We start from the raw sequence: 115,065 nt of genomic DNA on the forward strand, positions 1-115,065 counted from the left end.
GGTCCACCAGCCACTGCACGGTTTCCGGCAGGCTTTCCTTGTTCTCGATGAGCGGGATTTCGTCGTTGTGCTTCTCGACGTCAGTCACCTGCACCACCAGCATGGCGTGGTGGGCGGTCAGGGAACGGCCGCTTTCGGAGAAGATGTTCGGGTGCGGCAGGCTCTGCGCATCGCAGAATTCCTTGAGCATGCCCACCACCACGCCGGCGTAGTCGTCCATGTCGTAGTTGATCGAGCTGGCGTTACGCGAGTGGGTACCGTCGTAGTCCACGCCCAGGCCACCGCCGACGTCGATATGGTCCACCGGCAGACCGAGGTTGCGCAGTTCGCCGTAGTAACGAATGGCTTCCTTGAACCCGTGCTGGTAGTCGGCCAGGTTGGCGATCTGCGACCCCATGTGGAAGTGCAACAGGCGGATGCCCTGGTCCAGGCCTGCCGCGCGGAAGCGCTCGACAACCGACAGCAACTGCGCCGCCGACAGACCGAACTTGGACTTCTCGCCACCGGTGTCCGCCCACTTGCTCGATGCCAGGGACGACAAACGCACACGCAGGCCGACCTGTGGCTTGACCTTGAGGCTCGCCGCCTCTTCGATCACCAGCTCAACTTCGGATTCTTTCTCGATCACGATGAACACATTGTGGCCGAGCTTCTGACCCATCAGCGCCAGGCGAATGAACTCGCGGTCTTTGTACCCGTTGCAGACGATGGTGCCGCCCTTCGGCGCCAGGGCCAGCACTGCCAGCAGCTCAGGCTTGGAGCCGGCTTCCAGGCCAATGGAGACATTCTGGGTGGCGATGATGTTCTCGATCACCGCTTCCTGCTGGTTCACCTTGATCGGGTACAGCGCGGTGTACTTGCTCTGGTATTCCAGGCGCTCGATGTTCGAATCGAAAGCACCGGTCAACTGGCGCACGCGGTCTTGCAGAATGTCGGGAAAGCGCACCAGCAGCGGCAGCGACAGGCCGCTCTTGCGCAGTTCATCGACTTGCTCGTAGAGGTCGACAGGTGTGCTGTTCGGGCCGTTCGGACGGACTTCTACGCGACCGGCTTCATTGATCGCGAAATAACCGGCCCCCCAATGGCGAATCCCGTAAACACTGCGGCTGTCCGCAACTGTCCATTGGCTGCCATCGTCTTTGCGTGTGCGTCGTACGGACATCGAAGTCCCCTATAAATGAAGTCGAAGACACCGCCCCGGTTCAGGGCTGGCGCAGTCTAAAGAATGAAAATGACGATTTGCCTGCAAGGGAGGTAGACCCCACTCGCAGGACAGAGTTTAGCCACAGGTTGGGAAGAGGCTTTCAGCCGCCGGACTTCTTGGCCTTGTACCCGAGCTTGATCAGCTCGGCCAACAGCAATTGGACGTGATCGCCCTGGATCTCGATGACCCCGTCTTTCAACGCGCCACCGGTGCCACAGCGCTTTTTCAGCGTGGTGGCCAGTTCCTTGAGCGCCTCTTCGGCCAGGGGCACGCCGGTGATGGTGGTCACCGTCTTGCCGCCACGGCCCTTGCTCTCGCGGCGCACGCGGGCAATGCCGTCGCCTTCAGGGATCAGGGTCTGTCTGCAGGTGCACGAATCCACGGGCTGACGACAGTCCGGGCAGTGTCGACCTGCGTCGGTGGAAAATACCAGGCCACCAAGGGCGGCGAAGGATGCGGCTTTTTTGGCCACCGGCAATCCTCTTGGGAGGATGAAGACTGATCGGCCTGCGCCATGGGGCTAGACCGACCGCGAAGCCCCACTCAGGCAGGGGCAGCGCTACCGAACCGCCAAGGTGGTTCGGGTGAAAAGGCGCGCAGTGTAACGGCAAAAAGCAAAGTTGCTAAGAGCCAAATGGCGCCAATTTATGCAACTTTAGCGACGTGAGGCCAGATAGCGCCGCAGGCCCTCTTGGGCGTCCGGGCAGTAAGGCTTTTGCTTGGCTTCGCGCAGCACGGTTCTGATCGGTAAAAAGCGCGCTTCCATCACCTCTTCGGGCTGCAGGCGCAGGGAACTGTCCCACACGGCGGAGTAAGATTTGCACCAAAGCCGGCTGTCGCCTTCTTCGAAATAGAAATGGTCATGCTCGGTCAATGGCACACCGCTGACACCCAGCTCTTCTTCCAGCTCGCGGGCTGCCGATTGCGCATAGGATTCACCGGCCGCGACCATCCCGCCCGCCGCCGTGTCCCAAAACCCGGGATACAGCGCCTTGCTCAGGGTGCGTCGATGCACGCACAGCTCGCCCTTGGAATTGAACAGGAAGATAAAGGTGCAACGGCCGATCAGACCGCGCTGGCGAAGATCGGACCTGACCAGGTGGCCGAGCAGGTTGTCCTGCTCGTCGACCCAGCAGATCAGTTCGGCGTCGGAGGCCGCACGGTGTGCGACCTCCCTGGAGGAAGCGTCCATCATCAACCCTGGTTGAGGAGCTGACGCAAGTCGATCACTGCAGCGTTTGCCCGGGAAATGTAATTGGCCATTACCAGCGAATGGTTCGCCAGTACACCAAAGCCACTGCCGTTAAGAATCATAGGGCTCCAGACCGGTTCCTGCGAGGCTTCCAGCTCACGAATGATCTGGCGCACGCTGACGGTGGCATTTTTCTTGGCCAGCACATCGGCAAAGTCGACTTCGATGGCGCGCAGCAGGTGGGACAGGGCCCACGCCTGGCCACGGGCCTCGTAGAACACGTTGTCGATCTGCATCCATGGGGTTTCCACCACTTCTTCATCGACCTGCGGCACTTCGCCCGGCGCCAGCGCCTCGGTTTTCAGTGCGGTATTGAGCTTGACCCGGCCCACGCTGGCCGACAGACGCTGGGACAACGAGCCCAAACGGGTAGCGACATCGCCCAGCCAGTTGTTCAGGTTATCGGCACGCGCATAAAACAGCGCGCCGCGCTGGTTCGGGTCGGACAGGCGCGCCTCGTAGCGGCTCAGGGAATTGATGCCTTCCTGGTATTCCGACTCGCTGGAGGGCAGCACCCAGCTCTTGTTATCGAAGTTGAAACGCGGCTCGGCCTTGGCCAAATCAGCATCTTCAGCCGACTGCGACTGGGAGCGGGCGAAATCTTTACGCAGGGCGCGGGTCAGGTCACGTACCTGCACCAGCACGCCATATTCCCAGCTCGGCATGTTGTCCATCCACAGGCCAGGCGGGAAACGGTCGTTGGAGATGTAGCCGCCAGGCTTGTTCAGCAAGGTGCCGACCACGCTCTTGAGGGTTTCGACGGTGGTATAGCCCACCACCATCTGCTTGCCGTCCTTCTCGGCGGCAAGCTGGGCGTTTTGCTGGACCGGGAACAGCGCCGGCTCCTGGCTCCAGTACCAACCCAGACCACCGGTGACCAGCAGGTACAGGCAGATCACGCTGAGCAAGGCTCGGCTCATCAGCAGGTTGCGAAAATAGCTGCGGTTGGCCGACTTGGGCTCAGGGGCGGGGCCTTTGGCACTGCCTGCACGGTTTTTCCAGTCCAGCATGGCGATATCCTTTCAATCACTTGAGTTCATGCACGTCAATTGTCCGGGTGCGTTCAGACACTCCGACCACAACCCTAACCCATCGTGCCCATCGGTGCGGGGCTTTTGCGTGAAACTGGCACACAAGAGCGGTTCGACTATAAAGGATGCACGCTTTTTACGCTGCACGACCAACAGGTCAGCAACTGAATGCCGGGCACACGGACTTAATTGACGTATGACACTCATGCAATAGAAAAGAGGTGCTAGCATAGAGCCATCAGTCGACCTCAGCATGCACCCTCACAGTAGTCAGGATATGACCGAGCCAGAAGACCCCAGCCGCGAGCGTCTCAAGCAGCATTTTGCCCAGCGGGTAATTCATCAGGCACGTCAAATTCTTGAGATCTGGCAGCGCCTGCAACGCAGCGAATGGTCGAACGCCGATTTTTCCGAACTCAGCGAAGCCAATCTGCGCCTGCTGCGCTTTGCCGAGCGATTCGAACAGCCGGAACACAGTCAACTGGCCCGGCATATCGGTGAATCCTTGCAGGCCGTGGACGAAAACCGTGGTCGCCTGAGCAGCCAACTGATCACGGAACTCAACCGCTTGATGCAACGCCTGTCCCGCACCGGCTTGCGCCAGGGCGATCAGCTTGAGCAAACCTTCCTGCCGCCAATGCGCAAGCCGATCTACGTGATGCTGGCCGACCATGACCGCGCCGAACGGCTGGCCAAGCAGCTGGAATTCTTTGGCATGAGCGCCCAGTCCCTGGACAGCGTCGCCGCCTTTCACGCTTCCATGGCAGAGCGCCTGCCGTCGGCGATTGTGATGGACGTGGACTTCTGCGGCACCGGTCTGGGCCTCAAGCTCGCCGCGCAAGCCCAGGAGGGCCTGGAACAAAAGCTGCCGCTGTTATTTTTCAGCCTGCACGAAACCGATACGCCAACGCGCCTGGCCGCCGTGCGCGCTGGCGGCGAGGAATTCCTCACCGGCACCCTGGAAGCCTCCAGCCTGCTGGAAAAGATCGAAGTGCTGACCTGCGTCGCCCAGTACGAGCCATATAAAGTACTGATCATTGACGACTCGCGGGCCCAGGCGCTGCACACCGAACGCCTGCTCAACAGCGCCGGCATTGTCACGCGCACCTTGATCGAACCGATCCAGGCCATGGCCGAGCTGGCGGATTTCCAGCCTGACCTGATCATCCTCGACATGTATATGCCTGCCTGTACCGGCACCGAGCTGGCCAAGGTAATTCGCCATAACGACCGTTATGTCAGCGTGCCGATCATCTACCTGTCGGCCGAGGACGACTTGGATAAGCAGTTGGACGCAATGAGCGAAGGTGGCGACGACTTCCTCACCAAGCCGATCAAGCCGCGCCATCTGATCACCACCGTGCGCAACCGCGCAGCGCGGGCACGCAACCTGAAGGCGCGGATGGTGCGCGACAGCCTGACCGGGCTGTACAACCACACGCATATCCTGCAATTGCTCGAAGACTGCAGCTTCCGCGCCCGCCGCGAGAACAAGCCATTGAGCTTTGCCATGCTGGATATCGACCACTTCAAGCGCGTCAACGACAGCCACGGCCACCCCATGGGCGACCGGGTGATCAAGAGCCTGGCGCTGTTTCTCAAGCAGCGTTTGCGCAAGACCGACTACATCGGCCGCTACGGCGGCGAAGAGTTCGCCATCGTCATGCCCGACACCGACCTGGAATCGGCCTGCAAGGTGCTGGACGAAATTCGCGGGCGCTTTGCAGAAATCCACTACCCCGCCCAGCCCCAGGATTTGTGGTGCACCTTCAGCGCCGGCCTGGTGGAGCTGTGCGACGGCTCCGACAGCCTGATGATGGCCGCCCAGGCCGACGAAGCGCTATACCGCGCCAAGGATGCAGGACGTAACCGCGTACAGGCCGCTCGCACGTCAAAGCAAAGTGCCATCTTTTCACCAGAATCCACCGATTCGGTCATAACTCTGTAACGCAAACGCAATAACTTCAGGCACTTATCTTTTGTCGTCGGTTGAATCCCCGCATGCGCCTGAAGCTGCTGACCAATCTCAATACCCTCCTGCTGGTGGCCGTGTGCCTTGCCCTCGGGGCGACGCTATGGTGGTCGCAACGGGCGCTGGAGCGTCCGTACTTGTTGATGGAGCGTTACCTGGGCCTGTCCCAGATCTTTCAAAACCAGGCGGCCCGTAATATCGACGACTACCTGGCCAGCGGCGACGCCCTGCGCCTGAGCAGCGCCAGCCAGAGCCTGGAGAGCCTGTTGAAGCAGCTCGACGAACTGCCGGCCGAGCTGGCGCAAAACCTGCGCCCCAGCCTGGCGGACCTGGAGACCTTCAGTAAGACGGCCCTGCTGGCCGCCGGCAAACTGGCCGGCGACCCGCAAGCGCTGTTGCTGCAAGCCGAACGCGAACTGGGGGCGAACCTCGAGCAACTGAGCCAATACGCCGGCGCTGTCAATTCCACGGACGCCGCGCGCTACCTGCCGCCGCTGCTCGCCGCCTCGCAACACCTGGGCAAACTGTCCCTGGCCCGCGATAAGCTGATGGGCAGCGGCCGCGCCGAGTTGGCCGATGAGGTCGAGCGCGAGATCGCCAACATCCGCACCCAGGCTGACCTGCTGGCGCAATTGCCGTTGCTTGGGGTCAAGGCCAGCGCTGAATCCAACACCGACGATTTCTCCGCGCTGATGGGCCTGGAAAACACCGAAAAAACCGAAGCCCAAGACACTGGCGTCGACCTCAAGCGCGAGCTCAATAGCCTGTTGACCCGCTATCCCGCCGAACTTCAGCGCACTCGCGAGCAGATCCAGCAACGCGCCGACCTTGCCGCCAGCACCCAGCTGAAAATCGCCAGTGTGCAGCAAGCCATTGCCGGCCTTGAGCCAGTGGTACGCGCGCAACACGCCACTATCCAGGGCGAAGTGCGCGTGATGCAGGGCATGATGATCGGCCTGATCCTGCTGATCGCGCTACTGATCGACACCCTGCAACGCCGCCTGGCGCGGGTGCTGACCAACCTCGCACCGGCCTTGTCCACCTGGGCCGACGGCGACTTCAGTCAGCCGATTACCTTAGGCAAGACCAACCGTGAGCTGCACGCCATTGAAGCGTCCCTGAACCGTCTGCGCGCCTACCTGGTGGACCTGGTGGGCACCATTCGCGGCAATGCCGAAGAAGTTGCCGGCAGCAGCCGCGCCCTCGCCGACCTGAGCAGCGGCTTGCACGACGGTGCCCAGCGCCAGGCCGGCGACACCGCGCAGATCCGTGACTCCCTGGGCGAACTGGAAGCCACCATCCAGCAAGTAGCCGGTGATGCCAGCCAGGCCGCCGGTGCCAGTCGCAGTGCAGGCTTTGCCGTCGAGCAGGGCCAGCGGGTGATCGGCCTGAGCCTGACAGGGTTGCACGCCCTGGTAGGCGAAGTGCAGCAAAATGCGCAGATGATCGAGAAACTCGCGGAGGAATCCGCCACCATCGGCGGCGTACTCACAGTGATTCGCTCGATTGCTGACCAGACCAACCTGCTGGCCCTCAACGCCGCCATTGAAGCTGCCCGCGCCGGTGAGGCCGGGCGTGGTTTTGCCGTGGTTGCCGACGAGGTTCGCTCCCTGGCCCAACGCACTGCCGGCGCCACCGCCGAAATCCAGGGCCTGATCGCCGGCCTGCAAACCGCCGCGCACCAGTCGGTCCAAGGCATGCGCGCCCAGGTCGAACACGCCGAAGCCACTGCCCAGCAAGCCCAGGCCGCGGATGGCGCGCTGGATGAAATCGTCGGGGCGATCCAGACGATTTCCGAGACGGCGGTACGCATTGCCGATGTGACCGCGCAGCAGAGTGGGGCTGTGAGTGAGATACGTGATAACAGCGAAAGAATTCATCAGCTGGGTGAGGATAATTTGTTGCGCATTGGCCAGGGGCGTAGTCAGGGCGAGCATCTGTTGGTGCTGGGTGGGCAGCTCAACACTGCCGTACAAGCCTTCCGCGTCTCACCCGCTCTCCCGCCCTATGGAGATCAAATGTGGGAGGGGGCTTGCTCCCGATAGCGGTGGATCAGCTACAGATATTGAGACTGACACACTGTAATCGGGAGCAAGTCCCCTCCCACATTTGATCTTCAGTGGATTCAAGACCGTGTCAGGCATGACTGGATCCTGGGCCACAGTCACAAATTTCGCGCAATCCTCGCTAATCGTGCTGCCTACTGCATAGAACTGGACAGTCACAAAGGCTTTGCGGCATAGTCGCCGGGTTCTGCCGCACCCACACCAATAACAAGGAACAGCCGATGGCGACCTTACTGGTTCTTCACGGACCCAACCTGAACCTGCTCGGCACCCGCGAACCGGGCGTCTATGGGGCAGTGACCCTCGACCAGATCAACCTCGACCTGGAAAAACGGGCACGTGAAGCCGGCCACCATTTGCTCTACCTGCAAAGCAATGCCGAGTACGAATTGATTGATCGCATCCATGCCGCCCGTGTTGAAGGCGTGGACTTTATCCTGATCAATCCCGCCGCTTTTACGCATACAAGCGTTGCATTACGTGACGCGTTGCTGGCGGTGAGCATCCCATTCATCGAAGTGCATTTGTCCAACGTGTACAAACGCGAACCTTTCCGCCATCACTCTTACTTCTCCGACGTAGCGGTAGGAGTGATCTGCGGCCTTGGCGCCAGCGGTTACCGACTGGCCCTGGAGGCCGCCCTGGAACAGCTTGAAGAACAGGCCAAGCGCCCCTGACCGACCCTTGGGAGTTGATGATTCATGGATATCCGTAAAGTTAAGAAACTGATCGAACTGCTGGAAGAATCCGGTATCGACGAGCTGGAAATCAAGGAAGGCGAAGAATCCGTACGGATCAGCCGTCACAGCAAGACCCCGGCCCAACAGTTCTACGCACCACAGATGCAAGCACCGGCTCCAGCCGCTGCCGCCCCTGCCGCAGCACCAGCAGCCGCAGCGCCTGCCGCTCCAGCCGCCCCTGTGCTGAACGGCTTCGTGGTCAAGTCGCCAATGGTCGGTACCTTCTACCGCACCCCGGCACCGACCTCGCCAGCCTTCGTTGAAGTGGGCAAGACCGTGAAAGTGGGCGACACCATCTGCATCGTTGAAGCGATGAAGATGATGAACCACATCACGGCCGAAAAAGCCGGCGTCATCGAATCCATCCTGGTAGAAAACGGTCAGCCGGTTGAGTACGACCAGCCGCTGTTCACCATCGTTTGAACCGCGGAGCGCCTTCGATGTTGAAACCTGCGAAGAAACTGCAAAAAGTCCTGATCGCCAACCGCGGCGAGATCGCGCTGCGTATCCTGCGCGCCTGTAAGGAAGAGGGCATCAAGACCGTCGCTGTTTACTCGACGGCCGATACCGAATTGATGCACGTGAAACTGGCGGACGAAAGCATCTGCATTGGCCCGCCACTGGCCACGAACTCCTACCTGAAAGTCTCGAACATCATCGCTGCGGCAGAAGTGACCGGCGCTGATGGCATCCACCCGGGCTACGGCTTCCTCGCGGAAAACGCCGATTTCGCCGAACAGGTGGAAAAATCCGGGTTCGCCTTCATCGGCCCGAAAGCCGAAACCATTCGCCTGATGGGCGACAAGGTTTCAGCCAAGGACGCCATGATCGCAGCCGGCGTGCCAACCGTTCCAGGTTCCGACGGCCCACTGCCTGAAGACGAGGAAACCGCCCTGCGCATTGGTCGCGAAGTCGGTTACCCGGTGATCATCAAGGCCGCCGGTGGCGGTGGTGGTCGCGGCATGCGCGTGGTGCACAAGGAAGAAGACCTGATCGAAGCCGCCAAGCAGACTCGCTCCGAAGCGGGCGCCTGGTTCGGCAACCCGATGGTCTACCTGGAGAAGTACCTGACCAACCCACGTCACGTGGAAGTCCAGGTGCTGTCCGACGGCCAGGGCCACGCCATCCACCTGGGCGACCGCGACTGCTCGCTGCAACGTCGTCACCAGAAGGTACTGGAAGAAGCACCGGCACCGGGCCTCGACGAAAAAGCTCGCCAGGAAGTGCTGGCTCGCTGCGTCAAGGCGTGCATCGACATCAACTACCGTGGCGCCGGTACCTTTGAGTTCCTCTACGAGAACGGTCGTTTCTACTTCATCGAGATGAACACTCGTGTGCAGGTAGAGCACCCGGTTTCGGAGATGGTCACCGGTATCGACATCGTCAAGGAGATGCTCAGCATCGCCGCCGGTAACGTGCTGTCCTTCACCCAGGACGACGTGAAGATGCACGGTCACTCCCTGGAGTGCCGGATCAACGCCGAAGACCCGAAAACCTTTATTCCGAGTCCAGGTCTGGTCAAGCATTTCCATGCGCCAGGCGGCAACGGCGTTCGCGTCGATTCGCACCTGTACAGCGGCTACAAGGTTCCGTCCAACTACGACTCGCTGATCGGCAAGCTGATCACCTGGGGCGCTACTCGCGACGAGGCCATGGCCCGTATGCGCAACGCCCTGGATGAAATCGTGGTAGACGGCATCAAGACCAACATCCCACTGCATCGGGACCTGGTTCGTGATGAAGGCTTCTGCGAAGGTGGTGTGAACATTCACTACCTGGAACACAAGCTGGCCAACCAGTAAGTGCTCCACCCAACAAAGCCGCCTTCGGGCGGCTTTGTTGTTTGTGGGCCCTCTATTTTGAAGATGTACACAGTGCAAATGTGGGAGGGGGCTTGCTCCCGATAGCGGTGGATCAGTTACAGATGATGAGGCTGACACACTGCTATCGGGAGCAAGCCCCCTCCCACATTTGATCCGTGTTCAGTCAGTACAGTCGTCTTCTGCGGTTCGCTCGCGTAAACTTGCGCGCTTTCGCGGCCTACCCGCTGCACATTCATTTTTTTCAAAGGTGCCCGCCATGCCTTGGCTGCAAGTCCGTCTCGCCATCAGCCCAGAACAAGCCGAAACCTACGAAGACGCTTTCCTTGAAGTAGGCGCCGTGTCGGTGACCTTCATGGACGCCGAAGACCAGCCCATCTTCGAACCGGAACTCAATACCACGCCGCTGTGGTCCCACACCCACTTGCTGGCCCTGTTCGAAGACGGCACCGATGCCGCTGCCGTGCTGGCCCATATGCAATTGCTCACCGGCAGCCCGCTGCCCGAGCATCACAGCGAAGTCATCGAAGACCAGGACTGGGAACGCAGCTGGATGGATAACTTCCAGCCCATGCGTTTCGGCCAGCGCCTGTGGATCGTGCCGAGCTGGCACGCCGCACCGGAACCAGACGCGGTCAACCTGCTGCTGGACCCGGGCCTGGCGTTCGGCACCGGTACCCACCCCACCACCGCCCTGTGCCTGGAATGGCTGGACGGCCAGGACCTGACCGACTGCAACGTGCTGGACTTCGGCTGCGGCTCGGGGATCCTGGCGATTGCCGCTCTGCTGCTGGGCGCCAAGGAGGCCGTGGGCACCGATATCGACGTGCAAGCTCTGGAAGCCTCCCGCGACAACGCCGGGCGCAACCACATCCCTGAAGGCAAATTCCCGCTGTACCTGCCGGAGCAATTGCCCCAGGTGAAGGCCGATGTACTCGTTGCCAATATCCTCGCCGGGCCGCTGGTTGCCTTGGCGCCGCAGCTGTCGAGCCTGGTCAAGCCGGGGGGGCGCCTGGCGCTGTCGGGCATTCTCGCCGAACAAGGTGAAGACGTCGCCGCAGCCTACGCCCAGGACTTCGAACTGGACCCGATCGCCAACCGTGATGGCTGGGTACGCATCAGTGGTCGTCGGCGCTAGAATGAGCGCTTGCCTGAATCGGATGGCCGCATGACCGACAGTTTCGTCACCCAGTGTCCGCATTGCCAAGCTCGCTTTCGCGTCAACCACGCCCAGTTGAACGTGGCCCGTGGCGTGGTGCGCTGCGGCTCGTGCCTGCAAGTGTTCAACGCCGCTCGCCAGTTGTTGGAGCAACGCAACCACACGCCTGCGCCGCAACCTGAGCGGCCGGCTACTGTCGAGCCAGCCGTCAAACCGGCTGGCGAAGCAACTGCACAACCACCGCGGGCAATCAGCCAGAAGCAATGGACAGCCGAAGAGCTGGACCTGGATAACCTGGACCTGGACAAAGAACTGGCCAAGCTGGAACGTCGTGAGATTCAGCACACCCAGCCGCCAGGCGCGGAACGTCGCCACCCGGGTGCTGATCGCCGGCAAAAGGAAGACTCCCTCAGCGCAAGCCGCGATACGGCCAAGGCCGAGGAAGAAAAGTGGGCTGCCAGCCTGTTCAGTGCCCCACCAGAGGAGCGCGCGCAGCCCCCTGAGGACCTGCCCGAGCCGGCCAAGACACCTGCGTCCAAACAGCGCACCGAACCGTCCATGTCGGCCCACACCGACGAACTCGATGACGAACCGCCGCTGCGTTCTGCCCCTGGCGATGACGACCTCGACCCGCCGCTGACACCTGTCACCGACGCGCGGGATATGCCCGAACCCGAAGAGCCCCTGCAGTCACGCCGCAAGCGCCCGCGCGCGGAAGCCGGAGTGCACGACGACCTGCTCCACGACCTGGAAGACGACCCTCTGCACCTGTATGCGCAGAAACGTCCGTCAGGCTGGGGCCGCCGCTTGATCTGGATCACGCTCATCGTACTCGCGGCTGCCGGCCTGGCAGGCCAGTACATCGCTTACCAATTCGATGACCTGGCCCGCCAGGACGCCTACCGCCCATGGTTCCAGGAGCTGTGCCCGAAACTGGGTTGTACCGTGCCATCGCGGGTCGATGTCGCCCATATCAAGAGCAGCAACCTGGTGGTGCGCAGCCACCCCGAATTCGCCGGCGCGCTGGTGGTGGATGCGATCCTCTATAACCGCGCGACCTTCTCCCAGCCCTTCCCACTGCTGGAGCTGCGCTTTGCGGATTTGAATGGCAGCCTGATTGCCAGTCGTCGCTTCAAACCTGCCGAGTATCTCAGTGGCGAGTTGGCCGGCGTCAGCGAAATGCCCTCGCAGACGCCGATCCACATCTCCCTGGACATCCTTGATCCAGGCAACAAGGCCGTGAACTACAGCCTAAGCTTCCATTCGCCAGAGTGAAGCAACGCACATACCGAGGTTTGACGGTGGATTATTGACTTTGCCGCCGTCGACCAAACCGATGGCGATAAAAAAGCAACTGTTCAGATTTTATCCAATTCAGCCTTTAACCAGTCATCGAGAGCGGGTATCATGCCAACCCTTTTTCGAACTCTAATGATCCGGCCCCACAACAGGGAAGTCCTATGTCGGCGGTACGCATCGGCCCATACACATTGCAGAACGGCTTGATCCTCGCCCCGATGGCGGGCGTCACCGACCAGCCCTTTCGTCAGTTGTGCAAGCGTTTGGGCGCGGGTCTAGTAGTCTCTGAAATGGTTACCAGCGACATGAGTTTGTGGAACACCCGCAAGTCGCGGATGCGCATGATCCACGAAGGTGATCCCGAGCCACGCTCGGTACAGATCGCCGGTGGTGATGCACAGATGCTGGCGGATGCAGCCCGGGCCAATGTGGAGTTGGGTGCACAGATCATTGATATCAACATGGGCTGCCCGGCCAAGAAGGTCTGCAACAAGGCTGCCGGTTCCGCCTTGTTGAAAGATGAGCAGTTGGTTGCCGAGATCCTGCAGGCCGTCGTTGGCGCAGTGGATGTGCCGGTGACCCTGAAGATTCGTACCGGCTGGGACCGGGACAACAAGAATGGCCTGACGGTGGCGAAGATCGCTGAACAGGCCGGGATTACAGCGCTGGCGGTACATGGCCGTACCCGCGCCGACCTTTATACCGGTGAAGCCGAGTACGACACCATTGCCGCGATCAAGCAGGCCGTGTCGATGCCGGTGTTTGCCAATGGCGACATCGACTCAGCCGAGAAAGCCCGGCGCGTGCTGCACGCAACCGGTGCCGATGGCTTGTTGATTGGCCGGGCCGCCCAGGGGCGACCGTGGATTTTTCGTGAGATCGAGCACTTCCTGCGTACCGGCGAAGTCTTGCCGGCACCGGCGTTGGTCGAGGTGGAACGTATTCTGCTAGAGCATCTGGCCGCCCTGCACGCCTTCTATGGGGACGTGATGGGTGTACGCATTGCTCGCAAGCATGTCGGCTGGTATCTCGCCACCTTGCCGGGCGCCAAGGAATTCCGCGCTCAGTTCAATCGTTTGGATGAAACGCAGGCACAGGTCGCCACCGTTCGTGAGTTCTTCGCCGAACGTGACAAGAGCCTGGAAACAGGGGATGGAGAAGGGGTGGCCGCATGACGATGATGACCGAGACTTTAGTGAGTGGAACAACACCCGTGAGCGACAACGTCAATTTGAAACAGCACCTCAACACGCCCAGTGAAGAAGGCCAGACCCTTCGCGGGAGTGTCGAGAAGGCGCTGCACAATTATTTCGCCCACCTTGAGGGTGCTTCCGTCACGGACGTGTACAACCTGGTGCTCTCCGAAGTCGAGGCGCCCTTGCTCGAAAGCGTGATGAACTACGTCAAGGGCAACCAGACCAAAGCCAGTGAGCTGCTGGGCCTCAACCGTGGCACCTTGCGTAAAAAGCTCAAGCAGTACGATTTGCTGTAAGCATTCAATCAAACCAGAAAGGCGCCCGCGTAAAAACGGTCGCCTTTTTTGCTGACTCCTTTGCTTTTGATGGAAATTGAAATGACCGACCAGACTACCCGCCTGCCGATCCGCCGTGCCTTGATCAGTGTTTCCGACAAGACCGGGATCCTCGAATTCGCTCGGGAGCTGGAAGCCCTGGGCGTGGAAATCCTCTCCACGGGCGGGACCTTCAAACTGCTGCAGGACAACGGCGTGGCCGCAGTAGAAGTGGCGGACTACACCGGTTTCGCAGAAATGATGGACGGTCGCGTCAAGACCCTGCACCCGAAAATCCACGGCGGTATCCTCGGCCGTCGCGGTATCGACGACGCCATCATGAACGAGCACGGTATCAAGCCGATCGACCTGGTGGCCGTTAACCTCTACCCCTTCGAAGCCACCATCAACAAGCCAGGCTGCGACCTGCCGACCGCCATCGAAAATATCGATATCGGCGGTCCGACCATGGTCCGCTCGGCCGCCAAGAACCATAAAGACGTGGCCATCGTGGTTAACGCCAGCGACTACGACCAGGTGCTGGAAAGCCTGAAAGCCGGTGGCCTGACTTACGCCCAGCGCTTTGACCTGATGCTCAAGGCGTTCGAACACACCGCGGCCTACGACGGCATGATCGCCAACTACATGGGCACCGTGAACCAGGCAGCCGACACCCTGAGCACTGAAGGCCGCAGCCAGTTCCCGCGCACCTTCAACAGCCAGTTCATCAAGGCCCAGGAAATGCGCTACGGCGAGAACCCGCACCAGAGCGCGGCGTTCTACGTGGAAGCCAAGCCTGCCGAAGTGGGCATCGCCACCGCTACCCAGCTGCAAGGCAAAGAACTTTCCTACAACAACGTGGCCGACACCGATGCCGCGCTGGAATGCGTGAAGAGCTTCGTCAAACCAGCCTGCGTAATCGTCAAGCACGCCAACCCGTGCGGTGTGGCCGTCAGCCCGGATGCAGAAGGCGGTATCCGCCAGGCCTACGAACTGGCCTACGCCACCGACACCGAATCGGCGTTCGGCGGCATCATCGCCTTCAACCGCGAACTGGATGCCGAGACCGCCAAGGCCATCGTCGAGCGTCAGTTCGTCGAAGTGATCATTGCCCCAAGCGTCAGTGAAGAAGCCCGCGCCATCGTCGCTGCCAAGGCCAACGTGCGCCTGCTGGCCTGCGGCGAATGGTCGGCTGAGCGTGCCGCTGCCTGGGACTACAAGCGCGTCAATGGCGGCCTGCTGGTACAGAGCCGCGACATCGGCATGATCGGCAGCCAGGACCTGAAAGTGGTGACCCAGCGCGCCCCGACCGAGCAAGAGATCAACGACCTGATCTTCGCCTGGAAAGTGGCCAAGTACGTCAAGTCCAACGCCATCGTCTACGCCAAGAACCGCCAGACCATCGGCGTCGGCGCGGGCCAGATGAGCCGCGTGAACTCGGCGCGTATCGCCGCGATCAAGGCTGAGCACGCCGGTTTGCAGGTAGTGGGTTCGGTGATGGCTTCCGATGCGTTCTTCCCGTTCCGTGATGGTTTGGACAATGCCGCGAAAGCGGGCGTGACCGCCGTGATCCAGCCGGGTGGCTCGATGCGTGATGCTGAAGTCATCGCCGCCGCTGATGAAGCGGGCATTGCGATGGTGTTTACCGGCATGCGCCACTTCCGCCACTGATCCAACTCGATCGAAATGTGGGAGGGGGCTTGCTCCCGATAGCGGTGTATCAGTCAAATAATCAACCTGCTGAAATACCGCAATCGGGAGCAAGCCCCCTCCCACATAAAGCGCACTTGCGGCGCCTCACAGAATTTGCTTCATCCGAGGTTTTTGAAATGAATGTTTTGATCATTGGCAGCGGTGGCCGTGAACATGCCCTGGCCTGGAAAGTTGCCCAGGACCCACGCGTCCAGAAAGTTTTCGTAGCACCCGGCAACGCCGGTACTGCCATTGAAGCCAAGTGCGAAAACGTCGCCATCGACGTATTGGCCCTGGAACAGTTGGCAGATTTTGCCGAGCAGAACGTCTCCCTGACCATCGTCGGTCCGGAAGTGCCATTGGTGGCCGGCGTCGTTGACCTGTTCCGCAGCCGTGGCCTGGATTGCTTCGGCCCAACCGCTGGCGCCGCCCAGTTGGAAGGCTCGAAAGCCTTCACCAAGGACTTTCTGGCGCGCCACAAGATCCCGACCGCCGACTACCAGAACTTCACCGAGATCGAGCCAGCCCTGGCTTACCTGCGTGAAAAAGGTGCACCGATCGTAATCAAGGCCGATGGCCTGGCTGCCGGTAAAGGCGTGATCGTCGCCATGACCCTGCAGGAAGCCGAAGACGCCGTGCGCGACATGCTCGCCGGCAACGCCTTTGGTGACGCCGGTTCCCGTGTGGTCATCGAGGAATTCCTCGACGGCGAAGAAGCCAGCTTTATCGTGATGGTCGACGGCAAGAACGTGCTGCCCATGGCCACCAGCCAGGACCACAAGCGTGTCGGCAACGGCGACAGCGGCCCGAACACCGGCGGCATGGGTGCCTACTCGCCGGCACCGGTAGTGACCAGCGAGGTGCACCAGCGCGTCATGGACCTGGTGATCTGGCCAACGGTGCGGGGCATGGCCGACGAAGGCAACGTCTACACCGGCTTCCTCTACGCCGGCCTGATGATCGACAAAGCCGGCAACCCGAAAGTCATCGAGTTCAACTGCCGCTTTGGCGATCCGGAAACCCAACCGGTGATGCTGCGCCTGCAGTCGAGCCTGGTCCTGCTGGTGGAAGCTGCCCTGGCCCAGGCGCTGGACAAGGTCGAAGCGCAGTGGGACCCACGTCCGAGCGTCGGCATTGTACTGGCGGCCGGTGGTTACCCTGCCGACTACGCCAAGGGCGATGTGATCGAAGGCCTGGACGCGGCCGCCGCGCTGGAAGGCAAGGTGTTCCATGCAGGCACCGCACTCAAGGATGGCAAAGTTGTAACCGCAGGTGGCCGCGTGTTGTGCGCCACCGCAATGGGTGCCAGTGTCGATGCCGCGCAACAGCAGGCGTACACGCTGGCTGCGAAAATCGACTGGAAAGGTTGCTTCTACCGCACTGACATCGGCTATCGCGCCATTGCCCGTGAACGTGGTGAGAACAGCTGAGCGGCTACACTCCAAGTAGCTATCCGTTCGGTTAGGTAAGGGCCTTTGGCCCTTGCCGTACACATATCGCCCCGCGCATAGTTAACCCGTGCATCAACCTACGAAGGGATTTCGCCGTGCGCTGGCTCAGGATCGCCATAGGTTTTACTGTCAGTCTACTGACCCTGCTCTGCTTGCTCCCGGCCCAGGCCGCCGCGCAAGGCATTGGTTGGGCAGTATTGCTTGATGAACAGGCCGACCTGCAACTGAGCGACATCCGTTCCGCCCGCTACACCAATCAATTCAGCCCCATCGAACTGGACCGGATCACTGCCGCGCAGCCGGACGGTGCGTTGTGGGTGCGCTTCAGATTGCAGCCCGGCAAGCACGAACAAGTGCTGCGGGTATTCGCCCCGGACCTGTCCAGCCTGAGCCTGTATGTACTGGACGGTGACACCCTGGTCGAGCAGCAAACCACCGGTACACGCCAACCCCAGGCTGAACGCCCGCTGCCCAGCAGCGACTTCATGCTGCCGATGCCCCAGAGCCAACGGCCCCTTGAGGTGTATCTGCGCCTGGTCTCGGAACACGAGCTGCGCCCCTACATCACCCTGGAACCCGCGGTACTGGCCGCCGCCAACCAGAACCAGACGCTGATCTACGGCCTGCTGTTTGGCGTGCTGCTGATGCTGATCCTGCACAACCTTACGCGCTTCGCCTACCACCGCTCACGCAGCAGCCTGTGGCTGGCCGCCTGCGAATTTCTGTTGATGCTCAGCCTGGCGTTATTGCTTAACCTGGTGGGGCCGTGGCTGCCGAACTGGCACGCGATCCAGACGCCAGGCGCGTACCTCGCCCTGCTACTGACCGCCCCCTGCGGGCTGATGTATGCCTATCGCTTCTTCATGCCACTGGGCCCGCACCCGCTGAACAAAGTGTTGATGGCCGACATCCTGCTGATCGTGCTGTGCGGCCTGCTGCTGTTGTTCGTCAATACCCTGCCGCTGAATATCATCACCTATGCGCTGGTGGCGCTGGCCGGCCTGAGCATGTTGTTTGTGTCGGCCTACCACTGGCAAAAAGGCTACCGCCCGGCGCGCTTGTTCGTGGCGGCGATGGTGGTGTTCAACATCGGCACCCTGATCATCCTCCCCGCCCTGCTCGGCCTGACACTGGTGGCGCCGCAAGGCTTGATCGTCACCTTGCTGGGTTTTATCTGCCTCAGCGGCCTGCTGATGAGCCTGGCTCTCGGCGAGCGCCAGCGCGCGATTGTCGAAACCCGCTTCAGCCTGAGCCGCGACCTGGCGGCCAGCAATGCCGAAATCGCCGCCAAGGCCGAGTTCCTGGCGAAGATCAGCCACGAAATTCGCACGCCCATGAACGGCGTACTGGGCATGACCGAATTGCTGCTGGGCACGCCGCTGTCGGTGAAGCAACGAGACTATGTGCAGACCATCCACAGCGCCGGTAACGAGTTGCTCACCCTGATCAACGAAATCCTCGACATCTCCAAGCTCGAATCCGGCCAGATCGAACTGGATGATGTGCAGTTCGACCTCAACGCGTTGATCGACGACTGCCTGAGCATCTTCCGCGCCAAGGCCGAGCAGCAGAATGTCGAACTGATCAGTTTTATCCAGCCTCAGGTGCCGCGGGTGATCAGTGGCGATCCGACGCGCCTGCGCCAGGCGCTGCTGAGCCTGTTGGAAAATGCCCTGCATAAAACCGATGAGGGCGAAGTGCTGATCGTCGTCGCACTCGACGAGCGCAGCAGCAAGCCGCGCCTGCGCATTGCCGTGCAAGACAGCGGCCTGCCCATGGAAGCCGCCGAGCGCGACGCCCTGCTGCACAGCGAACTGCACAGCAAGAATTTCCTGTCGGCGACGCGCTTGAGCGGCCACCTGGGCCTGGTCATCGCCCGCCAGTTGATCCTGTTGATGAACGGCGAATTCGGCATCAAGAGTGGCAGCCACCAGGGCAGCACCCTGTGGCTGACCCTGCCGCTGGACCCGGAACGCCTGGAACATCCTACGTCCGACCTCGACGGCCCGCTCAAGGATGCTCGCGTGCTGGTGGTCGACGACAACGACACCTGCCGCAAAGTGCTGGTACAGCAATGCACGGCCTGGGGCCTGAACGTCAGCGCCGTGCCTTCCGGCAAGGAAGCGCTGGCGCTGTTGCGCACCAAGGCGCACCTGCGTGATTACTTCGACGTGGTACTGCTCGACCAGAACATGCCCGGCATGACTGGCATGCAACTGGCCGCCAAGATCAAGGAAGACCCGAGCCTTAACCACGACATCCTGCTGATCATGCTCACCGGTATCAGCAACGCGCCAAGCAAGATCATTGCGCGCAACTGCGGGATCAAGCGCATCCTCGCCAAACCGGTGGCTGGCTATACCCTCAAGACCACCCTGGCCGATGAACTGGCGCAGCGCAACAAAGGCGCCGCCATTGCACGCCCGGCACCCAGCGCACCGGCAGCCGTGAGCGTGCCCAGCGATTTCCGAATCCTGGTAGCCGAAGACAACAGCATCTCCACCAAAGTGATTCGCGGCATGCTCGGCAAACTCAATCTCAACCCGGACACCGCCAGCAATGGCGAAGAAGCGTTGGAAGCGATGAAAGCCCAGCGCTATGACCTGGTATTGATGGACTGTGAGATGCCGATCCTCGATGGTTTCTCCGCCACCCAGCAGCTGCGGGCGTGGGAAGTCAGTCACCAACGCGTGCGTACGCCGGTGGTAGCGCTCACGGCGCACATTCTCTCGGAACATAAAGAACGCGCACGCCAGGCCGGCATGGACGGGCATATGGCCAAGCCGGTGGAGTTGTCGCAGTTGCGTGAGCTGGTGGACTATTGGGTGGCGCAGCGCCAACAACGCCCGGAGCACGCGCCTTCCTGACTTGGAATACAAGCCCACACACACATTTGATTCGCGTCGCCTGATAGACTCTCCACACTTTCCCGCCCGCGAGCCGCGCCCATGCTCCATGTGTTGTTCAGCGTTTACCTGAAGATGCTGGTGCTCTACAGCCCGTTCTTTGTGCTGTCCTGCTTTATCAGCCTGACCCGTGGTTATTCCAGCAAAGAGCGCCGGCGCCTGGCCTGGAAAGTCGCCCTGGCGACCCTGGTATCGAGCGTGTTGCTCTACCTGTTCGGCCGGGTGATTTTCAGCGTGTTCGGCATTACCGTGGACGCGTTCCGCATCGGCGCCGGCAGTGTGTTGTTTATCTCCGCCCTGGGCATGGCCCAAGGCAAGTCGGCGGTGCAGACCGACAACGTACAGCAGGACGTGACCATCGTGCCGCTGACCATCCCTCTTACCGTGGGCCCCGGTACCATCGGCGCATTGCTGGTGATGGGCGTGAGCCAACCACACTGGGATGACAAGCTCACCGCTATCCTCAGCATTACCCTGGCCAGCCTCACGGTGGGCGTGGTGCTGTACCTGTCCAACCGTATCGAACGCATTCTCGGCGACCAGGGCTTGCAGATTGTCAGCCGGCTGATGGGGCTGTTCGTCTGCGCCCTGGCCGCGCAAATCATCTTTACCGGCGTGCGCGGCTATCTGGTGCCTTAGATCCGGTATTTGGCAATGGCCAACTGCACTTTGTCACCGGCGCTTTCGCGCATCATTTGGATGGTTTTTTCATTGACCACCGAGGTATTCAACACCAGGCAGGTCTGCCCGCTGAAAGCCTCGAACGAAGAGCTGTCCCACTCCAGGAAGGGCAAGCCCAGATGTTTGTCCACGCCGTGGGTGCTGTAGGTCACCAGCACCATCATCAATTCACCGTCGTTTTCCGCGCAGGAGGCCAGGCCGAAATCGCCGCCCTCATGCACCGTGCAGTTACGTTTGAACAGGTCGAAAGACGCCGGTTGCCGCTTCAATGCCTCCAGCGCATCAGCGGCCAACTTGGGCAGCGCGGTGAGCAATGGCCCAGACAGCGCCGTCGTCGCCAACATCGCGGCGATGATATTCAGGGCCGCCAGTTGCACCGTCAGGCCCTTGCCTGCACGCGAGATCCGCTCAAAGCGGCTACGCACCGGAAACCAGCCAAGGCTGATCATGACCTTGATAAATTCGTCGTACCAAGCCTCGCTGCCCCGCTGGACCTTCAGCACATCACTCACATAACTGCTGGCCAGCAGGTAACTTTTGCGGATGTACTCCCGATTCAACGCAGACAACCCTTCGGCAAATGAAATCACACCGTTGTTGACCACGGCCGCATTGCAATCGTCGTCGGAGTCCAGCGGTAAAGCCGCGTGCTTTCCGGGTGCGCCTGGCAATTTGTAGGCGGCAATCAACTTGCGCCTCTTGGTACTGTTGATCCTTCTGTGATGTCGCTCCATTTCCAGTTCTCCACAAGCACCCCACATGGGGCTTGCTACCACCCTAGTCCAGTGCAGGGAGGGTTTTCCATGCGACAAACATCCCTTGGCCGCACCCACACAAAACCACCGCCCAGCAATGACAAGGCACGGCCAAGGGGCGCGCGTTTTTCAGCGTATAAAAAAGAAAAAGCCCCGAACAACGCCAGTTGAATCCCTGGGTCATTCGGAGCTTTCTTGCAGCCTGATGGGCCGTTTTCAGCTGGCGGGTTTGTCGCCGTACCAGCGCGGCGTATACACCCACTCACCGCCACCGGCACGGGGGAATGTGCAGGTGGTGGACGAGCCGATCAACACCATGGTGCGCATGTCCACTTGCTCGGGCGTGAGTTGCCCCAAGGTAGTGACACGCAGGGTCTGGCCCGGGCGACCGATATCGCGGCCCAACACCACCGGCGTCTCGGGCGTGCGATGCAGCGCGACAATCTCCAGGGCGCGCCCCAGTTGCCAAGGCCGCGAACGGGAGATCGGGTTATAGAACGCCAGGGCCAGGTCGGCCTGGGAGGCAAGGTCCAGGCGCTTTTCGATGATCGACCAGGGCTTGAGGTTATCCGACAGCGACATCACACAGAAGTCATGCCCCAGCGGTGCACCGGCCTGAGCGGCAGTGGCCAGGGAGGCGGAAACCCCCGGCAGGATTTCCAGGTCGACCTGATGCCAGGCCGGGTCGCTGGACTCGTGCAACGCCTCGATCACCGCGGCAGCCATGGCGAAGACGCCCGGGTCGCCGGACGACACCACCACCACCGAACGCCCTTGCGCGGCCAGCTCGAAGGCATGGCGAGCACGCTGCATTTCTTCGCGGTTGTCGGTGCAGTGTTGCACTTGATCGTCACGGAACGGCCCCGCCATGCGCACGTAGGTTTCGTAACCCAGTACGTCCGTGCAACGCGCCAGTTCTGCCTTGACCGCCGGCACCATCAACTCGGCGGCGCCTGGGCCCAGGCCGATCACCGCGAGACGGCCACGGCGGCGGCCAACCAGTGACAGGTCCAAGGGTTGCTCGGCCACGGTAATGCTGACGTCCGCAATGGGCGAAACCTGAGCAAAACGCAGCGGTACACCCAACGCCAACGCGGCCTCATGCAATGAAGCATCGGCCATCTGCAGGTCGCTGGCCAACAGGCAGGCCAAGGCTTGCACGGCGATACCCGCTTCATGTAACGCCGTACGCACACGTTCGGCCAACTGCGCACCAGGCTTGCAGGTGACGTAGACGTTCTGCGGATATATCAGCAGTTCATTGGCTGCAGGAGTGCGCTCGGCACTGCCCACATGAATCGCCAGGCGCGCCTGTTGATCCTGTGGCAGATTGGCCTGGTCCAGCCATGGCGCGGCACCTTCGATGCGCACGCTTTCACCCGCCAGCAGGTCCGAGACAAAGCGCTTGCCCAACTCAATGTCTGCCAGTTGATAACCCGCCGGCGGGTTGAGCAGGCAAGTGCCGAAGCGCAACTCGCCACTGGTGGTGATTGCGGCGGCCACGCCCAGTGCCGCAGCGATGTCCCGCGCCATCACATTCACACCGCCCAGGCCACCAAGCAGCGGCACCACGGCGCTGCCGTCTTCAGCCACGGCCAGCACGGCGGGTTCCTCGCCCTTTTCCAGCAGCAGCGGCGCCAGGGTGCGGATCACAATGCCGGCAGCGCAGAGGGCAATCAGCGGGGTGCCTTGCTGGTAGAGCTGGCGCAGCGTCGCGCCGAATTCGCTGTAGCTCTGGTCGGCACCTTCAACCCGTGCGGCCAGGCCGTGGATCAGTGCGCCGGGGTAAACCTGCTGGATCTTGCGCGCCGTTTCCAGGCTGCCTTGGCCCAGAATCACAATCGCCGGAGTCATCAACCTTGCCACCTTTCACCGGGCACGATGATCAGCGAGAAATACGGCGAAGACGCCGGATCAACCTGATCCAACGGCACGATCTTCTGGTTGGCCATGGTGGCACGCTCCACATACAACGCACGCTCGGCCAGGCCCAGCTCTTCCAACACCTGGCGCACCTTCGGGAAGTTGCGCCCCAACTTCATGATCACCGCGGCGTCGGCATCCGCCAGGCGGCGCTTGAGGTCGTCATGGGGCAATACGCCCGAGAGCACCGACAAGCTCTGGTTGCGATATACCAGCGGCGCGCCGAGTACCGAAGCGCCTCCGAGCATCGAGCACACACCCGGAATCACCTGGGCCTCGTAGCGCTCGGCGAGGCGGTCATGCAGGTACATGTAGGAGCCGTAGAAGAACGGATCACCTTCGCAGATCACCGCCACATCACGGCCCGCATCCAGGTGCGCGGCTACGTCGAGGCTGGCGTTGTCGTAGAAGTCACTGATCACTTGTTCATAGGACAGCGGCGCCGGCAGTACTTCGGTGGTCACCGGGTACACCAGCGGCATCAGGGTTTGCTGCGCCACCAGGTGATCTTCGATGATGCCGAAGGCGTTGCCCTTCTTGCCCTTGGCCACGAAGTACGCCACCACCGGGGACTCACGCAGCAGGCGCAGGGCCTTGAGGGTAATCAGTTCCGGGTCGCCGGGGCCGACGCCCAGGCCGATCAAACGTCCGCGTGCTTGCATTATTCGACCTCCGTGGCCAAGGCGTTGACGGCGGCGGCGGCCATGGCACTGCCGCCCAGGCGCCCTTGCATGATCACGAACGGCACCCCACGGCTATCCGCCGCCAGCATCGCCTTGGACTCGGCGGCGCCGACAAACCCTACTGGGAAACCGAGGATCAACGCCGGTTTCGGCGCGCCAGCATCAAGCATTTCCAACAGGTAGAACAAGGCGGTCGGCGCGTTGCCGATCACCACCACACTGCCTTCCAGATGCGGGCGCCACAGTTCCAGGGCGGCGGCAGAACGAGTGTTGCCCAACTCCCGCGCCAGCTCCGGCACGCTGTCATCGCGCAGGGTGCAGATCACGGGGTTATTGGCCGGCAGGCGCGCACGGGTCACACCTTCGGAGACCATCCGCGCATCACACAAAATCGGTGCGCCAGCGGCCAATGCATCACGCCCGGCCTTGCCCGCGCCGTCGGAAAATTGCAGGCCATCGATGGCCTCGACCATGCCGCACGCATGAATCACTCGTACCGCGAGTTTTTCCAGGTCAGCCGGAATGCGCTCCAACTTGGCTTCCGCGCGAATAATGGCAAAGGAGTTGCGATAGATCTCCTGACCGTCGCGGATGTAATCAATCATCGGTGTTGCTCCGTGGGCGAGCGCGCAGCAAGGCGCCCGCCGCTTCAATGGAAAGAGTGCGCGCGTGCAGCCGGCCGAAACCTGGTTGGGCTGCGTCGCGAAAATAGAGGTCGTAGTGGCCGGGGCTGACCGCCAGCAAGGTGGCCGGTGCGGTGTGCGCAGCGGCGCAGGAGCGCGGGCAGCCGGACAGGTGCACTTCAACACCAGGTTGCAGGGCGGCCAGTTGCACCGCGTCGGCCTTGGTATCGGCCAGGCCTTTGCCGCAGCCACTGGAGCCAGTGCAGGCGATCATACGGGCCAGGGGTTGGTCGATTGAGCAGAGAAAGCCCAATTGCGCCAAGCGTTCGGTCACGGTGCCAGGGCGTTCAATATTGGGCAGCAGTACGCCCTGCCAGGGCGTGAAGCGTAATGTCCCGTCGCCGTACTCGCTGGCCAGTTGCGCGGCACCCTTGAGCATCAGCGGATCCAGGCGGCCCAATGGCGCGACTGCCGCGACGTAGAACTGATTTTTCTGCGGTTGTGGATAACTTCCCAGGTGCAGCAACGCGCCGCTGGCCGGGCGTTGGAAACCCTCCACCGGCAGCAGCGGCAGGCTGAGGCGGCTCAGTAAGTTATCCACAGCCAGATGGCGCATGCGCGTTTGCTCGGGCGTCGCCAGGTCGAGAAAGGCTTCCAGCACCGCCACCATCAGTGCATGGCCCTGCTCCAACGGCACTGCTGCCACGGGCGCATCCAGCCCCGGGCAGCCGGCCAGGCCGAATGCCAACAGCGTCTGGCCATTGCGTATAAACGCCGACAGCCACAGGTCATGGTGATGCTCAAGCATCGCCAGGGCTTCACCGCCATCCAGCTGTATCGCGAACTTGGCCGACAGTTCGTGGAACCGCGTATGGTTTTGCAAGGTGGCGAGAATCTGCGCGGCCAGCGGGCGGGTGTCGAACCCCATCTGTGGGTCGATACCGGCGCTGGGGCTGAGCATCAGGTTGCGTACGTCGTCACCGGCAGCGTTGCTCGGGCCAAGGCCCGCGGCCAGCAGCATGGCGATCAAGGCCTCCTGCTCGGCGCCGATCCCGCGGATCTGCAGGTTGGCGCGGTTGGTCGCCTCGATCACCCCACCTGCGTAGGCCTGGGCCGCGTCTGCCACGGCATGGGCCTGGGCGGCGCTGATCGAACCGCCAGCCAATTTGATCCGGCAAATGCCGCCGTCCAACGCCTGGACAATACGCAGCAACCCCGGACAAGCCGAGGGGCGCAAGGTATTCACAGCGGGCGTTGGGTTCACGGGGCTACCGGTTGACGGGTAAAGGCGCGGTATTATGCCTGCTTTGTCCGGCGGCATGAAAAGCCTGCCCGTCGGATGTCGTTCAAGGAATTCATATGTCGCCCTGGCTGACGGTTGTAGGCATTGGTGAAGACGGCTTCAAGGGCCTGGGCAGGAATGCCCGGCATGCACTGCTGCGCGCCTCGCGGATTATAGGCGGGCAGCGCCAGTTGGACCTGTTGCCGGTGTGTATTCGTGGCGAGCGCCAGGTGTGGCCGAGCCCGTTTTCCCTGGAGCCGGTGTTGTCCCGGCGTGGTACGCCTGTGTGCGTGCTGGCCAGTGGCGACCCGATGTTTTATGGCGTGGGCGCCAGCCTGGCGCGGCAGGTGGCAGCGCAAGAACTGCTGATTTTGCCTGCGCCTTCGTCGGTGTCGTTGGCAGCGGCACGCTTGGGCTGGCCGTTGCAGGAGGTGGTGACCTTATCAGTGGTGGCCCGGCCGTTGGCGGCGCTGAATGCACACCTTGCCAGTGGTGTGCGTTTGCTGGTGTTGAGTAATGACGGCAGCAGCCCGGCTTCGATTGCCTCGCTATTGGTTGAGTCCGGGTTTGGACCCAGCCGGTTGACCGTGTTTGAACACCTGGGCGGCGAATACGAACGGCGTATCGACGGGCTGGCGCAGTCGTGGGAACACGCTTCGGTGGCCGATTTGAACCTCATCGCCATCGACTGCGTGGCGGATACCGATACACCACGTCTGTCGCGCCTCGCCGGCCTGCCCGACTCGGCCTTCAAGCACGACGGCCAACTGACCAAGCGCGATGTGCGCGCCATGACCCTCGCCCGCCTCGCACCGATGCCAGGCCAATTGCTATGGGACGTGGGTGCGGGCAGCGGTTCCATCGGCATCGAATGGATGCGTACTCATCCGAGTTGTCGCGCCCTGGCGATTGAAGCCGACCCAGGCCGCCAAAGCCTGATCGAACACAACCGCGACGCCCTCGGCGTGCCCGGCCTGCAATTGATTCGCGGCACCGCCCCGCAAGCCTTGAACGGGCTCGAAGCCCCAGACGCCATCTTCATCGGCGGCGGCGTCACCCGTGAAGGCGTACTCGACACCTGCTGGCAACACCTGCGCCCCGGCGGCCGCCTCGTCGCCAACGCCGTGACCCTGCAAAGCGAAATGACCTTGATGAACTGGCGCGCCGAGCATGGCGGCGAACTGACGCGTATCCATGTGGCGCAGGCGCAACCGTTGGGCGAGTTCGATACCTGGCGCCAGGCGTTGCCGATCACGTTGCTGGAAGTGATCAAGCCGTTATGAAGAGGATTCTGCTGCTGGGTGGCGTGACCGAAGCGCTGGCGATTGCCCGAACCTTGGGGCCGGAACATATCTACAGTCTGGCCGGTGTGGGTCGTGTGCCCACCGACCTCACCTGCCAGGTGCGTGTCGGAGGCTACGGTGGTTACGAAGGGCTGGCGCAGTTTGTTCGTGATGAGCGCATCAGCCTGATCCTCGATGCCACGCATCCGTATGCGGCGCAGATCAGCCACAACGCGGCCCTGGCTGCAAAGGTGTGCGGTGTGCCGTGCTGGGCATTGCGACGTCCGGCGTGGCAGCCGCAGGCGAGCGATGATTGGCGGGAAGTGTCTGACTGGGCCGAGTTGATCGAAGCGCTCAAACCCTTCAAGCGTCCCTTGTTCACCTTGGGCCGCGAACCCTTGCAGCATCTCGATGAGATCCCCGCCGAGCAGTTCTGGACCTTGCGTGCACTGGACGTTTATCCGGGGAATGAGCGGTGTGAAGTGATAGGCGCGCGTGGGCCGTTTCTGATCGAGGACGAGCGGGCGTTATTCGAACGGCGCGGGATTGATGTGCTGATCAGCAAGAACAGTGGCAGCACCGCCACCGAACCTAAGCTGGAAGTGGCGCGTGAGCGTGGGGTGCCGGTGTTGGTGTTGAAGCGGCCGGTGCTGGCGGCGGTGGATCGGGAGTTCACAGCAGTGTCAGCGGTGCTACAGGCAATCACTATTCTCTAGACACCAGTTATCCTATGTGTGGGGCTTGCTCGCCCCCACAGCTTGACCTGCGCTGCGTTGCAGATCGGCACCCACTCAATTCCCCGTCTATCCTCAAACCCAGCACTGCGACACCAAACCACACCGCCCCTTTTTACTTCTCCCCCCCGATCAGGCTAAATACCCACCTGATCGATTAACCCTACGGATTATCCGCCATGGCCCGTCAACGCTTTGCAATTGCCTGGATCGCCTGCCTTGCAGTGTTGTTCAATGCGTTTGCCATGCCGTTGGCCAGTGCGATGCAGCAATCCCAGGACCCGGTGCAGCAATTGCTGTGGGGCAGTTTCTGTTCTTCCAATGGCGCCAGCCTGAAAGCCATTGCCCTGGGTAAGCTGGATATTCCGGCACCGCAAGACGATCACTCGGCCATGCAGCATTGCTGGTGTTGCTCGGGCTCGGCGCCGTTGGTGGCGCTGCCGGGGCATGTGCCGCAGTTGTATGTGACGCGGTTCGATGCGGTGCAAAGCCTGCCTTCACCTTCATTGCAAAATCCCACCCCGCGCCAGCAATGGCCGAGCCTTAACCCCCGCGCCTCTCCGACGGTCTGATTTTCTTCGCAAGTGAACTGCGTTTAGAACCGTTCTGGAGAACTGCCATGCTTAAATCTTCCCTGCTTCTGGCTGCGTTGTTGCTGCCGGTGTTCAGTGCTGCCAATGCCGATGACTACAAGGCCGGCGACTTGCTGGTGAGCAACCCCTGGTCCCAGGAGTTGCCGCCGAATGCGCCGACCGTCGCGGCGTACTTCGTGATTCATAACACTGGGGCTACCCCGGATCGTCTGCTGAGTGTCGAGACGCCGGTGGCAGACAAGGCCGAGCTGCATGAGCATGTGATGCAGGGCGACCTGATGAAGATGCAGCAAGTGCCCAGCGTGGCCGTACCCGCCAAGGGTGACCTGACCTTCGCACCGATGGCTTATCACGTGATGCTGCTGGGCCTTAAAGACCGCAGTCTGTTGGCTGATGGCAAGCAGTTCCCACTGACCCTGACCTTCGAGAAAGCCGGCAAGGTCGAGGTAGAAGTATCGGTGCAGAAAGCGCCGCCGACGGCCGGCCACGAGCATATGCACGCCCAGTAAGCCAAACCGATGGGCGCCCCTCGCGCCAGGTTGTCTCCGCACCGTCGCCTGATGCGCGGCAGTTGGATCAGCCTGTTCGCCATGCTGATGATTTTTATCGGTCCGCTGATTTCCCAAGCGATGCCGATGGATCACCACGCCGGTATGTCCATGGACATGCCCAGCTGCCATGGTGAACAAACGCAACACAGCAAAGCTCCCGACGAGCACCACGTGCTCTGGGAAAAATGCGGTTATTGCAGCCTGCTCTTCAGTTGCCCCGCACTGCCCGGCAGCGTGTCCTACGTCAGCCTCGGCACCCCGCCGCCGGCCAATGCCCTCACACCCGCCACCCGCCTGGGGCATGCCCGGCAGAGCATCTTCCCTGGCGCCCGCAGCCGTGCACCACCCATCGCTTCGTAAGCACCCCACACCTTTACTTCACCCCGGCCGACTTTAGACAGACAGCCGCAGGCTGCTGGCCGTGTTGTTTACGATTGATTGATGGAATTTTTCATGTCCAGGTTTTCTGCTGACACCCGTTTAGGCTGTACCCCCGTGCTCGCCGTTCTGTGTGGTGCCTTGTTGGCGCCCCACGCGCAGGCTGAGGATCACGAATTGAGCCCCACGGTGATCACCGCGATTGCCCCCAGCTCACCGCTGACGGTCATCACCAACCCCAAAGACCCACGCCAACCGGTGCCCGCCAGCGATGGCGGTGACTACCTCAAAACCATCCCCGGCTTCGCCCTGGTGCGCAACGGCGGCACCAATGGCGACCCGGTGCTGCGCGGCATGTTCGGCTCACGCCTGAATATCCTCACCAACGGCAGCATGATGCTCGGCGCTTGCCCGGGACGGATGGATGCGCCCACCTCGTACATCTCGCCGGAAACCTACGACAAGCTGACCGTGATCAAAGGCCCGCAAACCGTGCTCTGGGGCCCGGGTGCGTCAGCCGGCACCATCCTGTTCGACCGTGAACCCGAGCAATTCGGCGAGTTGGGCACGCGGGTCAACGCCAGTGTATTGGCCGGCTCCAACGGGCGCTTCGACAAGGTCATCGACGCCGCTGCCGGTGGGTCATTGGGCTACGTGCGGGTGATCGGTAACCAGGCTCATGCCGACGACTACAAGGACGGCAACAACAAGACGGTCGCCTCGCGCTACGACAAATGGAACGGCGATGTCGCCGTAGGCTTCACCCCCGACGCCGACACCCTGCTGGAACTCACCGCAGGCCGTGGCGATGGCGAAGCACGCTACGCCGGGCGCGGTATGGACGGCTCGCAGTTCCTGCGCGAAAGCCTGGGCCTGCGTTTCGAGAAGTCCAATATCGGCGAGGTGTTGGACAAGGTCGAAGCCCAGGTCTACTACAACTACGCCGACCATGTGATGGACAACTACAGCCTGCGCGTCCCCTCGGGCACCGGCATGATGGCCGGGCCGATGGCTTCCAATGTCGACCGCCGCACCCTCGGCGCACGCATCAAGGCAACCTGGCGCTGGGCCGATGTGCAACTGATCGGCGGCCTGGATGCACAGACCAACGAGCACCGCGCGCGCAGCAGCATGGGCATCGACACCTACAAGGACCTGCCGCGCAACAAGGACGCCAACTTCCACAACTACGGTGTGTTTGGCGAATTGACCTGGTACGCCGCCGACAATGACCGCCTGATCACCGGTGCGCGCCTGGACCGCGCCTCGGCCAAGGACTTCCGCCAACGCACGGGCTCGGGAATGATGTCCCGCCCGAACCCGACCGCCGACAATACCCGCGCCGACACCTTGCCCTCGGGCTTTGTGCGCTACGAGCACGACCTGGCAGACACGCCCACCACCCTCTATGCGGGCCTGGGCCACGCGGAACGTTTCCCGGATTACTGGGAACTGTTTTCCCCCAACACCGGCGCGGTTGGCTCGGTGAACGCCTTCGACGGTGTGAAGCCTGAGAAAACCACCCAGCTCGACTTTGGCGCGCAATACAAAACGGCCGACATGGAAGCCTGGGCTTCGGGGTACATCGGCCAGGTGCGCGACTTCATCCTGTTTGACTACAGGCCCGGCATGATGGGCACCACCTCCCAGGCGCGCAATGTCGACGCACGCATCATGGGCGGCGAATTGGGCGCGGCCTACAAGCTGACACAGAACTGGAAAGCCGATGCCAGCCTCGCCTACGCCTGGGGCAAGAACAGCAGCGATGGCAAGGCCCTGCCGCAGATGCCGCCGCTGGATGCACGTTTCGGCCTGACCTACAGCGAAGACGATTGGAGTGCCGGCGCCTTGTGGCGCGTGGTGGCGGCGCAACACCGCATCGACCCGAACAAGGGCAACGTGGTCGGCAAAGACTACGACAAGAGCGGTGGCTTCGGCGTGTTCTCGCTGAACGCGGCGTACCGCATCAATAAAAACTTCAAGGTCAGCACTGGCGTCGACAACCTGTTCGGCAAGGCCTACGCCGAACACTTGAACCTGGCCGGTAACGCCGGGTTCGGCTACCCGGCCAATGACCCGCAGGCCATCAAGGAGCCCGGTCGAACCCTCTGGACCAAAGTCGATATGAGCTTCTAAAAGCATCGGGAGCAAGCCCCCTCCCACATTTGATCGGGTTCACATATTTTGATGTGTGAACACATTCAATGTGGGAGGGGGCTTGCTCCCGATGGCGGTGTAACTGGTCCAGAAAAACTAAAGCCTTGCGGAGCACCTGATGACTACTCAAAAAGTTTCCTTCTACAACCTGGCCTGGCGCTGGCACTTCTACGCCGGGCTCTTCGTCGCCCCTTTCATGGTGCTGCTGGCCCTGACCGGCATCATCTACCTGTTCAAACCCCAGCTCGACCCGTTGATGTACGCCGACCTGCTCACGGTGCCCGCCGCCGAGCACGCGCTGAGCGCCGACGAGCAACTGCAACGGGCCAAGGCCGCTTACCCCCAGGCCGCGATCAGCAAATACCTGCCCCCGGTCGACGCCACCAGCAGCGCACAGTTCGTCATGCAAAAGGACGGGCGCGAAGTCACGCTATTCGTCGACCCCTATCGCGGCACCGTGCTCGGCGAACAGGACGCGAAATACAACCTGCAAGCCATCGTCCGCGCCCTGCATGGAGAGCTGATGATCGGCACCCTGGGTGATCGCCTGATCGAACTCGCCGCCGGCTGGGGCGTGATGCTGGTGGTGTCTGGGCTGTACCTGTGGTGGCCGCGTGGCAAGTCATCGGCGGGTGTGCTGTGGCCGCGTTTGAATAGCCGTGGCCGGCTGTTCTGGCGCGACTTGCATGCCGTCGCCGGTTTCTGGGGCGCGGCCTTTTTGCTGGTGATGCTGCTCAGCGGCATGACCTGGACCGGCTTCTGGGGCAAGCAATACGCCGAGCTGTGGAACACCTTTCCGGCAGCGATGTGGACCAATGTGCCGCAGTCCGACCAGCAGGCGCGCATGCTCAATACGGCCAGCCAGCAAACCGTGCCCTGGGCTCTGGAAAACACGCCGATGCCGATGTCCGGTGACCATGCCGAACACATGAACCATGGCGCCATGCACGCGGGCCCTGCCGCGCCGACCGTGCGCCTGCAACAGGTGGTCGAACTGGCCCACGCACGCAAGGTCGAGCCCGGCTACAGCATCACCTTCCCCACCACCGCCACCGGCGTGTTCACCGTTGCCGTGTTCGCCAACGACCCCCGCAACGACGCCACCCTGCATGTGGACCAGTACACCGGCAAGGTTCTCGCCGATGTGCGCTGGGAACACTACAACGCCGTCGCCCGCGCCACCGAAACCGGAGTGATGTTGCATGAGGGCAAGATGTTCGGCTGGGTCAACCAACTGATCGTGCTGCTGATCTGCTTGATGATCCTGCTCAGTGCGGTCAGCGGCGTGGTGATCTGGTGGAAGCGTCGGCCACAGGGTGGGCTGGGTGTGCCGCCGCTGCGCCATGACGTGCCGAAGTGGAAAACCGCGATGGTGATCATGCTGGGGTTAGCGATTATTTTCCCGTTGGTGGGGGCCTCCCTGATTGTGGTCGGTTGCCTGGATGGCGCTTGGTCATTCTGGCGCAACAAAAGAGCAGCGCCGTACTGCGAGGAGTAAGCAGTACGCGCGTGCTGAGCGATTGGCGGGCTGTTTTTATCGGCCTGATGCGCAAGCCTTAAGCGCGCCCCGTTGTAGCGCACAGCCACGCACCTGGCACCTCGACCTGCCTTTTCCTGGTGCGCCGCCCCCTTACAGCCGCGGGCGGAGCGACCATTTCATGCCTTTTTCCGACTCGGCACAGCGCTTGCAATCACCTCCTCAACTTGCCCCTCATAACAGTGCTGAGTTCACGGAGATCACACCATGCAGCGTCGTAGCTTGATCAAGGCTTTAACTTTGTCGGCATCCATTGTTGCCATGGGCCTGACCTGGACCGTGCAGGCCGCCGAGACCATCAAGGTTGGCATCCTGCATTCGTTGTCCGGGACCATGGCAATCTCCGAAACCTCGCTCAAAGACATGGCGTTGATGACCATCGACGAAATCAACGCCAAGGGCGGTGTGAACGGCAAGATGCTCGAACCGGTGGTGGTGGACCCAGCCTCGAACTGGCCGCTGTTCGCGGAAAAAGGCCGGCAGCTGCTGACCCAGGACAAGGTCGCCGTGGTGTTCGGTTGCTGGACCTCAGTGTCGCGTAAATCGGTATTGCCGGTGTTTGAAGAACTCAACGGCCTGCTGTTCTACCCAGTGCAATACGAAGGTGAAGAGATGTCGCCGAACGTGTTCTACACCGGTGCAGCGCCGAACCAGCAGGCGATCCCGGCGGTGGAATATTTGATGAGCGAAGAAGGCGGCAGTGCCAAGCGCTTCTTCCTGCTCGGCACCGACTACGTGTACCCACGCACCACCAACAAAATCCTGCGTTCGTTCCTGCATTCCAAAGGCGTGGCAGACAAAGATATCGAAGAGGTCTACACCCCGTTCGGCCACGCCGATTACCAGACCATCGTCGCCAACATCAAGAAATTCTCCGCCGGCGGCAAGACCGCAGTGGTCTCCACCGTCAATGGCGACTCCAACGTGCCGTTCTACAAGGAGCTGGCCAACCAGGGCCTGAAGGCCACCGATGTACCGGTGGTGGCGTTCTCGGTGGGTGAAGAAGAACTGCGCGGCATCGACACCAAGCCGCTGGTGGGCAACCTCGCGGCGTGGAACTACTTCCAGTCGGTGGAGAACCCGGTGAACCAGAAGTTCGTCGCCGATTGGAAAGCCTACGCCAAGAAGCACAACCTGCCGGGCGCGGACAAAGCCGTGACCAACGATCCGATGGAGGCCACCTACGTGGGCATCCATATGTGGGCGCAGGCGGCCGAGAAAGCCAAGTCCACCGACGTCGACAAAGTACGTGAAGCCCTGGGCGGCCAGACCTTCGCCGCGCCGTCGGGTTTCACCCTGACCATGGACAAGACCAACCATCACCTGCACAAGCCGGTGATGATCGGTGAGATCCAATCGGACGGGCAGTTCTCGGTGGTGTGGCAGACCGAAGCGCCGATTCGCGCGCAGCCGTGGAGCCCTTACATTCCGGGCAATGACAAAAAGCCGGATTACGCCGTGAAGAGCAACTAAAGCCCGGCTCGGTCTAAATGTGGGAGGGGGCTTGCTCCCGATAGCGGTGGGTCTGTGACAGATGCTTTGCCTGACACGCAGCTATCGGGAGCAAGCCCCCTCCCACACTGTCCCCGCATAATCAGGACATTTTTGTATGCCCGCTGCCCTCTACCGCTTGACCCTGGCCTTGCTGCTGTTACTGCCCTTGGCCGCACACGCCAGCGACGCCGAGGACTTCCTCAGCGCCAACCCGACACAACAAGCCAAGCTCCTCCAGGACTGGGCCGCACAGCCCGACCCAGCACGCATCGAGCTGGTGGACGCGCTGCAACAAGGCCAGCTCACGCTCAACGGCGAAACCAAGACCGTGCGCCTGAACAATCGCCTGCGCGGCTTGATCAATAACGTCCAGGCCAGCCAGCAATTGCTCGCCGCTGACCCCAAGGTGCGTCTGGCGGCAGCGCGTACCCTGCAAAAAAGCGCTGTGCCTGCACAGCTGAAATTCCTCGACCAGCAGGTAGCCGCCGAGACCGACGAGGACGTACACACCGCCCTCAGCCTGGCCCTGGCCAACCTGCAACTGGTGGACAGCGACCCGGCCGTGCGCCTCGCTGCCGTGCGCTTGCTCGGCAGCACCGGCGACCCGCTGGCGCGCACGCGCCTTGAAGCGCTGCTGGCGCCGGGCGTTGAGGCCGACGCCGCCGTGCACACCGCCGCCGAGACCAGCCTGGCCCAGGTCAAACGTAAACTGATGTTCGGCGAGATCCTCGGCCAGGCCTTCAGCGGCATGTCGTTAGGCTCGATCCTGCTGCTCGCGGCCTTGGGCTTGGCGATCACCTTCGGCCTGCTCGGCGTGATCAACATGGCCCACGGCGAGATGCTGATGCTCGGCGCCTACTCCACCTATGTGGTGCAACTGATGATGCAGCGCTATGTGCCCCAGGCCATCGAGTTCTACCCGTTGATCGCGCTGCCGGTGGCGTTCTTCGTCACCGCGGCCATCGGCATGGCGCTGGAGCGCACGGTGATTCGCCACCTCTATGGCCGGCCGCTGGAAACCCTGCTCGCCACCTGGGGCATCAGCCTGATGCTGATCCAACTGGTGCGCCTGGTGTTCGGTGCGCAGAACGTCGAAGTATCCAACCCCGCCTGGTTGTCCGGCGGCATCCAAGTGCTGCCCAACCTGGTGCTGCCGTACAACCGCATCGTGATCATTGCCTTCGCGCTGTTCGTGGTGGTGCTCACCTGGCTGCTGCTGAACAAGACACGCCTGGGCCTCAACGTGCGTGCCGTCACCCAGAACCGCAACATGGCCGCCTGCTGCGGCGTGCCTACCGGGCGCGTAGACATGCTCGCCTTTGGCCTCGGCTCCGGCATCGCCGGCCTTGGCGGCGTAGCGCTGAGCCAGATCGGCAACGTCGGCCCGGACCTGGGCCAGAGCTACATCATCGACTCGTTCCTGGTGGTGGTGCTCGGCGGCGTCGGCCAGTTGGCCGGTAGCGTCATGGCCGCGTTCGGCCTGGGTATTGCCAACAAGATTCTTGAGCCACAGATCGGCGCCGTGCTCGGCAAAATCCTGATCCTCGCGCTGATCATTCTGTTTATCCAGAAACGCCCGCAAGGACTCTTCGCACTGAAAGGACGGGTGATCGACTGATGAACCAGCCATTGATGCTTACGGCCACGCAAAAGGCCGGCCCCAAGGTGACCATTGCCGTCGGCGTGGTGATCCTCGTCGTGCTGCTGGCGTTGCCCCTGCTGTCGCTGTTGCCGCCCGACAACGCCTTTCATGTGTCGGCCTACACCCTGACGCTGGTGGGCAAGATCCTCTGCTACGCCATCGTCGCTCTCGCGCTTGATCTGGTCTGGGGCTACGCCGGCATGCTGTCCCTCGGTCACGGCCTGTTCTTCGCCCTGGGCGGCTACGCCATGGGCATGTACCTGATGCGCCAGGCGTCCGGCGATGAGTTGCCAGCGTTCATGACCTTTTTGTCCTGGACCGAGTTGCCCTGGTACTGGGCCGGCACCGACAACTTCCTCTGGGCCTTGTGCCTGGTGGTCTTGGCGCCCGGACTGTTGGCGCTGGTGTTCGGTTTCTTCGCCTTCCGCTCGCGGATCAAGGGCGTGTATTTCTCGATCATGACCCAGGCCCTGACCTTTGCCGGGATGCTGTTGTTCTTTCGCAACGAGACCGGCTTCGGCGGCAATAACGGCTTTACCAATTTCCGCAGCATCCTTGGTTTCGGCATTACTGAACCGGGCACGCGGGCGGTGCTGTTCGTGGCCACGGTGCTGTTGCTGGTGGCGAGCCTGTACATCGGCTGGCGCCTGGCGCAGAGCAAGTTCGGCCGGGTGCTGACCGCCTTGCGGGACGCCGAGAACCGTCTGATGTTCTGCGGCTACGACCCACGTGGCTTCAAGCTGTTCGTGTGGGTGCTGAGCGCGGTGTTGTGCGGCCTTGCCGGCGCGCTGTATGTACCGCAGGTGGGCATCATCAACCCCAGCGAAATGTCGCCGACCAACTCCATCGAAGCCGCGGTATGGGTGGCGCTGGGCGGGCGCGGCACGCTGGTCGGACCGTTGCTCGGCGCCGGTGTGGTCAACGGCATGAAGAGCTGGTTCACCGTGGCCTTCCCGGAGTACTGGCTGTTCTTCCTCGGGGCGTTGTTCATCATCGTCACCCTGTACCTGCCCAAGGGCGTTATCGGCCTGCTGAAGAAATGAGGAACGTCATGCTTGAACCTATTTTCGATGCGGGCAGCGGCCGCGATGCGATTGGTATCGGCCAGGCCGCGGGCAAAGGGCTCAACACCCGCCACGGCACCATCCTGACCCTGGAAGATATCAGCGTCAGCTTCGATGGTTTCAAGGCGCTCAACGACCTGAACCTGTATATCGGTGTCGGCGAATTGCGCTGCATCATCGGCCCCAACGGCGCGGGCAAGACCACGCTGATGGACGTGATCACCGGCAAGACCCGGCCCAGCCACGGCAAGGCCTGGTTTGGCGAGACCCTCGATTTGACCAGCATGAGCGAAGTGCAAATCGCCCAGGCTGGCATCGGGCGCAAGTTCCAGAAACCCACGGTGTTCGAAGCCCTGAGCGTGTTCGAAAACCTCGAGTTGGCGCAGAAGACCGACAAATCCGTATGGGCCAGCCTGCGCGCGCGGCTGAGTGGTGAGCAGAAAGACCGTATTGATGAAGTGCTCGACACCATCCGCCTCACGGCCTCGGTGCAGCGGCCCGCCGGTTTGTTGTCCCACGGTCAGAAGCAGTTCCTGGAAATCGGCATGCTGCTGATGCAAGACCCGCAACTGTTGCTACTGGATGAACCGGTGGCGGGCATGACCGACGCCGAAACCGAATTCACCGCCGAATTGTTCAAGCGCCTGGCGGGCAAGCACTCGTTGATGGTGGTGGAGCACGACATGGGCTTTGTCGGCTCGATTGCCGACCACGTCACCGTGTTGCACCAGGGCAGTGTGTTGGCCGAGGGGTCGCTGGAACAGGTGCAGGAAAATGAGCGAGTGATCGAGGTTTACCTCGGTCGCTAAGGAGAAGTGAACATGCTGCAAGTCGACAAGCTGCACCAGTACTACGGCGGTAGCCACATCCTGCGCGGGCTCTCGTTCGACGTGAAGATCGGCGAAGTCACCTGCCTGCTCGGGCGTAATGGCGTGGGCAAGACCACGCTGCTCAAGTGCCTGATGGGTTTGCTGCCCGCCAAAGAAGGCGTGGTGAATTGGGAAGGCAAAGCCATCACCGGTTTCAAGCCGCACCAGCGCGTGCATGCGGGCATCGCCTACGTGCCCCAGGGCCGGGAGATTTTTGGCCGGTTGACGGTGGAAGAAAACCTGCTGATGGGCCTGTCGCGTTTCCCTGGCTCAGAGGCCAAGGAAGTGCCCGCCTTCATCTACGAACTGTTCCCGGTGTTGCTGCAAATGAAGCAGCGGCGCGGCGGCGATCTGTCCGGCGGCCAGCAACAGCAGCTGGCGATTGGTCGCGCCCTGGCCAGCCGCCCGCGCCTGTTGATTCTCGATGAGCCCACCGAAGGTATCCAGCCGTCGGTGATCAAGGAAATCGGCGCAGTGATCAAGAAACTCGCGGCGCGTGGTGATATGGCGATCCTGTTGGTGGAGCAGTTCTACGACTTCGCCGCCGAGCTGGCCGACCAGTACCTGGTGATGTCACGCGGTGAAATCGTCCAGCAAGGCCGAGGTGAAAATATGCAAAGTGAGGGTGTGCGCGGGTTGGTTACCATCTAATCTGTAGCGTCCTAACAATAAGCCCTAAAACATGAACCTGCCCGTTTCCCCTGCCCTGTTCACCCCCAGCTGGCACGCCGAGCTGGAACTCGGCTACGCGCGTTTCGGTGACACCACACGCCCGGTGCTACGCCGCCACCTTGGCCCGCTGCGGGTGCAAAAGCATCTGTATGCAGAAGGCCCCGAGGTGTGCCAGCACATCATCGTGCACCCGCCCGGCGGGATTGCCGGCGGTGACCGCCTGGACATCAGTGCCCATGTCGACGCGGGGGCCTGGGCGCAATTGACCAGCCCTGGTGCAGCCAAGTGGTATCGCGCCAGCGGCCCGGCCTTTGCGCAACTTGAACTGACGGTAGAAGCCGGCGCGACACTGGAGTGGCTGCCCCAGGAAACCATCGTGTTCAGCGCTGCCCAGGCCGAACTCACCACACGTATTGACCTGCAAGGCGATGCCCGGCTGTTCTACTGGGATGTGGTCGCCCTCGGCCGCCCCGCCAGTGGCGAGCGCTTTGATCTCGGCCACTTTCAATCGCACCTGGATATTCGCCGCGACGGGCAGTTGCTCTGGCATGAGCGCCAGCGCATTGTGGGCGCCGATGGGTTACTGGATTCGCCTATCGGGCTGGATGGGCAACCGGTGTTTGCCACGTTGCTGGTGACCGGCGAGATAGACCCTGAATTGCTTGAACAATGCCGCTCACTGCCCCACGCGGTGCGCGGCGATTTGACCCAATTGCCCGGGCTGCTGGTGGCGCGTTGCCTGGCTGAGGAAGCGTTATTGGCGCGGGGTTGGTTGATTGATTTATGGCGATTGCTGCGCCCAGCCGTACTGGGCCGCGAAGCCGTTTCACCACGAATCTGGAGCACATGAAGATCAAATGTGGGAGGGGGCTTGCTCCCTCCCACACTTGATCTCTGTTGTATTTAAGAATGCATTCTTTGAAGGACCTTGAACCATGGACCTGACCCCACGGGAAAAAGACAAACTGTTGATCTTCACCGCAGGCCTCGTCGCCGAACGCCGCCTGGCACGCGGGGTGAAACTCAACTACCCGGAAACCATCGCCTACATCTCTGCCGCCCTGATGGAAGGCGCCCGCGATGGCCGCACCGTGGCCGACCTGATGCACTACGGCACCACGCTGCTCAGCCGTGAGCAAGTGATGGAAGGCATCCCGGAGATGATCCCGGACATCCAGGTGGAAGCCACGTTCCCCGACGGCACCAAGCTGGTGACTGTCCACCAGCCCATTGCGTGAGGCACTGCGATGATTCGTGATGCAACCGAACACGACCTGCCGGCGATCCGCGCTATCTACAACGACGCGGTGCTCAACACCACGGCGATCTGGAACGAACAACCGGTAGACCTGGCCAACCGCCAAGCCTGGTTCAGCGCACGCCAGGCGCAGCAATACCCGATCCTGGTGGCGGTGGAAAACGATGAAGTCACAGGCTACGCCTCATTCGGCGACTGGCGCCCCTTCGAGGGCTTTCGCTACAGCGTCGAACACTCGGTGTACGTGCGCAACGATCAACGCGGCAAGGGCCTTGGCCCACGCCTGATGCAAGCGCTGATCGAGCGTGCCCGCAGCTGCGACAAACACGTGATGGTCGCCGCCATTGAAAGCGGCAACCTGGCGTCCATCCGCCTGCATGAGCGCCTGGGTTTCATTACCACCGGGCAGATGCCCCAAGTGGGTATCAAGTTCGGCCGCTGGCTGGACCTGACTTTCATGCAACTGACATTGAATCCGGGCGTCGAGCCGCCCAAGGAGTGAGATCGATGAGCGCTGCACAATTGCGTCGAGTGAATGCTGAAAGTTTTGCCCATTACCGCTTGGGTTTGATTGAGCTGTTGCTGGACGCGGTGCAGCATGGCGCTTCGGTGGGCTTCATGGCCGACTTCGATGAAGCCCAGGCCCGCGCCTATCTGCAGGGGGTGCAAGCCAGTGTCGAGGACACCAGCCTGTTGCTGTGGGTGGTGGTGCGTGACGAGCAAGTGATCGCCAGCGTGCAATTGGCGCTGTGCCAGAAAGCCAACGGCCTCAACCGCGCCGAAGTGCAAAAGCTGCTGGTGCACAGCAGCGCCCGCCGTCATGGCCTGGGCCAGCAATTGATGAACGCCCTGGAACTCGCGGCACGCCAGCACAAGCGCGGCTTGCTCTATCTGGACACCGAGGCCGGCTCCGGTGCCGAAGCCTTCTACCAGTCGCTGCACTACACCAAGATCGGTGAACTGCCCGACTACTGCCAAAGCCCGGACGGGCGCTACAGCCCGACCGCCATCTACTTCAAGACTCTGGGGCAACCTGCATGATTCCTGGTGAATATCAGATCCAGCCTGGCGACATCGAACTGAATGTCGGCCGGCGCACCGTCACCCTCGGCGTGGCCAACAGCGGCGACCGGCCGATTCAGGTGGGCTCGCACTACCATTTTTTCGAGACCAATGGCGCGCTGGAGTTTGACCGTGCAGCAAGCCGTGGCATGCGCCTGAATATTCCGGCGGGGACGGCAGTGCGGTTTGAGCCGGGGCAGCGGCGGGAGGTGGAGCTGGTGGATCTGGGCGGTGGGCGGCGGGTATTCGGGTTTGCCGGGCGAATTATGGGTGACCTTTAGGGCCTCATCGGGAGCAAGCCCCCTTCCACATTTGAAGGTATTCACAAATCAAAGGTGGGAGGGGGCTTGCTCCCGATAGCGGTCTCACATTCAACATATCTTTATCAGGGCAACCACACATGAAAATCAGCCGCCAAGCCTACGCCGACATGTACGGCCCCACCGTCGGTGACAAGGTCCGCCTGGCCGACACCGAACTGTTCGTCGAAGTCGAACAGGACTTCACTGTCTATGGCGAAGAAGTGAAATTCGGCGGCGGCAAGGTCATCCGCGACGGCCAGGGCCAGAGCCAACTGCTCGCCCATGAAGTGGTGGACACCCTGATCACCAACGCACTGATCATCGACCACTGGGGCATCGTCAAGGCCGACGTTGGCTTGAAGAATGGCCGCATCCATGCGATCGGCAAAGCCGGCAACCCGGATATCCAGCCCGGCGTGACCATGGCCATCGGCGCCAGCACTGAAGTGATCGCCGGCGAAGGCATGATCCTCACGGCAGGCGGCATCGACTCCCACGTGCATTTCATCTGCCCGCAGCAGATCGAAGAAGCGCTGACCAGCGGCATCACCACCATGATCGGCGGCGGTACCGGCCCGGCCACCGGCACCAACGCTACCACCTGCACGTCCGGCCCGTGGCACTTGGCGCGCATGCTGCAGGCCAGCGACTCGTTCCCGATGAACATCGGTTTCACCGGCAAGGGCAACGCCAGTCTGCCCGAGCCGCTGATCGAACAGGTCAAGGCCGGCGCCATCGGTTTGAAGCTGCATGAAGACTGGGGCACGACTCCGGCAAGCATTGATAACTGCCTGAGCGTTGCCGACCAATACGACGTGCAGGTGGCGATCCACAGCGACACCCTCAACGAGTCTGGCTTCGTCGAAACCACCCTCGCCGCCCTCAAGGGCCGCACCATCCACACCTACCACACCGAAGGCGCCGGTGGCGGCCATGCGCCGGACATCATCAAGGCCTGCGGTTTCCCCAACGTGCTGCCCAGTTCCACCAACCCGACCCGGCCGTTCACCCGCAACACCATCGACGAGCACCTGGACATGCTGATGGTCTGCCATCACCTGGACCCAAGCATTGCCGAAGACGTGGCCTTCGCCGAAAGCCGCATTCGCCGCGAGACCATTGCTGCTGAAGACATCCTGCATGACCTGGGCGCGTTCTCGATGATCAGCTCCGACAGCCAGGCCATGGGCCGCGTCGGTGAAGTGATCACGCGCACCTGGCAGACCGCCGACAAGATGAAAAAACAACGTGGCGCCCTGCCCGGCGACGGCCCGGGCAATGACAACTTCCGCGCCAAACGCTATATCGCCAAGTACACCATCAACCCGGCGATCACCCATGGTGTCAGCCATATCGTCGGCTCTATCGAAGTGGGCAAGTGGGCCGACCTGGTGCTGTGGCGCCCGGCGTTCTTCGGCATCAAACCGACCTTGATCCTCAAGGGCGGCGCAATTGCCTCAAGCCTGATGGGCGACGCCAACGCGTCGATCCCGACGCCACAACCGGTGCACTACCGCCCGATGTTCGCCAGCTTCGGCAGCTCGTTGCACGCCACCAGCCTGACCTTTATCAGCCAGGCTGCCCAGGACGCCGGCTTGCCCGAGGCCCTGGGGTTGAAGAAGCAGATCGCGGTGGTCAAGGGGTGCCGCAACGTGCAGAAAACCGACTTGATCCATAACGATTACCTGCCGGATATCGAGGTGGACCCGCAGACCTATCAGGTCAAGGCCGACGGCGTGTTGCTGTGGTGTGAGCCGGCAGATGTGCTGCCGATGGCGCAGCGCTACTTTTTGTTTTAGTGCAACCCATACTGAGTGCCGGGCGCGGCCAACAATTGCGCAACAGTTACCCGGCTCAGAAATGCTCACGCGGGTTGAACGCCGCCTTATCAGCCAGCGCCTGCCACAACGCCTTGACCTCCTCATCGCTACTTTTAGGCATCACCACCTTGAGCTGCACAAACAGATAACCGCGCTGCCCGGCCTTGTTCAGCAAGCCATGACCCTTGGCGCGCATGCGCTGGCCGTTCTGGCTGCCGGCAGGCACCTTGAGGTTGATTTTGCCGGTGAGGGTCGGCACGGCCACTTCCGCGCCCAACGCCAGCTCCCACGGCGCCAGGGGCAGGTTGATGATCAGGTTTTCGCCATCCACTTCGAACTTGGGGTGGGGCGCAAACTTGATGATCAGGTACAGGTCGCCATTGGCGCCGCCACCGATGCCCGGTGCGCCCTGCCCTTTGAGGCGGATGCGCTCGCCGTCGGCCACGCCGGCGGGGATCTTCACGTTCAGGCTCTTGGTGGTGTTGCTGACGTGCCGGCCCGAAGCGTCGTATTGCGGCACCTGGAAGTTGATCTGCTTGGACTCGGTAGACAGTGTCTCTTCAAGGTGCACCGTCAGTTGCATCTCCACGTCCTGGCCCTTGCGGCCCGTGGAGCGGCGCTGGCCGCCACCAAAGGCATCGCCACGACCACCGAAGATCGAGCTGAAAAAGTCGGAGAAGTCCTCGGTGCCCGCGCCGCCACCATACCCACCACGACTCTGCCAGCCAGGTGGGCCCTGGAACGGCTGGCCATGCTGGCCGTATTTGCGCAGTTCGTCGTACTCGGCTCGCTTATCGGCGCTTTTAAGCGCCTCATAGGCTTCGGACGCGTCCTTGAATTTCTCTTCGGCGTCTTTTTCCTTGCTGACATCGGGGTGATATTTGCGCGCGAGCTTGCGATAGGCTGCCTTGATTTCCTTGTCATCGGCCGTCGGCTCGACACCCAGAATCTTGTAGTAATCTTTGAAATCCATCGGCGGTTCACCATCCTTTATCGAGATCGCACTGCCCGGGGCACAACGTGCGCTGGTTTGCACCTGTTGAGGGTTGTGGCCTGGGGGGTACGTCAAAGTGTTATCGGCATCAGCCGTATGCAACAGATGTGGGGGCAAATCCCGTACTTTCAAGCGCGATTTAACGGATGGTTGGCCTACGCAAGCGCCTGCGACTGGCATACACTGCGCGGCCGTTTTTCAACCGGAACCCGATAGACATGAAAAACCCATCCCCAGCCCGTGCCTGCGGTATCGACTTCGGCACGTCCAACTCCACCGTCGGCTGGATCCGCCCCGGCGAGGAGACGCTTATCGCGCTGGAGGACGACAAGATCACCTTGCCGTCGGTGGTGTTCTTCAACTTCGAGGAGCGCCGCCCGGTGTACGGCCGCCTGGCCCTGCACGAGTACCTGGAAAACTACGAAGGCCGGCTGATGCGCTCGCTCAAGAGCCTGCTGGGTTCCAAGCTGATCAAGCACGACACCAGCGTCCTGGGCACGGCCATGCCGTTCACCGACCTGTTGGCGCTGTTTATCGGCCAGCTCAAGAGCCGCGCCGAGGCAACCGCAGGGCGTGAATTCGAGGAAGTGGTGCTGGGCCGCCCGGTGTTCTTCGTCGATGACGACCCGATGGCCGACCAGGAAGCCGAGAACACCCTGGTGGACGTGGCACGCAAGATCGGCTTCAAAGACATCTCGTTCCAGTACGAGCCGATTGCGGCGGCGTTCGACTACGAGTCCACCATTGAAAAAGAAGAACTGGTGCTGATCGTCGACATCGGCGGTGGTACGTCCGACTTCTCCCTGGTGCGCCTGTCTCCGGACCGCCGTCACAACGACAACCGCCAGAGCGACATCCTCGCCACCGGCGGCGTGCACATCGGCGGTACCGACTTCGACAAACAGCTGTCCCTCGCCGGCATGATGCCGCTGTTCGGCTACGGCAGCCGCATGAAAAGTGGCGCCTACATGCCCACCAGCCACCACATGAACCTGGCCACCTGGCACACCATCAACTCGGTGTACTCGCAGAAATCCCAGCTAGCGCTGGGCAGCATGCGCTACGACATCGAAGACACCGGTGGCATCGACCGGCTGTTCAAGTTGATCGAACAGCGCGCCGGGCACTGGCTGGCGATGGAAGTGGAAGAAACCAAGATCCAGCTGACCCACGAAGACAACCGCCATGTGCTGCTGGATCGGGTTGAGCCGGGGTTGAGCGTGGATTTGAGCCGTACGTTGTTCGAGTCCGCCATTGATGGCCTGCTGGAACGCGTGCGCAACAGCGTGACCCAATTGCTGACCGATGCTTCGGTGGATGTTGCCCAGGTGGACACGGTGTTCTTCACCGGTGGTTCCAGCGGTATTCCGGCACTGCGCCACAGCATCTCGGCCATGCTGCCGAATGCGCGGCACGTGGAAGGCAATATCTTTGGCAGTATCGGTAGTGGCTTGGCGATCGAGGCCAGCAAACGTTATGGGTCTTAAGCGGTAAGTTTTCAGCTTCAAGCTGCAAGTAGAAGCGGACTCGCTCTCACTTGAAGCTTGAAGCTTGCAACTGTGTTTAAACCATCCCGCCGAGCTTCAGCTCACTTTTCAGGTACGCATAGTAGATCGGCCCCGCCACCACTCCCGGCAAACCGAACGCCGCTTCAAACACCAGCATCGCCAGCAGCAATTCCCACGACTTGGCACTGATCTGCCCGCCGACGATGCGTGCGTTGAGGAAGTACTCGACCTTGTGGATCACGATCAGGTACCCCAACGCCGCCACCGCCACCCAGATCGACAACGACAGCGCGACGATGGTGATCAAAGTGTTGGACATCAGGTTGCCGATCACCGGCAACAGGCCGAGCAGGAAGGTCAACACGATGAGGGTTTTGGTCAGCGGCAGGTGGATACCGCACAACGGCAGCACCACGGCGAGGAAGATCGCAGTGAAGCCGGTATTGAGCGCGGCAATTTTGATCTGGGCGAAGACGATGTTGCGAAAGGCCTGGACCAGCAGGTGCAGGCGGTCGAACAGTGCAGCGGCCAGGGGTTTGCGTTTGGTCAGGTCGGGCACGCGCTGCAGGGCGATGATCGCACCCAGCACCATGCCGATCAGCAGGGTAACGAACATGTGCGCAGCGTCTTTGCCGACCAGTTGCAGTTCGCTCAGGTGCTTGCTCAGCCAATCGCCGATGGCCACGCGGAATTCGGCGGCACTGGCGGGCAGGTAGGCGTCGATAAACGGCGGTAATTGGCCGCGTGCGCGGTCGACCACACCCATGAATTTGTCGAGAGAAGCCCCGGGGTTTTCCGCTTCGTGGAGCAGGAAGCTGATGGCGCCGGCGAAAATCAAGGTGAGCACGCTGACGATCAGCGTGCCCAGCAAAGCCACCGCCAACCAGCGCGCGCGCCGACCTTCGATCAGGCGTTGAAGTTGGGGGGTGAGCATGTTGACCAGTTCATAGACCAACAGGCCGGCCAGCAGGCTGGGCAGCAATTTCAGCGGCAGCACCAGCAGCAACCCGCCGAAAATGATGATGTAGCTGGCCAGCAACAACACATGACGCTGAGAAAACGTTGGCATACAGCCTCAAAACAAACGGCGTAAAAGGATGGGCAGTCTGCCAGCGTTGCAGGCATCAAGCGAGGGGGGACGACTGTGAATGCGATCAAGTGTGGGAGGGGGCTTGCTCCCGATTGCGGTGGATCAGCCAATGAATCGGTTGACTGACACGGCGCTATCGGGAGCAAGCCCCCTCCCACATTTGATCTGCAGCGCCTGCGAAATCGTGATTAACCTTTGAGGCAGGTGCTCATGAATGTCTTGCGCGCATCACCGGTCAACGCCTTGGTTTTTGCCGACGCATTGCAGTCTTTCATCTTCTGCTGCTGTGGCGTCAGGGTCTTGGCATCGTTGGCGGCAGGCGCCGACAGGCAGGTCTTCATGAAGGCCTTGCGGTCGTCGCCTTTAAGGGTCTTGGTAGTCGCTTCGGCATTGCAGGTGGTCATTTTGTTCTGCTGGGCCGTGGCGGCAAAACCCTGGGAACACAGCAGCAGGCCCATCATCAACAACGGAATACGCAGCATCTTCATGGAGTTTTCTCCCTGTTACCGTGCCGAAGGGCACGGCCTACCTCGCAGTGTAGTCAAAACCTGTTACAACTTCAGCGACTACGTATATTCGACCGCCGGTACTGCTCTGGCGTGCAGCCGGCGTGGCGCTGGAACATGGCGATAAACGCCGAGGCGGTGCTGTAGCCCAAGTCAAACGCCACATGTTGCACGCTGCGCTCACTGTCCAGCGCTTCAATGGCCGCCAGGTAACGAAGACGCTGGCGCCATTCGCCAAAACTCATGCCCAGTTCGCGTACAAACTGGCGCGCCAGGGTGCGTTCGCTCACATGCACCTGCTCAGCCCATTGCAGCAACGGGCGATTGTCGCCGGGCTCAGCCTGCATGCCCTCCAGTACTCCCAGCAACCCAGGGTGGCGGGCGTAGGGCAGGAAGCCATCGTGAATCGGCGCCTGCCTGAGCTGGTCCACCAGCACTTGGGCCAGGCGAATATCGGCCTCGGTCTGCGGGATATTCACGTCACGCTGGGCAAAATCGCTGAGGATAGCCTTGAGAATGTCACTGATCGCCAGGGTGCACGGCGCTTGGGGCAGATGCTCGCAGAGCGCCGGCGCCAAGCCCACCGAGCGATACACAATCGCCTGGGCGTTGTAGGAGCTGTGCTCGGTATTGGGCGGGATCCATACCGCGTACTGCGGCGGCGACATAAAGCGATTACCGGCCACCTCCATGCGCATCACGCCACTGGCCGAATAGTCCAGCGAGCCCCAGCCATGCCGGTGCGGGGTGCACTCGGTGTCCGGGGCGAAATCGGAGTAGCGGAAGTACACAGGGCTCGGCAGGCTGGAAAAATCCGCGAGGCGTACGGTATGTCTGGCCATGTTGTCTGGATTCAGAGGTCAGTTGTCTGGATCGCAGTATAGGCTTCGATCCAGACAGGGGATAATCCCGCCTCGTCAACACACTGGGTTTCTTTCGATGCAATACGCGTATCCGCTGCTGGCCATCTTTATCTGGGCCGGCAACACCGTGGTCAACAAACTGGCCGTGGGTTCGATCTTTCCGGCTGAAATCGGCTTTTACCGCTGGCTGCTGGCGGCGTTGCTGTTTACCCCGTTCATGCTCAAGCCGGTAATCGCCAACTGGGCGCTCATCCGCCCGAACCTCGGCAAGATTTTTATCCTCGGCGTGCTGGGCATGGCGGTGTATCAAAGCCTGGCTTATTACGCGGCAACGCTGACCAGCGCCACCAACATGGGCATCATCCTCTCGCTGATGCCGCTGATGGCCCTGACCGCCGCCATTATCAGCCTGGGCCAACGCCTGACCTTTGGCGCGCTGACCGGTGCGGTGCTGTCGTTTGCCGGCGTGGTGGTGGTGGTGTCGGCCGGCAGCCTGGGCGCGCTGCTGCAACATGGGGTCAACCTGGGCGACGGCATGATGCTCATCGCCACACTGGCGTACGCGGTCTACAGCACCCTGCTGAAAAAATGGCAACTGCGCCTGCCGCCGTTGGTACTGCTGTATCTGCAAGTGCTGGTAGCGGTGGTGGTGTTGTTCCCGCTGTATCTGTTCTCGGCCAAGGCTGGGTTGGGCTGGGCAAATATTCCGCTGGTGCTGTATGCGTGCCTGTTGGCTTCGATGCTCGCGCCATTGGCCTGGATGCATTCGGTGAAGACCCTGGGGCCAAGCCGGACCACGCTGTTTTTCAACCTGCTGCCATTGATTACCGCGTTGATTGCGGCGGTGGTGTTGAAGGAAGAGCTGGCGCTGTATCACTTGGTGGGCGGTTTGCTGACGTTGGGCGGGGTGATTTTGTCGGAGCGCTGGACGACGCCGGTTGGCCGTATGGTCAGTGTTGCCTGACATATCGCCTTCGCGAGCAAGCCCGCTCCCACATTTGACCGAGATCCATCTTCGGAATGCGGTCTAGTGTGGGAGCGGGCTTGCTCGCGAAGAACGATAACGCGGTGTACCCGCTAAACGCCGGCCGCCTTGAGCCGCCGGGCATGCTCGACAAACAGACGAATCGGCTCGGCCCCTTTGCCCACCAGCCCCATGGATTGGTTGACGATATCGAAATGGTCCAGGGCGTAGTCATCGCCGATCACCGTGCCCAGGTGTGAGCTGTAACGCCCGACCATACCGTCGCATTGGCCCTTCTTCCGCACAAAGCTGCGGGCGAACAAGCGACAGCTACGGTGGGTGCCGTCCAGCAGGTTGCGCCCGCGATCGGTCTTGCCCGGCTGCAAGGTGCCGGACCACGAGTAGTAGCGCACGCCGTTAACCTCCTCCATGCCCTGCCCGCCCCATTCCTGGGGCAACCCCTGGGGATATTGGCGATTGAAAAGCGCCACGCCCGCGCTGGTCAGGGAATGGTGCGAAGCCTGCAGGTCGGCCTTGAAGCGCGGCCCGCGATAGCCGGTTTCCAGCAACCCCATTACCCAGGCAACCAGATGAAACACTGCGCTCATCAGGCGCCCTTTGACGCTGTCGGCGGGGTAATGGGTGTGGATATGATCGGCCAGTTCCGAGCCATGGTTGGGCCCGGCCACCGAGGTAACCGACGCCACCCACTCCGGGCACTTGGCCGCCGCATAACGGGCAGTGAGCGAGCCCTGGCTATGGCCGATCAGGTTGACCTTCTCAGCGCCGGACTCCCGAAGAACCCGCTCGATCTGCGCCAGCAACTGCTCACCGCGTACTTCGTTGGAGTCCAACGGCGCTACTTGGACAGGAAACACCCGCGCCCCACCGGCTCGCAGCGCTGGAATGATCCCGTACCAGTAGGGGAAAAACCCCACGCGTACGAAGCCAAGCATGCCAGGCACCAGCACCAGGGGGTAACGCGTGGCTAACGACTGCGACATGAGTCGAACGTCCTTGATCATGAGAGGATGAAGGCAGACTAGCCCAATCCAGCGACGCGAAGATGACACTCCCAGGCAAATCCAATAAAACTTTTTGTCCCGCCCAAGACTCACAACTGATAGCGATCACGCCGGCAGAGCGTGGCGTAAAACCGGATTAGCCCCAGGAGATTGAAATGACTGAAGCACACTTGACTGACATTGCGACCCTGCGCAGCCGCGCCCGCCAGAATGTCGAAAACGGTGCCGTGACAGAAGGCTACGACGCCGACCGCGAAGAAATCATCCGTCTGCTCAACGAGTCGCTGGCCACAGAACTGGTCTGCGTGTTGCGCTACAAGCGCCACTACTTCATGGCCAGCGGCCTCAAAGCCAGCGTCGCCGCTGATGAGTTCCTCGAACATGCCACCCAGGAAGCCGAGCACGCCGACAAACTGGCCGAGCGCATCGTGCAACTGGGCGGCGAGCCGGAGTTCAACCCCGACCTGCTGTCGAAGAACTCCCACGCCCAATACGTCGCAGGCAACACGCTCAAAGAAATGGTCTACGAGGATCTGGTGGCCGAGCGTATCGCGGTGGACAGCTACCGTGAAATCATCCAGTACATCGGTGATAAAGATCCGACTACCCGTCGCATCTTTGAAGACATCCTGGCCCAGGAAGAAGAACACGCCGATGATATGGCGGATATTCTGCAAGATCTGTAACCAGCAACACTGCAATAACCATGTGGGAGGGGGCAGCAGCCCCCTCCCACATTTGCTTTCAGGCGCAGTCAGTTAGTTACTTGACGGTCTTCGGCGCCTTGCCTTCCTTCATCTGTTGCAGCAAGGGTGCGCACTGATTCGGCTCATCGCCGCTCGGTGCCACCAGCGCCAGGAGGCCGGCAGCCGGGCCGGCGATAATGCCCAGGGCAACCATGCCAGCGCCACGCAGTGCCAGCGGGATGGCCTTCACGCCAGCATTGGGTTTGATAAACGGCCCATTGACGTACAGCGGCGAGCGCAGCGAAAACAAGCGAAAGCCCTTGGACTCGGGCGTGATGGTCAGGTCCAACTGCTCCGTGGCCATGTTCGCGGTGCCGTCGATGTAGATGATGGCGTTCTCGGTATCGAACACAAACAACCGCGTGGTCGCCAGGCCCGTCTTGATGCCGAAATCCGCCGCCGCGCAGTTGATCTTCACTTCCTTGTCGCCGAACAGGCGGCCCACCACGTAGTTGCCGACGTTGAGCCCGGCGATTTCCATCAGGCCACGGCTGATGGCGCCGTCGTTGATCAGCATCTTCAGGTCACCATTGGAAGTGCCGAGCAGCGCTGCGACGGAATTGCCGCGCCCGGAAATATCGGCATCGCCGTTGAGTTCACCAAAGCTGGTCTTCATCGGTTCAAAGGTCGGGAACAACTGCTTGAGCTTGAAGTTGCGCGCCGTCAGTTTGGCGCGGCCTTCCATCGGCGTAGTGCGGCCGTTCAAGCGAATCTGCGCATCGAGCTTGCCGCCGGCCACGCCGAAGCGCAGGGGTTCGAGGCTCAGTTGGCCGTCGTTGAGTACCAGGTGGGTGTAAAGGTCGGTGAAGGGCAAGTCGGCACTGTGCACGATGCGCTTGCCGGTGAACTCCACGTCGGCATCCATTTCGCGCCAGCGCTCGGTGCGGAACTCTTCAACCGGCAGCACTTTGGTCGCTGGCTGTTTGCTTTCACCGCCCCGGGCTTTTTGCTTGGCGTTGGAGTCGGCACCGATCAACGGCGCCAGGTCAGTCATCAGCAGTTGGTTGGACACCAGCGCGCCGCTGAGCTTGGGCCGTGGCTGACTGGCGACATAGGCCAAGTCGCCGTGGATGTCACTGTTGCCGATCTTGCCGTTGAAGTTTTCGTAGCGGAATGAGGCGCCGCTGGCTTCATGCAGCTTGGCGATCAGATGACCATCGGTGGAGTAGGCCGGCGAGTCCGGCAAAGTGACGCCGGTCAGCGGGTACAGGTTACCCAGGCTGCTGCCCGAGAGTTTCAGGCGCAGGTCCAGGGCGCCGAGGTTCAGCGGGTCGGTCAGAGTGCCGGCCAGGGCGATGCTGGTGTCGGCGACTTTCACTTGGGCTTGCAGCGGGAACGGCTTGGCCGCGTCCTGCAAGGCAAGCAAGCCGCCAATCTTGCCGGTGCCGGCGAGTTTCTGGCCGTGGTATTGGCCTTTGACCTTGAGGCCGAACGCGTAGTCCTGGGGCGCCGAGCCTTTTTCCAGGGCTTTCCTGGCATCGGCGTCGCCGACGATTTCGCCGAACGGGATCGGTTTGCCCAGCGGGTCGATGATCACATCGAGTTGAGTTTTGAGGGTTTGATCGTCGAGGGTCACATGGCCCTTGTCGAAACCGATGGCGCCGATGTCCACCACCCAGTTGGAGGGTTCGGCGTCGGGGTCTTTGGGGTCGAACTTGAAGGTCCAGTTGGCGCGGCCATCGGCCAGGCGCTGCAACTGGGCACTCGGTTCAGTGAGGTCGATCCGCGGGATCACCACGCGTTGTACCAGCAAGGCCAGGGGTGAAATACGCAGCTCGACCTTTTTAAGCGTGACCATCTGCGGTTGCTTCGACCAGTCGGGGTTGCCCAGGGTCAGGTCTTCGGCGATCACATGGGGCCACGGCACCCAGGCGCGCCAGCCGCCTTCATCCGGTTCACGCTGCCACACCACCGCAAGGTTGCCGTTGATGGCGAATGGGCGGTGCAGCTCTTCGGAGACTTTGGCATTGAGTGGCGGCTTGATGCGGTTCCAGTCGAAGAAGATCAGGACCAGTACCACGATGGCGATTAACAGAACGAAGCTGGCGCAGCTCCAAGCGACGATTTTACGAGTGCGCGTCATTGCACAGGACTCCTGAATACGACTGGCTGAGCTACCCCTAAAGAGCAGCCTATAAAACTACGACTGGCAAACCGCCCGGGGGTTTAACCCGATGGCCGATTTAGTCGCAAAAAGCCACTTTCCTGATCGAACAGACAGCTTCTGATCATCAACGGCGCACCATTGTTACCCAGGTTCGTGTCGAAAATACCCACCTCGGTGCAAAACCGCGTGCTTGAGAGGCTCGTTCTAGAGCCTCCGGAGGGAACAATCAATTCTGTTGATTATTACCATTGTGTTTATGAACTTTTATATCGACTTATCAAGAGTAGCATTAGCCCTGTACCCACTTTATCGCCCTCCCAAGGAGCAACCATCATGAAACGCCAATTACTCGCTACCGTCCTGTTATCCGTCCTGGCTTCCAGCGCTTTTGCCCTGCCAGCCGCCGAACAGGCCACCCCACAGAATAAAGCCCAAGCCGTACAAATTAGTCAGACCGTGGCTCGCAGCGGTTCGCAAGAAGACGAAAACCGTGACTATGCCAAAGGTGCCGTAGCTGAAAATGGCTTCAACCGCCTGCAAGAGAAAGGCCTGGTAGAAGGCGGTGCTGAACAAGCCAACAAACGCGCTTACACCGAAGGCGTTGCTGAAGGCGGTGCCGACCGTCTGCAAGAACTGCATCAAGCCCAGAGCTAAGCCCGTGGTGGCCCAGAAAAAAGCCCGATCTGTCGATCGGGCTTTTGCTTTTATATAGACCGCGTCACGCCTCGCCCCTGTCAAGTTCGACGCCGGCAAAGCGCTTTTGCTAGAGTGCGTCGCTGTACTCGCTGACGAAGCCCATCCGCTCATGCTGCCCCGCGCCGAACAGAAGCAACAGACTCGCCTCGCCTTGATGGACGCAGCCCGCCATCTGATGGAGTGTGGCCGTGGGTTTGGCAGCCTGAGCCTGCGCGAAGTGGCGAAGACGGCAGGTATCGTGCCCACCGGTTTCTATCGCCATTTTGCCGACATGGACCAGCTCGGGCTGGTATTGGTCAGCGAAGTCGGCCAGACCTTCCGCGCTACGATTCGCCTGGTGCGCCACAACGAGTTTGTAATGGGCGGCATTATTGATGCGTCCGTGCGCATCTTCCTCGATGTGGTCTCGGCCAACCGCTCGCAATTCCTGTTCCTGGCCCGTGAGCAGTACGGCGGTTGCCTGGCCGTACGCCAAGCCATCGGCGCCCTGCGCGAAGACATCACCCGCGACCTGGCGGCCGACCTGACGCTGATGCCAAAACTGCAGCACCTGGACGCGGAAGGCTTGCATGTGATGGCCGACCTGATCGTCAAAAGCGTGTTCGCCACCCTGCCCGATATCATCGACCCACCGGCCCATGCCCTGCCGGCCCACCTCACGCCCCAGGCGAAAATCACCCAACAACTGCGCTTTATCTTTATCGGCCTCAAGCATTGGCAAGGCCTTGGCAGCACCGAATAAGCCGCTCAACCCGCCGTATGGAAGCGCTTGGCGGTCGTGTAGTGCTTGTTCCAGTAGCTGTTGCTCAATGAATCGATACGGATACTTTTGCCTGTACGCGGCGAATGGATGAATTGGCCTTTGCCGATATACAAGCCGACATGGCTGACTTGGCCGCGCCCGTTGCCTTTGAAAAACACTGCATCTCCGGGCTTCAACGCGCTGCGCTTAACAGTCTCCGCCGTAGAGCGGTGCATGGCCGCTGTCGTGCGGGGAATCAGCAGGTTGGCTTCGGTCTTGAACAGGTAAACCAGGAAACTGCTGCAATCAAAGCCCTGCTCCGCTGACGTGCCACCCCATTTGTAAGGTGTACCCAGCAACTCATGGGCGCGATCGATAACGTCGTCGATGGAAGCAGGCTTGATGCCTTGCAGTGAAGTTCCGAGGGTTGCGCGGGGCTGAAAGTTGGCCGATGCCGACGAAATAAAGAAGGTCAGGCTGACAAGGCATATACAAAAAATTGATCGAAACATAATGAACGTCGCGGTGGAATTAAACAGGGCGCACAGCCTAAATAAACCTCAGGTAGTTTCATGAACGCCAAATCCTGATCGCACGTAGGACAAATCCGAAAAAGCATCAACAAGAAAATGATGAAAGAAATTTCATCATGCCAAGAGTATCCCTCAACGAAAAACGCCCCGCTCCAGTGCTATAAATTCCGCAACGCACCAAATTGATACACATAGAGAATTATCTGATGCCCTCTTGGGTAGCATTCCTGTACATCCCGTCAGGGAATTCCTACTCAATCCCGTGATTGGCAAGACCCTTGCTCTAGGTCTTTCATCGCTCACAGCTGGAAGCTCTCTGATGCTGGTGATCCACCGCCGAATCGCCCCCCAAGCCCTCTGGGCCGCAGAATTGCTGCTGAATTTTGAAGCGCGCAGCAAAAGCCGCCTGCGCTGTTTCAGTGCCGACGGTGAAGACGTCGGCCTATTTCTGGAGCGTGGGCAGCCGCCACTACACGATGGCGAATTCCTACAAGCAGAAGACGGACGTGTCGTACGTGTTCGTGCCCGACCTGAACAACTGCTTCACGTCACTTGCCGCAACGCGTTTGAGCTGACCCGCGCCGCCTATCACCTCGGCAACCGCCATGTAGCGCTGCAGGTCGGCGACGGCTGGCTGCGCCTGCTCGATGACTATGTGCTCAAGGCCATGCTTGAACAGTTGGGCGCCGATGCGCAGACCATCGAGGCGCCGTTCCAACCGGAACACGGCGCCTACGGCGGTGGCCATCATCATTCGCGCCAGGGTGACGAAGACTTCAACTACCCGCCCAAGCTGCATCAGTTCGGCGTGCGTATATGAACCCAGCCTGGGCGCTGTTGCGCCTGGCCAGTCCGCAACTGCCGATTGGCGGCTACAGCTATTCCCAAGGCCTGGAAATGGCCGTGGAGAACGGCCGCGTGCAGGATGCGGCGAGTGCCCGGCGCTGGATCAGTGATCAGTTGCTGCTCAACCTTGCGCGTTTCGAAGCGCCGCTGCTGCTCGCCCATTGCCGCGCCGCCGTCGACCAGGATTGGGTGCAACTGGCGCAGCTGTGCGAAGAACACCGCGCCAGCCGTGAGACCCGCGAGCTGCATCAGGAGAGCCGGCAGATGGGCTATTCCCTGCAACAACTGCTCAATGGCTTGCCGGAACTGGACAGCGCCGCCCGTGAATTTCTTGAACAGTGCGGCGAACCGCACCTGGCTCTTGGCTGGGCGCTGGCCGCTCGAGCCTGGCACATCAGCCCCGACGACGCCCTCGCCGCATGGCTCTGGAGCTGGCTGGAAAACCAACTCGCGGTATTGATGAAAACCCTGCCACTGGGCCAGCAAGCCGCCCAGCGCCTGACCAGCGAACTGCTACCGCTGCTGCAACAAGCCCAGCAGGACGCCGGCCGCATCGCCCCCCAGCATTTGGGCAGCGCCGCCTTCGGCCTGTCCCTGGCATGCATGGCCCACGAGCGCCAGTACAGCCGCCTGTTCCGCTCCTAGGAGCACTTAATTTTGGAGAAACACATGAACACTCAACCCCTGCGCGTTGGAATCGGCGGCCCGGTGGGCTCTGGCAAGACCGCCCTGACCCTGGCCCTGTGCCTGGCCCTGCGCGATCGCTACAACCTGGCGGTCGTTACCAACGATATCTATACCCGCGAAGATGCCGATTTCCTGGTGCGCAACCAGGCCCTGGCGCCGGAGCGCATCATCGGCGTGGAGACCGGCGGCTGCCCGCACACGGCGATTCGCGAAGATGCCTCGATCAACCTGGAGGCCGTTGACCAACTCAACCGCCGCTTCCCTGGCCTGGACCTGATCCTGGTGGAGTCCGGCGGTGACAACCTGTCGGCCACCTTCAGCCCGGAGCTGTCGGACCTGACCATCTATGTGATCGATGTCTCCGCCGGCGACAAGCTGCCACGCAAGGGCGGGCCCGGAATTTGCAAATCCGACCTGCTGGTGATCAACAAGATCGACCTGGCCCCACTGGTGGGCGCTTCGCTGGAACTGATGAACAGCGACACCCAACGCATGCGCAACGGCAAACCTTTTGTGTTCAGCAACCAGAAAACCGGGGTCGGCCTGGATGACATCGTCGCGTTCATCGAACGCCAGGGCCTGCTGACCGCCGCCTGATCAACCCATAAGGAACCTGTTCATGAGCCTCAACAAACTTCTCGCCGCCGCCGCGCTGCTGCTCGCCCCCGCCCTGGCGTTCGCCCATCCGGGCCACGGCGACAATGGCCTTGTGGCCGGTATCAGCCACCCGCTGGGCGGTCTCGATCACTTGCTGGCCATGGTTGCGGTCGGCCTCTGGGCTGCCCAGCAGAACGGCACCGCGCGCTGGGCCCTGCCGTGCACCTTTGTCGGCACCATGCTGATCGGCGGCATGCTCGGTTTTGAAGGCCTGCAATTGCCGGCGCTGGAAAGCGGGATTGCCGCGTCGGTGCTGGCCCTGGGCCTGGCGGTGGCGCTGGCGGTGCGTCCGCCACTGTTCCTGGCCGTGGGTGCCACGGCGTTGTTTGCGTTGTTCCATGGTGTTGCCCATGGTTTGGAACTGCCAGACATGTCCAGCCCTTGGGCGTATGCCGCTGGGTTTGTCGGTGCGACCGCGGTATTGCATGCCGCCGGTTATGCGGTGGTGCGCTTTCTGCCGGTTGCTGCGGCGCCGTTGGTGCGGGTGGCTGGGGCGGCTTCGGCGGCGACTGGGGTTTGGCTGCTCGCCAGCTAAAAGTGACAAGCTGCAAGCGACAAGTAAGGGCAGCTCGGCTTTTACTTGCCGCTTGCAGCTGAAAACTTAGAGCTGCCCTCATCTGCTACCATGCGCGCCTACACCCCTGCCGTGACGACGCCAGCCAATGCCCATCGCTTCTCAGCCCGCTTTGAACACCGTGCTCACGCACTTCCACGACCTGATCGTGCCCCTCTGGCAAGGCCCAGGCTGGAATGCCGACCTGGCACTGCCCTTCGAGGCACTGGACGCCGACCACCAGCCACTCCCCCCGCAACGCTATCGCGCCATGGCCTGCGCCCGGCAGTTGTACCTGTTCGCCAGCCTGATCGGTGAGCCCGGCGCGGCCTTTGCCGAAGAACGCGCGGCGGCGCTGTTCCGTTCCCTGCAACGGCACTTCCACGATGCCGAGCACGGTGGCTGGTTCTACAGCGTCGACCCCACCGGCCAACCGCTGGACAAACGCAAAGACCTCTACACCCACGCCTTCATCATCTTTGCCTGTGCCCATTACTGGGCCAAGGTGCGTGAACCGTTGGTGGAATCGGTGCTCAATGCCGCCTTGGAAGTCGTCGCCCAGCGCTTTGCCACGGGAGATGACCTGTATGAAGCCGTGCTGGAGCGTAACTGGACCTCTCTGGATTCCGGGCCGTTGCAAAACCCGTTGATGCACCTGGCCGAAAGTTTCCTTGCCACCCTTGCGGTGCGTGAAGATGCCGACGTACAGGCGGCCTTGCTGGCATTGGCGACGGCCATGCAGCAACGCTTCATCGACCGCGAGCATGGCGTGATGATGGAAAAACCCGTGGGCGCTGTGGATAACTGGTTTGAGCCGGGGCACCAGTTCGAATGGTTCTTTTTGCTGGAATCGTCAGATGTACTGCGCGGCACACCGCTGCATGCATCGCTGACACGGGCATTTGCCTATGCCGAACAAACGGGTGTGGATAAGTTGAGCGGTGCGGTCAGTGGCATGCTCGCACTGGATGGCACGGTGCGCGACGGCACCCAACGCATCTGGGCCCAGGCCGAGTACCTGCGAGCGCTGACCTTGCGGCCGGGCAGTGAAGCGGCGTTGCAGCGCCAGTTGCTGGCGTTGCAACAGCACTTCCTGCATGCAAAGGGTTGGCATGAATGCCTGGATGCCCAGGGCACGGTGAGTCGACGGGACATGCCATCGACTACGCCGTATCACTTGGCGACCTGCTATCAGGGCCTCACGCGATCCACTTGCGATCCCCAGTAAAACTGATCGTCAACCAACGCGCCGCATCCGGCGTGCCCAGCCCTGTGGATATTTCTTCGCGCAGCCCGTCGAGGGTGGCGACCTTATCCACCGGGTAGTCCGCAGGCAACACCACATGAATCTCGATAAACCGCGCCCGCCCGTGCTTCTGCACATAGGAGACGTAGTCGTCGAAACCATGCTTGGCCTGCGCTGCGTCCATCACTTCGCGCACTTTGTCGTCCAAGTGATCCGGGGCGATGCCCAGCACTTCGCGCAACGCCGGGCGCAGGATCTTGAACGCCGGCGCCAGCATGCTCAGGGCCAGCAGGATCAGGATCAACGGGTCGACATACACCGCCCACTCGCCGTAGCCCTGGGACTTGAGCAACAGCGCGGCCAGAAAGCTGATCAACAGGCCCACCGACAGCATCGCGTCCACCAGCCAGCTGATGTTGTCGAATTGGATCAGCGACGACTTGAGCGTGCGGTTGCGGTAGCGCACATAGAAGAAGTAGGCGAACTCAACGACAGTAAACACCGCCGCATAAATGATCACCAACCCCAACTCGATCTCGCGCCCGCCATTGATAATGCCGAACACGCCATTGAGGAACGCGTAGATAGCGATCAACAGCAGGAAACTGCCTTCGATCAGCAGCACCATCGGCTCCAGGTGCCAATAGCCGAACTGGAAACGCTCGTTGCTTTTCTTGGCGATCAGCTTGGCCGTGATCAGCATCAACACCTTGATGGCGGTGGCGATCAGCGAGAAAAAGCCGTCGAACAGAATGGATTGGGCGCCAGATATCACACCCGTGACAATCCCGGCGATCGCCACAGCGAACATCAGGATGGTCGATTGTTTGAGCAGTGCCTGCTCACCTCGGTTACTCACATTTCCTCCCGTCAAAACCTTTAAACCGCACATTGCGGTGGGGTTTCAGGAGCGGAGTGTACCTTATGGCCTGTTTTTTGGCCGATTTGCAGCCATCGGGAGCTTGCCCTCGATGGCTGCGTCGCGGTGTTAAGCCTTACTTGGCCCCACGCTCAATCGCAAACCCGGCCCAGGTCTGACTCACCGGCATCAGCTCCAACCGGTTGATATTGACGTGCGCCGGCGTATTCATCACCCAAAAAATCGTGTCAGCGATGTCCTGCGGCTGGATCGGCTCGGCCCCGGCATAAGTGGCGTCGTAACGCGCCTGATCACCGCCGAAGCGCACCAGCGAGAACTCGCTCTCACACAGGCCCGGCTCAATGTTGGTCACACGCACGCCAGTGCCTTGCAGGTCGCAGCGCAGGTTCAACGAGAACTGCTTCACGAACGCCTTGGAGCCGCCATACACATGGCTGCCCGGGTACGGGTAGTTACCCGCGATGGAACCCAGGTTGATGATGCCGGCGCCGCGGCCATGGGCGATCAGGCGCGGCAGCAGCAGGTTGGTGGTGGTCAGCAGGCCCTTGATGTTGGTGTCGACCATGGTTTCCCAATCGTCGAGGTTGCACTTGGGCGCAGGGTCAGTGCCCACGGCCAGGCCGGCATTGTTGATGAGGCCACGTAGCTTGGCGAACGACGGTGGCAGGTTGGCGATGGCCTCTTCCATACCCTTGCGGTCCCGCACGTCCACCACCAGGCCATGCACTTCGGTCTGCTTGGAAAGCTCTTCGACCAGGGCGTTCAAGCGCTCGGCACGACGCCCCGTGAGCACCAGTTTCCAACCGGCTTCGGCAAAACGACGGGCACAGGCTTCGCCGAAACCTGAAGTGGCGCCAGTGATAAATAGCGTGTCGGACATGGTGGTCTCCTTGCGGGCATCGGGAAAAAGTTGCCAGCAGAATGCCCTTACGCCGCCTCTGCGGCAACCGCTATGCACACACCTTCACGCCTCACTGATCAATTTTTAACCAACCTGGGCAAAGCCTTATACACCGTGGCTTGCAGCCATATGCGCGCAGGTTATCCACAGCTGCGCCCACAGTCTTTGGGGGCAAGTGCAAATTGCTCTGAGCCGCTGTGTACAAGGCTTTCAGGCGGTTTTAGAAAGTTTTTTGCTTGACCTGGGCAGGGCCATATGTAGCCCCTGACAAATTCGGAAAAACACAACGATGGCTCCAGGCCAGTCATTCCGGCCTCTACGAGGGTCTTTCCAGAGTTTAGTCACAGACTTATCCACAGGTTAAGCGTACATATTCCCGTCATATACCTGTGTCTTTAAACAGGTTGACAAACCCCTCGAAGGGTCGCGAAAAAGCTGCTGGTCAAAAAACAACCTCCACGCTGTAAGCCACGTATTTAAAGGCTTACAGCCAGCTACTCCCACGTTACCCACAGCCGGTTCCACAGTGGATGGGGACAAGTCAAAACTGTGACAAAACAGGGATTTGCGGCGGCTATATGTCGCGCTTTGGAGGGTGGCTGGATTTGTTTTCCACAATTTGAAGAACGCGCTTGTGGATCACACAAAACAAATGTGGGAGGGGGCTTGCTCCCGATAGCGGTGTGTCAGTTTCAGAAGTGCTGACTGACAAATCGCTATCGGGAGCAAGCCCCCTCCCACAGGGTACTGAGTACTAGTTAGTGACCGCCAAGATAGGCGTTGCGCACTTCCTCGTTCACCAGCAACTCCTTGCCGGTACCCGTCAGGCGAATCTCGCCGTTGACCATCACGTACGCCCGATCCGACAAGCGCAGCGCATGGTTGGCATTCTGCTCCACCAAGAAGATAGTCATCCCGGTGGACGCCAGCTCGCGCAGGGTGGAGAAGATCTGCTTCACCACAATCGGCGCCAAGCCCAGGCTCGGCTCGTCCAGCAGCAACAGCTTGGGCCGGCTCATCAGCGCACGGGCGATGGCGAGCATTTGCTGCTCGCCGCCAGACATGGTCATGGCCCGCTGGTTGCGCCGCTCCTTGAGCCGTGGGAACAGCTCGAACATACGCTGCATGTCCTCGCTGGCGAACTTGTCGCCTATGGGAATGGTGCCCATCAGCAGGTTTTCCTCGACGGTCATGTCGGGGAACACCCGCCGCCCTTCCGGCGACTGCGCGATGCCGTTGGAGGCGATGTAGTGAGACGACTTGTGGGTAATGTCGACGCCGTTGTAGAGGATCTGCCCCGACTCGGCCCGAGGCTGGCCGAAGATCGACATCAGCAGCGTGGATTTACCCGCGCCGTTGGAGCCGATCAGGCTGACGGTTTCGCCTTCGTTGATGTGCAGCGAGACTTTTTTCAGGGCCTGGATCGGGCCGTAGAACACGTCCAGGTCCTTCATTTCGAGGATGGGTCCGCTCATACCAACTCCTCTTCGTCCGCGCCCAGGTAGGCAGCAATGACTTTCGGGTCGTTGCGGATCGCTTCGGGGCCGCCTTCGGCGATCACGTTGCCGTGGTCCAGCACCACGATGTGGTCGGAAATACTCATCACCATGCCCATGTCGTGTTCGATCAGCACTACCGTAAGGTCGTGTTCGTCGCGCAGCAGGCGAATCATCGCGCTGAGGGCTTCGGTTTCCTGCGGGTTGAGGCCCGCCGCGGGTTCGTCCAGGCAGATGATCTGCGGCCGGGTGCACATGGCGCGGGCGATTTCCAGGCGGCGCTGCTGGCCGTAGGAGAGCTCGCCGGCCAGGCGGTTGGCGCAGTCCACCAGGTCGACCACTTCCAACCAGTAGAAAGCATGGTCGAGGGCATCGCTTTCGGCCTTGCGGTAACCCTTGGTGTTGAGGATGCCGGCGAGCATGTTGCGGTTGACCCACATGTGTTGGGCCACCAGCAGGTTTTCCAGCACCGACATTTCCTTGAACAGGCGAATGTTCTGGAAGGTCCGTGCCAGGCCGGCGCGGTTCACCAGGTGAGTACCGCCGAACATCTTGTAGTACACGCGGCTGAGGAAGCTTTTCGGCGACACGAAGTCGACCGCCTTGAAGCGCTCTCCCAACAGCTGGATCACGTTGGTCTGCTGGCCCCGCACGTTGAGTTCGATCTTGCCGCCGCTGGCTTTGTAGAAGCCGGTGAGGCAGTTGAACACCGTGGTCTTGCCGGCGCCGTTGGGGCCGATCAGGGCGAAGATCGAGTTGCGTTCGACCTTGAGGCTCACATCGCTCAAGGCCTTGATGCCACCGAAGTGCATCATCAGGTGTTCCACGCTGAGGACAATTTCCTTGCTCATGGCGCGACCCCCTTGCGTGGCGTCACACCGGTTCGGCTGATCCGAATCAAGCCACGCGGTCGCCAGATCATCATCACCACCATCAACACGCCAAACAGCAGCACGCGGTATTCGGAGAAGCTGCGCAGCAGTTCAGGCGCAACAGTCAGTACGAACGCCGCGATCACCACGCCGACCGTTGAGCCCATGCCGCCCAACACCACGATGGCCAGGATCAACGCCGACTCGAAGAAGGTAAACGACGACGGGTTGACGAAACCCTGGTAGCTGGCAAAAAACACCCCGGCCAAACCCGCGGTGGACGCGCCGATAGTGAACGCCGAGAGCTTGACCAGTACGTGGTTCAGGCCCATGGAGCGGCAGGCGATCTCATCTTCGCGCAAGGCTTCCCAGGCACGGCCGACCGGCATGCGCGTGAGCCGGTGCTTGATGTACAGCACCGCCAGCACCACCAGGAACAGCACGATGTAGATGAACATGAATTTGATGTTGGGGTTGTAATCGAGGCCGAAGAACTCGTGGAACGGAACCCCACCTTCCTTGGCTTTACGCCCGAACTCCAGGCCGAGAAAAGTCGGCGATGGTACCGGCATACCGTTCGGGCCACCGGTGAATGACAGCCAGTTGTTGAGCACCAGGCGAATGATTTCACCAAACCCCAGGGTCACGATGGCCAGGTAGTCACCGTGCATTCGTAGCACCGGGAAGCCGAGTATGCACCCCGCCAACGCCGCCGCGATGGCCGCCAGCGGCAGCACCGTCCAGAAGCCCAGGCCGAGGTATTGATAACCCAACGCCAGGCCGTAGGCACCGATGGCGTAGAACGCCACGTAGCCCAGGTCGAGCAGCCCCGCCAGGCCCACCACGATGTTCAGCCCCAGGCCCAGCAACACGTAGATCAGCCCGAGGATGACCACAGTGAGCAGGTACTTGTTGGCGAAGATCGGGAACACAATGGCGATCACGATCAACGCGGGGATGATCCAGCGCAGCCGCGACTTGTAGTCCGGTGGCAGCACGTGCACGCCGGAGCCGCTGCTTTCGAAACCCTGCAGGATCTTCACGCCCTTGGGGGTTTGCAGGAACAGGCTGAGGGCAAAGCGGCCGGCCATCACAATGGCGACCAACGTAGCCACACGGGCAGGTTCCAGGTTGAAGCTGTAGCCGTCGAGTACCACGCCGACGATGGGGCCGAACACGATCAGCGAAATCAGCCCGGCGAGGACCGTATCGACCACACTTTTCTTGATATCGATAGATTTGGCAGCAGACATGTTTACACCTTCGCCACGAGTGGGCGACCAAGCAGGCCCTGGGGACGGAAAATCAGAATCACCACCAGCAGGGAGAAACTGAACACGTCTTTGTAGTCAGAGTTGATCAACCCCGAGAACAGCGACTCGGAGATGCCGAGGATGATCCCGCCAAGCATCGCCCCAGGCAGGGAGCCGATGCCGCCGAGTACCGCCGCGGTAAATGCCTTGATGCCGATGATGAAGCCGGCATAGAAGTCGAAGGTGCCGTAGTTCAGGGTAATGAGCACGCCGGCCAGGGCAGCCATGGCAGCACCGATGACGAACACGTAGGAGATCACGCGGTCGGTGTTGATGCCCAGGATCGAGGCCATCTTGCGGTCTTGCTGGGTGGCACGGCACATGCGGCCCAGCTTGGTGTATTTGATGATGTAGGTCAGCAAGGCCATGCCCGCGAAGGCGGCGACCAGGATGAACACCTTGGTGTACGTGAGCTGCACGAAACCGCTGCCGATATCGACGCGCCAGGCGCCAGCCAGCAGGGTTGGAATGCCTTGTTGTTTTGCGCCCTGGGCGATCTGCGCATAGTTCTGCAGGATCAGGGAAATACCGATGGCGCTGATCAGCGGTGCCAGTCGGGTTGAGTTACGCAGTGGTTTGTAGGCGACACGCTCAATGACCCAACCGTAAACGCCGGTGACGACCACGGTGAAGATCAAGGTGCCGAGAATGAGCAGCGGGAAGGATTCGATGCCGAAGTAAGCCAGCAGTGCCAGACTGATCGCCGCGAGGTAAGCGGAAATCATATAAACCTCGCCGTGGGCGAAGTTGATCATGCCGATGATGCCATAGACCATTGTGTAGCCGATGGCGATCAGGCCGTAGACCGACCCGAGGGTCAGGCCGTTGACCAGTTGCTGCAGGAAAATACCATCCATAACGCAATCTCACGCGGTGAGCACCTGCACACCAGTCGGTGTGCGGCGCTTCTGGAGGAAAAAACAGATCTCAATAACAACACCACTCCCCTGTGGGAGGGGGCTTGCTCCCGAATGCGGTGGGTCAGTCATGCATAAGTTGGCTGACACTGCGCTATCGGGAACAAACCCCCTCCCACATGGAAACTGTGGTGCTCAGCCTTACTTCTGTTTTTCCAGCTGATGGTATTTACCGTCCTTGTCCCACTGGTAAACCACATAGTCGGAGACTTTCAGGTCGCCCTTACCGTCCCACTCCTTCTTGCCCATTACCGTCTGGACCGGGTTGGCTTTGAGCCACTTGGCAGCGTCTTCGCCCTTGTTGGACTTGGCACCGTTGAAGCCAGCGGCCAGGGCCTGGATCGAGGCGTAGGCGTACAACGTGTAGCCTTCAGGCTCTACGCCGGCTTTGCGGAATTGCTCCACCACCGCCTTGCTGTCGGGCAGCAGGCGTGGGTCGGCGCCGAAGGTCATGTAGACGCCATCCACGTACTGCGCACCACCGGCGGTTGCCACCAGTTCGTCGGTCACTACGCCGTCATCGGACATGAACTTGACGTCTTTGAGGCCCGCTTCACGGATCTGGCGCACCAATGGGCCGGCTTCCGGATGCAAGCCGCCGAAGTACACGACGTCGGCGCCCAGGGAGCGGATCTTGGTGACCAGGGCACTGAAGTCTTTCTCGCCGCGGGTCAGGCCTTCTTCCAGCACCGGCTTGACGCCGCGCTTGGTCAACTGGGCAGCGGTGGCGTCGGCCAGGCCTTTGCCGTAGGTGTCCTTGTCGTTGATGACTGCGACTTTCTTGCCCTTGAGCACGTCGACGATGTAGTCGCCGGCGACGATGCCTTGCTGGTCGTCACGCCCGCACATGCGGAACATCGCGCCCAGGCCGCGTTCGGTCACTTGTGGGTTGGTTGAGCCTGGGGTGATGGCGATGATGCCGGCTTCGTCGTAGACCTCAGACGCCGGGATGGTGTTCGACGAGCAGAAGTGCCCGACCACACCGATCACTTTGTCCTGGTCCGCCAGGCGGTTGGCCACGGCCACGGCTTGCTTGGGTTCGCAGGCGTCATCGCCGGCGACCAGCTTGATCTGCTCGCCGTTGATGCCACCGGCCTTGTTGATAACGTCGGCTGCCGCCTGGGCACCCTTCATGTACTGCTCACCGAAAGCGGCGTTGGCGCCCGTCATCGGGCCCGCCACACCAATCTTCACATCAGCTTGAACAAACGTTGAAACACCCAGCGCCGCTGCAACGGCGAGGGCCAGAAAACCTTTCTTGTAAAACGTCTGGGACATGAGTGGTGCTCCGATATTTTTGATTTTTGGCACGACAACTTGCATTCAAACCTTTCACCGAAAGCTCAGAGCAAGCCGCGTGCCATTACGTTTTTATTCTTCAAAAAGACACGGTGTCATTGTTATTACAGGCGTTTCGACGCCTTTTGCCAGGACGTGCAACCGTCTAGCGTGTGTGGGTGCAACCAGCGGATCAAAAAAGTACAACCCTGGCGGGTCGCACCTGCAACCGGAGGGATAAACGACAGTTCCTACACCTGTAACAATGTGCGTAACGGAACTGCACATTTACAGTGCGTGATTGCTACAACTTGCACCAATACAGATGGGTAGCCTGCTAAGAAAATGCAGGCTTCTGACAGGTATTTCGCTGATCAGATCACGATCCTCATGCATTGCCCGGCGTGATACAGCGAGAACCCGGCTTCATACAGGCAACTGCGCAGGCCCGCCCCGACCAACGGTTGCATGGGGGCAAAGGGGATCGGCAGCGCCTGGGGGTCCTGGTGACACAGATAGTCGGCAAACGCCTTGCCCACCACGCTGCCGGTGGTTACGCCACGCCCGTTATAGCCGGTGACCGCCACCAGGCCAGGGGCAGGCTCGAACAGGCGCATCAGGTGGTCGGGGGTAAACGCGATGCAGCCGGTCCAGGTGCATTCCCATTGCACCGATTTGAGGTAGGGGAAGTAGTGCTGTTGCACCCGATCGGCCCACGCCTTGAGGAACCAGGCCGGTTTCTGGTTGCCGTTGCCCAGGCTGCCCAGCAACAGGCGGCCATCGGCATCACGGCGAATGCTGCTCAGCACCTGACGTGTATCCCAGGAGCCCTGGCCGCCAGGGAGGATCTGCCCGGCGGCTGCATCGGTCAGCGGTGCCGACGCCACCTGGTAGTAATAGCCAGGAAAGAAGTTACGCCGCAACTCGGTCCATTCGCCTTCGGTGTAGGCATTGGAGGCAATCACCACCTGTTCGGCCTGCACCGCACCCTCGGCGGTCTGCACCAACCAGTCGCCACCTTGGCGCTCAAGCTGGGTGACCGGGGAGTGGTCGAACAACTGCCCGCCCAGCGCTGCGGCGGCATTCGCCAAGCCTGTGGTGTAGGCCATGGGATTCAAGGTGCCGGCGCGTCGATCCAGCAATGCGGCGGCGATTTTCCTGGTCCCCGTGGCTTGCTCGCACGCTTGCCCGGTCAGTAACTCAACTGGAGCGCCACGGCGTTTCCATTGCTCTTCACGGCTGCGCAAGTCCGCCTCGCCACGGGCGTTATGAGCCATGTGCAAGGTGCCTTCACGGCGTAGTTGGCAATCGATGTTGTATTTGTCGATCAGGCTGAACACCAGAGACGGCGCCGCGCCTAACATGCGGTTGAGTTGGCTGCCAACCGCCGTGCCGAACCCGGCTTCGATCTCATCTGGTGGGATCCACATGCCGGCATTGACCAACCCGACGTTGCGCCCCGAACCGCCATGGCCGGTGCGATGGGCCTCCAGCACGGCAACGCTTTTACCCTGCTCCAGCAAATGAATGGCCGCCGACAAACCGGTGATACCGGCACCGATCACGCAGACATCCACCTTGAGCGCGCCCCTGAGCGCGGCACGATCCGGCCGGCCGGGGGTGAGGTGTTCCCATAAACATGTTTCGCGTAAAGGCATTGCCAGACTCCGTAGAGGACCTAACAAACAGCTATTTTTTAAGTTGTGAACCCAATCACATGTGGGAGGGGGCTTGCTCCCGATAGCGGTGGATCAGTTGTACATCTGCTGACTGACACGCCGCCATCGGGAGCAAGCCCCCTCCCACATTTTGACCTCACTTCGACCTGAGGGATTAGTCGAAAGTGATGCCTTGTGCCAATGGCAGCTCGAGCGAATAGTTCACGGTATTGGTCTGCCGGCGCATGTACCCACGCCACGCATCCGACCCCGACTCACGCCCACCGCCGGTCTCTTTCTCACCACCAAACGCGCCACCAATCTCCGCGCCGCTCGGGCCGATGTTGACGTTGGCGATGCCGCAGTCGCTGCCCACGGCCGACATGAATTGCTCGGCTTCACGCACATCGGTGGTGAAGATGCACGACGACAGGCCCTGAGGCACGGCGTTGTTCAGGCGCAAGGCTTCGGCGAAGTCGGTGTAGCCGACCACGTAGAGAATCGGCGCGAAGGTCTCGGTACACACCACATCGCTTTGCTCGGGCATTTCCACAATCGCCGGCGATACGTAGTAGGCGTCAGGGAATTTGTCTTGCAGTTGGCGCTTGCCGCCGAACACCTTGCCGCCTTCGCTCAAGGCTTGCTCCAGGGCGTCCTGCATGTTGTCAAAGCCCTGCTTGTCGATCAGCGGGCCGATCAGGTTGCCTTCCAGCGGGTGGCCGATGCGCACCTTGGAATAGGCGGCCTTGAGGCGAGTGACGATGTCTTCCTTGACCGACTCATGGGCGATCAACCGGCGCAGGGTGGTGCAGCGTTGGCCGGCGGTGCCGACGGCGCTGAACAGGATGGCGCGCACGGCCATGTCCAGGTCGGCGCTCGGGCCAAGGATCATGGCGTTGTTGCCGCCCAGCTCGAGGATGCTGCGAGCGAAGCGTGCGGCGACTTTCGGCGCCACTTCGCGGCCCATGCGGGTGCTGCCGGTGGCGCTGATCAGGGCGACACGCGGGTCATCCACCAGCGCGGCGCCGGCGTCGCGACCGCCGATGACCACTTGGCTGAGGTACTCGGGGGCACCGTCGAATTTTTTCAGCACGCGCTCGAACAACGCCTGGCAGGCCAGTGCGGTGAGCGGGGTCTTTTCCGACGGCTTCCAGATCACCGCGTTCCCGCACACAAGGGCCAGGGTGGTGTTCCACGCCCACACGGCCACCGGGAAGTTGAAGGCGCTGATCACACCGACCACGCCCAGCGGGTGCCAGGTTTCACGCATGTGGTGGCCTGGGCGCTCGGAGGCGATGGTCAAGCCGTAAAGCTGACGCGACAGGCCGACGGCGAAGTCGCAGATGTCGATCATTTCCTGCACTTCACCCAAGCCCTCCTGGGTGATCTTGCCGGCTTCCCACGACACCAGCTCACCCAGGTCGGCCTTGTATTCGCGCAGTACATCGCCAAACTGGCGCACCAGCTCGCCGCGCCGCGGGGCCGGTACCTTGCGCCAGGCCTCGAATGCATGCTCGGCGCGACTGACCTGCTGCTCCACCTCGGCGGCGCCTTCCCAGTGCACACTGCCGATACGGCTGCCATCAATCGGCGAATGCACGGGTTGTTTCCCCGCCTGGTACAGCGCTGGGTTTACCCCGAGACGATCAAGCAATGCAGCAACCATGGGTCACTCCTTCAAACCATAAACGACAAAATGTGCGCCGCGGCCCGCACGGCGATCCAGGCCTCATTTGTAGCTGGCCCAAGACTTGCCAACAAACGACGATTAGGCGAGATATCATTCCGTTTATTCATGCAAACAATAAAAAGAGGCATGCCGTGCTGAATAAAAGACATTTGCCCTCGATCACCGCCCTGCAGTGTTTCGAAGCTGCCACCCGCCACCTGAGCTTCACCCGCGCCGCCGAGGAACTGAACCTGACGCAAAGCGCGGTGAGCAAACAGGTGGCGCAGTTGGAAGAGCTGCTGCAACACCTGCTGTTTCGCCGGGTGCGCCGCCGGTTGCAGATGACTCCGGCGGGCGATCTGTACCTGGTGGAAGTGCGCAAGATCCTCACGCAGGTGGAGATGTCCACCCATTACCTGCGCTCCTACGGCGGCGAGACCGAAGTGCTGCGCGTGTCCACGCCCTACACTTTCGGCGCACGCTGGCTGGTGCCGCGCTTGAAAGGCTGGCGCCTGCGCCACCCGCAGATCCACCTGGACCTGTGCAACGAGCAGGAGCCGGACGAGCTGCTGCAAGGCAAGGCCGACCTGGCGTTCTATTTCGGCCAGGGCGCACGCCCGGGCACCGAAAGCCTGAAGCTGTTCGGTGAAGAGCTGGTGCCTGTATGTTCACCCGACAGCCTGCCCGCCCTGCCCTTCACCGCCCCCACACAACTGAGCGACCTGGTGCTGCTGCAAAACGCATCGCGGCCCCAGGGCTGGCATGACTGGTTTGCCAGCCAGGGCTTTCATACCGAGCACAGCTATCACGGGCCACGGTTCGACACGTTTTATATGTGCATTCGGGCCGCGCAGGTGGGCTGTGGCGTGGCGCTGTTGCCGCGCTTTCTGGTGGAAGAGGAATTGGCCGAGGGCAAGCTGGTGATCCCCTGGCAGCATGCAATGCCGAGCCAGGATGCTTACTATCTGGCTTATCCGGAACATTCGGCGGAAGTGCCCAAGGTGCGCGAATTTGTGAAATGGATGCTGGAGCAGGTTATTTAGTGCCTGGTTTACCGCCATCGGGAGCAAGCCCCCTCCCACAGTTGGAATGCGTTTCAAATGTGGGAGGGGGCTTGCTCCCGATGAGGCCGGTGGCCTCACTGAAAAAATCACTGGCAAAACCCCACAGGTCTATGCGCCACTAGCTCCCTTCCTTAATTGTGCGTAAAGGCCGGCGCCCATCGCCGACCCGTCTGGAGATTCCCGTTATGAGCGAGAGTGTGTTTGCCGATCGCATCGTGCAGAACCTGCTCGACACCGACTTCTACAAGCTGACCATGATGCAGGCGGTGCTGCACAACTACCCGAATGTGGAAGTTGAATGGGAGTTCCGTTGCCGCAACAGCGAAGACCTGCGCCCGTACCTGGCAGAGATCCGCTACCAGATCGAGCGCCTCGCCGAGCTGAGCCTGAGCCCGGACCAGCTGGGTTTCCTGGAACGCATCAGCTTTATGAAGCCAGACTTCCTGCGCTTTCTCGGGCTGTTCCGCTTCAACCTGCGCTACGTGCAGACCGGCATCGAGAACGGCGAACTGTTTATCCGCCTGCGTGGGCCGTGGCTGCATGTGATCCTGTTTGAAGTGCCGATGCTGGCCATCGTCAGCGAAGTGCGGAACCGCTACCGCTATCAGACCGTGATCCTCGAACAGGCGCGCGAGCAGCTGTACCGCAAGTTCGATTGGCTGACGGCGAATGCCAGCAGCGATGAACTCTCGGAGCTGCAAGTGGCAGACTTCGGTACGCGCCGACGCTTTTCCTATCGCGTACAGGAAGAAGTGGTCAGCGTGCTCAAACATGATTTTCCCGGGCGCTTTGTCGGCACCAGCAACGTGCACCTGGCCCGCGAGTTCGATATGAAGCCGTTGGGCACCATGGCCCACGAATGGATCATGGCCCACCAGCAACTCGGCCCACGCCTGATCGACAGCCAGATCGCCGCCCTGGATTGCTGGGTACGCGAGTACCGTGGCCTGCTGGGCATCGCCCTGACCGACTGCATCACCACTGACGCCTTCCTCGGCGACTTCGACTTGTACTTCGCCAAGCTGTTCGACGGCCTGCGTCACGACTCCGGCGACCCGATCCAGTGGGCGGAAAAAGCCATTGCCCACTACCACAAGCTCGGCATCGAACCGATGAGCAAGACCCTGGTGTTCTCCGACAGCCTGACGCTGCCAAAGGCCCTGGAGATTTTCCGCGCACTGCGGGGTCGGATCAATGTGAGCTTTGGTATCGGCACCAACCTGACCTGCGACATTCCGGGGGTGGAACCGATGAGCATCGTGCTTAAAATGACCGCCTGCAATGGCCAGCCCGTCGCCAAGATCTCCGATGAAGCGGGCAAGACCCATTGCACCGACCCGAATTTTGTCGCTTATTTGCGTCACGTTTTCAAAGTACCTGCCCTTTCCAGCAAGGAGTGAATCATGCAAGCCGTACAGCGTGAGATTGCGCAGCAGCTCAAGGTCCAAGCGCCGTTCAACGACCAGGCCAGCCTTGAAGCCGAGATCGCCCGACGCGTGAGCTTTATCCAGGACTGCCTGCGAAATTCCGGGCTCAAGGCCCTGGTGCTGGGCATCAGCGGCGGCGTCGACTCCCTGACCGCCGGCCTGCTGGCCCAACGTTCGATGCAGGAACTGCGCGCCAGCACCGGCGACGAGGCTTACCGTTTTATCGCCGTGCGCCTGCCCTACGAAACCCAGTTCGACGAACACGACGCCCAGGCCTCGGTGGACTTTATCGAGCCGGACGAGCGCCACACCGTCAACATCGGCCCGGCGGTCAAAGCCCTGGCTGATGAAGTGGCCGCGTTTGAGGGCAAGGCGGCGGTGTCCCGTGATTTCGTGTTGGGCAACACCAAGGCGCGTATGCGCATGGTGGCGCAGTACACCATCGCGGGTGCGGCCGGTGGGCTGGTGATCGGTACCGACCACGCGGCGGAAGCGGTGATGGGTTTCTTCACCAAGTTCGGTGATGGTGCCTGTGATCTGGCGCCATTGAGCGGGCTGGTGAAGAACCAGGTGCGTGCGATTGCCCGGCACTTTGGTGCGCCCGAATCGCTGGTGGAGAAGATCCCGACGGCGGACCTGGAAGACTTGTCGCCGGGCAAGCCGGACGAAGCGTCACATGGCGTGACCTATGCAGAGATTGATGCGTTTCTGCACGGTGAGCCGGTGCGTGAGGAAGCGTTCAGGATTATCTGCGAGACGTATCGAAAGACTGAGCATAAGCGGGTGATGCCATTTGCGCCTTGAGGTCAGCCAGATAGTTTTGCATTGATTGCCAGAATGCCATCGGGGGCAAGCCCCCTCCCACATTTGAATGTATTCACAAATCAAAGTGTGGGAGGGGGCTTGCCCCCGATGAACGATAACGCGGTGTTACTTGACGGTCACAGTGCCTTTCATCATCGAGATGTGGCCTGGGAACGAGCAGAAGAAGCTGTACTTCTCATCGGCCTTCAGCTTGGAGACGTCAAAGGACACCGAATCTTTCTCGCCAGCACCGATGATCTTGGTGTGGGCAATGATGCGATCGTCGCCTGGCTTGAGGTAGTCCTTGTCGATGCCGGCAGCCATGCCGTCGGTAGCGACTGGTTGCATGTTGGCTTCAGTGGTCAATACCCAGTTATGCCCCATCACGTTTTTCGGCAGGTTGCCCGAGTGAGTCAGCTCAACGGTGAACGTCTTGCAGCTTTTGTCGATTTCAATGGCTTTGGTATTGAAGGACATCTGATCGGTGGAGTCGACGGTGACCTTGCACTCTGCAGCAAGCAACTGGCCGCTCGCCAGAGTCAGCAGGGAAACAGCAACGAGTTTGGCAAACATGTGAATCTCCAAGGCAGGGTTTAGAAAACGCGTATTGCGACAAGGGTGCCTCAAGCAGGCTTGAATTCTTATGATCTGAATCAACAGATTGTATACAACTTTAGGCTATCAGATTGATCAACACAATCAACCAGCCAAAGTGCCGCAGGCTGCCTATGATCGGCTCATTCCCCACTGGAGTGCGCACCATGCACCTTAACCACCTGTTCAACGGCCTGCTGGCCGCGTACGCCTGCGGTAAGTGAAGGCGAAAGGCACCTTGAAGCTGCTACCATGACGACCCAAGGCAGCTGCGCGCCGCCCACCCTCACCTTCGACCCTAGAGGATCGCCCATGGCCAAACCTAATTACTCCTTCGCCAAACGTCAGAGAGACTTGGCCAAGGAACAGAAGAAAGAGGAAAAGCTGCAACGCAAGAAAGCCGCTGCAGACGAAGAAGCAGGCGCACTGAACCCGGATGCCGAAGGTGAAGTGGCGACTGACGAGACCGAAACTCCGAAAGACCCGGCGGAATAAATTTTGTTGGGGTGAGCAGGCCCTTCCTGCTCACCACAACCCACCGCTACTCCAGCGGCATGACCGTCACCCGTACCTCCGGGTCATGGCTCCCTCCCCCCAGAATCACCCCACGCAACGGCGACACATCAGAGAAATCCCGGCCCCAGGCCAGGGTGATGTGCTCCAGTGCCGGCTGCACATTGTTGGTCGGATCAAAATCCACCCAGCCCGACACCGGGCAAAACACCGAGACCCAGGCATGGGACGCATCGGCGCCGATCAGCCGTGGCTGGCCGGGCGGTGGCTGGGTCAGCAGGTAGCCACTGATATAGCGCGCGGCCAGCCCCCGCGAGCGCAGGCAGGCGAGCATCAGATGGGCGAAGTCCTGGCACACCCCGCGACGGCGCTCCAACACTTCCACCAGCGGCGTGGCGACCTGGGTGGCTTCGGCATCGAAGGTGAACTCGCTGAAAATCTTCTGCATCAACGCCTGCGTGCCCAACAGCAAGGGCTCACCAGGCGGGAAACAGCTTTCAGAGAACTCGACGAAGGTTTTTTTCAGATGCACATAGGGCGACTCGAAGCGATAACGACAGGCTTCGATCATCTGCGCGGTCAGAGGCTGGCTGCTGTAGGTCAGGCTGTCACGGGTGTGGTCCCAGGCCGGCGATTGCTGGAAGTCCAGCACAGGCCGCGCCAGCACTTCCACGGTCAGCGCCGCGTTCACCAGTAATTCATCATGGGGCCGCTCGAACGCCAGGCGGGTGATCGGGTTGCCGAACACGTCCAGCTCATCGCGACGCGAAGACGGCTGCGGGCTGATATCCAGCTGTTGCCAGGTACAGCGCTGCCAGGCACACGGCCGCGGCCATAAGTGCGCCAGTTGCTGGGCCAGGGACACCGGGCTGTCATAGTGGTAATGGGTATCGTGGAAAATCTGGTAGCGCGCACTCATCACACCGACACCGTCTGCTGGCTGACATCATCCACATGGGCAAAATGGCGCAACGCCAGTCGATCCGACACTTGCCCACTCTCATCGGCGACCGCTTGCAGCAGGTCGGCCAGGCCGTCCAGCGCGGCACGCACGCTGGACTCTCCAAACAACGGGTTTTCCAGGCAACCCAGGTCGAAACGCGCCAGGCTTTCCACCAACGGCGCCAGCCCGGTTTCCCTCGGTACACCAAAGTCATCGTTGAGGCGACGCAAGGTGCGGCTCACCAGTTTCAACTGAAACAGCACCGCGTGAGGGTTCTGCTCATCGAGCAACAACAGGTCGAGCACCGGGATCAACTGCGGCACCGCCAGGTAGCGCGAGCGATAGGTGATGCTGCTATTGCCCAGTTCCAGCAACCACTCCAGCCCAGCCTGATCGAACACCGCCACACCGCGCAGGAACGCCGCCAGGCTAGTACTGAGAAATTGCAGGCGCTCGATACGCCGGCCCATCATCAAGAAGCGCCAGCCCTCATCGCGGGTCATGTCGTCCAGGGCAAACCCGGACAGTGCTGCGAGAGACATCACCAAGCGGTTGAGGAAATCCAGCAGTTCGCCAAAGTCCGGCGTTTCGCTTTCCAGCTCCATGGCTTCGCGTTGCAACTCCACCAGGGCCTGCCAGTTTTCCCGGGACAACTTGCCGCGTACCTGGGAGGCCGCCCACTGCAAGCGCTGCAGGTTGGCGCGCAGGCTCGAAGGCCAGTCATCACCAAGCAAGGCTGCGAGCAGGCGCTCTGGCAACTCACCTTCCTCCGGCAGCAGGCGCAGGCTCTCACCCAGCTCGACCGCCGCCTGCAACGCCAATGGATCATCGCCATCGACATAGCGCGCCAGCACGACACGCAGCCAGCGCGCGCTGTCATCGCAGCGCTCGCAATAGCGGCCAAACCAGAACAGGTTTTCCACTACCCGCGAAGGCAGGTACGGGTCGCGGCGCACCAGATCGTGGGCACCAATCGCGCGCTGGGCTCGCCATTGTTCACCGGCACTGGCGCGTTCGCCGAGCACCCAGGTGTCCTTGCTCGCACCGCCGCGCTGCATCGAGACCACTTCGGCATCGGCCTCGGCGGCCACACGGGTGAGGCCGCCGGGCAGCACGCGATAGCCTTCATCGCTGGCCACGGCGTACACGCGCATGCCGATGGCGCGGTGTTGCAGATGGTCCTCTTCGGTGTGCCACACCGGCGCCTGGGACAATTGCGCCAGCTCCTGGGCGACATAGGCGTAAGGCCGTGCGCGCATACGCTCGGCCAGGGCCTGGCGTTGCTCGTCATTCAGGTCACGACCAAACACCGGGGCGAAACTTTGCGAAGGAAAGGCCGGCTTGATCAGCAGTTCGGGAAGCTTTTCCAGGGCCTCGGCCAGCACCGGTGCTTCACCGCACCACCAGGTGGCGATGGATGGCAGGATCAGCTCCTCACCAAACAGGAATTGGTTGATCCTGGGCAAGAAGCCGAGCAAACCGGGAGACTCCAGCACACCGCTGCCCAGGGCATTGGCCACCAGCACATTGCCTTGGCGCACGGCGTCGAGCAGGCCGGGCACGCCGAGCGCCGAGTCGGTACGCAGCTCCAGCGGATCGCAGAAATCGTCATCCAGGCGACGCATGATCGCGTGGACCCGACGCAGCCCGCTGAGGGTCTTGAGGAACACCGTGCTGTCGCGCACGGTGAGGTCGCCGCCTTCGACCAGCGGGTAACCGAGTTGGCGCGCCAGGTACAAGTGTTCGAAATAGCTCTCGTTGAAACGGCCCGGTGTGAGCAGCACGATCAGCGGCGGCTGGTCATCGCCGGGCGCCTGGCGCGCCAGGGTTTCCTGAAGTGTGCGGAAGAAACCGGTGAGGTGCTGCACCTGCAAATCACGGTACAAGTCCGGGAAGGCGCGGGACACGATGGTACGGTTTTCCAGGGCATAGCCAGCGCCCGACGGGGCTTGGGTGCGGTCAGCGGTGACCCACCAACGGCCATCCGGCGTGCGCGCCAGGTCCACTGCGTATAAGTGCAGGAACGCGCCGTCGGGCGGCTGGATGCCCTGGCAAGGCCACAGGAAATTGTTATGGCCGAACACCAGCTCTGCCGGCAGCAGGCCTTCCTTGATCAGGCGCTGCGGGCCATAAAGATCGGCCAGCACCGCATTGAGCAAGCGCGCACGCTGGGCGATACCCGCCGACAATTGCTGCCACTCATCCGCAGCCAGCACATGGGGCAGCAGGTCCAGTTCCCAGGGGCGATCAGCGCCCTTGGGGTCGGCGTAGACGTTGTAAGTCACGCCGTTTTCCTGGATCTGGCGCGTCAGCAGCGCCTGGCGCTGGGCCAGTTGTGCGGGCGTGCTGCGTTGCAGGTGATCGAGCAAACGCTGCCAATGGGCACGCACTGCGCCGCTGGCATCCAGCAGTTCGTGATAGGTGCCCGCGGTCAGCGGGTAACGGTCGAGCAAGTCGGACATGGAACGCTCGGCAGGGGCAAGGGGCTCAGATTAACCTAACAAACAATGCAAATCCCTTGTGGGAGGGGCGGTGCGACGATTCGACTTGCTCCCGATGGCGGTGTTCAGCCAAGTATCAGGTGACTGATGTACCGCAATCGGGAGCAAGTCGAATCGTCGCACCGCCCCTCCCACATTTGGATCGCACTCAATCATCTTTATTGGGGAAACGGCGCAAATCCAAGGTCATTGGCAATTCATCGCTCACCACTACAGTCGGCACAGGGAGCTTGCCTGGGCTATGCCCCAAGCGGAAAAACCGCGCCATCCGCCGACTCTCTGCCTCATTGGCATTCACCGGCAAGCTGTCGTAATTGCGCCCGCCCGGGTGCGCCACATGGTATTGGCAGCCGCCCAACGAGCGCTGCATCCAGGTGTCGAGCAGGTCAAACACTAACGGCGCGTGCACCGCGATGGTCGGTTGCAGGCAGTTGGCCGGTTGCCAGGCGCGATAACGCACGCCAGCGACAAACTCTCCGACTCGGCCGGTCGGTTGCAGCGGCACCGGGACGCCATTGCAGGTCAGCAGGTAGCGCTGCGCTGGCAGGCCGCTCAACTTCACTTGCAGGCGCTCCAGGGACGAATCCACGTAGCGTACCGTGCCGCCCACCGCGCCCTCTTCACCCAGCACATGCCAAGGCTCCAATGCCTGGCGCAGTTCCAGTTCGATACCGCTGACGGCGTAGTCGCCCACCTTGGGGAAGCGGAATTCCAGATGCGCCGCAAACCATTCGGCGCGCAGCGGGTAGCCGGCAGCATTCAGCTCGACGATCACGTCGGCAAAGTCCTGCTCGATAAAGTGCGGCAACAGGAAGCGGTCATGCAACTCGGTGCCCCAGCGCGCCAGTTTCGGCGGTGCGTAAGGCTCGCGCCAGAACCGTGCGACCAGCGCCCGCAGCAGTAATTGCTGGGTCAGGCTCATGCGCGCATGGGGCGGCATTTCAAAGGCGCGCAGTTCCAGCAGGCCCAGGCGGCCGGTGGCGCCGTCGGGTGAATAGAGTTTGTCGATACAGAATTCGGCGCGGTGGGTATTGCCGGTCACGTCGATCAGCAGGTTGCGCAACAGGCGATCCACCAACCACGGCGGGCATTCCTCGCCAGGGGCTGGCATCTGCGCGAAGGCGATTTCCAGTTCATACAGCACATCGTTGCGTGCCTCGTCCACCCGTGGCGCCTGGGAGGTCGGGCCGATAAACAGGCCGGAGAACAGGTAGGACAGCGACGGGTGGTTATGCCAGTAGCTGATCAGGCTGCGTAGCAGGTCAGGGCGGCGCAGGAACGGTGAGTCCTTGGGGGTCGCGCCGCCCAGCACGAAGTGGTTACCGCCGCCGGTTCCGGTGTGGCGCCCGTCGATCATGAATTTCTCGGTGGTCAGGCGAGTTTGCCGGGCCTCTTCGTAGAGGAATTCGGTGCGTTCCACCAACTCATCCCAGGTGGCGGACGGCTGTACGTTGACCTCGATCACACCGGGGTCTGGCGTCACCCGGAAATTGCTCAAGCGTGTGTCCGCGGGCGGCTCGTAACCTTCCAGCAACACCGGGCAATGCAGCTCTTGGGCTGTGGCCTCGATGGCCGCTACCAGTTCCAGGTAATCCTCGACGCGCTCCAGCGGCGGCATAAACAGGTACAGGCGCCCTTCCCGTGCCTCGGCGCACAGCGCGGTGCGGGTCAGCCAGTCGGCGGATTCGTCGACCTTCGGCACACGCTCATCGCTCGGGGCCGGCTCGCCGTGGCTGTGCAGTTGCGCGGCGGTCGGCAACTGCGGCTGATCCTGATTCGGGTCGGTCGGATGCACGAACGGATACTCCGCCGCCGTCACCCACGGCTGGGAAGCCAAGGGCAGCCGATAACCCAGCGGCGAATCGCCCGGCACCAGGCGGCAGTGGTTATCACGCAGGTACCAGCGCCCACTCTGCCAGCGATCATTGGCCGCCGTGCGCGCCAGCGGCAGCACTTGGCCGATGACTTTATCCAGGCCCTGGCTGAAGACTTTGCGCAGGCGTTCGCGCTCCAGCTCGTCACTCAAGCGCGGGTCCTGGGCGCTGACGTTTTGCGGCAACGCGCCTTCGCGCCACAGGTAGTAGAAGTTGTCTTCGAACGCCGGGAACACAAAGCGCGCCGGCAGTTTCAGGCGTTCAGCGACGCTGGCCAGGAAGCGCCCTGCCATCGCGCCGTCAGCCCCATAGCCTTGTTGCTCATCGGCGATCAACGCACTGTTGTGCCAGATCGGCACCCCATCGCGACGCCAATAGCAATTGAGCGACCAACGCGGCAGTTGCTCGCCGGGGTACCACTTGCCCTGGCCGAAATGCACCAGGCCCTTGGGCGCATAGTGCTGGCGCAGGCGTTGGAACAGCTCGGCGGACAGGCGACGCTTGTCCGGCCCCAGGGCGGCGGTGTTCCACTCGGCGCCGTCGGGGTCGTCGATCGAAACGAAGGTCGGCTCGCCACCCATGGTCAGGCGCACGTCGTGCTTGAGCAGGTCAGCATCGATCTGCCGGCCCAGGGCCTGGATCGCCAGCCATTGTTCTTCGGTGTAGGGCTTGGTCACCCGCGGCGCTTCCCAAATGCGCTCTACCGACATCTCGTGGGTAAATTCGCACTCGCACGGCTCCACCAACCCGCTGATCGGCGCGGCAGAAGATGGATCGGGGCTACAGGCCAACGGGATATGCCCTTCACCGGCGAACAGCCCGGAAGTCGCGTCGAGGCCGATCCAGCCGGCGCCGGGCAAATACACTTCGCACCAGGCGTGCAGGTCGGTGAAGTCCACTTCGGTGCCCGAGGGACCGTCGAGCGCTTTGACGTCAGCGGTGAGCTGGATCAGGTAACCCGAGACAAAACGCGCCGCCAAGCCCAGGTTGCGCAGCAATTGCACCAGCAGCCAGGCCGAATCGCGGCAGGAACCGGAGGCGTTTTCCAGGGTGAACTCCGGGGTTTGCACGCCCGGTTCCATGCGGATCAGGTAGCCGATATCGGCGGCCAGACGCTGGTTCAGCCCCACCAGGAAATCCACCGCAGGCAATGGCGTTCGATCGATACCGGCCAGGTACGCGGTAAATCTTGGCGTCAGCGGCAAAGTTTCCAGGTACGGCGCCAGCTCGCGTTGCTCATCGGCGGCGTAGCTGAACGGGATTTTTTCGGCATACGGCTCGAGGAAAAAGTCGAACGGGTTGAACACCGCCATCTCGGCGACCAAGTCGACTTCGATGCGCAGTTCGTCGGTCTTTTCCGGAAACACCAGGCGCGCCAGGTAATTGCCCTGCGGGTCTTGCTGCCAATTAATGAAATGCTGCTCGGGCAGCACCTTCAGCGCATAAGACAAAATCCGCGTGCGGCTATGAGCCGCCGGGCGCAGACGCACAATCTGTGGGCCGAGTTCGACAGCGCGGTCGTAGCGGTAATGCGTAACGTGGTGCAACGCGACATGAATCGACACGGCGGCCTCCTGCGAGCCAGGGCATGGATACATAGCGCGCAAGACTTATGCCAGAGCGGCCGTCATTGCGCTTTTTCGTATGACCCGGTGCAGTACAGCACCAAAACGGCGCCAGCGGGGTGCCGTGGTGCGAGGCTTGCACATATTTGTGGCGCATGTGTGCCCGCGAAGTGGTGAAACGACTCAATCAGGCTGCCTCACGCAGCCGGCGCACCTCAACCAACTTACCCACCATCGAGCGATAGCCTTTGCTGTTGATCAGCAACAACCCAAGTAATGGCCAGAACAGGCTTTCACTGTAGATAAACCAGTGCGGGTGATACTGCAGCGTCGGCAACACCACCAACAGGCACATCACGAAAAAGCCCACCATGCCCCACACCGCCCAGGCGTGCCCGCGCACCACCAGGAAGTTGCTGTTGACCGAGCGCACCAGGCCTGCAACGCTAAGCCCCGCGCTGAAAGCATCGCCTATCTGGACGATGGTGGAATGCTTGAGCTGGGAGCGGTTGGAGTCCATGCCGATGCCGACCAGGGATTGCCCATGGGGAGTAATCTTCCTTGAAATGGCTGTTGACTGAACTGGCGCTTTCGCGAGCAAGCCCGATCCCACACTTGAGCGAGTTCCAGCATGAGAATACGGTCGAATGTGGGAGCGGGCTTGCTCGCGAAAGCGCTTCAATGGGGCTCACATTAACAAACAGCCTACCCAGTCAGCGTTTTTTGCGCGCGGCGATCACGGCTTGACGCAGGTGGCGTATTTCCAGAAGCCGCTGGCGCATTTCGCGGTGGCGATTGCTGTTGAGCAGCAGTAATCCCAGCAGCGGGAATAACACCGCCGAACCATACACCAGGCGATTGAGGTCGTATTGAATCATCGGCAAGACGAACAGCAGGCACGCGCCGAGGTATCCCGCCATCAGCCGGGTCGCCCAAGGATAGCCACGCGCAATCATCACGTTACCAAGTACCAGGACCGCCACCAGTATCAAGATCGCCGCCCCCGAATAACTGGACTTGAGCTGCGGATCAACCCCGCGCAAATACGTCACGCCCGCCGTGGAGATCGCGACTGAGCCAGAAAAGATCGCCATGAAAATGGTACCCATGAACACCGGAAAATAACGCGCAAGGAAACTGCGCATGTCGGGAAAGCCGTTCATTCCGTCAGGTCCTCATAAAGGCCGATAGCAATCGTCTCGGCAGTGCCCACGTGACCGCTTCGATAGCTGCCCCAGATACCCAAGAGCCCTCCCAGGGCATCCTTGAGTTGAGTCAGGGTTGCATGACGAATCTGCGTGGAACTGTAGCTCTTGGTCAATTTGCCGGTGCGCTGCTGCAATTTGAGCAACTTGGGGGTCAGACTTGGGTCCTTGAGGCTTAGCAATTCCTTGGTCAACTTCTTGCGCTCCTGGCGGCTCAGGCCCTTGAGCAACTCGTACCAACTCTTTCCCAATGCCGCTGCTTTGTTGGCCTTGAGCAGTCTGACCGTGGTCAAGGCACCCGTGCCGATGCCCACCAAAGAGGCCGCATCGAGGATGGGTGAAACGGCGCCGTACCATTCGGCGTCGTCCATGCGGTCATTGGCATCAGGATCCAGTATTTCGTTATAGGTGCGCGCTACGCCAAACCCGCATTGGGCGCTGCTGGCCGCTGCAGCCGTAATGCCAATGCCTACCACGAAAGCGCTGGCGCCCGCCGTAAACGGCACTGCGACGCTACCACTGAACACCACGATCCAACCGATCACCGCCGCGCCGCAGGAAAGGCCCATATCAAACGCCTCTTTTTGAAGGCGTCCTTCCCTAGGATCGGTCTTCACCTGCTCCACGAACTGTGCAGGCGAAATGTACTTCTGTGCCTCACGCAAAATGATGCGCTTGGGCTTGATGCTGCAGATGGGTTTGAACTCACGCAGGGTGACGACATTGAAGTCGGCGTCGATGTACACAACACCTGCGCCGACGATGCCGGGGTCAGCGTCGATGGCCGCAAACAGCCGTGGCAGGTTGACCTGGCTTTCGATGCGCTGGCGCGCCATGAACTGCGAACGGTTGGAGTCCATGCCGATGTTGAGCAGGGGATTGCTCATAAGTGTTCTTCCTTGAAAGTGACGGTGGCCGGGCCGGGCCGGGCAATCTAATGGGCGCCACCTTAACAAACGGCCTACCCACCGGCTAGAAAGCAAAACGCCAGCACGAGGCTGGCGTTTTGCATTTCAGGCTGCGATCAACGCGGCACGACTGGCTTGCGCGCAGGCTTGCCGCCCTTGCCCTTGGCCGCATCAGCGCGTTCCTTGGCCGCCTGCTTGTTGCGCGCCTGGGCCGCTGCCTTGGCTTGCTCGCGCTTGTCCCACGGGTTGCTGCCGTCGCTGCCACGGGGCGGCAGGCCGGTGTGCTGGGTGAGGATTTTAGTCGTGGCTTCCTTGGCGACCTTGTGGCTGCCTGCTGGCGTCGAGTTCTTGCGACGGGCGCTCTGATAGCTATCAGTGCTCGGCTGGTGCAGCGGGATCAACTGGTCCTTGCCCGGCCCTATCAGGTCGGCACGGCCCATGCGGGTCAGCGCTTCACGCAGCATCGGCCAGCCTTTCGGGTCGTGGTAACGCAGGAACGCCTTGTGCAGACGGCGCTGGTCTTCGCTCTTGACGATGGTCACCGCGTCGCTCTTGTAGGTGACCTTGCGCAGCGGGTTCTTGCCCGAGTGGTACATCGCGGTGGCGGTGGCCATTGGCGACGGGTAGAACGCCTGCACCTGGTCGGCACGGAAGCCATTGCCCTTGAGCCACAGGGCCAGGTTCATCATGTCTTCATCGGTGGTGCCCGGGTGGGCGGCGATGAAGTACGGGATCAAGTACTGCTCCTTGCCCGCTTCCTTGGTGTACTTCTCGAACATGCGCTTGAACTTGTCATAGCTGCCAATGCCCGGCTTCATCATCTGGTTGAGCGGGCCTTCCTCGGTGTGTTCCGGGGCGATCTTGAGGTAACCACCGACGTGGTGGGTGACCAGCTCTTTCACATATTCAGGCGACTCGACGGCCAGGTCGTAGCGCAGGCCGGAAGCGATCAGGATCTTCTTCACACCCGGCAACGCACGGGCGCTGCGGTACAGCTGGATCAGCGACGAGTGGTCGGTGTTCAGGTTCGGGCAGATGCCGGGGAACACGCACGACGGCTTGCGGCACGCGGATTCGATCTCCGGGCTTTTGCAGGCGATGCGGTACATGTTCGCGGTCGGGCCGCCGAGGTCGGAGATCACGCCGGTAAAGCCCGGTACCTTGTCGCGGATCTCTTCGATCTCGCGAATGATCGACTCTTCGGAACGGTTCTGAATGATGCGGCCTTCGTGCTCAGTGATCGAGCAGAAGGTGCAGCCGCCAAAGCAGCCACGCATGATGTTTACCGAGAAGCGGATCATGTCGTAGGCCGGGATCTTCTCCTTGCCGTACACCGGGTGCGGTACGCGGGCGTAAGGCATGCCGAACACGTAGTCCATTTCTTCGGTGGTCATCGGGATGGGCGGCGGGTTGAACCACACGTCCACTTCGCCATGCTTCTGCACCAGGGCGCGCGCGTTGCCTGGGTTGGTTTCCAGGTGCAGCACGCGGTTGGCGTGGGCGTAGAGCACCGCGTCACCACGGACTTTTTCCACCGATGGCAGGCGGATCACGGTCTTGTCGCGGGTCATGCGCGGGCTGGCCAGGATCTGCACGACTTTGGCTTCCGAAGGATCTTCAACCGGGCCCTTTTCCTGCTCGATGGCGCAGGCCTGGGTGTCCTGGGTGTTCACATACGGGTTGATGATCTTGTCGATCTTGCCCGGACGGTCGATGCGTGTGGAGTCGACTTCGTACCAGCCCTGCGGCGTGTCACGGCGAATGAACGCGGTGCCGCGTACATCGGTGATGTCTTCGATCTTATGGCCCCACGACAGGCGCTGAGCCACTTCGACGATGGCCCGCTCGGCGTTGCCGTACAGCAGGATATCGGCGGTGGCGTCAATCAGGATCGAGTTGCGCACCCGGTCCTGCCAGTAGTCGTAGTGGGCGATGCGGCGCAGGGAAGCTTCGATGCCGCCGAGCACGATCGGTACGTTCTTGTAGGCTTCCTTGCAACGCTGGCTGTACACCAGGCTGGCGCGGTCCGGGCGTTTGCCGGCCATGCCGCCAGGGGTATAGGCGTCGTCAGAGCGGATTTTCTTGTCGGCGGTGTAGCGGTTGATCATCGAGTCCATGTTGCCGGCCGCGACGCCGAAGAACAGGTTCGGCTCGCCGAGCTTCATGAAGTCGTCTTTGGACTGCCAGTTCGGCTGGGCAATGATCCCGACGCGGAAGCCCTGGGACTCCAGCAGCCGGCCGATGATGGCCATGCCGAACGACGGGTGATCCACATACGCATCACCGGTGACAATGATGATGTCGCAGGAATCCCAGCCAAGCTGATCCATCTCCTCCCTGCTCATGGGCAGGAATGGCGCAGGACCGAAACATTCGGCCCAGTACTTGGGATAGTCAAATAACGGCTTGGCTGTTTGCATGACGGTGACCGGTGTTGAGATGAAAAATCGCGGGCGCGGAATATAGCACAAATTTTGACCAATTCCGACGGTTATGGTCGGAATTGAGCAGACGCGTTATTCGTCGTCGTCGAAGTTGTAACTGCCCGGCGCCAGGTTCTCGAAGCGCGTGTACTTACCGATGAATGCCAGGCGGATAAAGCCGATAGGCCCGTTCCGCTGCTTGCCGATGATGATCTCGGCAATGCCTTTGTGCTCGGTCTCGGGGTGATACACCTCGTCGCGGTATACGAACATGATCACGTCAGCATCCTGCTCGATCGCTCCGGATTCCCGCAAGTCGGAGTTCACCGGGCGCTTGTTGGGACGTTGTTCCAGGGAACGGTTGAGCTGGGACAGTGCCACTACCGGGCAGTTGAATTCCTTGGCCAGGGCTTTGAGGGACCGGGAGATTTCGGAAATCTCGTTGGTACGGTTGTCACCGCTGGAGCCCGGGATCTGCATCAATTGCAGGTAGTCGATCATGATCAGGGCGATGTCGCCGTGCTCACGCACCAGGCGGCGGGTACGCGCGCGCATCTCGGACGGGCTGATACCGGCGGTGTCGTCGATGAACAGCTTGCGGTCGTTGAGCAGGTTGACTGCCGAGGTCAGGCGCGGCCAGTCGTCGTCTTCCAATTGGCCGGAACGCACCTTGGTCTGGTCGATACGCCCCAGCGACGAAAGCATACGCATGATCAGCGATTCGCCTGGCATCTCGAGGGAGTACACCAGCACCGCCTTGTCGCTGCGCAGTACAGCGTTTTCCACCAGGTTCATCGCAAAGGTGGTCTTACCCATGGACGGACGGCCAGCGACGATGATCAGGTCGGACGGTTGCAGGCCGCTGGTCTTTTCGTCGAGGTCGGTGTAGCCGGTGGAAATACCGGTAATCGCGGCATCAGTGTTGAACAAGGTGTCGATGCGGTCGATGGCCTTGGTCAGCAGGTCGTTGACACTGACCGGGCCACCGGTCTTGGGCCGCGCTTCGGCGATCTGGAAGATCTGGCGCTCGGCTTCATCGAGGATCTCGGCGGCGGTGCGGCCTTCGGGGTTGAAGGCGCTGTCGGCGATTTCGGTACTGATGCCGATCAACTGGCGCAGGGTGGCGCGCTCGCGAACGATCTGGGCGTAGGCCTTGATGTTGGCGACGGACGGCGTGTTTTTCGCCAGTTCACCGAGGTAGCCCAGGCCGCCAACTTGAGATGTCTGGCCTTCCTTGTCCAGTTGCTCGGCCAGGGTCACCACGTCGATCGGTGAGTTCTGGTCGGCCAGCTTGGCGATGGCGCGGAAGATCAGGCGGTGGTCATGGCGATAGAAGTCACCGTCCGAGACTTGATCCAGCACGCGTTCCCAGGCGTTGTTGTCCAGCATCAAGCCACCGAGCACGGCCTGTTCGGCCTCGATGGAATGCGGCGGCACCTTCAGGGCAGCGGTTTGCAGATCGTATTGCTCAGGAGCTGAAATATCGTTCATGGCCACTTGGAATTTGGGGTTTGTAGAAAAACAAAAGGCACGACCTGTAAACAGGATCGTGCCCGATGTTAACTGGCTGGCACGCGGGGTGCCAGTCAGTTAGGTGCTGCTTAAGCTGCTACCACGACAACGCGTACGGTGGCTTCAACTTCGGCGTGCAGGTGCACGGCTACGTCGAATTCACCTACGTTGCGGATGGTGCCGTTCGGCAGACGAACTTCGCTCTTCTGCACTTCAACGCCGGAGGCGGTCAGTGCATCAGCGATGTCGTGGGTGCCGATCGAACCGAACAGCTTGCCTTCGTCACCAGCGGTGGCAGTGATAGTCACTTCCAGCTCAGCCAGTTGGGCAGCGCGAGTTTCGGCCGAAGCTTTTTTGTCTGCTGCGGCTTTTTCCAGCTCAGCACGACGCTCTTCAAACGCAGCCAGGTTGGCAGCGGTTGCAGCGGTGGCTTTGCCGTATGGCAGCAGGTAGTTACGACCGTAGCCGGCCTTAACGTTCACTTTGTCGCCCAGGTTGCCCAGGTTGGCGACTTTTTCCAGAAGGATCAGTTGCATGTGAAAATCCTCTAACTTTTAACCTTCACCGTTCGCGTTATCGGCGTCTTTCGACGCCAGACGACCGCGAAAATCAATCAGGCCGTCGACAATGGCCAAAACCACGAGTAACGGATAGATCAGTTGCATGAACAGCAACAGCGTGACGTACAACCCCACCAGCCAAAACTTGGCCAGGCGCTTCTGCGCGGCCAGCCCATGAATCAGGGCCAGCCCGGCAAACACCAGCGGTACGCTGCAAATCGGCGCCAGCAAGGCCATCTGTGGACCGAAGTTCGGCCCGACAACCATGCACGCCAGCAGCAACATCGCCGGCCCCGCGGGGATTCTGATACTGCGAAACTCGCGACCAAAACCACCCGGGTTGTACAACAACGCCTGCCAATAACGCCCAAGAATCAGGCTCAGCACGCTGACGACCTGCAACAAAGCCGCAATCAGGCCGGTCAGGACCGGGGCAATCAGTGACGCAAACCGCGCTCGCTCATCTACCGACAACTGCTGGTAGAGATCCCCGAGGGCCAGCGGGAGGATCTTGACGATCTCCTGCGACAGCGCCTCGATTTGCGGGCGGAAAGCCGCGCCAAGCATCACTGAGTACACCAACCCCAATGCCACGCTGACCAGCAGCGTGCGGACCCAGGACTCACTTGCGCGCAGAACCAACGCAAGGCTCGATGACCCCAGCAGTACCAGAAGTACTCGTGGATCACCGAATTGAAGCCACCAGATCAAGGCCGGCAACAATCCCAGGGCAAGAACGCCAAGGGCGTCCTTCAAACCGCGCCGCAGCAGCACAAGGCAACCAGCGGCAGCACCCAACCAATAAAGCAACGGCAATGCCGCACATCCAGCCACTACGAGAGTGGCCTGCACGCGACCGCGCATGATGAACTCAGCTAAGGCGCGCATGCATTCAATCCCTTACTACTTGTCGACTGCCCGGTCTCAGCGGCCGTGGCTGTCGGTGTAGGCCAGCAGGGCCAGGAAGCGGGCGCGCTTGATAGCGGTGGCCAGCTGACGCTGATAACGTGCTTTGGTACCGGTGATACGGCTTGGAACGATTTTGCCGGTCTCGGATACGTAGGCTTTCAGAGTGTTGAGATCTTTGTAATCGATCTCTTTCACTTCTTCAGCGGTGAAGCGGCAGAATTTACGACGACGGAAGAAACGTGCCATTTGATAGGCTCCTTAAAAGGTCCGTGGATTACTCGTCAGCGTTGTCGCTGTTGTCGCTGTCATCACTATCAGCGCTTTCAGCGCCTTCGTGCTCAGGACGGTCGCGACGCTCACGGCGCTCACTGCGGTTTTCTTCAGCCTTGAGCATCTCGGATTGGCCGGTAACGGCTTCTTCACGACGGATGACCAGGTTACGGATCACTGCATCGTTGTAGCGGAAGTTGTCTTCCAGCTCGGCCAGGGCCTTGCCAGTGCACTCAACGTTCAGCATCACGTAGTGAGCCTTGTGAACATTGTTGATTGCGTAGGCCAGTTGACGACGGCCCCAATCTTCCAGACGGTGGATTTTGCCGCCGTCTTCTTCGATCAGCTTGGTGTAACGCTCAACCATGCCGCCGACTTGCTCGCTTTGATCCGGGTGGACCAAAAAGATGATTTCGTAATGACGCATGAATGCTCCTTACGGGTTGTAGCCTGCCGCTCAAAAACGGTCAGACAAGGAGTGAATGACACTTATGGATCTTGCCGCAGGGAGGCACATGCGTGCCCGCCAGGAAGGCAAGGGGCGCAATTGTAGAGAAGGGGGAGAAGCGGCGCAAGGTGATTGGTGATTATTTGAACAATCTCCCAAACACCACAAAACAAATGTGGGAGGGGGCTTGCTCCCGATTGCTGGAGGTCAGTCACATCACCTGTAACTGACCCACCGCTATCGGGAGCAAGCCCCCTCCCACATTTTGCATCTATGCCAGACTCAGAATTACTTCTTGGCCTTGACCTTGGCACCGCGCTGGCGCTGGGCTTCAAACAGGCATACGCCCGTTGCAACCGACACGTTCAGGCTGCTGACGCTACCGGCCATCGGCAAGTGCACCAGGTAATCGCAATGCTCACGGGTCAGGCGACGCATGCCTTTGCCTTCGGCGCCCATGATCAGGATGGTCGGGCCGGTAAGGTCTTGATCATAGATGCTGACCTCAGCCTCGCCGGCCGTGCCGACGACCCACAAGCCGCGCTGCTGGAGTTTCTCCAGGGTGCGCGCCAGGTTGGTCACAGCCACCAGCGGAATCACTTCCGCCGCACCGCAAGCCACTTTACGCACCACCGGGGTCAGGGTCGCCGACTTGTCCTTAGGCACGATCACCGCCAGCGCACCAGCAGCATCTGCCGAACGCAGGCACGCGCCGAGGTTGTGCGGGTCGGTCACGCCGTCCAGCACCAGCAGCAGCGGCGCACCTTCGGTACGGTCGAGCAGCTCATCGAGCATCGCTTCGCCCCACACCTGGCTTGGGCTGACGTCCGCAACCACGCCCTGGTGTACACCTTCGACCCAAACGTCCATCTCACGACGCTCGGCCTGGCCGATGGCAACCTTGTTTTGGGTGGCCAGTTCGACCAGCGCCTGCACACGCGGCTCGCTGCGACCTTCCGCCAGCCAAACTTGCTTGACGCGTTTAGGGTGGTGACGCAGCAGTGCTTCTACGGCGTGCACGCCGTAGATTTTTTCCAGACTCATGACTTGGCCTTAGGTTTGCGCGAGCCGCCGCTTTTCGCGGGGGCCGAACCCGCTTTCGGCGGGCCTTTACGATGTTTACTGGGCTTGCTCGACGGCTTTTCCGCCCCGTGGGACTTTCCCCCAGACGCCGCTTTACCACCGCTTTTAGCTTCGCTGAGCAGCTGTTGCTTCAACTCACGGCTCTTGCGCAGCTCGGCGTTTTTCGCCGCGGCGTCGCTTGGGCGGTAGGCCTCAGGGGCCTTGTCCTTGGCAGAAGAACGGCGACCGGTCTTGGCGGGCGCAGGCTCGGCGGCGGCCGCTTTCGCTGGCGCCCCTTTGCCTTTGGCAGCCGGCGCGGCGGTTTCACTGCCACGCTTTTTACGACCCGTCGGCTCTGCTGGCTTGTCAGGCATACCGAAGTCGATCTTGCGCTCGTCAAGGTCAACGCGCATGACCTGCACTTCCACCGTGTCGCCGAGGCGGAAACTGCGGCCAGTACGCTCGCCCGCCAGGCGGTGATGCACAGGATCGAAGTGGTAGTAGTCACCCGGCAAGGCAGTGACGTGCACCAGGCCCTCGACGTAGATGTCGGTCAACTCGACGAACAGGCCAAAGCCGGTCACTGCGGTGATCACGCCAGGGAACGACTCGCCCACGCGATCCTTCATGAACTCACACTTGAGCCAGTTCACAACGTCGCGGGTGGCTTCGTCGGCGCGACGCTCGCTCATGGAGCACTGCTCGCCCAACTGCTCCAAAGCCGCTTCGTCGTACGGATAGATCCGCGCCTTCGGAATGGTCATGGCACCGGCGCGCTTGACGTGCGGGGTGTTCTGCTTGGAGTGGATCACGCTGCGGATCGCCCGGTGCGTGAGCAAGTCCGGGTAACGACGAATTGGCGAAGTGAAGTGGGTATACGCTTCGTAATTCAGGCCAAAGTGGCCCTGGTTATCGGCGCTGTACACCGCCTGGCTCAGGGAGCGCAGCATGACGGTCTGGATCACGTGGTAATCCGGACGGTCCTTGATGCTGGCCAGCAGAGCCTGGTAATCCTTCGGCGTCGGGCCGTCCTTGCCTTTGTGCAGGGACAGGCCAAGCTCACCGAGGAACGCGCGCAGTTTTTCCAGGCGCTCCGGCGGCGGACCATCATGCACGCGATACAACGCAGGGATTTCATGCTTCTTCAGGAACTCGGCAGTGGCCACGTTGGCCGCCAGCATGCATTCCTCGATCAGCTTGTGCGCGTCGTTACGGGTGGTCGGCGTGATAGCCGCAATCTTGCGCTCGGAACCGAAGACAATCCGGGTTTCCTGGGTTTCAAAATCAATAGCGCCACGGGTATGGCGGGCGCCCAGCAGCACCTTGTACAGCGAATACAGCTGCTTGAGGTGCGGGACCACGCCAGCGTACTCACCACGCAGGGCCTTGGCTTCGCTGGTCTTCGGCGCTTCCAGGATGGTGCTGACCTTGTTGTAGGTCAGGCGCGCCTGGGAGTGGATCACCGCTTCATAGAACTGGTAGTCGGTCATTTCGCCGGTTTTCGAGATAGTCATCTCGCACACCATGGCCAAACGGTCGACTTTCGGATTCAAGGAGCACAGGCCGTTGGACAACTGCTCAGGCAGCATCGGGATCACGCGCTCAGGGAAGTACACGGAGTTGCCGCGTACCTGGGCTTCGTTATCCAGGGCCGAACCGATCTTCACGTAGCTGGATACGTCGGCAATCGCGACGAACAACTTCCAGCCGCCGGAGAACAGGCGCAGCTTGCCAGGCTTGGCTTCGCAGTAGACCGCATCGTCGAAGTCGCGGGCATCTTCGCCGTCGATGGTGACGAACGGCAGATGACGCAGGTCGATGCGTTTTTCTTTGTCTTTCTCTTCGACTTCCGGCTTGAGCTTGGCGGCTTCTTTGAGCACGGCCTCAGGCCAGACGTGAGGAATATCGTAGGTGCGCAGCGCGACGTCGATTTCCATGCCCGGCGCCATGTAGTTGCCGACCACTTCAACGATATCGCCCTGGGGCTGGAAGCGCGCAGTTGGCCAGTGGGTGATCTTCACCTCGACGAACTGGCCGACCTTGGCGGCGCCATTACGGCCCGGGGTAATCAGCACTTCCTGCTGGACCTTCGGGTTATCCGGCACAACAAAGCCGATACCGCCCTCTTCGAAGTAACGACCGACGATGGACTCGTGGGCACGGGACACTACTTCGACGATCACGCCTTCACGACGACCGCGACGGTCGAGGCCGGAAACGCGCGCCAGGGCACGGTCGCCATCGAACACCAGCCGCATTTGCGCCGGGCTCATGAACAGGTCGTCGCTGCCGTCGTCCGGGATCAGGAAGCCGAAGCCGTCACGGTGGCCGGCGATGCGGCCGAGGATCAGGTCGAGCTTGTCTACCGGCGCGTAAGTGCCGCGGCGGGTGTAGATCAGTTGAGCGTCGCGCTCCATGGCGCGCAGACGGCGGCGCAGGGCTTCGAGCTGGTCTTCGGTGGTCAGACCGAATTCTTCGACCAACTGCTCGCGGCTAGCAGGCGAACCACGATCGGCGAGGTGCGCCAGGATCAGTTCGCGGCTAGGAATAGGGTTTTCATATTTTTCCGCTTCACGAGCGGCCTCGGGATCGAGGGACTGCCAATCGGCCATTAGAGAGTTTTCACCTTGTCTATATGCGGGTTAGTTTGGCATACGCGTATTGAAACGGGAAATTTCAGGTATCAACAAGCGTTTAAAAGGCCTTTGCGACCCCCGGCGCGCACCTTGCACGACCACTGGCGAAATTTTCCAGGCTTTTTTCATGGCAGGGGTTTACAGCGCAAATGCCGCTCCGTATAGTGCGCGCCATCGACGACGGCAACGTTGTTGATGCTGCCCAGGTGGTGAAATTGGTAGACACGCCAGCTTCAGGTGCTGGTGATCGCAAGGTCGTGGAAGTTCGAGTCTTCTCCTGGGCACCAATTTCAAACTCAAGATTTCAACCTTGAGTCTCCAGAAACCCGCGAAAGCGGGTTTTTGCGTTTCAGGCCTTTGATTTTTAACGAAAAAATTTGATTTATATTTTCAAATCAGGGGTTTACAGATCAAAATGCCCGCCGTATAGTTCGCCCCATCAACAGCGGCAACGTTGCTTGATAAAGCCCAGGTGGTGAAATTGGTAGACACGCCAGCTTCAGGTGCTGGTGATCGCAAGGTCGTGGAAGTTCGAGTCTTCTCCTGGGCACCAAATTCAGATCAAACCCGCGAAAGCGGGTTTTTTCGTTTCCGGGGTTTGAAAACATCCCAGGCGATTTCCCCCTCCGCCCGCACTTGAGAAGTTTTATCGTTTATCCTTGCAACGATTTGTTGCATATAGCGAGGAACACTTCGGATGATGATCCGCGATAACCGACTCAAAACATCCCTTCTGCGTGGCCTGACCCTCACCCTGCTCGGCCTGACCCTGCTCTCGCCCGCCGCCTACTCCGCCGACAAGATCGCCCTGACCTTGTACAACGGCCAACACAAGGAAGTCGGCGATGAACTCGCCAAGGCCTTCGAAGCCAAGACCGGCATCCACGTCAACGTGCGCAAAGGCAGCAGCAACCAGCTGGCCAGCCAGGTCGTCGAAGAAGGTGACCGCTCCCCTGCCGACGTGATCTACACCGAAGAATCGCCGCCGCTGAACAAACTCGGCGAGCAAGGCTTGCTGGCGAAGATCGATGCCAGCACCCTCGATGTGCTGCCCAAGGATTATGTTGGCCGTAACGGCGACTGGATGGGCGTGACCGCCCGCACCCGCGTCGTGGCCTTCAACCCAAAACTGATTGCTGAAAAAGACTTGCCCAAGTCGGTACTGGATTTCGCCGGCCCCGAATGGCAAGGCAAGGTCGGCTTCGTACCCACCAGCGGTGCGTTCCAGGAACAAGCGGTGGCGATCATCAAGCTGCACGGTCGCGAAGCCGCAGAAGAATGGCTGACTGGCCTGCGCGCCTTCGGCAAGGTGTACAGCAACAATATGGTCGCCCTCAAGGCCGTGGAAAACGGCGAAGTGGCCACCGTGCTGGTGAATAACTACTACTGGTTTGCCCTGAAGAAGGAAAAAACCGACCTGGACTCCCAACTGCACTATTTCACTGATGGCGATGCCGGCGGCCTGATCACCGTGTCTTCCGCTGCCGCACTGAAATCCAGCAAGCACCCCAAGGAAGCCCAACAGTTGCTCGCCTTCATGGCCAGTGAAGAAGGCCAGCGCGTGATCACCAATACGTCGGCCGAATACCCGCTGCGCAAGGGCATGGAATCCAACCGTGGCCTCAAGCCGTTCAGCGAGCTGCAACCGCCGAAAGTCACCCCTGCAGACCTTGGCAACGCCGAAGAAGCCCTGGACCTGGAACGTGACGTTGGCTTGAACTGATGAACCCATCGCTATCCGCTGCAGCGTTCAGCCCCCGGCGCAAACGCCCTTCGGTCTGGCTTGTGTTGCCGGTGCTGCTGCTGGTCGGCTTGAGCCTGCTGCCGTTGGCATATGTCGGGCTCAAAGCCTGGCAGGCGGGCTGGGCGGAGGCGGTGCATCTGTTGTGGCGGCCCTACGTCTTTGGCCTGCTGCGCAACACCCTCGCGCTGATGGTCGGCGTGACCGTGACCTGCGGCGTGATCGGCCTGTCCCTGGCCTGGTTGCTTGAGCGCAGCAATCTGCCGGGACGGCGCATCTGGGGCGTGATCCTGTGCCTGCCGTTTGCCGTGCCGGCGTTTGTCAGCAGCTTTACCTGGGTGTCGTTGAGTGCCAACTTCGAAGGGCTCGGCGGCGCGATCCTGGTGATGAGCCTGTCCAAATACCCGCTGGTGTTTCTTCCGGTCGCGGCGACATTACGCAACCTGGACCCATCCCTTGAGGAATCCGCCCGCACATTGGGGCTGAACCGCTGGGGCGTGTTCTTTCGCGTCACCTTGCCATTGTTATGGCCGTCGTTGCTGGCCGGAGCGCTGCTGATTGCCCTGCACATGCTGGTGGAGTTCGGCGCGCTGTCGATCATCGGCCTGCAGACGTTCACCACGGCGATCTACCAGCAATTCGAACTGGAATTCAGCAACGCCAATGCGGCGATGCTCTCGGCGGTGTTGCTGGTGATGTGCCTGACTCTGCTGTGGCTGGAGCTGCGAGTGCGTGGCAAAGGCCGGCATGTGCGCATCGGCCAGGGTGCGGCGCGACATGCCGAACAGGTCCAGCTGGGCAAGTGGGCACCATTGGGCCAGGTGTATTGCCTGGTACTGGCGATCATTGGCAGCGGCATTCCGCTGGGGATGCTCGGTTATTGGCTGGCGGTCGGCTCTTCCGCTGCATTTCCACTGGCTGAGATTGGTGAGGCGCTGCTCTCATCGCTCGCTTTGTCACTGGGCGGCGCGGCATTGTGCCTGGTGCTGGCGGTGCCGGTGGGCCTGCTGGTAGTGCGCTACAAAGGCCAGCTGGCGATCTGGGCTGAACGCCTGCCCTACCTGCTGCATGCCCTCCCCGGCCTGGTGATCGCGCTGACCCTGGTGTACTTCGCCCTGCATTACGTGCCGGCGTTGTACCAGACCTCGGCGTTATTGCTGATCGCTTATGCGCTGCTGTTTTTGCCGTTGGCCCAGGCGCCGATTCGTACGGCACTGAACAAGGCGGCGCCACAGCTGGAAGAGGCCGCACGTACGCTGGGCGCGTCGTCGCTCAGTGCGTTTTGTCGGGTGACATTGCCGATTATTTTCCCGGCATTGGGCGCGGCGTTTGCGCTGGTGTTTCTGGATGCGATGAAGGAATTGACGGCGACGTTGCTGCTGAGCCCCACGGGGCTGAATACCTTGGCGACGGCCGTGTGGGCGCATACCTCGAATGTGGAGTTTGCGGCGGCGGCGCCTTATGCGGCGTTGTTGATACTGGTGTCGGGGTTGCCGGTGTATCTGTTAACAACCCGCATGTACTTGAGCCGCTGAGATCGCTATCGGGAGCAAGCCCCTCCCACACTTTGATTTGTGAACACATTCAAGTGTGGGAGGGGGCTTGCTCCCGATGAGGCCGGCACAGACAGCGTTAAGCCCTGAACTGCCCCAGGCTCGCCTTCAACTGCGCCGCCAACCCATCCAGCACCTTGCCACTGGCCGTAGTCTCTACCACCGCCTGCGCCGCACGCTCTGCCTGGGCGTGGATCACTTCGACCCGCCCGCGCACCGCATGCGCGCCTTGAGCCTGATGCTCGGCTGCGCGCGTTGCCAGGCCGATGGCCGCGTGCACTTGCTCCACCGAAGCCTGCACCGTCTGCTGCAAGCGCACACTGTCGCGCAACACCAGCAAACCTTCATTGGCCTGGCGCCCAGCCTTGCCGATGGTTTCCACCGCCTCACGTGCGCCCTGCTGCAACGCCACGATATGCGCCTGGATATCGCCGGTGGAGCTCTGGGTCTTGCTGGCCAGCGCACGCACTTCGTCCGCCACCACCGCAAAGCCGCGTCCGGTTTCGCCGGCTCGTGCCGCTTCGATAGCCGCGTTGAGGGCGAGCAGGTTGGTTTGCTCGGCGATGCCGTGGATCACGGTCAGCACCACTTCGATTTGCTCGCTTTGCTGCGCGAGGCGCTCGATGACCAAAGAACCGGCCTGGACCTGCCCCGCTAACGCCTCGATCAAGCTGCCGACTTCGGCCGAGGTGCGCGAGTTCTCATCCGTGGCTTGGCGAATATCCACGACCTGCTGCAACGCTGCCTGCATCGCGTGACTTTCGGACTGGGCCTCGTCGGCCATTTGCGAGAGTGCGCGCAAACTCTCAGCCACCTCGTCGCGCTGCAAGCCAGCCGCGGCGTCGGCGCCAGCATTGCGCAAGGTCATGGCGCCGATTTCCACGCCGGTCCGCTGGGCCACTTCGCCCGCCTCGCGCACGATGGGTTGCAACTTATCCACAAAGCGATTGACCGCCGAGGCCATATCACCGATTTCGTCCTTGCTGTTGATCTGCACGCGCTTGGTGAGGTCGCCCTCGCCTGCCGCCAGGTCATCCATGGCCGCGATCAGAAGCTTCAGGCGATTGACCACGCGCCGACCGAGCACGATGGCGATCAGTAGCAACACGCCAAGCCCCACCAAAGCCAGGCCCATGCCGATGCGCCAACGCAGGGTGCCTGCCGCCTCTTGCACGGCGCTGGCGGTGTTGGCAGTCATTTGGGTAGCGGTGGCCTGTGCCGATTGCAGCCTGGCGCCCATGGCGCTGGCACTGTCAGCCGCAGCCCCCTTGAGGCTGTCGCCCACCAGCTGATCACCGCTGGCGATCAGCGCGGCAAAGCGCTTATCCAATGCTTGCAGATCGGCTTCGACCGCGGCGGTGGACACGCCCATGCGCACCTTGCCGATTTCCACGCCGTTGGGGCTGATGGAGGCTTCGACGTAATACACCGAAGGATCTGTCTTTGCCGCATCCAGTACTTTATCCAGGGCACGCTCACCTGTGCCCTTTGCCAGCAGGGCCTGGTTGATCGGGTTTTCACGATTCAGGTAACGGGTCAGGTGCTCCCCTGCCGCATCGTCATAGACCACGAACAGCACGTTGGGATTGCGCTGGGCGCGTCGTGCAAACTCGGACAGCGTCGGCACATCACTGTCCCACATGGCGCGGGGTGCCACCGAGGCCAGTAGCTGCGCCATGTCGTTGGCGGAGTCCTGCAGGTCTTTTTCCAGGGTCGCACGCAGTTGCTTCTGCTCTTCCTGCAGGCGCGTGGAAAGCCCGGCTGTCAGGCGCTGGCGGGTGCTGGTGGACAAGCTGTCCAGGCTGGACGTGACTTCCTTGCCAGCCTGGGTCAATTCGCCAGACAGCTTCTGGCTATCGATGCCCAGGCGATTGCCCAAATCCGCCTCTAGCGCGGTGACAGTGCTCCGCGTCAGAGCGACCGCTACCAGCACTTGCACCAAAAGAGCGATACCAAGGGTAACGAACACCGGCCGCAACAGACGGCTTTGTAACAATGAGAGAACGGCAGACATCGGGAATCCCTCCACCACGGGTGCCATTATTTTGATAGCACCGCGAAAGAGAGAAACATAGCAAGGGTCGTGCCGCTTGGCCCGCAGATACGACAAAGGGCTCCCGAAGGAGCCCTTTGCTTTTTACATCAACAGTTTATTAAGCGAACGGGTGGCGCAGAACGATGGTCTCGTTGCGGTCCGGGCCCGTCGAAATAATGTCGATCGGTGCGCCGATCAGCTCTTCCACGCGCTTGATATAGGCGCGGGCGTTGGCTGGCAGTTCTTCCAGGGTTTTGGCACCCACGGTCGACTCGGTCCAGCCCGGCACTTCTTCGTACACAGGCTGCAGGCCTACGTAGCTGTCAGCGTCAGTCGGAGCAACGTCGTTGCCTTGCGCATCTTTGTAGCCGACGCAGATGTTGATGGTTTCCAGGCCGTCGAGTACGTCCAGCTTCGTCAGGCAGATGCCCGAGATGCTGTTCACATCGATAGCGCGACGCAGGATAACGGCGTCGAACCAGCCACAACGGCGAGCACGGCCAGTGGTCGCGCCGAACTCGTGACCTTGCTTGGCCAGGTGTGCACCGACGTCGTCGAACAGCTCAGTCGGGAATGGACCCGAGCCAACACGGGTGGTGTAGGCCTTGGTGATGCCCAGGATGTAGTCCAGGAACATCGGGCCAACACCCGAACCGGTGGCAACGCCGCCCGCGGTGGTGTTAGAGCTGGTCACGTACGGGTAGGTACCGTGGTCGATGTCGAGCAACGAACCCTGGGCGCCTTCGAACATGATGTCTTTGCCAGCGCGACGCAGGTCGTGCAGCTCGGCCGTCACGTCCAGCATCAGCGGCTTGAGCAGCTCAGCGTATTCCTTGCACTCGGCCAGGGTCTTTTCGAACTCGATGGCTGGCTCTTTGTAGTAACCCACCAGCATGAAGTTGTGGTAATCCACCAGTTCACGCAGCTTGTCTTCAAAGCGCGGCATGTTGAGCAGGTCGCCCACACGCAGGCCACGACGTGCAACCTTGTCTTCGTAGGCTGGGCCGATGCCGCGACCGGTCGTACCGATCTTCAGCTCGCCACGGGCCTTTTCACGGGCCTGGTCCAGCGCAACGTGGAAGGACAGGATCAGCGGGCAGGATGGGCTGATACGCAAGCGCTCGCGCACCGGTACGCCTTTCTCTTCCAGCTTGGTGATCTCGCGCAGCAGGGCGTCAGGTGCAACCACCACGCCGTTGCCGATCAGGCACTGCACACCTTCGCGCAACACGCCCGACGGGATCAGGTGCAAGACGGTTTTTTCGCCATCGATGACCAGGGTGTGGCCAGCGTTGTGGCCACCTTGGTAGCGCACTACGGCGGCAGCATGTTCGGTCAGCAGATCAACGATCTTGCCTTTGCCCTCATCACCCCATTGGGTGCCCAGGACTACGACATTCTTACCCATAACACTTGTCCTCATTCGCGCAAACTTGGTGCCGGCGATGGCCGGCAGGAAAACTCAAGAAGCCAGTGGCGATACTTGCCAAAGCCCGTTCTGCTGAATCAATTGCCGGTCGCAGTCCGCTTCACGGGCGGCGGCCAATGGCTGCCCAGGCAAAGCCTGGACCACACGCTGACCCTCACTGCGTAACTGGCAAACCTGCTGCCAGAGCGCTGCGTCCGTACTGTCGGGCATCCAGATGCCACCAGACGGCAGCTCGACCTCAGCACGCCCCAGGGTCACCAGGGTTTTCAAATCGGTGGAAAAACCAGTGGCCGGACGCGCACGACCGAAGTCGGCACCGATATCGTCGTAACGACCACCTTGGGCGATGGCTTGGCCAACACCCGGGACAAATACCGCGAACACCACACCGGTGTGGTAGTGGTAGCCGCGCAACTCACCCAGATCAAAATACAGCGGCAGCTGCGGGAAACGCGCCGACAAGCGCTCGGCAATCGCCAGCACGTCATCGAGTGCCGCCAATACCGGCGCCGGCGCCTTGGCCAGACGCTCACGCGCAGCCACCAGCACTTCGCGGCCACCGCACAGGTCAACCAGCGCACGCAGCATGCCGGCCAGCTCTGCAGGTACACCCTCGGTGAGGGCGATCACTTCGTCGATGGCCTTGCGTTGCAGGGCATCGAACAATTGTTGCTCCACTTCACCGGACAACCCGGCCGCACGGGCCAGGCCACGGTAGATACCGACATGGCCCAGGTCCATGTGGACATCCGGCACATCAGCCAGTTGCAGCATGGCCAGCATCAGGCTGATCACTTCAACATCGCTGCTCGGGCTGGCATCGCCGTACAACTCGGCGCCCAACTGGATCGGGCTACGGGAGGACGACAAGGCGCGTGGCTGGGCATGCAGCACGCTGCCGGCATAGCACAGGCGGCTTGGGCCTTCGCGGCGCAGGGTGTGCGCATCGATGCGCGCCACTTGCGGCGTGATGTCGGCACGGAACCCCATTTGCCGGCCCGATTGCGGGTCGATGACCTTGAAGGTGCGCAGATCCAGGTCCTGGCCCGCGCCGGTCAGCAGGGATTCCAGGTACTCGATATGGGGAGTCACGACAAACTCGTAACCCCAGCTCTGGAACAGATCCAACACCTGGCGACGCGCTACTTCAATGCGCGCAGCTTCTGGTGGCAGTACTTCTTCGATGCCATCTGGCAGCAGCCAGCGGTCTACCGTTGCCATTACGCCATTCCCCTATGATCCGGGCGGCCAGCCCTCGGCCGAGCCTTGAGTGAAGCAGAAAATACCCGCCCATTGCATAAACCACGCGCAAGAGCGACGTGACGAACGGCCTGCAAACGGCCTCGTCGGGCACTTTCCTCGAAAAACCTGTCACGCCTGCCGAATCAAACATGCAGACGCAAAAAAGCCGGGAATTTCCCGGCTGCCGCATCATACACCCGTTTTCTGAAAGGATCACCCCGCCAGGCATTTTAGCCGCCCGACGGAGTGCGCCCTACAGAATCACAGGCTGGTTACTTGGACTTTTCCAGGTAGCGGAAGAAGTCGCTGCTTGGGTCCAGCACCATGACGTCGGTTTTGTTCGCGAAGCTTTCACGGTAGGCGCGCAGGCTACGGTAGAACGCGTAGAACTCCTGGTCCTGGCCGTAGGCCTTGGCGTAGATCGACGCCGCTTGAGCATCACCATCACCACGGGCCTCTTCAGACTCGCGATAGGCTTCTGCCAGCAGGACACGGCGCTGACGGTCGGCATCCGCACGGATACCTTCGGCCAGCTCGTTACCCTTGGCGCGGTGCTCACGAGCCTCACGCTCACGCTCGGTGCTCATACGCTCGAACACGCTGCGGTTCACTTCCTTGGGCAGGTCAATGGCCTTGACCCGGACATCGACGACTTCGATACCCAGCTCTTTTTCCGCCATTGTGTTCAGCGAACGCGTGATGTCAGCCATCAGCGCATCACGCTCACCCGATACCACCTCGTGCAGGGTGCGCTTACCAAACTGGTCACGCAGGCCCGATTCCAGACGACGCGACAAACGCTCGTCGGCAATCTGCTTGAGGCCGGAAGTAGCAGTGTAGAAGCGCTCGGCATCCTTGACGCGCCACTTGGCGTAGGCGTCAACCATCACGGCTTTCTTTTCCAGGGTCAGGAAACGCTGTGTCGGTGCATCCAGGGTCATCAGGCGGGCGTCGAACTTGCGCACCTGGTTGACGTAGGGGACTTTCACATGCAGGCCCGGCTGGACATCCGCCTGGACCACGCGACCGAATTGCAGCAGCACCGCACGCTCGGTCTGAGCCACGATGTAGAAGCAGTTCCAGGCAGCGATGACCACGACGACGCCCACAATCAGGGCGGTCAGCGATTTATTGCTCATCAACGACTCTCCCTGGTACGTGTTTGCTGTTGCAGCAAGTCAGCGGCCGCACGGGCGCTCGCTTCATTGGCAGCGGCATTCGAACCGGTGGACGGTGCGCTGGTGCCGCTACGACCACCTTCGATCATCTTGTCCAGCGGCAGGTACAGCAGGTTGCTCTGCCCACCTTTGCTGCCGGTCACGAGAACCTTGCTGGTGTTGCTGAAGACTTCCTGCATGGTGTCCAGGTACAGACGCTCACGCGTGACTTCCGGTGCCTTGCGGTACTCGGCAACCAGCTTGGTAAAGCGATCCGCCTCACCCTTGGCGCGGGAAACCACTTCGTCGCGGTAACCGTTGGCATCTTCAAGGATGCGCTGGGCCTGACCACGGGCTTCCGGCACGACGCCGTTGGCATAGGTTTCAGCCTGGTTACGCGAACGCTGCTCGTCTTCACGGGCACGGATCACGTCATCAAAGGCTTCCTGCACTTCACGCGGTGCCGCTGCGCTCTGTACGTTCACCTGGGTAACGATGATACCGGTGCGATAGGTATCGAGGAAGCGTTGCAGACGCTCCTTGATTTCGCTGGCCATCAATTCACGACCTTCGGTGAGCACCTGGTCCATGGCGGTGGAACCCACCACATGGCGCAGGGCACTTTCGGTTGCGTGTTGCAGGCTGATTTCCGGCTGATCAACGTTCAGCACGAAATCCTGCAGGTTGCTGATCTTGTACTGCACGGTCAGCGGCACTTCGACGATGTTCTCGTCTTCGGTCAGCATCTGGCCCTGCTTGGTGTAGGCACGCTCACGCGTGACGTTCTCCATGTACTTCTTGTCGATCGGCGGGAAGTAGATGTTCAGGCCAGGGCCGACCGTTTCGTAGTACTTGCCGAAGCGCAGCACCACGGCTTGCTCCTGCTCGTCCACTACGTATACGGCGCTGTACAGCCATACGGCCGCCAGCACGACAAGACCCAGGCCCAGCAAGCCGTAGCCGCCGCCCTTGCTTGTGCGACCGCCTTCGTCACCACCGCGTTTTTTCCCACCACCGAACAACCCATTCAGGCTTTCCTGCAGCTTTCGGAAGGCCTCGTCGAGATCCGGTGGCCCCTTGCGGTCGCCGTTATTGCGGCGTTTACCACCCCAAGGATCCTGATTATTCGAGTTGCCACCCGGCTCATTCCAAGCCATAGCGCTCTCCATCTGATAAAGCAAAGACGCACCCACGGCGCGCCGACCAATGCTACAGAATGCCTGCTACTGCGGCACAACCGCTTTAGGAGGCTTTTATTGCAAAGTGTGTTGTTCGATGAACTCTGTCGGAACAACACCCTCTCGACTGACCAGCCGATTGAGTTCCGAGCGCGGCAATCGAACGGCCAGCAAGCTGACACCCTCTTCGTCGTGTTCTTCTTTCTGTACCGCGCCCAACTCGAAAAACTGTGCACGCAGTCGAGCAAACCGCTGCGGCAAGCGCAAGGTGCCGACGAACAAATCGCTGCCAAGCAATTCGGCAATGGCTTGTTCAAGCAGCTCCAAACCACTGCCATCACGCGCCGACAACCAGACCCGCTGGGGCTTGCCGTTTTCGTCGCGCTGGATTTGTGGCTCAACGCCTTCAAGCAAATCGAGTTTGTTATAGACCTCGAGGATCGGCAAGTCCTGGGCGCCAATCTCGCCCAGCACCACCATGACCTGCTCAATCTGCAACATGCGATCCGGTTCGGCCGCATCGATCACGTGCAAGAGCAGGTCGGAATTGCTCGACTCTTCGAGCGTAGACCGAAATGCCTCGACCAGCTTGTGGGGCAAGTGACGAATGAAACCCACCGTATCGGCCAGGACAATCGGCCCCAGGTCGTCAATATCCAGACGGCGCAAAGTCGGGTCGAGGGTGGCAAACAGTTGGTCGGCCGCGTACACGTCCGATTTCGTCACGTTATTGAACAGCGTGGATTTGCCGGCGTTGGTATAGCCCACCAGGGAAACGGTAGGGATATCCGCACGGGAACGACCACGGCGCGACTGCTCGCGCTGGCTGCGTACTTTCTCCAGGCGACCCTTGATCTGGCGCAGGCGAACCCGCAGCAAACGCCGGTCGGTTTCCAACTGGGTTTCACCCGGGCCGCGCATGCCGATACCGCCACCCTGGCGCTCAAGGTGAGTCCAGCCGCGAACCAGCCGGGTGCTCATGTGGTCAAGCTGGGCCAGTTCGACCTGGAGCTTGCCTTCATGGGTACGGGCGCGTTGGGCAAAGATATCGAGGATCAGGCCGGTACGGTCGATTACGCGACACTCGAAAACACGTTCGAGGTTACGTTCCTGACTGGGCGTGAGAATGTGATTGAAGATCACCAGATCGGCTTCTTCGGCATGAACCAGGTCGCGCAACTCCTCGACCTTGCCACTGCCAATCAGGTATTTGGCGGTTGGCCGATGACGCGGCACGTTAAAAAACGCAACGGTCTCGGCGCCGGCCGAATTTGCCAACTCCTGAAACTCCTGCGGATCTTCGCGCGCCTCAGGGTCCTGTCCATCCAAGTGAACGAGGATTACTCGCTCACCACCACCGTGGCGCTCAAAGAACAAAGGAGACTCCTATCAAGCGTTACCTGGCTCAGCGTCACCCGGTTCATCACCTGCTGCACTAGGCAGACGGATTGGACGAACTGGAACGACTGTCGAGATAGCGTGCTTGTAAACCATCTGGCTGACAGTGTTTTTCAGCAGGATAACGAACTGGTCGAATGACTCGATCGTGCCTTGCAGCTTGATACCGTTGACCAGGTAGATGGAAACCCCAACTTTCTCTTTACGTAAAGTATTCAAGTAAGGGTCTTGTAGCGAATGCCCTTTTGACATGTGCCGCACTCCTTTAAGGATCAATAATAAAAATCGGAAAATAGATAGCTTATGGCCGTCACACCCCCAAGGATAGACGGCAATTGCAAGGACTCAGCTCAATATGGAGACCGTTCCCAAGTATTTCAAGGCGCGTGACAGATTGTCGCTGTCCAGGCTGTCCAACCAGTGCAAATCGCTCCAGCTGCGCAGCCAGGTGAACTGGCGCTTCGCCAATTGGCGCGTGGCAATGATGCCGCGCTCCTGCATTTCGGCTGACGTCAGCTTGCCATCCAGATGATCCCAGACTTGGCGGTAGCCTACAGCACGTATCGAAGGCAGCCCGGCATGCAGGTCACCTCTTGAACGCAGTGCTACGACCTCCTCCACAAACCCCTGTTCCAACATAATTGTGAATCTTTGTGCAATTCGTTCATGCAGCACCTGGCGACTTGCCGGAGCGATGGCCAGATTCGCCACAGTATAGGGCAATTGTGACTGCCCAGATGCGCCTGCATCAGCACTTTGCGCACTTTGTTTCAGCCTGTGTTCAGTCATGGTCTGGCCGCTTACACGCCAGACTTCCAAGGCACGGGTGAGACGCTGGGGATCATTGGGGTGAATGCGTGCCGCGGACACCGGGTCCACGGCCGCCAACTGGTCGTGCAAGGCTTGCCAGCCAAGGCGTGCAGCTTCTTCTTCGAGTTCGGCACGCACGTGGGCGTCGGCGGGCGGCATATCGGCCAGACCTTCCTGCAAAGCCTTGTAGTAGAGCATCGTGCCGCCCACCAGCAGCGGAATATTGCCTCGCGCGGTGATCTCGGCCATGGCCGCCAGGGCGTCGCTACGAAAATCCGCCGCCGAATAGCTCTCGGCCGGGTCGATGATGTCGATCAACGTGTGGGGATACTGCGCCAACAGCTCTTTAGACGGTTTGGCCGTACCAATGTCCATGTCCCGGTAAACCAGGGCAGAGTCGACACTGATCAGCTCGCAGGGCAGCACCTTGGTCAGCTCGATGGCCAGGTCGGTCTTGCCGGCGGCCGTGGGGCCCATCAGGAAGATCGCGGGGGGCAAGGCACTCATCAACGGCCGCGCAGGAAGAGTTTGTCCAGATCGTCCAGGCCCATTTGGGTCCAGGTCGGTCGGCCATGGTTGCATTGGCCGCTGCGCTCGGTGTTTTCCATGTCGCGCAGCAGGCCGTTCATTTCCGGCAGGGCCAGGCGACGATTGGCGCGGATGGCGCCGTGGCAGGCCATGGTGCCGAGCAGTTCGTTGATATGTGCCTGGATACGGTCACTGGTGCCGTATTCCATCAGGTCTGCCAACACGTCGGCCACCAAGCGGTTGGCTTCGGCCTGCTTGAGCAGCGCAGGAATCTGACGGATTGCCAGGGTTTCCGGGCCCAGGCGTTGTAGCTCAAAGCCCAGTTTCTGGAACACGCTGTGGTGCTCTTCGGCGCAATCGGCCTCGCGCTGGCTCACCGCCAGGGATTCGGGCACCAGCAGTGGCTGGCCGCTGAGGCCTTCACTGGCCATGGCGATCTTCAGGCGTTCGTACATGATCCGCTCGTGGGCGGCATGCATGTCCACCAGCACCAGGCCATGGGCGTTTTCCGCCAGAATGTAGATACCCTTGAGCTGCGCCAGGGCATAGCCCAGTGGCGGAATATCACCGCCGCCTTCCGGCAACGAGGGAGCAGCGCTGGGTTCGGCACCCGGCAGCGGCGCGAAAAACTCACGGTAAGCCGCCTGGGCCTCAGCCACCGGTACGGTCGATTGCGGCCGCGGCGTGTATTGATACTGATAACCCGCACCGGCACCCGAGTTCGGCGCCGTATAGGACGGTTGCGGCTGCGACGATTGCAACAGGTTGGCCGCCAGGCTCATTTCACCTTGCGGGCCGAACTCACCGGCTTCCGGCCCGCTTGGCCGCACCACCGCCGTGACAACCGGCGCTGACAGCTGATCATCCGGACGCACATCCCCCAGGGCGCGGTGCAGCGTGCCATACAGGAAGTCATGCACCATGCGCCCATCACGGAAACGCACTTCGTGCTTGGTCGGGTGCACGTTGACGTCGACCACCGATGGGTCGACCTCAAAGAACAACACAAACGTCGGGTGCCGCCCGTTGAACAGCACATCGCGATAAGCCTGGCGCACCGCGTGCGCCACCAGCTTGTCGCGTACCGCCCGGCCATTCACAAAGAAGTACTGCAAGTCGGCCTGGCTACGGGAAAACGTCGGCAACCCGACCCAGCCCCACAGCCTCAAGCCATTGCGTTCGATCTCGATCGGCAGCGCCTGCTCCAGGAACCCGCTGCCGCACACCGCCGCCACCCGCCGAGCGCGCGCGGCGTCGTCGTTGGCTTCGTGCAGGCTGAGGATGGTCTTGCCGTTGTGGCGCAGGTGAAATGCCACATCGAAACGCGCCAGGGCCAGGCGCTTGATGACTTCTTGCAGGTGGTCGAATTCGGTTTTCTCGGCCTTGAGGAATTTGCGCCGCGCCGGGGTGTTGAAGAACAGGTCGCGCACTTCCACCGAGGTACCCACCGGATGCGCAGCCGGCTGGACCCGAGGCGCCATGTCGCGGCCTTCGGTTTCCACTTGCCAGGCTTGCTCGGCGCTGCGCGTGCGGGAAGTCAGGGTCAGGCGTGCCACGGAGCTGATGGAGGCCAGAGCCTCACCGCGAAAGCCCAGGCTCATGACCCGCTCAAGGTCTTCCAGGTCACGGATCTTGCTGGTGGCGTGACGGGCCAGGGCCAGCGGCAGGTCATCGGCGGAGATGCCGCTGCCGTCGTCACGCACTCGCAGCAGCTTGACGCCGCCCTGCTCCACGTCGACATCGATACGCTTGGCACCCGAGTCGATGCTGTTTTCCAGCAGTTCCTTGATCACCGACGCCGGGCGCTCAACCACCTCACCCGCGGCGATCTGGTTGGCAAGACGCGGGCTGAGCAGTTCAATGCGCGAGCCGCTGTTCAACATGGATTCGCTCATTACTGCGCCGCCAATTCAGTGCCTGGAATGGTCAATACCTGGCCGACTTTCAATTCATCAGTCTTCAGATTATTGGCGCTGCGCAGGGTAGCGGCCGACACCTGGAAACGCACGGCCAGCATGGCCACGGTGTCGCCGGGCTGCACGCGATGGTCACGGGGGCCCTGGGCGATCTTGCCTGAGTCGCGCAGCCAGGCGATATACGTACCCGGCGGCGGGTTCTGCTGGAAGAACTGGCGCACGCCGGCACTGATGGAGCGTGCCAGCGCCTGCTGGTGGCTGGAGCTGGCCAGTTTCGAGGCTTCATTGGCGTTGGAGATAAACCCGGTTTCCACCAGGATCGACGGGATATCCGGCGACTTCAACACCATGAATCCAGCCTGTTCCACGCGCTGTTTGTGCAGTGAGGTGACGCGACCGATGTTGCTCAGGACTTTCTGGCCGACGTTCAGGCTGGAGGTCAGCGAGGCGGTCATCGACAGGTCGAGCAGCACGCCAGCGAGCATTTTGTCCTTGTCATCGAGGGACACGTTGCCGGCCCCGCCGATCAAGTCGGAACGGTTTTCACTGTCCGCCAGCCAACGGGCGGTCTCGGAGGTTGCGCCGCGATCCGACAGGGCAAACACCGAAGCACCAAATGCAGCGGTCGAAGGCGCAGCGTCGGCGTGAATGGACACGAACAGGTCCGCGCCCTTCTTACGGGCAATTTCGGTACGGCCACGCAACGGGATGAAGTAGTCACCGGTGCGGGTCAGCTCGGCGCGGTAGCCTTTCATGCCGTTGATCTGGCGCTGCAGCTCGCGGGCGATCGCCAGTACCACGTCTTTCTCATGCTGGCCGCGGGAGCCGGATGCACCCGGGTCTTCGCCACCGTGGCCGGCGTCGATCACCACGATAATGTCGCGCTTGCCTGCCGGTGCGGGGGGCGGCGGTGGCAGCTTGACCTGGGGTTGCGACGGGTTGACCGGCACCGCAGGCACGGTCGCCACGCTTGGTGTCGGCGCAGGCGGTGGTGCCGCGTCGGCGGGGTTGTCGAACAGGTCGACCACCAGCCGGTTGCCGTATTGGGCGTTGGGCGCCAGCGAGAAACTCTTTGGCGTCACGGCCTTTTTCAGGTCGATGACCACGCGCAGGTCGGTCGGCGTACGCTGGGCCGAGCGCATGGCGGTAATGGGCGTGTTGGCGGTAGAGACTTTCAGCGGCGCGGCCAGGCTCGCACCGTTGATGTCGATCACCAGGCGATCAGGCGCCGTCAGGGTAAAGACACTGTGCTGGACCGGGCCAGACAGGTCGAACACCAGTCGCGTGTTATCCGGCGCTCGCCACAGGCGAACACTTTTTACCTGTGAAGCAGCCAGAGCATTGACAGTCATTGCCGCAAGCAACACCCCCACGACAGCAACCAACGCGCGAAAGCGCATACCTAACCCCACCAATTTTATTTGAATTCCAATGCCAGAGCGGCGCACCACACTTCAGCGCGCGCGCTCTGGGGCAACAACTTCAGCTGACGTCCATGCTCATGCGGCGTAATGGTAATGGTCAGGTCCGGCTTTGGCAAAAAGCCTGTGCCTTTATCTGGCCATTCGATCAGGCACAGCGCATCTTCGTCGAAGTAATCACGGATGCCCATGTACTCCAGTTCCTCGGGATCCACCAGGCGATAGAGGTCGAAGTGGAAGGCGCGCACGCCACCGATCTCGTAGGGTTCGACCAACGTGAACGTCGGGCTTTTGACCGCGCCCGTATGGCCCAGACCGCGAATAATCCCTCGGGATAATGTGGTCTTGCCAGCGCCCAGGTCACCTTCGAGGAAGATCAGCCCCATGCCGGCCGTGGCCTGGGCAATAAGACGACCAAACGCAACCATGGCATCTTCATTCGCCAGGAAAAGGCTTACTTCAGGCACGGCGACTGCTCCTCCAACAATTGACGAATGGCAGGGATCAGGTCGCTGGCAGCCAGGCCACGGCCAAAGCTGCCTTGGCGATCTCCCGCGGTAGCGTGCAACCACACGGCCAGGCAACTTGCGTCATAGGCAGGCATGCCCTGGGCCAACAATGCACCGACCAGGCCAGCCAGGACGTCACCGAGCCCTGCGGTGGCCATGGCCGGATGACCCTGATCACAACGGGCAACCCGTCCGTCCGGGCTGGCAATCAAACTGCCAGCCCCCTTGAGGATAGCCACTGCATTGAATGTCTGGCTCAACGCGCGCGCCACCTTAAGGCGGTCCGCCTGAACCTCGGCTGTCGAAATACCCAACAAGCGCGCCGCTTCGCCCGGATGCGGGGTGATCACACTGTCGGCCGGAAGGCTGACACTGCCGACGGCCAGTTGATTCAAGGCGTCGGCGTCCCAGACTTGCGCCTGCCGAGCGTTGGCTGCCACGGACAGCAGACTCTTCCCCCACGCCGCAGCGCCTAAACCCGGGCCAATCACGATGACCGAGATTTTTTCCAGCAAGCCCATCAACTGGTTGGCCGAGCTGACGCCCACCGTCATCACTTCCGGAAGCCGGGCCAGCGCAGCCGGCACATGCTCGGGCCGAGTCGCCAGGGACACCATGCCGGCGCCGCTGCGCAGGGCGCTCTCGGCACTGAGCAACGCAGCACCGCCAACGCCGCGGTCGCCACCGATGACCAATAAGTGCCCGAACAGGCCCTTATGGGCGTCCGGGGAACGTGCAGCCAGCTGCGGCAAATGGCCGGGCAACAATAGCTGAACGTCGGTTATTTCGTGTTTTGTCTGAGGCATGCGTCTTCAAGCTCCGATGTCTGGCAGAATTATACGCATCTAACCTGTGGTTTCCCGTGTCTCATGCCTGCTATTACCTCCGATCTGCCCGCCCTCGCCCAATCGATCAAAGACTGGGGCCGCGAGCTGGGCTTTCAACAAGTCGGCATCAGCGGCCTCGACCTGGCTGAGCATGAACAGCACCTGCAGCGCTGGCTCGACGCGGGCTACCACGGCGAGATGGAGTACATGGGCGCCCACGGCAGCAAACGCTCCCACCCCGACGAGCTGGTGCCCGGCACTTTGCGCGTGGTGTCGCTGCGCATGGACTACCTGCCCGGCGACACCCAAATGGCACAACTGCTGGCCAAGCCGGAAAAAGCCTATATCTCGCGTTATGCCCTGGGCCGCGACTACCACAAGCTGATCCGCAAGCGCGTGCAGCAACTGGCCGACCGCATTCAAGCGCAGATCGGCCCGTTTGGCTTTCGCGCCTTTGTCGACAGCGCTCCCGTACTGGAAAAAGCCATCGCCGAACAAGCCGGCCTCGGTTGGATCGGTAAAAACACCCTGGTACTCAACCGCAAGGCCGGCAGTTATTTCTTTTTGAGCGAACTGTTTGTGGATTTGCCGTTACCGGTGGATCCACCCCACACAACCGAGCACTGTGGCCGCTGCACCGCGTGCCTGGACATCTGCCCCACCAACGCCTTCGTCGGCCCTTACGTGCTGGACGCCCGGCGCTGCATTTCCTACCTGACCATCGAGCTCAAGAGCGCGATCCCCGAAGACCTGCGCCCGTTGATCGGCAACCGTGTATTTGGCTGCGATGACTGTCAGATCGTTTGCCCGTGGAATCGTTTCGCCCGGTCCACCGCCGAAAGCGATTTCAAGCCACGGCATAACCTGGATAACGCAGAACTGGCCGAGTTGTTTATGTGGGACGAGGATAAATTCCTCAGCAGCACCGAGGGCTCACCCTTGCGCCGTGCCGGTTACGAGCGTTGGTTGCGCAACCTGGCAGTGGGCCTGGGCAATGCGCCGTCGAGCATTCCGGTGCTGGAAGCCTTGAAGGCGCGGCGGGACTACCCGTCGGAGTTGGTGCGCGAGCATGTGGAATGGGCGCTGAACCAGCACGCTACACGCTAATGAACGTCGTCGTTGTAGACGAACTTGGGCATTTCCCAGTGGAAACGGATCGCCAACAGGCGCAGTAGGAAGCCGCTGAACAGCGTCAGCAGAATCGCCTGCTCGCTGGGCAGCTCCAGATACAGGCACAACAGGTAGAACCAGGCGGCCAGGAACGACACGCTGGCGTACAGCTCACGGCGGAAGATCAGCGGGATGTCGTTGCAGAAGATATCCCGCAGGATGCCGCCGAAGACACCCGTGATGACCCCGCTGACCGACGCCACCAACATGCCGTGGCCCATTTCCAGGGCGGTCATGCAGCCGATCAAGGTGAACGCCACCAACCCCAAAGCGTCCAGCGCTAAAAACAGCGAGCGCAGGCGCCGCATCAGCGGTGCGATGAAAATCGTCACCAGTGCAGCGATGGAGGTCAGCACCAGGTATTCCGGGTGCTTGACCCACGTCAGCGGGTAGTGACCGAGCAGCACATCGCGCACCGAGCCACCGCCCAAGGCCGTCACGCAGGCGATCAGCACCACGCCAAACCAGTCCATGCCGCGCCGGCCGGCGGACAAGGCGCCGGTCATGGCTTCGGCGGTGATGGCGACGAGGTAGAGCATCAGCAGCATGATGGCGATCCTTGCAGAGAGGCCGGCAGTCTAATCATTTGCTGATGGCACCAAAAGGGGGCGCTTGGCGAAAGACCGCGTCGTCCCCTTCGCGAGCTAGCCCGCTCCCACATGTGTGCCGCGTTCGTCATGGCGACTCGGTCAAATGTGGGAGCGGGCTAGCTCGCGAAGGCGTCGGGCCAGGCGCCACATATTCAAGCCTTGATGAAATGCTTACGGTAATGCTGCAACTCGGCAATCGACTCGCGAATATCATCCAGCGCCAGGTGCGTGCTGCCTTTATGGAAGCTGTCCTTGACCTCCGGCGCCCAGCGCGCAGCCAGCTCCTTGAGCGTCGACACATCCAGGTTGCGATAGTGGAAGTAGCTCTCCAGCGCCTTCATATGCGTATAAAGGAAGCGTCGGTCCTGGCAGATGCTGTTGCCGCAGATCGGCGACTTGCCCTTGGGCACCCACTTTTCCAGGAAGGCGATGGTTTCGGCTTCGGCTTCGGCCATGCTGATGCGGCTGTCGCGCACGCGCTGGGTCAGGCCGGAGTTGCCGTGGGTGCGGGTGTTCCACTCGTCCATGGTGGCAAGCACGGCGTCGCTGTGGTGGATGGCGATCACCGGACCTTCGGCCAAGGTGTTGAGGTTGCTGTCGGTGACAATGGTCGCCATCTCGATGATGACGTCGGTGTCAGGGTTCAGACCGGTCATTTCCAGATCGATCCAAATCAGGTTCTGTGGGTTTTGCATGGCTTGATTCTCTTGGCACCTTGGCGTAGCTGGGCAGTTTAGCAGGCGGGGGCGTGCTAGACTCGCGACCGTTTTACCTAACCTTTGCATTATCGACACGGAACACCAATGGCCAAACGCCAGCTCAATCGTCGCCAAAACTGGCGCATCGAAAAGATTCAAGGTGAGCGCGCCGCACGCGCCGCCAAACGTGAATCCTCCGCCGTGGAAGCGCTCGAGGGCGGCGACCTGGGCCCTGAACAAACCGGCCTGGTGATCGCACACTTTGGTGTGCAGGTCGAAGTCGAGGCGCTGGAAGGCGAACTCGCAGGTTCGGTCTCCCGGTGCCACCTGCGCGCCAACCTGCCTGCACTGGTCACTGGCGACAAAGTGGTTTGGCGTGCCGGCAACCAGGGCATCGGCGTGATCGTTGCCCAGTTGCCGCGCAGCACCGAACTGCGCCGCCCCGACAGCCGCGGCCAGCTCAAGCCGGTGGCCGCCAACGTCGACATGATCGTGATCGTGTTCGCACCACTGCCCGAGCCCCATGCCAACCTGATCGACCGCTACCTGGTCGCGGCCGAGCATGCCGGCATTCGCCCACTGTTGCTGCTGAACAAATTCGACCTGATCGACGAGCAGAACGCCCCGGCGCTCAATGCGTTGCTGGCGGTCTATCGCACCTTGGGCTACCCGGTGCTGGAAGTCTCGGCCCATCACGGCAACGGCATGGAACAGCTTCAACAGCAGTTGGATGGGCGTATCAGCGTGTTCGTCGGCCAGTCTGGCGTAGGCAAGTCGTCGCTGGTCAACAGCCTGTTGCCGGAAGTCGAGACCCGTGTCGGCCCGTTGTCGGAGTTGTCCGGCCAGGGTACCCACACCACCACCACCGCGCGGTTGTTCCACTTCCCCGGTGGCGGTGAGTTGATCGACTCCCCGGGTATCCGTGAATTCGGCCTCGGCCACGTCAGCCGCAGCGACGTGGAAGCGGGCTTCATCGAATTCAACGACCTGATCGGCACCTGCCGCTTCCGCGACTGCAAACACGACCGCGAGCCGGGCTGTGCATTGCTCAAGGCCCTGGAAGATGGCCGAGTGCAGCAGCAGCGGATGAACAGCTATCGGTCGATTATTGCGAGTTTGCCTGAGAGCAGTTATTGAGCCGCCCAGCCAGATACAACAAGGCCGCGATCATCGCGGCCTTGTTGTATCTGGAGCTTACGACCCCGGCACAGGCACCGTAGGATCCTTCACCCCACCGTCATCAAACAGGTTCAGCTTCTGCCGCAGCTCATGGGCCGGCAGCGGCTCCTGTTCCGGCGGCAGCGCGTTCGGGTCGGCTGGCACTTCGCCGGGCGCACCGTCACCCTGGGTCGGTACCGGTGGCGGCGGCTGGTCACCTTCAATCGCACGCTGGGCTTTTTTGGTCAGCACCACGATATCGATACGGCGGTTGA

General features: G+C 61.2%; 104 protein-coding genes and 2 tRNA genes (2 of these 106 running past the window's edge). 51 read left to right on the top strand and 55 right to left on the bottom strand.

The window, feature by feature from the left end:
• The 4 genes from speA to FRT59_RS14140 form a co-directional block, all read right to left on the bottom strand.
• Positions 1-1,162, bottom strand: the 5' portion of a protein-coding gene (gene speA, locus FRT59_RS14125) for an arginine decarboxylase (protein WP_034117528.1). The gene continues 752 nt to the left of window position 1, outside the view; 1,162 of the gene's 1,914 nt are visible here — the first part of the coding sequence; it begins with the start codon at positions 1,160-1,162; its stop codon lies off the left edge, out of view.
• Between the two features lie 142 nt (positions 1,163-1,304).
• Positions 1,305-1,676: a translation initiation factor Sui1 gene (locus tag FRT59_RS14130; protein WP_034117527.1), complete on the bottom strand. Its 372-nt coding sequence runs from the start codon at positions 1,674-1,676 to the stop codon at positions 1,305-1,307.
• A gap of 183 nt (positions 1,677-1,859) precedes the next feature.
• Entirely contained in the window at positions 1,860-2,396 is a 537-nt protein-coding gene (locus FRT59_RS14135) for an NUDIX hydrolase (RefSeq protein ID WP_153871728.1), read from the bottom strand.
• A gap of 2 nt (positions 2,397-2,398) precedes the next feature.
• Positions 2,399-3,466 (bottom strand): DUF2333 family protein, encoded by a 1,068-nt coding sequence (locus FRT59_RS14140; protein ID WP_153871492.1) that lies wholly within the window; start codon positions 3,464-3,466, stop codon positions 2,399-2,401.
• 298 nt (positions 3,467-3,764) lie between these two features.
• Here FRT59_RS14140 and FRT59_RS14145 point away from each other — a divergent pair, with 298 nt between their 5' ends.
• The 13 genes from FRT59_RS14145 (at position 3,765) to FRT59_RS14205 (ending at position 20,741) form a co-directional block, all read left to right on the top strand.
• Positions 3,765-5,435, top strand: coding sequence for a response regulator (locus FRT59_RS14145; protein WP_034117524.1), 1,671 nt, complete (start codon positions 3,765-3,767; stop codon positions 5,433-5,435).
• A 53-nt stretch (positions 5,436-5,488) separates the two neighbouring features.
• On the top strand, positions 5,489-7,504 hold the full coding sequence (locus FRT59_RS14150) for a methyl-accepting chemotaxis protein (protein ID WP_153871493.1): 2,016 nt from the start codon (positions 5,489-5,491) through the stop codon (positions 7,502-7,504).
• A 242-nt stretch (positions 7,505-7,746) separates the two neighbouring features.
• The gene (aroQ, locus tag FRT59_RS14155) at positions 7,747-8,202 is read left to right on the top strand and encodes a type II 3-dehydroquinate dehydratase (RefSeq protein ID WP_034117522.1); all 456 of its coding nucleotides are present in this window, start codon (positions 7,747-7,749) and stop codon (positions 8,200-8,202) included.
• Positions 8,203-8,226: 24 nt separating this feature from the next.
• On the top strand, positions 8,227-8,688 hold the full coding sequence (gene accB, locus FRT59_RS14160) for an acetyl-CoA carboxylase biotin carboxyl carrier protein (protein ID WP_034117521.1): 462 nt from the start codon (positions 8,227-8,229) through the stop codon (positions 8,686-8,688).
• A gap of 17 nt (positions 8,689-8,705) precedes the next feature.
• Positions 8,706-10,067, top strand: coding sequence for an acetyl-CoA carboxylase biotin carboxylase subunit (gene accC, locus FRT59_RS14165; protein ID WP_003188188.1), 1,362 nt, complete (start codon positions 8,706-8,708; stop codon positions 10,065-10,067).
• Positions 10,068-10,344: 277 nt separating this feature from the next.
• A complete protein-coding gene (gene prmA / locus FRT59_RS14170; protein WP_034117520.1) occupies positions 10,345-11,223 on the top strand; it encodes a 50S ribosomal protein L11 methyltransferase in 879 nt (292 codons plus the stop codon).
• A 30-nt stretch (positions 11,224-11,253) separates the two neighbouring features.
• On the top strand, positions 11,254-12,519 hold the full coding sequence (locus FRT59_RS14175; protein ID WP_153871494.1) for a DUF3426 domain-containing protein: 1,266 nt from the start codon (positions 11,254-11,256) through the stop codon (positions 12,517-12,519).
• Between the two features lie 185 nt (positions 12,520-12,704).
• On the top strand, positions 12,705-13,718 hold the full coding sequence (gene dusB, locus FRT59_RS14180; protein WP_153871495.1) for a tRNA dihydrouridine synthase DusB: 1,014 nt from the start codon (positions 12,705-12,707) through the stop codon (positions 13,716-13,718).
• Positions 13,715-14,035, top strand: coding sequence for a DNA-binding transcriptional regulator Fis (gene fis / locus FRT59_RS14185; protein ID WP_002555375.1), 321 nt, complete (start codon positions 13,715-13,717; stop codon positions 14,033-14,035). Before dusB ends, fis begins: the two co-directional genes overlap by 4 nt.
• Before the next feature lie 81 nt (positions 14,036-14,116).
• Positions 14,117-15,724, top strand: a complete 1,608-nt coding sequence (gene purH / locus FRT59_RS14190; protein ID WP_034117517.1) for a bifunctional phosphoribosylaminoimidazolecarboxamide formyltransferase/IMP cyclohydrolase — start codon at positions 14,117-14,119, stop codon at positions 15,722-15,724.
• Between the two features lie 158 nt (positions 15,725-15,882).
• Complete coding sequence (gene purD, locus FRT59_RS14195) at positions 15,883-17,175, top strand: phosphoribosylamine--glycine ligase (protein WP_153871496.1); 1,293 nt, start codon at positions 15,883-15,885, stop codon at positions 17,173-17,175.
• Between the two features lie 116 nt (positions 17,176-17,291).
• Positions 17,292-20,063 carry a hybrid sensor histidine kinase/response regulator gene (locus FRT59_RS14200; RefSeq protein ID WP_034117515.1) on the top strand — a complete coding sequence of 924 codons (2,772 nt, stop codon included), beginning with the start codon at positions 17,292-17,294 and terminating at the stop codon, positions 20,061-20,063.
• Between the two features lie 81 nt (positions 20,064-20,144).
• A complete protein-coding gene (locus FRT59_RS14205) occupies positions 20,145-20,741 on the top strand; it encodes a MarC family protein (RefSeq protein WP_034117514.1) in 597 nt (198 codons plus the stop codon).
• Here FRT59_RS14205 and FRT59_RS14210 read toward each other — a convergent pair.
• The 5 genes from FRT59_RS14210 to cobG form a co-directional block, all read right to left on the bottom strand.
• The gene (locus FRT59_RS14210; protein ID WP_153871497.1) at positions 20,738-21,517 is read right to left on the bottom strand and encodes a hypothetical protein; all 780 of its coding nucleotides are present in this window, start codon (positions 21,515-21,517) and stop codon (positions 20,738-20,740) included. The genes FRT59_RS14205 and FRT59_RS14210 overlap by 4 nt on opposite strands.
• A gap of 237 nt (positions 21,518-21,754) precedes the next feature.
• Complete coding sequence (gene cobJ / locus FRT59_RS14215; protein ID WP_153871498.1) at positions 21,755-23,392, bottom strand: precorrin-3B C(17)-methyltransferase; 1,638 nt, start codon at positions 23,390-23,392, stop codon at positions 21,755-21,757.
• Positions 23,392-24,123 (bottom strand): precorrin-2 C(20)-methyltransferase, encoded by a 732-nt coding sequence (locus FRT59_RS14220; protein ID WP_153871499.1) that lies wholly within the window; start codon positions 24,121-24,123, stop codon positions 23,392-23,394. Before FRT59_RS14220 ends, cobJ begins: the two co-directional genes overlap by 1 nt.
• Positions 24,123-24,749 carry a precorrin-8X methylmutase gene (locus FRT59_RS14225; protein WP_098480452.1) on the bottom strand — a complete coding sequence of 209 codons (627 nt, stop codon included), beginning with the start codon at positions 24,747-24,749 and terminating at the stop codon, positions 24,123-24,125. The genes FRT59_RS14220 and FRT59_RS14225 overlap by 1 nt, the downstream gene beginning before the upstream one ends.
• The gene (gene cobG, locus FRT59_RS14230) at positions 24,742-26,088 is read right to left on the bottom strand and encodes a precorrin-3B synthase (protein ID WP_153871500.1); all 1,347 of its coding nucleotides are present in this window, start codon (positions 26,086-26,088) and stop codon (positions 24,742-24,744) included. The genes FRT59_RS14225 and cobG overlap by 8 nt, the downstream gene beginning before the upstream one ends.
• A gap of 38 nt (positions 26,089-26,126) precedes the next feature.
• On the opposite strand from cobG, the gene cbiE reads away from it, so the two are divergent.
• The 18 genes from cbiE (at position 26,127) to ureC (ending at position 43,444) form a co-directional block, all read left to right on the top strand.
• The gene (gene cbiE, locus FRT59_RS14235; protein WP_153838763.1) at positions 26,127-27,332 is read left to right on the top strand and encodes a precorrin-6y C5,15-methyltransferase (decarboxylating) subunit CbiE; all 1,206 of its coding nucleotides are present in this window, start codon (positions 26,127-26,129) and stop codon (positions 27,330-27,332) included.
• On the top strand, positions 27,329-28,048 hold the full coding sequence (locus FRT59_RS14240) for a cobalt-precorrin-6A reductase (RefSeq protein ID WP_153838762.1): 720 nt from the start codon (positions 27,329-27,331) through the stop codon (positions 28,046-28,048). The genes cbiE and FRT59_RS14240 overlap by 4 nt, the downstream gene beginning before the upstream one ends.
• Before the next feature lie 197 nt (positions 28,049-28,245).
• Complete coding sequence (locus tag FRT59_RS14245) at positions 28,246-28,638, top strand: DUF2946 domain-containing protein (protein ID WP_153871501.1); 393 nt, start codon at positions 28,246-28,248, stop codon at positions 28,636-28,638.
• 47 nt (positions 28,639-28,685) lie between these two features.
• Positions 28,686-29,168: a copper chaperone PCu(A)C gene (locus tag FRT59_RS14250; RefSeq protein WP_153871502.1), complete on the top strand. Its 483-nt coding sequence runs from the start codon at positions 28,686-28,688 to the stop codon at positions 29,166-29,168.
• Between the two features lie 9 nt (positions 29,169-29,177).
• A complete protein-coding gene (locus FRT59_RS14255) occupies positions 29,178-29,570 on the top strand; it encodes a DUF2946 domain-containing protein (RefSeq protein ID WP_052224523.1) in 393 nt (130 codons plus the stop codon).
• 93 nt (positions 29,571-29,663) lie between these two features.
• Complete coding sequence (locus FRT59_RS14260; RefSeq protein ID WP_153871503.1) at positions 29,664-31,724, top strand: TonB-dependent copper receptor; 2,061 nt, start codon at positions 29,664-29,666, stop codon at positions 31,722-31,724.
• 139 nt (positions 31,725-31,863) lie between these two features.
• Positions 31,864-33,243 carry a PepSY-associated TM helix domain-containing protein gene (locus FRT59_RS14265; protein ID WP_233094208.1) on the top strand — a complete coding sequence of 460 codons (1,380 nt, stop codon included), beginning with the start codon at positions 31,864-31,866 and terminating at the stop codon, positions 33,241-33,243.
• A 246-nt stretch (positions 33,244-33,489) separates the two neighbouring features.
• Positions 33,490-34,755, top strand: coding sequence for an urea ABC transporter substrate-binding protein (gene urtA / locus FRT59_RS14270; RefSeq protein WP_034117499.1), 1,266 nt, complete (start codon positions 33,490-33,492; stop codon positions 34,753-34,755).
• A gap of 136 nt (positions 34,756-34,891) precedes the next feature.
• The gene (urtB, locus tag FRT59_RS14275) at positions 34,892-36,394 is read left to right on the top strand and encodes an urea ABC transporter permease subunit UrtB (protein ID WP_153838759.1); all 1,503 of its coding nucleotides are present in this window, start codon (positions 34,892-34,894) and stop codon (positions 36,392-36,394) included.
• On the top strand, positions 36,394-37,461 hold the full coding sequence (urtC, locus tag FRT59_RS14280) for an urea ABC transporter permease subunit UrtC (RefSeq protein ID WP_153871504.1): 1,068 nt from the start codon (positions 36,394-36,396) through the stop codon (positions 37,459-37,461). Before urtB ends, urtC begins: the two co-directional genes overlap by 1 nt.
• The gene (gene urtD, locus FRT59_RS14285) at positions 37,458-38,291 is read left to right on the top strand and encodes an urea ABC transporter ATP-binding protein UrtD (RefSeq protein ID WP_167524278.1); all 834 of its coding nucleotides are present in this window, start codon (positions 37,458-37,460) and stop codon (positions 38,289-38,291) included. The genes urtC and urtD overlap by 4 nt, the downstream gene beginning before the upstream one ends.
• Positions 38,292-38,303: 12 nt before the next feature.
• Complete coding sequence (gene urtE / locus FRT59_RS14290) at positions 38,304-39,002, top strand: urea ABC transporter ATP-binding subunit UrtE (RefSeq protein WP_153871506.1); 699 nt, start codon at positions 38,304-38,306, stop codon at positions 39,000-39,002.
• Between the two features lie 31 nt (positions 39,003-39,033).
• Complete coding sequence (locus FRT59_RS14295; RefSeq protein ID WP_153871507.1) at positions 39,034-39,873, top strand: urease accessory protein UreD; 840 nt, start codon at positions 39,034-39,036, stop codon at positions 39,871-39,873.
• An 85-nt stretch (positions 39,874-39,958) separates the two neighbouring features.
• Entirely contained in the window at positions 39,959-40,261 is a 303-nt protein-coding gene (gene ureA / locus FRT59_RS14300) for an urease subunit gamma (RefSeq protein WP_003171437.1), read from the top strand.
• Positions 40,262-40,270: 9 nt separating this feature from the next.
• Positions 40,271-40,783 (top strand): GNAT family N-acetyltransferase, encoded by a 513-nt coding sequence (locus tag FRT59_RS14305; protein WP_153871508.1) that lies wholly within the window; start codon positions 40,271-40,273, stop codon positions 40,781-40,783.
• 5 nt (positions 40,784-40,788) lie between these two features.
• A complete protein-coding gene (locus FRT59_RS14310; protein ID WP_153871509.1) occupies positions 40,789-41,322 on the top strand; it encodes a GNAT family N-acetyltransferase in 534 nt (177 codons plus the stop codon).
• Positions 41,319-41,624 carry an urease subunit beta gene (locus FRT59_RS14315; RefSeq protein ID WP_153871510.1) on the top strand — a complete coding sequence of 102 codons (306 nt, stop codon included), beginning with the start codon at positions 41,319-41,321 and terminating at the stop codon, positions 41,622-41,624. The genes FRT59_RS14310 and FRT59_RS14315 overlap by 4 nt, the downstream gene beginning before the upstream one ends.
• Positions 41,625-41,743: 119 nt before the next feature.
• Positions 41,744-43,444, top strand: a complete 1,701-nt coding sequence (ureC, locus tag FRT59_RS14320) for an urease subunit alpha (RefSeq protein WP_153871511.1) — start codon at positions 41,744-41,746, stop codon at positions 43,442-43,444.
• A gap of 55 nt (positions 43,445-43,499) precedes the next feature.
• On the opposite strand, the gene FRT59_RS14325 is transcribed toward ureC, so the two are convergent.
• Positions 43,500-44,438, bottom strand: a complete 939-nt coding sequence (locus tag FRT59_RS14325; protein ID WP_034117489.1) for a DnaJ C-terminal domain-containing protein — start codon at positions 44,436-44,438, stop codon at positions 43,500-43,502.
• A 239-nt stretch (positions 44,439-44,677) separates the two neighbouring features.
• Here FRT59_RS14325 and FRT59_RS14330 point away from each other — a divergent pair, with 239 nt between their 5' ends.
• The gene (locus FRT59_RS14330; RefSeq protein ID WP_057010770.1) at positions 44,678-45,946 is read left to right on the top strand and encodes an Hsp70 family protein; all 1,269 of its coding nucleotides are present in this window, start codon (positions 44,678-44,680) and stop codon (positions 45,944-45,946) included.
• A gap of 76 nt (positions 45,947-46,022) precedes the next feature.
• On the opposite strand, the gene FRT59_RS14335 is transcribed toward FRT59_RS14330, so the two are convergent.
• The 3 genes from FRT59_RS14335 to FRT59_RS14345 form a co-directional block, all read right to left on the bottom strand.
• On the bottom strand, positions 46,023-47,036 hold the full coding sequence (locus FRT59_RS14335) for an AI-2E family transporter (protein ID WP_153871512.1): 1,014 nt from the start codon (positions 47,034-47,036) through the stop codon (positions 46,023-46,025).
• A gap of 209 nt (positions 47,037-47,245) precedes the next feature.
• Positions 47,246-47,545: a PsiF family protein gene (locus tag FRT59_RS14340; RefSeq protein ID WP_005784310.1), complete on the bottom strand. Its 300-nt coding sequence runs from the start codon at positions 47,543-47,545 to the stop codon at positions 47,246-47,248.
• A 71-nt stretch (positions 47,546-47,616) separates the two neighbouring features.
• Entirely contained in the window at positions 47,617-48,405 is a 789-nt protein-coding gene (locus tag FRT59_RS14345) for an AraC family transcriptional regulator (RefSeq protein ID WP_153871513.1), read from the bottom strand.
• Positions 48,406-48,502: 97 nt separating this feature from the next.
• Here FRT59_RS14345 and FRT59_RS14350 point away from each other — a divergent pair, with 97 nt between their 5' ends.
• Positions 48,503-49,390 (top strand): DMT family transporter, encoded by an 888-nt coding sequence (locus tag FRT59_RS14350; protein WP_153871514.1) that lies wholly within the window; start codon positions 48,503-48,505, stop codon positions 49,388-49,390.
• A 113-nt stretch (positions 49,391-49,503) separates the two neighbouring features.
• Here the strand turns inward: FRT59_RS14350 and FRT59_RS14355 are convergent, their stop codons facing one another.
• Positions 49,504-50,394: an esterase/lipase family protein gene (locus tag FRT59_RS14355; protein WP_153871515.1), complete on the bottom strand. Its 891-nt coding sequence runs from the start codon at positions 50,392-50,394 to the stop codon at positions 49,504-49,506.
• A gap of 176 nt (positions 50,395-50,570) precedes the next feature.
• On the opposite strand from FRT59_RS14355, the gene FRT59_RS14360 reads away from it, so the two are divergent.
• Complete coding sequence (locus tag FRT59_RS14360; RefSeq protein ID WP_034117480.1) at positions 50,571-51,101, top strand: ferritin-like domain-containing protein; 531 nt, start codon at positions 50,571-50,573, stop codon at positions 51,099-51,101.
• 76 nt (positions 51,102-51,177) lie between these two features.
• On the opposite strand, the gene FRT59_RS14365 is transcribed toward FRT59_RS14360, so the two are convergent.
• Positions 51,178-53,244, bottom strand: coding sequence for an AsmA family protein (locus tag FRT59_RS14365; protein ID WP_153871516.1), 2,067 nt, complete (start codon positions 53,242-53,244; stop codon positions 51,178-51,180).
• A gap of 357 nt (positions 53,245-53,601) precedes the next feature.
• On the opposite strand from FRT59_RS14365, the gene FRT59_RS14370 reads away from it, so the two are divergent.
• Entirely contained in the window at positions 53,602-53,922 is a 321-nt protein-coding gene (locus tag FRT59_RS14370; RefSeq protein WP_034117478.1) for a hypothetical protein, read from the top strand.
• Positions 53,923-54,073: 151 nt separating this feature from the next.
• Positions 54,074-54,706 carry a TetR family transcriptional regulator gene (locus FRT59_RS14375; protein WP_005784300.1) on the top strand — a complete coding sequence of 211 codons (633 nt, stop codon included), beginning with the start codon at positions 54,074-54,076 and terminating at the stop codon, positions 54,704-54,706.
• A gap of 5 nt (positions 54,707-54,711) precedes the next feature.
• Here FRT59_RS14375 and FRT59_RS14380 read toward each other — a convergent pair whose 3' ends face one another.
• Positions 54,712-55,218: a C40 family peptidase gene (locus FRT59_RS14380; RefSeq protein WP_153871517.1), complete on the bottom strand. Its 507-nt coding sequence runs from the start codon at positions 55,216-55,218 to the stop codon at positions 54,712-54,714.
• A gap of 340 nt (positions 55,219-55,558) precedes the next feature.
• Here FRT59_RS14380 and ureE point away from each other — a divergent pair, with 340 nt between their 5' ends.
• The 5 genes from ureE (at position 55,559) to FRT59_RS14405 (ending at position 59,210) form a co-directional block, all read left to right on the top strand.
• Positions 55,559-56,059, top strand: coding sequence for an urease accessory protein UreE (gene ureE / locus FRT59_RS14385; protein WP_034117476.1), 501 nt, complete (start codon positions 55,559-55,561; stop codon positions 56,057-56,059).
• Positions 56,056-56,730 carry an urease accessory protein UreF gene (locus FRT59_RS14390; RefSeq protein ID WP_153871518.1) on the top strand — a complete coding sequence of 225 codons (675 nt, stop codon included), beginning with the start codon at positions 56,056-56,058 and terminating at the stop codon, positions 56,728-56,730. The genes ureE and FRT59_RS14390 overlap by 4 nt, the downstream gene beginning before the upstream one ends.
• 24 nt (positions 56,731-56,754) lie before the next feature.
• On the top strand, positions 56,755-57,369 hold the full coding sequence (gene ureG / locus FRT59_RS14395) for an urease accessory protein UreG (RefSeq protein ID WP_003188109.1): 615 nt from the start codon (positions 56,755-56,757) through the stop codon (positions 57,367-57,369).
• A gap of 22 nt (positions 57,370-57,391) precedes the next feature.
• Positions 57,392-57,964 (top strand): HupE/UreJ family protein, encoded by a 573-nt coding sequence (locus FRT59_RS14400; RefSeq protein WP_034117474.1) that lies wholly within the window; start codon positions 57,392-57,394, stop codon positions 57,962-57,964.
• Between the two features lie 127 nt (positions 57,965-58,091).
• A complete protein-coding gene (locus tag FRT59_RS14405; RefSeq protein ID WP_153871519.1) occupies positions 58,092-59,210 on the top strand; it encodes an AGE family epimerase/isomerase in 1,119 nt (372 codons plus the stop codon).
• Here FRT59_RS14405 and FRT59_RS14410 read toward each other — a convergent pair.
• The 9 genes from FRT59_RS14410 to amaB form a co-directional block, all read right to left on the bottom strand.
• On the bottom strand, positions 59,182-60,087 hold the full coding sequence (locus tag FRT59_RS14410; RefSeq protein ID WP_034117472.1) for a cation diffusion facilitator family transporter: 906 nt from the start codon (positions 60,085-60,087) through the stop codon (positions 59,182-59,184). The genes FRT59_RS14405 and FRT59_RS14410 overlap by 29 nt on opposite strands.
• 136 nt (positions 60,088-60,223) lie before the next feature.
• Positions 60,224-60,988 carry an SDR family oxidoreductase gene (locus FRT59_RS14415; RefSeq protein WP_034117471.1) on the bottom strand — a complete coding sequence of 255 codons (765 nt, stop codon included), beginning with the start codon at positions 60,986-60,988 and terminating at the stop codon, positions 60,224-60,226.
• 779 nt (positions 60,989-61,767) lie between these two features.
• Entirely contained in the window at positions 61,768-62,484 is a 717-nt protein-coding gene (locus FRT59_RS14420) for an ABC transporter ATP-binding protein (protein ID WP_034117470.1), read from the bottom strand.
• The gene (locus FRT59_RS14425) at positions 62,481-63,356 is read right to left on the bottom strand and encodes an ABC transporter ATP-binding protein (RefSeq protein ID WP_153871521.1); all 876 of its coding nucleotides are present in this window, start codon (positions 63,354-63,356) and stop codon (positions 62,481-62,483) included. Before FRT59_RS14425 ends, FRT59_RS14420 begins: the two co-directional genes overlap by 4 nt.
• Positions 63,353-64,630 carry a high-affinity branched-chain amino acid ABC transporter permease LivM gene (gene livM, locus FRT59_RS14430; RefSeq protein ID WP_153871522.1) on the bottom strand — a complete coding sequence of 426 codons (1,278 nt, stop codon included), beginning with the start codon at positions 64,628-64,630 and terminating at the stop codon, positions 63,353-63,355. Before livM ends, FRT59_RS14425 begins: the two co-directional genes overlap by 4 nt.
• A gap of 2 nt (positions 64,631-64,632) precedes the next feature.
• Positions 64,633-65,547 (bottom strand): ABC transporter permease subunit, encoded by a 915-nt coding sequence (locus FRT59_RS14435; RefSeq protein ID WP_003236186.1) that lies wholly within the window; start codon positions 65,545-65,547, stop codon positions 64,633-64,635.
• A gap of 201 nt (positions 65,548-65,748) precedes the next feature.
• Entirely contained in the window at positions 65,749-66,885 is a 1,137-nt protein-coding gene (locus FRT59_RS14440) for a branched-chain amino acid ABC transporter substrate-binding protein (protein ID WP_153871523.1), read from the bottom strand.
• Positions 66,886-67,259: 374 nt separating this feature from the next.
• The gene (gene amaA / locus FRT59_RS14445) at positions 67,260-68,543 is read right to left on the bottom strand and encodes an L-pipecolate oxidase (RefSeq protein ID WP_153871524.1); all 1,284 of its coding nucleotides are present in this window, start codon (positions 68,541-68,543) and stop codon (positions 67,260-67,262) included.
• 175 nt (positions 68,544-68,718) lie between these two features.
• A complete protein-coding gene (gene amaB / locus FRT59_RS14450; protein WP_153838747.1) occupies positions 68,719-70,209 on the bottom strand; it encodes an L-piperidine-6-carboxylate dehydrogenase in 1,491 nt (496 codons plus the stop codon).
• 155 nt (positions 70,210-70,364) lie between these two features.
• Between amaB and FRT59_RS14455 the strand changes: the two genes are divergently transcribed.
• From FRT59_RS14455 to nadE, 3 genes are all read left to right on the top strand, one after another.
• On the top strand, positions 70,365-71,255 hold the full coding sequence (locus tag FRT59_RS14455) for a LysR family transcriptional regulator (protein ID WP_034117464.1): 891 nt from the start codon (positions 70,365-70,367) through the stop codon (positions 71,253-71,255).
• 206 nt (positions 71,256-71,461) lie between these two features.
• Positions 71,462-72,676 carry a nicotinate phosphoribosyltransferase gene (gene pncB / locus FRT59_RS14460; RefSeq protein ID WP_003188094.1) on the top strand — a complete coding sequence of 405 codons (1,215 nt, stop codon included), beginning with the start codon at positions 71,462-71,464 and terminating at the stop codon, positions 72,674-72,676.
• A gap of 3 nt (positions 72,677-72,679) precedes the next feature.
• Positions 72,680-73,507 carry an ammonia-dependent NAD(+) synthetase gene (gene nadE / locus FRT59_RS14465; RefSeq protein ID WP_153838746.1) on the top strand — a complete coding sequence of 276 codons (828 nt, stop codon included), beginning with the start codon at positions 72,680-72,682 and terminating at the stop codon, positions 73,505-73,507.
• Positions 73,508-73,633: 126 nt separating this feature from the next.
• Here nadE and azu read toward each other — a convergent pair whose 3' ends face one another.
• Positions 73,634-74,080, bottom strand: a complete 447-nt coding sequence (gene azu / locus FRT59_RS14470; RefSeq protein WP_153871525.1) for an azurin — start codon at positions 74,078-74,080, stop codon at positions 73,634-73,636.
• Positions 74,081-74,413: 333 nt separating this feature from the next.
• Here azu and FRT59_RS14475 point away from each other — a divergent pair, with 333 nt between their 5' ends.
• Positions 74,414-74,596: a hypothetical protein gene (locus tag FRT59_RS14475; protein WP_034117461.1), complete on the top strand. Its 183-nt coding sequence runs from the start codon at positions 74,414-74,416 to the stop codon at positions 74,594-74,596.
• 46 nt (positions 74,597-74,642) lie between these two features.
• Here FRT59_RS14475 and FRT59_RS14480 read toward each other — a convergent pair whose 3' ends face one another.
• The 14 genes from FRT59_RS14480 to rnr form a co-directional block, all read right to left on the bottom strand.
• Positions 74,643-75,533, bottom strand: a complete 891-nt coding sequence (locus FRT59_RS14480; RefSeq protein WP_153838745.1) for a transglutaminase family protein — start codon at positions 75,531-75,533, stop codon at positions 74,643-74,645.
• Positions 75,533-78,019 carry a circularly permuted type 2 ATP-grasp protein gene (locus tag FRT59_RS14485; protein ID WP_034117459.1) on the bottom strand — a complete coding sequence of 829 codons (2,487 nt, stop codon included), beginning with the start codon at positions 78,017-78,019 and terminating at the stop codon, positions 75,533-75,535. The genes FRT59_RS14480 and FRT59_RS14485 overlap by 1 nt, the downstream gene beginning before the upstream one ends.
• A 187-nt stretch (positions 78,020-78,206) precedes the next feature.
• Complete coding sequence (locus tag FRT59_RS14490; protein WP_198809689.1) at positions 78,207-81,497, bottom strand: transglutaminase family protein; 3,291 nt, start codon at positions 81,495-81,497, stop codon at positions 78,207-78,209.
• A 187-nt stretch (positions 81,498-81,684) separates the two neighbouring features.
• On the bottom strand, positions 81,685-82,017 hold the full coding sequence (locus FRT59_RS14495) for a hypothetical protein (protein ID WP_233094209.1): 333 nt from the start codon (positions 82,015-82,017) through the stop codon (positions 81,685-81,687).
• A gap of 193 nt (positions 82,018-82,210) precedes the next feature.
• Positions 82,211-82,660: a hypothetical protein gene (locus FRT59_RS14500; protein WP_034117455.1), complete on the bottom strand. Its 450-nt coding sequence runs from the start codon at positions 82,658-82,660 to the stop codon at positions 82,211-82,213.
• A complete protein-coding gene (gene ssp4 / locus FRT59_RS14505) occupies positions 82,657-83,589 on the bottom strand; it encodes an Ssp4 family T6SS effector (RefSeq protein WP_034117454.1) in 933 nt (310 codons plus the stop codon). The genes FRT59_RS14500 and ssp4 overlap by 4 nt, the downstream gene beginning before the upstream one ends.
• A 137-nt stretch (positions 83,590-83,726) precedes the next feature.
• Positions 83,727-86,030: a YgiQ family radical SAM protein gene (locus FRT59_RS14510; protein WP_153838742.1), complete on the bottom strand. Its 2,304-nt coding sequence runs from the start codon at positions 86,028-86,030 to the stop codon at positions 83,727-83,729.
• 96 nt (positions 86,031-86,126) lie between these two features.
• Positions 86,127-87,524, bottom strand: coding sequence for a replicative DNA helicase (dnaB, locus tag FRT59_RS14515; RefSeq protein WP_034117452.1), 1,398 nt, complete (start codon positions 87,522-87,524; stop codon positions 86,127-86,129).
• A 110-nt stretch (positions 87,525-87,634) separates the two neighbouring features.
• On the bottom strand, positions 87,635-88,081 hold the full coding sequence (rplI, locus tag FRT59_RS14520; protein WP_003171376.1) for a 50S ribosomal protein L9: 447 nt from the start codon (positions 88,079-88,081) through the stop codon (positions 87,635-87,637).
• Between the two features lie 18 nt (positions 88,082-88,099).
• Complete coding sequence (locus tag FRT59_RS14525) at positions 88,100-88,993, bottom strand: YybS family protein (RefSeq protein ID WP_153838741.1); 894 nt, start codon at positions 88,991-88,993, stop codon at positions 88,100-88,102.
• Between the two features lie 36 nt (positions 88,994-89,029).
• Positions 89,030-89,260: a 30S ribosomal protein S18 gene (rpsR, locus tag FRT59_RS14530; RefSeq protein WP_003171373.1), complete on the bottom strand. Its 231-nt coding sequence runs from the start codon at positions 89,258-89,260 to the stop codon at positions 89,030-89,032.
• A gap of 28 nt (positions 89,261-89,288) precedes the next feature.
• The gene (gene rpsF / locus FRT59_RS14535) at positions 89,289-89,711 is read right to left on the bottom strand and encodes a 30S ribosomal protein S6 (RefSeq protein ID WP_003217491.1); all 423 of its coding nucleotides are present in this window, start codon (positions 89,709-89,711) and stop codon (positions 89,289-89,291) included.
• Between the two features lie 309 nt (positions 89,712-90,020).
• Positions 90,021-90,776: a 23S rRNA (guanosine(2251)-2'-O)-methyltransferase RlmB gene (gene rlmB, locus FRT59_RS14540; RefSeq protein ID WP_021493242.1), complete on the bottom strand. Its 756-nt coding sequence runs from the start codon at positions 90,774-90,776 to the stop codon at positions 90,021-90,023.
• The gene (rnr, locus tag FRT59_RS14545; protein ID WP_153871526.1) at positions 90,773-93,406 is read right to left on the bottom strand and encodes a ribonuclease R; all 2,634 of its coding nucleotides are present in this window, start codon (positions 93,404-93,406) and stop codon (positions 90,773-90,775) included. Before rnr ends, rlmB begins: the two co-directional genes overlap by 4 nt.
• A 224-nt stretch (positions 93,407-93,630) precedes the next feature.
• Between rnr and FRT59_RS14550 the strand changes: the two genes are divergently transcribed.
• From FRT59_RS14550 to FRT59_RS14565, 4 genes are all read left to right on the top strand, one after another.
• Positions 93,631-93,717 (top strand) — tRNA-Leu (locus tag FRT59_RS14550).
• A 179-nt stretch (positions 93,718-93,896) separates the two neighbouring features.
• Positions 93,897-93,983 (top strand) — tRNA-Leu (locus FRT59_RS14555).
• 144 nt (positions 93,984-94,127) lie between these two features.
• Entirely contained in the window at positions 94,128-95,153 is a 1,026-nt protein-coding gene (locus FRT59_RS14560; RefSeq protein WP_153871527.1) for an iron ABC transporter substrate-binding protein, read from the top strand.
• Positions 95,153-96,706, top strand: coding sequence for an ABC transporter permease (locus FRT59_RS14565; RefSeq protein ID WP_153871528.1), 1,554 nt, complete (start codon positions 95,153-95,155; stop codon positions 96,704-96,706). The genes FRT59_RS14560 and FRT59_RS14565 overlap by 1 nt, the downstream gene beginning before the upstream one ends.
• 97 nt (positions 96,707-96,803) lie before the next feature.
• Here FRT59_RS14565 and FRT59_RS14570 read toward each other — a convergent pair whose 3' ends face one another.
• The 12 genes from FRT59_RS14570 to FRT59_RS14625 form a co-directional block, all read right to left on the bottom strand.
• Positions 96,804-98,738: a methyl-accepting chemotaxis protein gene (locus FRT59_RS14570; RefSeq protein ID WP_153871529.1), complete on the bottom strand. Its 1,935-nt coding sequence runs from the start codon at positions 98,736-98,738 to the stop codon at positions 96,804-96,806.
• A 139-nt stretch (positions 98,739-98,877) separates the two neighbouring features.
• Positions 98,878-100,167, bottom strand: a complete 1,290-nt coding sequence (locus tag FRT59_RS14575; protein ID WP_153838737.1) for an adenylosuccinate synthase — start codon at positions 100,165-100,167, stop codon at positions 98,878-98,880.
• Positions 100,168-100,221: 54 nt separating this feature from the next.
• Positions 100,222-101,409 (bottom strand): ATP phosphoribosyltransferase regulatory subunit, encoded by a 1,188-nt coding sequence (locus FRT59_RS14580; RefSeq protein ID WP_034117445.1) that lies wholly within the window; start codon positions 101,407-101,409, stop codon positions 100,222-100,224.
• 293 nt (positions 101,410-101,702) lie between these two features.
• Positions 101,703-102,569: a protease modulator HflC gene (gene hflC / locus FRT59_RS14585; protein ID WP_017849753.1), complete on the bottom strand. Its 867-nt coding sequence runs from the start codon at positions 102,567-102,569 to the stop codon at positions 101,703-101,705.
• Positions 102,569-103,744, bottom strand: coding sequence for an FtsH protease activity modulator HflK (gene hflK, locus FRT59_RS14590; RefSeq protein ID WP_153871530.1), 1,176 nt, complete (start codon positions 103,742-103,744; stop codon positions 102,569-102,571). The genes hflC and hflK overlap by 1 nt, the downstream gene beginning before the upstream one ends.
• A 96-nt stretch (positions 103,745-103,840) precedes the next feature.
• Positions 103,841-105,142 carry a ribosome rescue GTPase HflX gene (gene hflX / locus FRT59_RS14595; RefSeq protein WP_153871531.1) on the bottom strand — a complete coding sequence of 434 codons (1,302 nt, stop codon included), beginning with the start codon at positions 105,140-105,142 and terminating at the stop codon, positions 103,841-103,843.
• Between the two features lie 12 nt (positions 105,143-105,154).
• A complete protein-coding gene (hfq, locus tag FRT59_RS14600; RefSeq protein WP_034117442.1) occupies positions 105,155-105,415 on the bottom strand; it encodes an RNA chaperone Hfq in 261 nt (86 codons plus the stop codon).
• A gap of 93 nt (positions 105,416-105,508) precedes the next feature.
• Entirely contained in the window at positions 105,509-106,480 is a 972-nt protein-coding gene (gene miaA / locus FRT59_RS14605; RefSeq protein ID WP_153871532.1) for a tRNA (adenosine(37)-N6)-dimethylallyltransferase MiaA, read from the bottom strand.
• Positions 106,480-108,396 carry a DNA mismatch repair endonuclease MutL gene (mutL, locus tag FRT59_RS14610; RefSeq protein WP_153871533.1) on the bottom strand — a complete coding sequence of 639 codons (1,917 nt, stop codon included), beginning with the start codon at positions 108,394-108,396 and terminating at the stop codon, positions 106,480-106,482. The genes miaA and mutL overlap by 1 nt, the downstream gene beginning before the upstream one ends.
• Entirely contained in the window at positions 108,396-109,817 is a 1,422-nt protein-coding gene (locus FRT59_RS14615; RefSeq protein ID WP_034117439.1) for an N-acetylmuramoyl-L-alanine amidase, read from the bottom strand. The genes mutL and FRT59_RS14615 overlap by 1 nt, the downstream gene beginning before the upstream one ends.
• 17 nt (positions 109,818-109,834) lie before the next feature.
• Complete coding sequence (gene tsaE, locus FRT59_RS14620) at positions 109,835-110,305, bottom strand: tRNA (adenosine(37)-N6)-threonylcarbamoyltransferase complex ATPase subunit type 1 TsaE (protein ID WP_198809691.1); 471 nt, start codon at positions 110,303-110,305, stop codon at positions 109,835-109,837.
• Positions 110,293-111,153, bottom strand: coding sequence for an NAD(P)H-hydrate dehydratase (locus FRT59_RS14625; protein WP_153871534.1), 861 nt, complete (start codon positions 111,151-111,153; stop codon positions 110,293-110,295). Before FRT59_RS14625 ends, tsaE begins: the two co-directional genes overlap by 13 nt.
• 63 nt (positions 111,154-111,216) lie before the next feature.
• Between FRT59_RS14625 and queG the strand changes: the two genes are divergently transcribed.
• Positions 111,217-112,281 (top strand): tRNA epoxyqueuosine(34) reductase QueG, encoded by a 1,065-nt coding sequence (gene queG / locus FRT59_RS14630; protein WP_034117436.1) that lies wholly within the window; start codon positions 111,217-111,219, stop codon positions 112,279-112,281.
• Here queG and FRT59_RS14635 read toward each other — a convergent pair.
• On the bottom strand, positions 112,278-112,895 hold the full coding sequence (locus tag FRT59_RS14635; RefSeq protein ID WP_198809709.1) for a trimeric intracellular cation channel family protein: 618 nt from the start codon (positions 112,893-112,895) through the stop codon (positions 112,278-112,280). The two genes, queG and FRT59_RS14635, sit on opposite strands and share 4 nt — an antisense overlap.
• 191 nt (positions 112,896-113,086) lie before the next feature.
• Positions 113,087-113,629, bottom strand: coding sequence for an oligoribonuclease (gene orn, locus FRT59_RS14640; RefSeq protein ID WP_010213620.1), 543 nt, complete (start codon positions 113,627-113,629; stop codon positions 113,087-113,089).
• Between the two features lie 108 nt (positions 113,630-113,737).
• On the opposite strand from orn, the gene rsgA reads away from it, so the two are divergent.
• A complete protein-coding gene (gene rsgA, locus FRT59_RS14645; protein ID WP_034117434.1) occupies positions 113,738-114,769 on the top strand; it encodes a small ribosomal subunit biogenesis GTPase RsgA in 1,032 nt (343 codons plus the stop codon).
• Positions 114,770-114,826: 57 nt separating this feature from the next.
• Here the strand turns inward: rsgA and motB are convergent, their stop codons facing one another.
• Positions 114,827-115,065, bottom strand: the 3' end of a protein-coding gene (gene motB, locus FRT59_RS14650; protein WP_153871535.1) for a flagellar motor protein MotB. It continues 781 nt past the right edge of the window; only the last 239 of its 1,020 coding nucleotides appear in the window; its start codon lies beyond the right edge, outside the window; the stop codon is at positions 114,827-114,829.

The organism is Pseudomonas haemolytica (assembly GCF_009659625.1).
Lineage (GTDB): Bacteria > Pseudomonadota > Gammaproteobacteria > Pseudomonadales > Pseudomonadaceae > Aquipseudomonas > Aquipseudomonas haemolytica.

What these genes read in the sequence shown, in the direction of transcription:
- FRT59_RS14135 (WP_153871728.1), bottom strand. Translation starts at nt 2,396, where the DNA reads ATGGACGCTTCCTCCAGGGAGGTCGCACACCGTGCGGCCTCCGACGCC.
- FRT59_RS14140 (WP_153871492.1), bottom strand. Translation starts at nt 3,466, where the DNA reads ATGCTGGACTGGAAAAACCGTGCAGGCAGTGCCAAAGGCCCCGCCCCT.
- FRT59_RS14145 (WP_034117524.1), top strand. Translation starts at nt 3,765, where the DNA reads ATGACCGAGCCAGAAGACCCCAGCCGCGAGCGTCTCAAGCAGCATTTT.
- FRT59_RS14150 (WP_153871493.1), top strand. Translation starts at nt 5,489, where the DNA reads ATGCGCCTGAAGCTGCTGACCAATCTCAATACCCTCCTGCTGGTGGCC.
- aroQ (WP_034117522.1), top strand. Translation starts at nt 7,747, where the DNA reads ATGGCGACCTTACTGGTTCTTCACGGACCCAACCTGAACCTGCTCGGC.
- accB (WP_034117521.1), top strand. Translation starts at nt 8,227, where the DNA reads ATGGATATCCGTAAAGTTAAGAAACTGATCGAACTGCTGGAAGAATCC.
- accC (WP_003188188.1), top strand. Translation starts at nt 8,706, where the DNA reads ATGTTGAAACCTGCGAAGAAACTGCAAAAAGTCCTGATCGCCAACCGC.
- prmA (WP_034117520.1), top strand. Translation starts at nt 10,345, where the DNA reads ATGCCTTGGCTGCAAGTCCGTCTCGCCATCAGCCCAGAACAAGCCGAA.
- FRT59_RS14175 (WP_153871494.1), top strand. Translation starts at nt 11,254, where the DNA reads ATGACCGACAGTTTCGTCACCCAGTGTCCGCATTGCCAAGCTCGCTTT.
- dusB (WP_153871495.1), top strand. Translation starts at nt 12,705, where the DNA reads ATGTCGGCGGTACGCATCGGCCCATACACATTGCAGAACGGCTTGATC.
- fis (WP_002555375.1), top strand. Translation starts at nt 13,715, where the DNA reads ATGACGATGATGACCGAGACTTTAGTGAGTGGAACAACACCCGTGAGC.
- purH (WP_034117517.1), top strand. Translation starts at nt 14,117, where the DNA reads ATGACCGACCAGACTACCCGCCTGCCGATCCGCCGTGCCTTGATCAGT.
- purD (WP_153871496.1), top strand. Translation starts at nt 15,883, where the DNA reads ATGAATGTTTTGATCATTGGCAGCGGTGGCCGTGAACATGCCCTGGCC.
- FRT59_RS14205 (WP_034117514.1), top strand. Translation starts at nt 20,145, where the DNA reads ATGCTCCATGTGTTGTTCAGCGTTTACCTGAAGATGCTGGTGCTCTAC.
- FRT59_RS14210 (WP_153871497.1), bottom strand. Translation starts at nt 21,517, where the DNA reads ATGGAGCGACATCACAGAAGGATCAACAGTACCAAGAGGCGCAAGTTG.
- cobJ (WP_153871498.1), bottom strand. Translation starts at nt 23,392, where the DNA reads ATGACTCCGGCGATTGTGATTCTGGGCCAAGGCAGCCTGGAAACGGCG.
- FRT59_RS14220 (WP_153871499.1), bottom strand. Translation starts at nt 24,123, where the DNA reads ATGCAAGCACGCGGACGTTTGATCGGCCTGGGCGTCGGCCCCGGCGAC.
- FRT59_RS14225 (WP_098480452.1), bottom strand. Translation starts at nt 24,749, where the DNA reads ATGATTGATTACATCCGCGACGGTCAGGAGATCTATCGCAACTCCTTT.
- cobG (WP_153871500.1), bottom strand. Translation starts at nt 26,088, where the DNA reads ATGCCGCCGGACAAAGCAGGCATAATACCGCGCCTTTACCCGTCAACC.
- cbiE (WP_153838763.1), top strand. Translation starts at nt 26,127, where the DNA reads ATGTCGCCCTGGCTGACGGTTGTAGGCATTGGTGAAGACGGCTTCAAG.
- FRT59_RS14240 (WP_153838762.1), top strand. Translation starts at nt 27,329, where the DNA reads ATGAAGAGGATTCTGCTGCTGGGTGGCGTGACCGAAGCGCTGGCGATT.
- FRT59_RS14245 (WP_153871501.1), top strand. Translation starts at nt 28,246, where the DNA reads ATGGCCCGTCAACGCTTTGCAATTGCCTGGATCGCCTGCCTTGCAGTG.
- FRT59_RS14250 (WP_153871502.1), top strand. Translation starts at nt 28,686, where the DNA reads ATGCTTAAATCTTCCCTGCTTCTGGCTGCGTTGTTGCTGCCGGTGTTC.
- FRT59_RS14255 (WP_052224523.1), top strand. Translation starts at nt 29,178, where the DNA reads ATGGGCGCCCCTCGCGCCAGGTTGTCTCCGCACCGTCGCCTGATGCGC.
- FRT59_RS14260 (WP_153871503.1), top strand. Translation starts at nt 29,664, where the DNA reads ATGTCCAGGTTTTCTGCTGACACCCGTTTAGGCTGTACCCCCGTGCTC.
- FRT59_RS14265 (WP_233094208.1), top strand. Translation starts at nt 31,864, where the DNA reads ATGACTACTCAAAAAGTTTCCTTCTACAACCTGGCCTGGCGCTGGCAC.
- urtA (WP_034117499.1), top strand. Translation starts at nt 33,490, where the DNA reads ATGCAGCGTCGTAGCTTGATCAAGGCTTTAACTTTGTCGGCATCCATT.
- urtB (WP_153838759.1), top strand. Translation starts at nt 34,892, where the DNA reads ATGCCCGCTGCCCTCTACCGCTTGACCCTGGCCTTGCTGCTGTTACTG.
- urtC (WP_153871504.1), top strand. Translation starts at nt 36,394, where the DNA reads ATGAACCAGCCATTGATGCTTACGGCCACGCAAAAGGCCGGCCCCAAG.
- urtD (WP_167524278.1), top strand. Translation starts at nt 37,458, where the DNA reads ATGAGGAACGTCATGCTTGAACCTATTTTCGATGCGGGCAGCGGCCGC.
- urtE (WP_153871506.1), top strand. Translation starts at nt 38,304, where the DNA reads ATGCTGCAAGTCGACAAGCTGCACCAGTACTACGGCGGTAGCCACATC.
- FRT59_RS14295 (WP_153871507.1), top strand. Translation starts at nt 39,034, where the DNA reads ATGAACCTGCCCGTTTCCCCTGCCCTGTTCACCCCCAGCTGGCACGCC.
- ureA (WP_003171437.1), top strand. Translation starts at nt 39,959, where the DNA reads ATGGACCTGACCCCACGGGAAAAAGACAAACTGTTGATCTTCACCGCA.
- FRT59_RS14305 (WP_153871508.1), top strand. Translation starts at nt 40,271, where the DNA reads ATGATTCGTGATGCAACCGAACACGACCTGCCGGCGATCCGCGCTATC.
- FRT59_RS14310 (WP_153871509.1), top strand. Translation starts at nt 40,789, where the DNA reads ATGAGCGCTGCACAATTGCGTCGAGTGAATGCTGAAAGTTTTGCCCAT.
- FRT59_RS14315 (WP_153871510.1), top strand. Translation starts at nt 41,319, where the DNA reads ATGATTCCTGGTGAATATCAGATCCAGCCTGGCGACATCGAACTGAAT.
- ureC (WP_153871511.1), top strand. Translation starts at nt 41,744, where the DNA reads ATGAAAATCAGCCGCCAAGCCTACGCCGACATGTACGGCCCCACCGTC.
- FRT59_RS14325 (WP_034117489.1), bottom strand. Translation starts at nt 44,438, where the DNA reads ATGGATTTCAAAGATTACTACAAGATTCTGGGTGTCGAGCCGACGGCC.
- FRT59_RS14330 (WP_057010770.1), top strand. Translation starts at nt 44,678, where the DNA reads ATGAAAAACCCATCCCCAGCCCGTGCCTGCGGTATCGACTTCGGCACG.
- FRT59_RS14335 (WP_153871512.1), bottom strand. Translation starts at nt 47,036, where the DNA reads ATGCCAACGTTTTCTCAGCGTCATGTGTTGTTGCTGGCCAGCTACATC.
- FRT59_RS14340 (WP_005784310.1), bottom strand. Translation starts at nt 47,545, where the DNA reads ATGAAGATGCTGCGTATTCCGTTGTTGATGATGGGCCTGCTGCTGTGT.
- FRT59_RS14345 (WP_153871513.1), bottom strand. Translation starts at nt 48,405, where the DNA reads ATGGCCAGACATACCGTACGCCTCGCGGATTTTTCCAGCCTGCCGAGC.
- FRT59_RS14350 (WP_153871514.1), top strand. Translation starts at nt 48,503, where the DNA reads ATGCAATACGCGTATCCGCTGCTGGCCATCTTTATCTGGGCCGGCAAC.
- FRT59_RS14355 (WP_153871515.1), bottom strand. Translation starts at nt 50,394, where the DNA reads ATGTCGCAGTCGTTAGCCACGCGTTACCCCCTGGTGCTGGTGCCTGGC.
- FRT59_RS14360 (WP_034117480.1), top strand. Translation starts at nt 50,571, where the DNA reads ATGACTGAAGCACACTTGACTGACATTGCGACCCTGCGCAGCCGCGCC.
- FRT59_RS14365 (WP_153871516.1), bottom strand. Translation starts at nt 53,244, where the DNA reads ATGACGCGCACTCGTAAAATCGTCGCTTGGAGCTGCGCCAGCTTCGTT.
- FRT59_RS14370 (WP_034117478.1), top strand. Translation starts at nt 53,602, where the DNA reads ATGAAACGCCAATTACTCGCTACCGTCCTGTTATCCGTCCTGGCTTCC.
- FRT59_RS14375 (WP_005784300.1), top strand. Translation starts at nt 54,074, where the DNA reads ATGCTGCCCCGCGCCGAACAGAAGCAACAGACTCGCCTCGCCTTGATG.
- FRT59_RS14380 (WP_153871517.1), bottom strand. Translation starts at nt 55,218, where the DNA reads ATGTTTCGATCAATTTTTTGTATATGCCTTGTCAGCCTGACCTTCTTT.
- ureE (WP_034117476.1), top strand. Translation starts at nt 55,559, where the DNA reads ATGCTGGTGATCCACCGCCGAATCGCCCCCCAAGCCCTCTGGGCCGCA.
- FRT59_RS14390 (WP_153871518.1), top strand. Translation starts at nt 56,056, where the DNA reads ATGAACCCAGCCTGGGCGCTGTTGCGCCTGGCCAGTCCGCAACTGCCG.
- ureG (WP_003188109.1), top strand. Translation starts at nt 56,755, where the DNA reads ATGAACACTCAACCCCTGCGCGTTGGAATCGGCGGCCCGGTGGGCTCT.
- FRT59_RS14400 (WP_034117474.1), top strand. Translation starts at nt 57,392, where the DNA reads ATGAGCCTCAACAAACTTCTCGCCGCCGCCGCGCTGCTGCTCGCCCCC.
- FRT59_RS14405 (WP_153871519.1), top strand. Translation starts at nt 58,092, where the DNA reads ATGCCCATCGCTTCTCAGCCCGCTTTGAACACCGTGCTCACGCACTTC.
- FRT59_RS14415 (WP_034117471.1), bottom strand. Translation starts at nt 60,988, where the DNA reads ATGTCCGACACGCTATTTATCACTGGCGCCACTTCAGGTTTCGGCGAA.
- FRT59_RS14420 (WP_034117470.1), bottom strand. Translation starts at nt 62,484, where the DNA reads ATGAGCGGACCCATCCTCGAAATGAAGGACCTGGACGTGTTCTACGGC.
- FRT59_RS14425 (WP_153871521.1), bottom strand. Translation starts at nt 63,356, where the DNA reads ATGAGCAAGGAAATTGTCCTCAGCGTGGAACACCTGATGATGCACTTC.
- livM (WP_153871522.1), bottom strand. Translation starts at nt 64,630, where the DNA reads ATGTCTGCTGCCAAATCTATCGATATCAAGAAAAGTGTGGTCGATACG.
- FRT59_RS14435 (WP_003236186.1), bottom strand. Translation starts at nt 65,547, where the DNA reads ATGGATGGTATTTTCCTGCAGCAACTGGTCAACGGCCTGACCCTCGGG.
- FRT59_RS14440 (WP_153871523.1), bottom strand. Translation starts at nt 66,885, where the DNA reads ATGTCCCAGACGTTTTACAAGAAAGGTTTTCTGGCCCTCGCCGTTGCA.
- amaA (WP_153871524.1), bottom strand. Translation starts at nt 68,543, where the DNA reads ATGCCTTTACGCGAAACATGTTTATGGGAACACCTCACCCCCGGCCGG.
- amaB (WP_153838747.1), bottom strand. Translation starts at nt 70,209, where the DNA reads ATGGTTGCTGCATTGCTTGATCGTCTCGGGGTAAACCCAGCGCTGTAC.
- pncB (WP_003188094.1), top strand. Translation starts at nt 71,462, where the DNA reads ATGAGCGAGAGTGTGTTTGCCGATCGCATCGTGCAGAACCTGCTCGAC.
- nadE (WP_153838746.1), top strand. Translation starts at nt 72,680, where the DNA reads ATGCAAGCCGTACAGCGTGAGATTGCGCAGCAGCTCAAGGTCCAAGCG.
- azu (WP_153871525.1), bottom strand. Translation starts at nt 74,080, where the DNA reads ATGTTTGCCAAACTCGTTGCTGTTTCCCTGCTGACTCTGGCGAGCGGC.
- FRT59_RS14475 (WP_034117461.1), top strand. Translation starts at nt 74,414, where the DNA reads ATGGCCAAACCTAATTACTCCTTCGCCAAACGTCAGAGAGACTTGGCC.
- FRT59_RS14480 (WP_153838745.1), bottom strand. Translation starts at nt 75,533, where the DNA reads ATGAGTGCGCGCTACCAGATTTTCCACGATACCCATTACCACTATGAC.
- FRT59_RS14485 (WP_034117459.1), bottom strand. Translation starts at nt 78,019, where the DNA reads ATGTCCGACTTGCTCGACCGTTACCCGCTGACCGCGGGCACCTATCAC.
- FRT59_RS14495 (WP_233094209.1), bottom strand. Translation starts at nt 82,017, where the DNA reads ATGGACTCCAACCGCTCCCAGCTCAAGCATTCCACCATCGTCCAGATA.
- FRT59_RS14500 (WP_034117455.1), bottom strand. Translation starts at nt 82,660, where the DNA reads ATGAACGGCTTTCCCGACATGCGCAGTTTCCTTGCGCGTTATTTTCCG.
- ssp4 (WP_034117454.1), bottom strand. Translation starts at nt 83,589, where the DNA reads ATGAGCAATCCCCTGCTCAACATCGGCATGGACTCCAACCGTTCGCAG.
- FRT59_RS14510 (WP_153838742.1), bottom strand. Translation starts at nt 86,030, where the DNA reads ATGCAAACAGCCAAGCCGTTATTTGACTATCCCAAGTACTGGGCCGAA.
- dnaB (WP_034117452.1), bottom strand. Translation starts at nt 87,524, where the DNA reads ATGAACGATATTTCAGCTCCTGAGCAATACGATCTGCAAACCGCTGCC.
- rplI (WP_003171376.1), bottom strand. Translation starts at nt 88,081, where the DNA reads ATGCAACTGATCCTTCTGGAAAAAGTCGCCAACCTGGGCAACCTGGGC.
- FRT59_RS14525 (WP_153838741.1), bottom strand. Translation starts at nt 88,993, where the DNA reads ATGCGCGCCTTAGCTGAGTTCATCATGCGCGGTCGCGTGCAGGCCACT.
- rpsR (WP_003171373.1), bottom strand. Translation starts at nt 89,260, where the DNA reads ATGGCACGTTTCTTCCGTCGTCGTAAATTCTGCCGCTTCACCGCTGAA.
- rpsF (WP_003217491.1), bottom strand. Translation starts at nt 89,711, where the DNA reads ATGCGTCATTACGAAATCATCTTTTTGGTCCACCCGGATCAAAGCGAG.
- rlmB (WP_021493242.1), bottom strand. Translation starts at nt 90,776, where the DNA reads ATGAGTCTGGAAAAAATCTACGGCGTGCACGCCGTAGAAGCACTGCTG.
- rnr (WP_153871526.1), bottom strand. Translation starts at nt 93,406, where the DNA reads ATGGCCGATTGGCAGTCCCTCGATCCCGAGGCCGCTCGTGAAGCGGAA.
- FRT59_RS14560 (WP_153871527.1), top strand. Translation starts at nt 94,128, where the DNA reads ATGATGATCCGCGATAACCGACTCAAAACATCCCTTCTGCGTGGCCTG.
- FRT59_RS14565 (WP_153871528.1), top strand. Translation starts at nt 95,153, where the DNA reads ATGAACCCATCGCTATCCGCTGCAGCGTTCAGCCCCCGGCGCAAACGC.
- FRT59_RS14570 (WP_153871529.1), bottom strand. Translation starts at nt 98,738, where the DNA reads ATGTCTGCCGTTCTCTCATTGTTACAAAGCCGTCTGTTGCGGCCGGTG.
- FRT59_RS14575 (WP_153838737.1), bottom strand. Translation starts at nt 100,167, where the DNA reads ATGGGTAAGAATGTCGTAGTCCTGGGCACCCAATGGGGTGATGAGGGC.
- FRT59_RS14580 (WP_034117445.1), bottom strand. Translation starts at nt 101,409, where the DNA reads ATGGCAACGGTAGACCGCTGGCTGCTGCCAGATGGCATCGAAGAAGTA.
- hflC (WP_017849753.1), bottom strand. Translation starts at nt 102,569, where the DNA reads ATGAGCAATAAATCGCTGACCGCCCTGATTGTGGGCGTCGTCGTGGTC.
- hflK (WP_153871530.1), bottom strand. Translation starts at nt 103,744, where the DNA reads ATGGCTTGGAATGAGCCGGGTGGCAACTCGAATAATCAGGATCCTTGG.
- hfq (WP_034117442.1), bottom strand. Translation starts at nt 105,415, where the DNA reads ATGTCAAAAGGGCATTCGCTACAAGACCCTTACTTGAATACTTTACGT.
- miaA (WP_153871532.1), bottom strand. Translation starts at nt 106,480, where the DNA reads ATGAGTGCCTTGCCCCCCGCGATCTTCCTGATGGGCCCCACGGCCGCC.
- mutL (WP_153871533.1), bottom strand. Translation starts at nt 108,396, where the DNA reads ATGAGCGAATCCATGTTGAACAGCGGCTCGCGCATTGAACTGCTCAGC.
- FRT59_RS14615 (WP_034117439.1), bottom strand. Translation starts at nt 109,817, where the DNA reads ATGCGCTTTCGCGCGTTGGTTGCTGTCGTGGGGGTGTTGCTTGCGGCA.
- FRT59_RS14625 (WP_153871534.1), bottom strand. Translation starts at nt 111,153, where the DNA reads ATGCCTCAGACAAAACACGAAATAACCGACGTTCAGCTATTGTTGCCC.
- queG (WP_034117436.1), top strand. Translation starts at nt 111,217, where the DNA reads ATGCCTGCTATTACCTCCGATCTGCCCGCCCTCGCCCAATCGATCAAA.
- orn (WP_010213620.1), bottom strand. Translation starts at nt 113,629, where the DNA reads ATGCAAAACCCACAGAACCTGATTTGGATCGATCTGGAAATGACCGGT.
- rsgA (WP_034117434.1), top strand. Translation starts at nt 113,738, where the DNA reads ATGGCCAAACGCCAGCTCAATCGTCGCCAAAACTGGCGCATCGAAAAG.